The organism is Afipia sp. GW822-FHT04G07 (genome assembly GCF_058800765.1).
Genome location: NZ_JBXAMP010000001.1, coordinates 2080951 through 2194054, shown reverse-complemented (window position 1 = coordinate 2194054; position 113104 = coordinate 2080951). Strand labels below are relative to the sequence as shown.

Sequence of the window (113104 nt, the reverse complement as noted above, 5' to 3'; positions counted from 1 at the left end):
GGTCGGCGTTCTGGTGCCGCTATCCAATCTGCTGTTGCCGGAGAATTCGCCGTTTCAGGTGCCGACCTATCTGATGGCGCTGTTCGGCAAATATCTCTGCTACGCCATCCTAGCGCTCTCGATCGATCTGATATGGGGCTATTGCGGCATTCTCTCGCTCGGCCACGGCGCGTTCTTCGCGCTCGGCGGCTATGCGATGGGCATGTATCTGATGCGGCAGATCGGCTCGCGCGGCGTTTACGGCAACCCGGTGCTGCCGGACTTCATGGTGTTCCTGAACTACAAGGCGCTGCCGTGGTACTGGTACGGCTTCGACATGTTCTGGTTCGCGGTGCTGATGGTGCTGGTGGTGCCGGGACTGCTCGCGTTCTGCTTCGGCTGGCTCGCGTTCCGCTCGCGCGTCACCGGCGTGTATCTGTCGATCATCACGCAGGCGATGACTTATGCCTTGTTGTTGGCGTTCTTCCGCAACGACTTCGGCTTCGGCGGCAACAACGGCCTGACCGATTTCAAGGACATCCTCGGCTTCAATGTGCAGGCGCAGGGGACGCGCGCAGTGCTGTTCATCCTGTCATGCATGGCGCTGGTCGCCGCGTTTCTGATCTGCCGTGCCATCGTCACTTCCAAACTCGGCAAGGTGCTGATCGCCATTCGCGATGCTGAATCCCGCACGCGCTTTCTCGGGTACCGCGTCGAGAACTACAAACTGTTCGTGTTCACGCTGTCTGCCTGCATGGCCGGTGTCGCCGGCGCGCTGTACGTGCCTCAAGTGGGGATCATCAATCCCGGCGAGTTCGCGCCGGGCAACTCCATCGAAGCCGTGATCTGGGTCGCGGTCGGCGGACGCGGCACGCTCATTGGCGCGGCGCTCGGCGCCATCGTCGTCAACTACGCAAAGACCGTGTTCACGTCCGGCGCGCTCGCGCCGTACTGGCTCTTCATGCTGGGTGCATTGTTCATTCTGGTGACGCTGCTGCTGCCGAAAGGCATCGTCGGCACCGTCAAGGACTGGTGGGGCAAGCGGCAGGACCGGATTGACGCGAACGCGGCAAGCGCCGCGGCGGAAGACGGTGTGACCGAGCAAGGTCTGCCTAAACCACGTCTGGCGGAGTAGGCACATGAACGTCATGGACACCCGCGCCACATCGGCCATGCTCTATCTCGACGGCGTGCACGTCTCGTTCGATGGCTTTCACGCCATCAACAACCTGTCGCTGGTGATCGCACCGGGCGAAATGCGCGCCATCATCGGTCCCAACGGCGCCGGCAAGACCACGATGATGGACATCATCACCGGCAAGACCAAGCCGGACGAGGGCGACGTGCTGTTCGACGGCAAGGTCGATCTGACGCGGCTGGATGAAACCCAGATCGCCGAACTCGGCATCGGCCGGAAATTCCAGAAGCCGACGGTGTTCGACAGCCAGACCATCGAGGACAATCTGCTGCTGGCGCTGAACGTCGATCACCGTGTGCGCGGCACGCTGTTCTGGCGCGAGACGCCGGACGAAAGCGAGCGGATCGACCGCGTGCTGGAAACCATTCGTTTGACGGACTCGCGCGACCGGCTCGCTGGAGCTTTGTCCCACGGGCAGAAGCAATGGCTCGAAATCGGGATGCTGCTCGCGCAGGACCCCAAACTGCTTCTGGTCGATGAGCCGGTGGCGGGCATGACTGATGTGGAAACGCATCAGACCGCCGAACTGCTGAAAGAGATCAACAAGGAAAAGACTGTGGTGGTCGTCGAACACGACATGACCTTCGTGCGCGAGCTTGGCGTGCGGGTAACGTGTCTGCACGAAGGCTCGGTTCTCGCGGAAGGCACGCTCGATCAGGTGTCGTCCAATGAGCGCGTCATCGAAGTCTACTTAGGACGCTGAAATGCTCGATGTGAAAAACATCACCCTCTACTACGGCGCGGCGCAGGCGCTGCGCGGCGTGTCGCTGGTTGCGGAGCCCGGCAAGGTGACGTGCGTGCTGGGCCGCAACGGCGTGGGCAAGACCAGTTTGTTGCGCGCCATGGTCGGGCAATATCCGATCAAGGACGGCTCGATCACCTTCGACGGCGCGGACATTTCAGGCCTCCGGCCCTACGAGCGCGCCCGCAAGGGCATGTCGTTCGTGCCGCAGGGCCGCGAGATTTTTCCGCTGCTGACGGTGGAGGAAAATCTCAAGACCGGTTTCGCGCCGCTCAAGCGCAACGACCGCATCATTCCGGATGATGTGTTTTCGTTGTTTCCCGTGTTGCAGACCATGCTGGGGCGGCGCGGCGGCGATCTCTCCGGCGGGCAACAGCAGCAACTGGCCATCGGCCGTGCGCTGGTGATGCGGCCGAAGCTGCTGCTGCTCGACGAGCCGACCGAAGGCATCCAGCCGTCCATCATCAAGGACATCGGTCGCGCCATCTCATATCTGCGCAGCCTCGGCACCATCGCCATCGTGCTGGTCGAACAATATCTCGACTTTGCCTGCGAGCTCGGCGACAATTTTGCCGTCATGGATCGCGGCGCGGTCAAGTTCACCTGCGACCGCAGCAACCTCGACCCCGCCGAGATCAGCCGCCAGATGGCGCTCTGAGGCGGACTGACCTGAACTGACGTGAGCCGGGGCGAATGCAGAACGGGATCAACTCCTCAGCGGCGGACACCTTCGCGGCCAACCGGGCGGTTGGCGCGGTGACGTTCGACGTGCATCTGAAGGACGGCGCGACGCGGCGGCGTGAGCTGCATGAATCCGGCTCGTTGCGCGTCCGCTTTCCGTCGCCGGAACAGCAGGGCCTCTCCGCGGTGTTCGTCAACACCGCGGGCGGCATCGCGGGCGGCGACCGTTTTGATATCGACATCGCCGCTGGCGAGGGCGCGCATTTGACCGTGACCACGGCGGCGGCGGAAAAGATTTACCGCTCCCATGGGCCGGACGCCCAGGTAAACATCGCGCTGCGCGCGGGCGCTGACGCGCGGCTTTGCTGGCTGCCGCAGGAAACCATCCTGTTCGATCAGGCCCGCGTGTCGCGGAAGATTGATATTGATCTGGCGCAGGGCGCGTCGCTGCTGTTGTGCGAGATCGTGGTATTCGGACGCGCGGCGATGGGCGAGGTCATGGCACGCGGATCTTTCACCGACCGCTGGCGCATGAAGATCGGCGGCAAGCTCGCCTTCGCAGAAACCGTGCGGCTCGACGGCGACATCGCCGCCAAGCTCGCCAGCCGCGCTGTCGCAAATGGCGGCGTCGCCATCGGCACGGCACTGGTGGTTCCGGGCGATGAGTCCATGGTCACGCGCATCCGCGAGGCGTCTGGTGCATTCGGCGCTGAGGTCGGCGTCTCGGCATGGAACGGGTTTGCAATGGCGCGTTTCTGCGCACAAGATACCGCGCGGCTCCGCGCCGATATGATGAAAGTGCTGGGATGTGCGAGCCCTTCGGGCTTGCCAAGACTCTGGCTTAATTAAATGGGCTCTGGCTCAATCAGAATGCTCTTGCTCAAATTCGCTCAGTTGAACCGGATATTGCACGCATGAATTTGTCTCCCCGCGAAAAGGACAAGCTCCTCGTTTCCATGGCGGCGATTGTTGCCCGGCGCCGTCTTGAGCGCGGCGTCAAGCTCAACCATCCTGAAGCCATCGCAATCATTTCGGATTTCATCATCGAAGGCGCGCGCGACGGGCGCACCGTCGCGGAATTGATGAAAGCCGGCGCGGAAGTCATTACGCGCGAGCAGTGCATGGACGGCATCGCGGAGATGATCCACGACATTCAGGTCGAGGCGACGTTTCCGGACGGGACGAAACTTGTCACCGTTCACGAACCCATTCGGTGAGGATGCAACATGATCCCCGGTGAACTCTTCATCAAGGACGGCGACATCGAACTCAACGCCAAGCGCAAGACCGCGACGCTGACGGTGGCGAACACCGGCGACCGGCCCATTCAGGTCGGCTCGCACTATCATTTTTTCGAGACCAATCCGGCGCTGAAGTTCGACCGCAAGAAGGCGCGCGGGATGCGGCTCGACATTGCGGCCGGCACCGCCGTGCGTTTCGAGCCGGGACAGACGCGTGAGGTCAATCTCGTCGCGCTGGCCGGCAAACGGGTGGTTTACGGATTTCGTGGCGATGTGAGCGGGAAGCTGTGATGCAGACATATATCGGTGGCTGCCAATGCGGCAAGGTCCGCTATGAAATGACCGGTGAGATTGGCGATGTCATCGCATGCAATTGCTCGCGCTGCGGCAAGCTGGGAACGCTACTGACATTCGTTCCAGCGGAGAATTTCAAGCTGTTGTCGGGCGATGACGCGACGACAGAATACAAATTCAACAAGGGCGTCATTCGGCATCGCTTTTGTGCGACCTGCGGCGTCGAGTCGTTCGCCAATGGCAAGGCGCCGAACGGGGCCGAGATGGTCGCGGTCAATGTGCGCTGTCTCGACGATGTCGATCTTGATTCGCTGAGCGTGAAAAAATTCGACGGCAAGAGCTACTGAAAGAACGATCACCGAAAGATTGATTATGGCCACCAGAATTTCTCGTTCCGTCTATGCAGCCATGTTCGGCCCGACCACGGGCGACCGCGTGCGCCTTGCTGACACCGACCTGATCATCGAGGTCGAGAAGGATTTCACGACCTACGGCGAGGAGGTGAAATTCGGCGGCGGCAAGGTGATCCGCGACGGCATGGGCCAGTCGCAGGTGACGAACAGACAGGGCGCGGCCGACACCGTGATCACCAACGCGCTGATCGTGGATCACTGGGGTATCGTCAAGGCCGACGTTGCGATCAAGGAAGGCATGATCTCCGCGATCGGCAAGGCCGGAAATCCCGACATTCAGCCGGGCGTCACGATCATCATCGGCCCCGGCACCGACATCATCGCGGGCGAAGGCAAGATTCTCACCGCCGGCGGCTTCGACAGCCACATCCATTTCATCTGCCCGCAGCAAATCGAACACGCTCTGATGTCCGGCGTCACGTCGATGCTCGGCGGCGGCACCGGCCCGTCGCACGGCACGTTCGCGACCACCTGCACGCCGGGTCCGTGGCACATCGCGCGCATGATCCAGTCGTTCGATGCGTTCCCGGTCAATCTCGGCATTTCCGGTAAGGGCAACGCGTCGCGTCCGGCGCCGCTGGTGGAAATGATCAAGGCCGGCGCCTGCGCGCTCAAGCTGCACGAGGATTGGGGCACCACGCCCGCCGCCATCGATAACTGTCTGTCTGTCGCCGACGACTACGACATCCAGGTGATGCTGCATTCCGATACGCTGAACGAGTCGGGCTTCGTCGAGGACACCATCAAGGCCTTCAAGGGCCGCACCATCCACGCCTTCCACACCGAAGGCGCGGGCGGCGGCCATGCGCCGGACATCATCAAGGTCGCGGGCCTCAAGAACGTGCTGCCGTCGTCGACCAATCCGACGCGGCCGTTCACGCGCAACACCATCGACGAGCATCTCGACATGCTGATGGTGTGCCACCATCTTGATCCGTCGATCGCGGAAGATCTCGCGTTCGCCGAAAGCCGCATCCGCAAGGAAACCATCGCGGCGGAAGACATTCTTCACGATCTCGGCGCGCTCTCGATGATCTCGTCGGATTCGCAGGCGATGGGGCGGCTGGGCGAAGTCATCATCCGCACCTGGCAGACCGCCGACAAGATGAAGAAGCAGCGCGGTTCGCTGCCGGAGGACAAGGGCAAGGACAACGACAACTTCCGCGTCAAACGCTACATTGCGAAGTACACGATCAACCCGGCTATCGCGCATGGCGTCTCGAAGCTGATCGGTTCCGTGGAAAAGGGCAAGATGGCCGACCTCGTGCTGTGGTCGCCGGCGTTCTTCGGCGTGAAGCCTGATCTGATCGTCAAGGGTGGCTCGATTGTCGCAGCGCCCATGGGCGATCCGAATGCCTCGATCCCGACGCCGCAGCCGGTGCATTACCAGCCGATGTTCGCCGCCTTCGGAAAAGCGCTGACGGCGTCCTCGGTGGTGTTCTCGTCGAAGGCCGCGGTGGCTTCGGGGCTGGCGAAGAAGCTCGGCATCGACAAGAAGCTCTATGCTGTTTCAAACACCCGCGACCGCATCTCGAAAAAGAGCATGATCCACAACGGCGCGACGCCGAACATTGAGGTCGATCCCGAAACTTACGAGGTGCGCGCCGACGGCGAATTGCTGACCTGCGCACCGGCCGAGGTGCTGCCCATGGCGCAGCGCTATTTCATGTACTAGGGTCCCGGCACCAATAAGAAAGCCGGGAGGATGCCTTGATTTACGTTGTTGCGACTTTGACCATCAAGCCAGAGATGCGCGCAGAGCTGATCGCTGCTGCGAAAGCCTGCATCGCGGAGACCCGCAAGGAAGCCGGAAACATCGCCTACGACCTGCACGAGAGCGTGACCGATCCCACCAAGCTGGTGTTCGTCGAGCAGTGGGACAATGCCGACGCGCTGGTGCCGCATCGCAAGGCCGAGCACATGAAGACGTTCGGACGTGTTGTCGTGAATTGCCTGACCGCGCCGCCGAAGATCGAAGTCATCACGCCAGCCAGTGTGGATGTCCGATGATCTATGTCGTCGCCACCACGAAGGTGAAGCCGGAAGGCCGCGAGGCCTTCATCGCCGGCGCGAAAGTCTGCATCGCCGAGACTCACAAGGAGAAGGGCTGCATCTCCTATGAGCTTCATTCCAGCGTGAACGATCCGAATACCCTGGTGTTCGTCGAACGCTGGGAGACGCGGGACGATCTCACCGCCCATAGCCGCGCGCCGCACCTGAAGGCGTGGCGTGAGTTGTCGGCGCCGCTCAAGGTCTCGCCGACCGAGATCGAGATCATCAGCGGCGGCGAAGTCCAGAAACTATGAAAGCGTTGTCATGATCCGCGCCACGCAGGTTCGTCCGCAGGTTCGCTGGACCGAAGCCGCCGCCGATACGGTGGTTCTCGGTTTCGACGACCGGCATCGGCGGCGCATGGCGATGACCGGCACGCGCGGGCTGGAATTCCTGCTGGACCTCGAGGAAGCGATAGCGTTGCGCGGCGGCGACGCGCTGGTGCTGGATGACGGGCGGCTGATCGAAGTGGTCGCAGCACCGGAGCCGCTGGTGGAAATCCGCGGCACCGATCCGCATCATCTGGTGCGGGTGGCGTGGCATCTCGGCAACCGCCATCTGCCGACCCAGATCGTGGGCAAGGGACTGCGCATCCGCCGCGATCATGTGATCGAGGAGATGGTGAAGGGCCTCGGCGCGCGCGTCATCGTGATCGAAGCGCCGTTCGATCCGGAAGGCGGCGCCTATGCCGGCGGCGGTCATGCGGCGCACGGCCATGGCCAGCACGATCACGGCGATCACAAACACAGTGGTCACGATCAAGCGCATCACGACCACGACCATCACCACGGTCATTCCCATGCTCATGACCACGAGCACTGACCGCGCTGCGGACGACGCCTTGGCAGAAGCCGAGGAATCGGCTGCGCTGTTTAGATTAATGACATGGCTGTCGCCGTCGTTTCCGGTCGGGTCGTTCTCCTATTCCAGCGGCATCGAATGGGCGGTCGAAGCCGGCGACATCAACGACAGGGCGTCGTTGCAGGACTGGCTGACCGTCATGCTGCTCGAAGGGGCCGGCTTCTGTGACGGTATCTTCCTGTGTCATGCGCATCGCGCGGCGCATGCGTCGGACGCCCGGGCCTTGAGCGAAATCCTGGAACTGGCGGCTGCGTTCACGCCCTCGCGCGAGCGGCATCTGGAAACGACAGCGCAAGGACGCGCCTTTGTCGAGATCGCGCGATCCGCTTGGAACTGCGCGGCGCTGGATCTGCTGAGGCCGCATCTGGCAGGGCCGATTGCTTATCCGGTGGCCGTCGGCGTGCTGGCTGCTGGGCATCGCCTTCCGCTGGTCCCGACAATGCACGCCTTTCTTCACGCGACCACGTCGAACTGGATTTCGGCGGGGGTCCGTCTCATTCCGCTGGGGCAGACCGACAGTCAGCGCGTTCTGGCCGCGCTGGAGCCCGTGATTGCTGCGACGGCGGAAAAGGCGCTGAATGCCACGCTCGACGATCTCGGCAGCGCCACGTTCCGCGCGGATCTGGCGAGCATGCGCCACGAAACCCAGTACACAAGGCTGTTCCGGTCATGAGCGCGATTGCCTTTGCGATCTTTGTTGTTCTGACCACGGTCGCGGCGCTTCACGTGGCGTGGGGCGTCGGCGTCCGCTGGCCGCGAAAGACCGACGCCGAACTGGTCTCCGCCGTGGTCGGTCATGCGAGCGACAAGATGCCGTCGCCCAACCAGTGTTATCTTGCAGCGCTCGCGATCTATATTCCGGGCACCATCGCGCTGATGCTGGCCGGCCTGATCGGCACATCGGTGTCGCCGTCGATTGTTCTGCTCGCGGGACTGGTGGCCACACTGGTGTTCGCGGGGCGCGGCATTGCCGGTTATCTACCGGCGTGGCGCGCGCGGTTTCCGCGCGAGCCGTTCGCGACCTACGATCGCCGGTATTATTCGCCGCTGTGCCTGATCCTCGCGGCCGGTTTCGCGATTCTGTTTTTCAATGGAACGAGACTTTTGTCATGACGAAATTCAATGGACCGCTTCGTGTCGGCATCGGCGGCCCCGTCGGGTCGGGTAAAACGGCGCTGATGGATCTGCTCTGCAAATCGATGCGCGAGCATTACGAGATCGCGGCCATCACCAACGACATTTACACCAAGTGGGACGCGGAGTTTCTGGTCCGTTCAGGGTCACTCACGCCGGATCGCATCGCAGGCGTGGAGACAGGGGGCTGTCCGCACACCGCGATCCGCGAAGACGCTTCGATGAATCTGGCCGCCGTCGCCGATATGCGCCTCAAGTTCCCCGATCTCGATCTGGTGCTGATCGAATCCGGCGGCGACAATCTCGCGGCAACCTTTTCGCCGGAACTCGCCGATCTCACCATCTATGTCATCGATGTTGCTGCCGGCGACAAGATTCCGTCCAAGGGCGGCCCCGGCATCACGCGGTCGGATCTTTTGGTCATCAACAAGATCGATCTCGCGCCCTATGTCGGTGCATCGCTCGAGAAGATGGATACTGACACAAAGCGCATGCGCGGCGAACGGCCGTTCGTCATGACCAACCTGAAAAAGAGCGAAGGTCTCGATCGCATCATCCGTTTCATCGAGAGCAAGGGCGGTCTTCGTGCGCCGGCTCCGGCCGCCGTTAACTGAAACGCCGGACGTCAGACGAAAGGTGACATCAGATATTCTGGAACGGCAGGCTCCTGTCGGGGTTAGCCTGCATGAAACAATCGACAACAACTCCCGCACGAGATTACAGCGGCTTCTTCCTGGGGGCGGTCCTGCTTGGAATCATCGTCATGGTCCTTGGCCTGAGCATGGCTTCGGCCCGCTCGGCTCCGGCCGATTGTCATATCGAGCAGCAACAGTCCGAATGTTAACCTCCGCCGCTCACCCATGGCCCGGGTTTACCATGATGGGTATATTTTCCGGACGCGGGAACCATTTCGCCGCGACTAAATTGATCTATTTACGATACATTCAGGCCACGCCGGCTCGCTCCGTTCTCGATCCGGCGGCATCAGAGCACCCATGAATATTAGTTCGGCCGCTGCATTAGATTGCCGTTTCCGCCTGGCCCGCATTGTTTGCCCGCGGCCGTTTTCATTCCATCTCCCTTTTTTCGAGTAAGTGCGTGCTCCGTCTCGGCTTCATCATCGGACTGATGGCAATTATCGGAGTGATCATCTCCGGTCTTGCGGCATTGAAGGTCTACGATCAGGAACTGGCGATTGGCCGGACTGCGCTTGCCCGCGCTGTGGATAGCCATGCCAGTCTCGTTCAGGAGCGTTTGAGCGAGCGCGAGTTGCTCACCCGGGTCGCCGTCGGGCTTTTCCGTTCACCGGTTGTGAGCATGGCCAATGCGCTGCAGCCGTTGCGGTCGTCGATCTATGCCTTCAAGACCGATTTCCTTGTCGCAAGCTGGATTGCGCGCATTCCGCGATCCGATCTCGGCCGCGTGCAGACCGAACTGAGGGCCGCGGGTTTCCCCAATCCGACGCCGCGGAACGCCGACGACAGTCCGCTCAATCTGGCGACGGTGCGCGATCCGGCAAGCGTGCTGATGGATGTGGAGCCGCAGAACGAGGAAACCAGGCCTTTCGCCGGACGCATTCTGGACAGTCATCCTGTGGTCGGGCCCATGCTGGTGCGCGCCGTGGAGGAAGGCAGGCCGGTTTCCTCGGAACCGTTCGTGCTGTTGCGTAACGGCGGTCCCATGGGCGTTGTGCTGGCTGCACCCGTCCGGACCGAGGGCAGCAGCACCGTTGCAGGCTTTCTGACCATATCCTACCGGCTGGCGCCGCTGATGCTGGTCAACGATGACCTGTCGCTGTTTTCCGTGGCACTGCGCGATCCGCGAAACGCCTCCGAGAATCTGAGCGCCGACGCGGAAGGAAACGTCACCTCCGAGCCGCTTTTGCTGGATGCCGACAATCCACCGCTGCTGCGTGTCGTGGCCTTCGGCGCGCGGGACTGGACCCTGATCTACTACGCGAAAACCAATGCTGCGGCACGCGCCCAGGAACTTGCGGTTATCGTGATGCTGATCGGCGTGGCGCTGGTCGTCATCCTGTGCGGTCTGTTCGGATATGTGTCCTACAACAATATCCGGCTGAGCCGCGAGGTGCAGACCCGCATCGGATTCGAGCGGCGGCTCACCACGGTGATCGACGAACTCAATCACCGCGTGAAAAACATCCTGGCGGTGATCCAGTCGATCGTGACCCGGACGATGCGGCACGGCGCGGATATCGATGTCGCGCGCGAGCTTCTGATTGGCCGCATTCACGCCATGTCGCATGTCGTGTCGCTGCTGAGTGAAAGCCAGTGGCAGGGTGTCAGGCTCAAGGGCCTGTTCGAGCCGCGTGCGATTCCCCATGCGGATCGCATCGCGCTCACCGGCCCGGACATTATCGTCAGCGCACGCGCGGCGCAGAGCCTGTCGCTGCTGTTCTTTGAACTGGCGTCCCATGCGGACGAGGGCCTGTCGCTGGTCGGCAAGCATCCGCATATCGTCGCGGCGTGGAGCGTCTCGGACGACCAGCAGGATCCAGTGTTTCATTTCCGTTGGGAGGAGTTCAATACCAGCGCCGCTACCCGCCGGACTGACAGCGAGTTCGGGCTGGTGCTGCTGGATCGCGTCGCACCCGAAGCGCTCGGCGGCACATCGAAGCGATATTTCACGGATGTCAGCTACGTCTACGAACTCACGGCGCCGATGGCTACTGTGGTGGACGAGATCGAAATGGACCGCACCGAACGCATCGGCGCTCCGGTGACGAGGCGCTGACATCGGCGGATGAGGATTGCGCCGCGGACAGTCGAAGAAACAAGAAGAAATAAAAAGCGGTCACGTGTGAGTGGCCGCTTTTTGTTGTGTCTGAAGGGCGCGGTTTAGCCGCCGCTTCCGCTGATCACGGCGCGGATCGTGTCGTCGGGTCCGAAGTCCTCGGCGCCATCGACGTAGAGCAGTGCGCTCAGTTTCGATCGCGCGCGGTTGACCCGGCTCTTAATGGTGCCGACCGCGCATCCGCAGATGGCGGCGGCATCTTCATAGGAGAAGCCTGACGCGCCGACCAGAATGAGCGCTTCGCGCTGATCCTGCGGCAGCTTCTCAAGCGCCCCGCGAAACTCCTCGAACTCGAGGTGCGCGCTTTGCGCCGGCTGCGACTTCAGCGTCTTGGCGTAGCTGCCATCGGCATCCTCGACCTCACGCCGCCGCTTGCGATAGTCCGAGCGGAACAGGTTGCGCAGGATGGTGAACAGCCATGCCGGAAGGTTCGAACCCGGCTGGAACGAGTCGATATGCGCGAGCGCCCGTAACAGCGTTTCCTGAACGAGATCGTCCGCACGGTCGGCGTTGCCGCTAAGCGAAATAGCGAACGCGCGCAGGCTCGGTACGGTTGCGAGAATGTCGTCACGAAGTGAATCTGTGAGAGGCATCAGTCCCTCCCATCTTTGGTCGTATCTCCGCTTATCTGTGAAGCCGCATCTTGTGAGTCAAGCTGGCGGATCAGATCTGCAAAACGGTCCGGCACGCCTTGGCGAACCACATCATCGTACATGGCGCGAAGCTGGTGCCCGATCCGTGATTGAATTTCGGAGTTCAAGCCACCTTGCTTGCCAGCTCCGGTGGCTGCCCTGTTAACTTGAGGCTTCAATTCTTTCATTGGCCCGATCCGTTGTCCCCATTTAGCTAACTAGCTAGGAATAAAAGAGTTTTTTGTTTCTTTGAAGCCTTTCAGCCCCCGAGATCACGTCTTAAACGAGGGGATCGCCAGAAAGTTCCGGCGTCGAGGAACTTTTCTGGGATTTATGCGTAGATAGTCGGAAGCGGGGCGCCGGCATCACCATGTTGCAGGTCCCAGGCCGAAATCAGACCAATTGATTGGAGGGGGTATGTCTCGTTCTCAGCTCGTTGCTGAACATCTGCCGCTGCTGCGGCGTTATGCCCGTGCGCTCACCGGAAGCCAGGCATCGGGCGATGCCTATGTCGCGGCCATGCTGGAAGCCTTGTTACAGGACCCGTCCTTGCTGGAAGAAAAAATGGGGCCGCGCACCGGCCTGTTCCGGCTGTTCACCCAGATCTGGAATTCGGTCTCGCTGAACGAGAGCACCGACAAGGGCCCGGCGCCGGCGTCCGAACAGCGCTTGTCTAGCCTCACGGCGCTCGCACGCCAGGCCTTCCTGCTGCTGTCGCTCGAGGGCTTTTCGGAAGAAGAGGTCGCTCACATTCTGGATACCGACGTGACACAGGTTCGTGACCTCGCCGATACGGCGGGACGCGAACTTGCAGCCGAGATCGCGACCGACGTCCTGATCATCGAGGATGAAACCTTCATCGCGATGGATCTTGAAAGCCTGGTCAGGAATCTGGGTCACAACGTCATCGGCGTGGCGCGAACCCATACCGACGCCATCTCGTTGGCGAAGACCAAGAGGCCCGGCCTTATCCTGGCGGACATCCAGCTCGCGGACGGAAGTTCGGGGCTCGACGCGGTCAACGAACTGCTCAAGACGTTCGAGGTGCCGGTGGTGTTCATCACAGCCTACCCCGAGCGTTTCCTCACCGGGGAGCGGCCTGAGCCGGCGTTCCTGATCTCGAAGCCGTTCCAGCCGGCCATGGTGTCGGCGGTGGCAAGCCAGGCGCTGTTTTTCCAGCGCAATTCGCGCAGCCGGCCCAAAGCTGCCGCGTCCTGAACACGGCGCTGTAATCAAAAAGCCGGACCGGGGTAAAGCCCGGTCCGGTTTTTTGCATGGTCGCGTGTCCGGCAAAGAGAAAAGGGGTGCGGCCGGCATCACCACAGCCACACCCCCGAAAGCCGGTCGATTAGGGGCAGGGGGATGACCGGCTTTGAGACAGACGCCGGACTCACGAAAGCGTTCCCAGGTCCAAAAAAATATTCTGACCTGATTCGCCGCCTGCGGAGCTTTCCCCGCCGGCAGGCCCGGAACGAAGCCCGACAAGCCACGTTATCCAGAAGCCGTGATCGTGCGGCAGGACAACGTGTCGAGGCCGCAAATGTCGTACATGGCTTCAGGAACTCTGGGAGTGGTGGCGGGTGTGCTGGCGCTGGGCGCCGTGCATCTCGAAGTGTCGGCAGGAAACGATCTGCTTGGTCCGATCCAGCGCAGCGACGCGCGCATGACCCTTCCGGCGCGGGCGGTCGATGACGCGACTGCAATGAATGTCGATCGCGCGGCGAAGGGTGACCGCGAGACAGCGGTGAAGCCTGCCGGAGGCATGACCATATCCGTGCCCGCGCCAAACATGCCCGATACATCGGTGCTGGTGCGTGTCCCGGCCGGTGAGGCTGCCGATGCGCTCCGCAAGCCTCCGGCCGCAACCACCGGCTTCAAAGGGGGATCTGCCGCACCGTCACGCACCATCGCGTGCGAACCCGTTGTGAGCGTGCTGACCGCTGTGGCGAAGCAGCTCGCGCCCGGGCGCTGCATCACCTGATCGCTATAGAGATCCGAGGCAAAGAAAAAGAGCGCCGGGTCGGCGCTCTTTTTTGCTATCCTGCACCGGCCTATTCGTCCGCCGGTTCCTCTGTGGTGTCGTCATCGGCCGTGCGCCGGCTCGCCATCAGGCCGAGCGCGATACCGCCGATCGCGACCAGCGGGATGATGCGTTTCAGTCCGACGGTGCGGACGATCTGCAATCCGGCAGCCAGCACCATCGGATCGCTCAACGCGGACTGCATGGCCGATTTGCCGGGTTTGCTGGGTTCAACGGGCCGCTTTTTAGCCTGCCGCTTGCTGACGGAATAGCAGATCGCGGCCAGCAGCGCCGCCACGAAGAAGACGCCGGCGCCTGCGAGGCAGGCCTGCAGCAATCCGTAGTTCTGAAGCACGACGACAAAGGCTGCGGCGCAGAGAAACGCTGCGGTGATGAACAGGGAAACCGCGACGGCGGCCGCAAGCGATGTCAGCCGCAACGCGCCGCCGGCACGGTCCCGGACGTCATCCATGAACTTCTGAAACATCGAAAATCCAATCTCACTATGCGTCAATAAAACGACATGGTTGCGCCACCGGCGTTATGCCGGCAGCGCTTTTCAAATAGCCGGATCAGCGCCGCCACGTGACGCCGATCAGGAAGCCGAGCCCGACGGCAAGGCCGACAGCGGCCAGCGGGCGCTGCATGATCGCGTCTTCGAGCGAATCCTCCAGCGTGCTGGCGTAATCCTGCGCGGCGTCGAGAGCCTCGCTGCCATGCTTGCTGACGTCTGACATCATGGAATCGACGTTGGAGCGGGCCTGCTTGTAGGTCCGCTTGGCCTGCTTGCGGGCGTCGACCTTGAATGCTTCGAGTACGTCCGAGATCTGGTCTGCGAGTGCTGAAATATCGTTCTTCACGGCGTCTATATCCTTCTTAAGGCGTTCGGATGTGGCTTTGTCAGTCATGTTCCTCATCGCGTCTTCACCGTCGGTGCTCGACATCGAAAGCTCCTGGAAAACCGCAGCTCTTGGAAACCGCTTGTGTGATCAGAAACGTCCGGTGGATGTGAAGGTTCCATCGCTGCTCATTCGTCGGGCAGCCGCGTATCCTGGACCGGCATCAGGTGCTCCTTGAGGACCAGCCCGACGATGAGAAGCGGCGATGACAGAAACGCGCCCATCGGTCCCCATAGCCACGTCCAGAAGGCGAGGGTGACGAACACGGCGAGCGCGTTCAGCTCGAGCCGTCGTCCGATAATCGTTGGCGTGATGAAATGGCCCTCAATAAAGGCCACGGCGCCAAAACCGGCGGCGGCCATGAGACCTGCACCCAGCGTCGACGACGTGATGATGCCGACAACCGCCAGTACGGCGAATGTGACGATCGGGCCGATGATCGGAATGTAATTCAGCGTCGCGGCGAGCGCGCCGAGACCGGCGGGGTTCGGCATTCCCGTCACGGCGCAAATCAATCCGGTGGCAACCCCGAGCCCCATGTTGATCAGCGTGACCGTCAGGAGATAGCCGCCGAGGTTGCTCTCGATCTCGTTCAGGATGCGCAGCGCGCGCAGCCGGGCATCATGGTCGGTGAAATTGAGCACGAGCGCGCGGCGCAGGTCCGGCCAGCTTGCGATGAACAGCACGAGAACCGCGAAAAACAACAGGATCTCGGTGAACGTCGGCGACAGGAATTCGAGCGTCGGCTGCACCCATTCGACTTTCGGAAATGAAAAGCCCGTCTCGCCCGCCGGAGCCGCTCCGAACAGGCCTTGCAGTTGGTGCCAGAGCGCGATCGGCCGGTCGAAGACGTGAAACTTGTCCTTCAGTTGCGGTCCAAGCTCGGGCAGCCGCGCCGTCCATTCCATCAGGGGCGCGGAAATCAGCGCGACCATGAAGACGATCCCCGCGAAGGTCGCGGAGACGATCAGGACCGCCGAGATGGAGCGGGGAATGCCGTAGCGTTCCAGAACCTTCGCGGCGGGAGACAGCATCGTGCCGATTACAAGCGCCGTGACGGTAGGCAGGAAGAACGCGCGCGCAAAATACAGCACGGCGACGAGGGCGATGATCAGCAATGCCACCAGCGAAAAGGAAACGACATCGGCCCGTCGAACGGTCGGAGGTCGCTCGCTTTTTCGCTCGTCTGGAGATGATTTCACCTCCGGACTTTTCGCAGCGTGCACCTCGCGGCGCACCTCGGCCATTGTCAGATTCTGCCGAGCAGCAGGAGAATGACAACGATCACAAGGATGGTGCCGACGATGCCGGATGGGCCGTAACCCCAGCTCCCGCTGTAGCCCCAGCTTGGAATGACGCCGAGCAATATCAAAATCAGAATGATGACGAGAATGGTCCCAAGTGACATGGCAATGATCCTCAACGTGCTTGGCCAGCCGCCTACCGTGCGCCGGCTTCCGGCACCGCTAACCGTCGGAGGGTCCCAAGGTTCCGCCGTCCGGACTTAAACGCAGCCCGATGCCAGCCAGACAAATTCGTGTTGCAGGGCCGGCGCGGGAACCAAATGACGCAGGACGGCGTTCGCTCTGTATCCGCACTCACCGGGTGCGATTGTAAAAACGGGGGCTGGTCATGAGTCATTCAGCGCAAGCGGCGTCTCGCAGTTCTTCATTCCGTATTTTCCCCCAGTCTCTTCTCGGCTTCGCGGTGGCGGCGATCGTTCTTCCGGTCGCGCTGGCGACTCCGCTGGCTGCTCAAACGCTTGGCTATGCTGGAGATTCCCAAAGCCTGAATGCTCAGGGCTCGTTCTGGTCGGATCGGCAGGCGCTGCCACAGCCCGGCGTGACCGAGGACGAGGGAGACGGGTCGGCAATTCTGCCTGAGCGTCTTCAGCGCAAGGTCGTCTCGTTCGAGAGCCGCGAAGCGCCCGGCACCATCGTGATCGATACCGGCAACACCACGCTTTACTATGTGCTCGGGCCGGGCCGCGCTATCCGCTACGGCGTCGGCGTTGGCCGTGAGGGCTTCACATGGTCGGGCGTACAAACGGTTTCGCGCAAGGCCTCGTGGCCGGACTGGACGCCGCCGACGGAGATGATCGCGCGCCAGCCTTACCTGCCGCGGTTCGTGGCAGGCGGTCCGGGAAATCCGCTGGGCGCCGCCGCGATGTATCTCGGCTCCAGCACTTATCGCATTCACGGCACCAACGATCCGTCGACCATCGGCAAGTTCGTCTCCAGCGGCTGCATCCGTCTGACCAATGAGGATGTGCAGGATCTGGCCAGCCGCGTCACCGTCGGCACGAAGGTTGTGGTGTGGCCGAAGACGAGATCGGTGCAAATTGAGGCAAAGGCCATTCATCGTAGCAATGAAAATTCACCGAACGCGCGGCCCGACCGGCGGATGTCACAAAACATCCGGATGTCGGGATTATATTAAACACCTGTTTGGAAGTGCTGCTTAACGAGGTGTCCGCCAGTTGAGGCATAAGTGCCCGCCAAGAGGTTCACGATGCGTAAGTCAACTCAGTCCATATCAGCTTCGTTCAAGTCAGCGCGCTCCGTCGCTTCCGGATGCTTTGCTTTTGCAATCATCGTTGTTGTCGGCTGTCTGTCGGCGTCGACCGCATCGGCGTGCGATCCGTTCGCGGCCCTCTTCGGCGGTTGCAACGACCGGGCGTCTCCCCATCAGTCGTTCGGTTACGCGGCTGATCCTGGTGAGGCCCCCGCGCCGTCGAGGCGCGTAAACATCTACGGCGGACGTTACAGCGGCGGAGGCTCGGCCTATTGCGTGCGGACCTGCGATGGCCGCTACTTCCCATTGCCGGCGACAGGCGGCCAGAGCCGCGCCGAGGCGTGCAAGAGTTTCTGTCCGGCCAGCGACACCAAGGTGGTGCTGGGCAGAGATATCGATAACGCGGCGACCGAAAGCGGCAAGCCGTATTCGGCATTGCCGAACGCATTCAAGTATCGCACCGAGCTTGTCGCCGGCTGCACCTGCAACGGCAAGGATTCTGCGGGGCTCGCCAGGATCGACGTCGAGGACGATCCGACCTTGCGCAAGGGTGACATTGTTGCCGGTCCGAACGGTTTGATGGTCGCTGGCGGCAGCAAGAAGAACCGCAGCGCGGCGCTCAATTTCTCGCCCGCGCCGAAGTCTGTGCGTGCGCAGTACGAGCGGGTGTCGTCGGTCTCGCAATAACGCTGTTCCAGAAACGGAACCAATCCTGAATGGGATCGTTGGTGAGGAGGGATGCGGGATGCTGTCTCGTGACCCTGTCGAACCGATTTCATGAGGGGTCACCATGTCTTTGCTTATCAGCGCGCTGATCACATTTCTCGTCGTCATTCTTGTTCTTTATCTGGTCAATTTGCTTCCGATCGATGGTCGCGCCAAGCAGATCGTCCGCGTTATCGTCATCATCATTGGCATCATCTCGCTGTTGAGAGTTTTGGCGGTGTTCTAGGCCGCGCCGGATTCGAGCGAAGGCCTGTACGAAAAAAGCCCCGGCATTGCGCCGGGGCTTTTGTTTTGGAACGACGCACTTTGATTTTGCGTCTCGCTACTTCAGCGTCTTGAACCAGTCGTCCACGTCCTTGTGGATCTGATCCTTGGCGAAGCCATAACGCTGCTGGAGCTTGCCTTCGAGCTGCTCTCGGCGGCCTTCGATGACGTCGAGATCGTCATCGGTGAGCTTGCCCCATTTTTCCTTCGCAGCGCCCTTGAATTGTTTCCAGTTCCCTTCAACGCGGTTCCAGTCCATCGGCTTCCTCCTGTGTTGGAATGCCCGATAACGATGGGACGATGCGATCGTTCCTGCCGGAACTGCGGCGAAGTGGCGTCATTCGATAGAGGGCAACGATAACCATTTGAATCAAAAACCCCGGCGCATGCGCCGGGGTTTTCGTATCACTTCAATTCACCGGTAGATCAGCCCGCCGCCTTCGCTTCCTTGCGGCGTGCGTGCAGGATGAACTCGGTGTAGCCGTTCGGCTGCTCGCGGCCCTTGAAGATCAGGTCGCAGGCGGCCTGGAACGCGACGCCGTCGAACTTCGGTGCCATCGGCCGGTACAGCGCGTCGCCGGCGTTCTGCTTGTCCACGATTACCGCCATGCGCTTTAAGGATTCCATCACCTGATCCTTGGTGACGACGCCCTGATGCAGCCAGTTGGCGAGATGCTGCGCGGAGATGCGTAGCGTCGCGCGGTCTTCCATCAACCCGACATCGTGAATGTCCGGCACCTTGGAGCAGCCGACGCCCTGATCGATCCAGCGCACCACATAGCCGAGGATGCCCTGACAGTTGTTGTCGATCTCCTGCTTGACGTCGTCCGGCGCCCAGTTCGACTGCGACACCGGAATGGTGAGGATGTCGGAGAGCTTCGCCTTCGCGCGTGACTTCAGTTCCTTCTGGCGCGCGCCGACATCGACCTGGTGATAATGCAGGGCGTGCAGCGTCGCGGCGGTGGGCGAGGGCACCCACGCGGTCGATGCGCCGGCCTGCGGATGTGCGACCTTCTGCACCAGCATGTCGGCCATCTTGTCGGGAGCCGCCCACATGCCCTTGCCGACCTGCGCGTGACCCGGCAGGCCGTTGGCCAAACCGGTGTCGACGTTCCAGTCTTCATAGGCCTTGATCCAGGGCTGCGCCTTCATGTCGTTCTTGCGGATCATCGGGCCCGCTTCCATCGACGTATGGATCTCATCGCCGGTGCGGTCGAGGAAGCCCGTGTTGATGAAGCAGATGCGCTGCGCGGCGTTCTGGATACAGGCCTGCAGGTTCACCGTGGTGCGGCGTTCCTCGTCCATGATGCCGACCTTGAGGGTGTTTGCAGGCAGGCCGAGCACCTTTTCCACGCGGCCGAAAAGTTCGACCGTGAGCGCGACTTCGTCCGGGCCGTGCATCTTCGGCTTGACGATATAGACCGAACCCTTGCGGCTGTTCTTGAGTTTGGTCTTGCCCTTGATGTCATGCAGCGCAAGCAGGCCGGTGACGGCGGCGTCGAGGATGCCTTCGGGAAGCTCCTCGCCCTTGCTGTCGAGCACCGCGTCGGTGAACATGTGATGGCCGACGTTGCGGACCAGCATCATGCTGCGGCCGTGCAGCGTCACCTTGCCCTTGCCGTCCGGCGCTGTGTAGACGCGGTCAGCATTGAGCTTGCGCTGAAGCGTCTTGCCGCCCTTCTCGAAATCCGCCGACAGCGTGCCGTTCATGAGGCCGAGCACGTTGCGGTAGACCAGAACCTTGTCGTCGGCGTCCACCGCCGCAACAGAGTCTTCCATGTCGAGAATGGTCGAGACCGCCGATTCCAGGATCATGTCGGAAACGCCGGCGGGATCGTCCTTGCCGATGGTGTTGCTGCGGTCGATCTGCACGTCGATGTGCATGCCGTTGTTGACCAGCAGGATCGCGGTCGGCGAGGCCGCGTCGCCCTGATAGCCCACAAGCTGGGTCTTGTTCTTCAGCGCGGTGGCGTTGCCGCTCTTGAGCTTGGCGGCGAGCTGGCCGTGCTCGATGTGATAGGCGGTAACGTCGCTGTGATTGCCGGTCGCGAGCGGCGCGGCCTGATCGAGGAACGCCTTGGCCTTGGCGATCACCTTGTCGCCGCGCGCCTTGTTGTAGCCCTTGCCAGTCTCCGACGCATCGTGCGGGATGGCGTCGGTGCCATACAGGGCGTCATAGAGACTGCCCCAGCGCGCGTTGGCGGCGTTCAGCGCGTAACGCGCATTGGTCAGCGGCACGACGAGTTGCGGCCCGAACATGGTCGCGAGTTCTTCATCGACGTTCGCGGTTTGCACGTCCTTCGCGGCGGGCTCCGGCAGCAGGTAGCCGATTTCTTTCAGGAACGCCGTGTAGGCGTCCATGTTGAACGCCTTGCCCTTGTTCGCCTTGTGCCATTCGTCGATCTTGGCCTGAAGCCTGTCGCGCGCGGCCAGCAGTTCGCGGTTGCGGGGCGCGAGGTCGTTCACGATGGCGGCGAGCCCGGCCCAGAAGGCATCGGGCGAAACGCCGGTGTCGGGAGTTGCTTCCTTGGCGATAAAGTCGAACAGAACGGGCGCGATCTTGAGGCCGCTGGCGTCGATACGTTTCATGATAAATCCCACGGAAAACAGCGTTTCAAACGCTGTTTTGAAGCTTCAGGTAAGGTGATGATGGCCACGGAAAGTGGCGTCGTGAGGAAGGTTTTAGCGCCAAAGGCGGGCCAATGAGAAGGCCCTTTCCCGGTCCGAAAGACGTATACCACGGGCCTGCAAATGGCCGATGCGACGAGGCGCGGAGCGCCGATCTAGTGGCCGGGGCCTGCGGATGACGTCTTGCCATACCGCTCCAGCGTCACCTTGACCAGAATGGTGACAAGCGCCACGGCGGTCAGCACGGTCGCCGCGGCAAACGCGCCGGCGACATTGTAGTCCTGATAAAGCAGTTCGATCTGAAGCGGCAGCGTCGTGGTCTGGCCGCGAATGTTGCCGGATACCACCGTCACCGCGCCGAATTCGCCCATCACGCGCGCGTTGCAGAGGATGGCGCCGTAGACCACCGCCCATTTTACGTTCGGCAGCGTGACGCGCCAGAAGGTGATGAAGCCGCCCGCGCCGAGCGTCACCGCGGCTTCTTCCTCGTCGGTGCCCTGCACCTGCATCAGCGGAATCAGCTCGCGGGCGACGAAGGGCGCGGTGACGAACAGGCTCGCCAGAAAGATCGCCGGCAGCGCGAACATCACCTTGATGCCCAGCGACTCAAGCAGCGGCCCGAACAGGCCTTGCGAGCCGTAGACAAAGAGATAGGCCACGCCGGCGACGATCGGCGAGATCGAGTAGGGCAGTTCGATCAGTGAGATCAGCAGCGTCCTGCCCCTGAAGTCGAACTTGGTCACCGTCCATGCCGCGGCCAGTCCGAACAGGATGTTGATGGGCACCACGATCAGCGCCGTCAGCAGCGTCAGTCCGATGGCGTGCATCGTCGCGGGTTCGGTGAGATTGCGCATGAAAACGCCGACACCTGACGACAGCCCCGACGTCACGATCAGCACCAGCGGCGCCACCAGAAACACCGCGGTCATCACCAGCACGGTCCACAGCACGATCCGCCGCGTGACCTTGCCGCCGCCGACCGGATGCTGCATCCATTCGGCCTGTTCGCTGTCGCGTTCCGATGCAATGGACATCAGACCTCTCCGCGGCCGACGTAACGCAGATGCCAGGCCTGCACGAGATTGGTGAAGATCAGCATCGCGAACGCCATCAGCAGCATGATCGCGGAGATCGCGGCGGCGGCCTGGTAGTTGTATTCGTCAAGCCGGATATAGGTCAGCAGCGCGACAATCTCGGTCTTCATCGGCTGGTTGCCTGCGATGAAGATCACCGCGCCGAATTCGCCGAGGCTGCGCGCGAAGGACAGTGAGCAGCCGGCGAGGAACGCCGGAAAGATCGCCGGGAAGATGATCTTCCAAAGGATCTGAAAATCGTTGGCGCCGAGCGAGCGCCCGGCTTCCTCGACCTCCGAGCCCATGTCTTCGATCACCGGCTGCACGGTCCGAACCACGAAGGGAATGCTGGTGAAAGCCATGGCGATGGCGATGCCGAGCGGCGTGTAGGCGACCGCGATTCCGATCTTGTCGAGCGGCGCGCCGAACCAGCCGTTCTTGGCGAACAGCGCGGTGAGCGCGAGACCCGCGACCGCGGTCGGCAGCGCGAACGGAATGTCGACCAGCGCGTCGAGAATGCGCTTGCCGGGGAAACTGTACCGCGCCAGCACCCATGCCAGCAGCAGGCCGTAAATGGCGTTGAAGATGGTGGCGGCGAAAGCCATGGTCACGGTGACGCGAATGGCCGACAGCGTGCGCGGCGACGACAGGATGTCCCAGAACTGCGCGAGGCCGATGCCCGAGGCTTTCAGCAGCAGCGCGCACAGCGGCAGCAGCACGATTGCTCCGAGATAGAGAACGGTCGTTCCCAGCGCCAATCCGAAACCTGGGATGACCCGGCGTCGCAAATCAAATCATCCACTTCTGAGATTCAGGCAAAGCGCTGCTACCAGTTCCGCTTTGGGCCGTCATTGCCGGGTTTGACCCGGCAATCCATCTTTTTAGAGCGTTGTCTCCAAAGGATGGATGCGCGGGTCAAGCCCGCGCATGACACCCTACATCTGCGAACTTACTTGTTCGCGCCGCCAAACAACTGATCCAGCTTCGCGCCGGGGTTCAGGTGTTCTGCATTGACCTTGTCCCAGCCGCCGAATTCCTTCTCGATGGTGACGAGCTTCACCGCCGGGAATTGGCCCTTGAACTTCTCGGCCACAGCCTTGTCGTTCACGCGGTTGTACTGCTGGGCGAGAATGGTCTGGCCTTCCGGCGTGTAGAGATACTCGAGATAGGCCTTGGCGAGCGCCTGCGTGCCGTGCTTCTCGGCAAACTTGTCGACGACGGTGACGGGGAATTCCGCCAGCAGGCTCTGGGATGGCACCACGACCTGATACTTGTCCTTGCCGGCGATGTCGCGGATGCCGTTGGTCTCGGCCTCGAAGGTGATCAGCACGTCGCCGGTCTGGCGTTCGACGAAGGTCGTGGTCGCGCCGCGCCCGCCGGTGTCGAACACCGGAACGTTGGCGAACAGCTTCTTGATGAAGTCGTCGGCCTTCTCGGCGCTGTCGTACTTGCTCTTGGCGTAGGCATAGGCGGCCAGATAGGTGTACTTGGCGTTGCCGGAGGTCTTCGGGTTGGGGAAGATCACCTTGACGTCGGCGCGGACCAGATCGTCCCAGTCCTTGATGTTCTTCGGGTTGCCAGCGCGCACCAGGAACGCCGGCAGCGAATAGTACGGAGACGAATTGTTCGGCAGACGCTTCTGCCAGTCGGCAGGGATCAGCTTGCCCTTGTCGGCGAGCACCTGCACGTCGGGCACCTGATTGAAGGTCACGACGTCGGCTTCCAGCCCTTCAAGAATCGCGCGCGCCTGGCGCGTCGATCCGGCATGGGACTGGTTGATGGTGATGTCCTGGCCGGTCTTGGCCTTCCAGTGTTTGGCGAATTCGGGATTGATCGCTGCGAACAGTTCGCGCGAAATATCGTACGATACGTTGAGCAGCGTGGTCGGCGTCTGCGCCTGCGCGGCGGATACGATGCCGACGCTGGCGGCGAGGGCGATGAGAATCTTGCGCAAAGTATCTCTCCTAACTGGATTCGTATGGCTCAGATATTGGCGGCGAGATCGTCGAGATCGCCGAACAGCACGCCGGTGTTTGCGAGCAGCCGTTCGATCGCGTCGGCGGCCTCGGTGACGGAGCGCGTCGACGTATCGATGGTCAGCTCGGCATTGGCGGGCGGCTGGTAATCGTTGGCGATGCCGGTGAAGCTCGGCAGGTTTCCGGCGCGCGCCTTGGCGTAGTGACCCTTGGGGTCGCGGCTTTCGCAAACCTCTGCGGGCGTCGCGATGTAAACCTCGCGGAACAGGTCGTCGGCGATACGCCGCGCGTTGGCGCGGTCGTCGATGGCGGGCGACACGGCGGCGACGATGGCGATGTGGCCGTTACGCGCCAGATGCGTCGCCACTTCGGCGAGGCGGCGGATGTTCTCGGCGCGGCTTTCGGGCGAGAAGCCGAGATCGCTGTTGAGGCCTGCGCGAACGGTGTCCCCGTCCAGAAGGATGGGTGAGCCGCCGCGCGTGAACAGCTTGCGTTCCAGCGCGCGCGCCAGCGTCGATTTGCCGGAGCCGGGCAGGCCCGTCAGCCAGACCACCGCGCCGCCATGGCCGTAGCGCGCGGAGCGTTCGTCCGGCCGCAGCGCGGATTCCACCGGCACGATGTCGACAGGAACGGCGCGCTGGCCGGAATCGACGCTCAGCACGAGGCCGCCGCCGGCAATGCGTCCGTTGACCTCGATGACAAGACGTCCGGTGCGCGAATTCTCGGTATAGGGATCGGCGGCAACAGGCTTCGCCAGTGAAATGTCGATTTCGCCCACATGATTGCGCGCGATCGCAGACGTCTCGACGCTGGCGAGTTCGCCCGGATCGACCGCCTTGTCGATGGCAACGATGGTCGCGCGGGATTCCATGGTGCCGAGCCGCACCAGAACCGATGCGCCGGCTTTCAGCGGCGCGTCGTGCAGCCAGAAGATGCGGGCACGCAGGCGGCGCGTGTCGCGCGGCGCGGCGGCGATATGGGCGATGATGTCGCCGCGTTCCAGAAACAGTTCGCGGTCGAGCGTGATGCCGACGGAGCGTCCGGCGCCTTGCCGCCCGAACACCGGCGTGACCGGCCAGCCTTCGACCGATTTCACCTTGGCGATCTTGCCGGCGGGCATGATGACGATTTCGTCGCCGGCGCCGATGGCGCCGGATTCGACACGGCCCGCGACAATGCGCCGGTCGTCGAACTTGTAGATCGCCTGCACCGGCAACCGTAATGCCAATTCATCGAGCGCGCGCGCGGGCGTCAGCGCGTCCAGCGCCTCGACCACGGTCGGGCCGCTGTACCACTTGATGTTCGGGGTGCGCTCGGCGACGCCGTCGCCGTCGCGCGCGGAAATCGGAATGACAGCGGTCGGCGTGACGCCGAGGCCGACCAGATGCGCGGTGATCTCGTCGCTGATGTCCTTGAAACGAGATTCGCTGAAATCGACGCGGTCCATCTTGTTGACGACGACGGCGACCTGTTTGACGCCGAGCAGATGCAGCAGATAGCCGTGACGCCGTGTCTGGTCGCGCACGCCTTCCAGCGCGTCGATGATGAGCACCGCGCCGTCGGCCTGCGATGCGCCGGTGATCATATTGCGCAGGAATTCCGCGTGGCCCGGCGCGTCGATCAGCACGACGTCGCGCGATTTGGTCCGGAAGCGGATCTGCGTGGTGTCGATGGTGATGCCCTGGTCGCGCTCGGTTTGCAGCGCGTCCAGAAGGAAAGACCATTCGAACGGCATGCCGCGCCGCGCGCTGACGGCCTTGAGCATTTCCAGCTTGCCGTCCGGGAGGCTGCCGGTTTCATGCAGCAGGCGGCCGACCAGCGTGGACTTGCCGTGATCGACGTGACCGACAATGACGATGCGCACTTGCGGACGGGTGGTGCCGTTCGGCGTGGCGAGAGAGGTCTTCGTGACAGCGATGTTCATGGCGGCGTCCATCTGGCGTCAGAGATATCCGGCGACGCGCAGCCGCTCGAAAGCATCTTCGGTTTCATGGTCAAGCGCGCGGCCGGCGCGCTCGGGAATTTTCGTCGCGTTCAGTTCGATCAGGATTTCATCGATGTTCGAGGCATTGGACACGACCGGATTGGTGATGTCCTGATCGCCCAGCGAGCGATAACGCTTGCCGTTGTTCGACAGGTACAGCGGAATGATCGGAATGTTTTCGCGCTGGGTGTAGGCCCAGATGTCCGCCTCGGTCCAATGCAGGATCGGATGAATGCGCAAGTGTGCGCCCTGCGGCGGCGAGGCGTTGAAGTGATCCCAGAATTCCGGCGGCTGATCGCGCACGTCCCAGCCGCCCTCAATGCCGCGCGGCGAGAACACGCGCTCTTTCGCGCGGGTGGCTTCCTCGTCGCGGCGGATGCCGGCGATCAGTCCGTCAAAGCCGTATTTGGCCAGTGCAAGCTTGAGGCCTTCGGTCTTGCGCGCGGCGGAGCGCGCGGCCGGCGGCAGCGTCGGGTCGATGTCCTCGATCGGCGGGCAGTAATCGACCTTGAGATCGAGACCCCATTCCTTCGAATAGCGATCCCGGAACGCATACATCTCCGGAAATTTCTTCTGCGTGTCGACGTGCAGCGCGGGGAACGGCACCTTGCCGAAGAACGCCTTGCGCGCCAGCCAGATCATCACATTCGAATCTTTGCCGAGCGACCACAGCAGCGCGAGCTTCTTGAGCCGCGCGAAGGCCTCGCGGAAAATGTAGATGCTCTGCGCTTCCAGTTCGTCGAGGTGATCCATCGACGGCGTGGATGTGATCAGCGGTGCGGCAGATTTGGATGCGGTCGTGTTCACCAACGAGGGGGCCGAAGAGTTCGCCATGGATTACTCCGTCCCGGTTGCAGGCAGTGCCCGCAGGCCGGTGCTGTCAAAAGATGCAGCGACGCTCAGACGGAGGGCTTTGCCATCCAGATGTGTCACGAGAAAATGCATCTCTTTTGCGCTGTGTTTGTGGTGCAAAATTCTAAGTTTGCGGCGCAGCGTAGAAGGAATAATTTTCTCTTTGCGCGGCTTGCAAGATACATATATAGAAAATAATTCCAGTCAACCCCGCAAATGGGGAAGCGGAGTTTCGTATGCGGTTTTTGCCGGTATTCCTGGATTTGCAGGCCGGACCCATCGTTCTGGTGGGTGAAGGCGCGTTTGCGCAGGCGAAATTACGCCTGCTGTTGGCGGCGGATGCACGCGTGCGCTGGTTCGCGACTGACGGCAATCACGACGTCTCGGGATTCGATTCCGCATCTGCGGCGCGTATCGAACAGGCGACGGGCGATCCACTGACCGCCGATCTTTCTCATGTCATTGCGATCGTGTGCGCGGGCGCCGGTGAAACCGGCCACGCCATGGCCGCGCGTGCGCGCGCCGTCGGCATTCCCGTCAACGTGATGGACGAGGTCGCGCACTCCACATTCATTTTCCCGGCGATTGTCGATCGCGGCGACGTCGTGGTCGCCGTCGGCACCGGCGGCGCGTCGCCTGTGGTCGCACGGCGTGTGCGCGAACGCATCGAGGCGTTGCTGCCTGCGCGGATCGGCGATCTTGCCGCTTTCGTCGGACAGTGGCGCAGCGCGATCAAGGCGCGGCTTCCCGACATGCCGATGCGCCGCCTGTTCTGGGAGCGCGTGATCGACGGCTCCATCGGCGCGGACGTTCTCGCCGGGCGGCTCGGCGACGCAGAACGCAAGCTGACATCAATTCACGATCCGGTCGCGTTCGCAGCCAGCGGCGGCGAAGGCCTTGTCACACTGGTCGGCGCGGGGCCGGGCGATCCGGACCTGCTGACGGTCAAGGCGCTGCGCGCGTTGCAGGACGCCGACGTGGTTTTCTACGACGATCTGGTCTCACCGGAAATTCTCGACCGCGCGCGCCGCGATGCGGCGTTGGTGCCGGTCGGCAGGCGCATCGGCAAGCCGGGCATCGGGCAGGATGCGATTCATCGTCTTCTCATCGAGGCCGCGCAATCCGGCCGGCGCGCGGTGCGTCTCAAGGGCGGCGATCCGTTTATCTTCGGGCGCGGCGGCGAAGAGATCGCCGCCTTGCGCGTAGCCGGCGTGGCCTATGCGGTGATCCCCGGCATTACGGCGGGCCTTGGTGCTGCTGCGGAATCCGAAGTGCCGCTCACTTATCGTCAGGAAGCGCTGCGCATCACGTTCCTTACGGCGCACAAGGCCAAGGACGCAGGCAACGTCGACTGGTCGGCGCTGACCGACACCAAAATGACAGTGGTCGTCTACATGGGCATCACGGCCGCCGCCACCATTCGCGAAGGTTTGCTTGCTGCGGGCCGCTCGCCGCAAACGCCGGTCGGCGTGTTCGCGCGCGCGACGCGCCGCGACGCCAAGGCCGTGGTCGGCGTGCTGGATGATTTGCCGTCTCTCGCCGAACAGGTCGAGAACGGTCCCGCGATTCTGATTATCGGCGACGTCGTCGCCCGCTCCGCGCCCTGGCGAGCACAGGGTTTGCAACACACCACCCCCGATGACCTCATCTCCGAACTTTTAATGGCTGCAGAATGACATCACCTCTCGAACAAAAGAAAATCAAGATCACCGGCCCCTCCATCGTCACCGCCAACAGGACGGGCGACGGCGCCGTGATTTACCGCACGGCGTCTCATGGCTGGTCGGTCGACCTGTCGGACGCCGCGATTGTGCGGACCGCCGATGAGGCGCGCGCGTTGCTCGCCGAGTCCGTTGCTGACGATGTCGGCGCGGTGGGGTCTTACATCGCGCCCGTCGACGTCACAGATCAGGGTATCGCGCCCGGCAACCTGCGCGAGAAAATCCGCCAGCAGGGCGTGACCTTTCCGCTGCTGCTCTCCGCTTAAGGCGCTTCAATATGTACGCTTACGACGAACTCGACCGCACGATTGTCAACGAACGCGTTGTGGAATTCCGCGACCAGGTTGCGCGTCGTCTTTCCGGCGAATTGACGGAAGACGAATTCAAATCGCTGCGCCTGATGAACGGCGTCTATCTGCAACTGCATGCCTACATGCTGCGGATCGCGATTCCCTACGGCACGCTGTCATCGAAGCAGATGCGCGCGCTGGCCCATGTCGCGCGCAAGTACGACCGCGGCTATGGCCATTTCACCACGCGGCAGAACATCCAGTTTCACTGGATCAAGCTCGCCGATCTGCCCGACGCGATGGCGGATCTGGCCGAGGTCGGCATCCACGGAATGCAGACCAGCGGCAACTGCACGCGCAACGTGACGGCGGACCAGTGGGCGGGCGTCGTGCCCGGCGAGATTGAAGACCCGCGCGTCTGGGCGGAGATCATCCGGCAGTATTCGACGCTGCATCCGGAATTCTCGTTCCTGCCGCGCAAGTTCAAGTTCGCGATCACCGCGTCCGAGCATGACCGCGCGGCGATCAAGGTTCACGACATCGGCCTGCGCATCTACAAGAACGACGCCGGCGAAGTCGGTTTCGAGGTGCTGGTGGGCGGCGGGCTTGGCCGCACGCCGTTCCTTGCCAAGACCATCAACCCGTTCGTCAGCCACCGCGACATCCTGAGCTACGTCGAGTCGATCCTGCGCGTCTACAACCAGTACGGACGCCGCGACAACATCTACAAGGCGCGCATCAAGATCCTCGTCCACGAGCTTGGCATCGAGAAGTTCAAGCAGGAGGTCGAGGAGGAGTGGCGTCAGGTGCGCGATGGCGTGCTGGCGCTCGACCCATCGGAAGTCGAGGAAATCCGCTCGCGCTTCAAGTATCCGGACTACGAGAAGCTGTCCGACACGCCCGACGAACTGCGCAAGGCCGAGCAGAATCCGAACTTCGCGGCCTGGCACAAGAATTCCGTCGCGCCCCACAAGGTGCCGGGATATGCGATCGTCACCCTCTCGCTGAAGCCGGTCGGCGGAACGCCGGGTGATGCGTCGGCCAAGCAGATGGACCAGATCGCGGATCTCGCGGACAAGTATTCGTTCGGCGAGATCAGGGTCGGCCATGAGCAGAATCTGGCGCTGCCGCATGTCGCCAAGCGCGACCTGCCGGCGCTGTGGCGCGCGCTCGATCTGGCCGGCGTCGCAACGCCGAACGTCAATCTGGTCTCCGACATCATTGCGTGCCCGGGCCTCGACTATTGCTCGCTCGCCAATGCGCGCTCGATTCCGATCGCGCAGGAACTGACGCGGCGCTTCGCCAATCCCGATACGGCGAATCTCATTGGCCGGTTGCACATCAACATTTCCGGCTGCATCAACGCCTGCGGCCATCATCATGTTGGCCACATCGGCATTCTCGGCGTCGAGAAGAACGGCGAGGAATTCTACCAGATCACGATCGGCGGCCGCGCCGACGAGCATGCCGAGCTCGGCACGCTGGTTGGTCCGGCAGTGCCCTACGATCAGGTGGCCGATGTTATCGAGGATATTGTCGAGGCCTATCTGGCGCTGCGCCAGCGGCCCGACGAGCTGTTTGTCGATGCGGTGAAGCGTCTTGGCGTGGCGCCATTCAAGGAGCGCGTCTATGCCACTCGTTAAGGGCAATGCCATCGTCGCAGACGAATTTCTGCATCTCGACGACGACGCGGAGATTCCCGCCGATGGTGCGGTGCTGTTCTCTGCGACGCGCTTTCTTGCCGATCCTGAAGCGGCATTGTCGCGAGGCGGCAAGGACAACGTGAAGACCGGCGTGATCTGGCCGAACAACCGGGATGTGGACGATCTGGTGCCGTATCTCGGCAGGCTGGCTGCGGTCGGACTGGTGTTTCCGATTTTTCGCGACGGGCGCGCCTACACGCAGGCCCGTCTGCTGCGCGAGCGTCATGGCTACCGTGGCGAGTTGCGCGCCACAGGTCAGGTCCTGCGCGACCAGTTCGTGTTCATGATGCGCGCCGGCTTCGATGCGTTCGAGGTGAAAAAGGACAGCGACGCGAAGGCATTCACCGATGTCGCGCATCGTTACTCCGTGTTCTATCAGCCCGTTGGCGACGGCCGCATTCCGGCGTTCCGGCGGCGTCTGATGCACATGTCGGAAGGTGCTGGATCATGAGTACCGCCGCCCCGTCCTTTCTGTCGCAGGCTCCTGCAAATCCGTCGTCGTCGCTGATCGTGACGGAGGCCGCCGAACTCGATCGGGCGCTGGCCAATGCGTCGCCGGCGGAGATCATCGCAGCCGCAATCAGGAAAGTCGGCCGAGACAAGCTTGCCGTGGTGTCGTCGTTCGGCACCGAGTCGGCGGCGCTGCTGAAGATCGCGGCGGATGTCGATCCCGCGATCCCGGTGGTGTTTCTCGATACCGGCTGGCTGTTCGAGGAAACGCTGGCCTATCGCGACACGCTGACGGGGCTGCTCGGTCTCACCGACGTGCGCACGATTCATCCGTTGCCCGATACGCTTGAACGCGAGGACAAGGACCGCGACCTGTGGTTCTCGAATCCAGATCAGTGCTGCTTCATCCGCAAGGTCGAGCCGCTGGCGCGCGCGCTCAAGCCGTTCGACGCATGGATCAACGGCCGCAAGCGTTTTCAGGGCGGCGACCGCGCCGCCATTCCCGTTGTCGAAGCCGACGGCGAGCGGCTGAAGTTCAATCCGCTGGCGAATGTGTCGCTGGATGAACTGAAGGCGCTGTATGCTTCGATGAATCTTCCGCCGCATCCATTGGTCGCATCCGGCTTCACCTCGATCGGGTGTATGCCATGCACGAGCCGGACGTTGCCCGGCGAAGACCCGCGCGCCGGCCGCTGGCGCGACAGAGGCAAGACGGAATGCGGAATTCACGTCACCAAGACTTCGTAAATGACCAAAGCGTCATAAAATATTTCTGTAAAATCTTGCATGCTTGCGAAGCGCGCTTTCATAGAACGTTCGTTCCATAAGTTTGCAAAGAACGAAATCCGGTTTCGTTGACAGAACCACGCGAGTTCCAGAGTTTCACGCCTTCCCTGATGGCGATGATGTCGTCAGTTCGAATGGAGATTGAAATGGTTCGCCGTAGTTTAATCGTCCTTGCAGGCGTCCTGTGGGCGGGCTCAGCGCTCGCCGCGGATGTCTCGCTGCTCAACGTGTCGTATGATCCGACGCGCGAGCTTTATGCTGAATTCAACAAGGCTTTCGCCGTCGCCTATCAGAAGGACACCGGCAAGAGCATCGAGATCAAGCAGTCGCATGGCGGCTCGGGCTCGCAGGCGCGCTCGGTGATCGACGGCCTGCAGGCGGACGTGGTGACGCTGGCGCTCGCCTACGACATCGACGCGATTGCCAACAAGGGTCTCGTCAACAAGGACTGGCAGAAGCGCCTGACGCAGAATTCGTCGCCTTACACCTCGACCATCGTGTTTCTGGTCCGCAAGGGAAATCCGAAGGGCATCAAGGACTGGGACGACCTGATCAAGAACGGCGTTCAGGTGATCACGCCGAATCCGAAAACCTCGGGCGGCGCACGCTGGAATTACCTCGCGGCCTGGGGTTATGCGCTGAAGAAGTACGGCTCCGAGGACAAGGCCAAGAAATTCGTTGGCGATGTCTTCAAGAACGTCCCGGTGCTGGACACCGGCGCGCGCGGCTCGACCGTGACCTTCGTGGAGCGCGGCGTCGGCGACGTGCTGCTGGCATGGGAAAACGAGGCGTTTCTCGCCGTGAAGGAATTCGGCAAGGACAAGTTCGAGATCGTGGCGCCGCCGCTGTCGATCCTCGCCGAACCTCCCGTCACCATTGTCGATACGGTCGTCGACAAGAAGGGCACCCGTGCTGCCGCCGAGGCATACCTGAAGTACTGGTACACCAAGGAAGGCCAGGACATTGCGGCGCGCAATTCCTATCGCCCGCGTGATCCGGAAGTGGCCAAGAAGTACGAGGCCTCCTTTGCAAAGGTTGACCTTTTCACCATCGACGATGTGTTCGGCGGCTGGACCAAGGCGCAGAAGGAACACTTCGGCGAAGGCGGCGTTTTTGATCAGATCTACAAGAACTGATCTGAACGCGGATTGATGGGGGCATCGTGAGCGGAGGAACAGGACGACGACGGGCACTGCCGGGCTTTGGTCTCACCATGGGACTGACGCTGACATGGCTGTCGATCATCATCCTGATTCCGCTCGCGGGTCTTTTCCTGAAGACCGCCGAACTCAGCCTCTTTCAGTTCTGGGACATCCTCACCAGCCGCCGCACGCTGAACGCGCTGAAGATTTCCTTCGGCCTCGCGTTCCTCGCCGCCATCGTCAATCTCGTGATGGGCATGGTGATCGTGTGGGTGCTGGTGCGTTATCGTTTTCCCGGCCGGCGGATTTTCGATGCCATCGTCGATATTCCGTTCGCGCTGCCGACCGCGGTCGCGGGCGTGGCGCTGACGGCGCTGTTCGCGCAGAAGGGCTGGCTCGGCGCGCCGCTGGCTGAAATGGGCATCAAGGTCGCGTTCACGCCGATCGGAATTTTTATCGCGATGATCTTCATCGGCTTCCCGTTCGTGGTGCGCACGGTTCAGCCGGTGCTGCTCGATCTGGAAGTGGAGGTTGAGGAAGCCGCGGCCAGTCTCGGCGCGTCGCGCTGGGACATCATCACCAAGGTGATCGTGCCCAGCCTCACGCCGGCGATCCTGACCGGCTTTGCGCTCGCCTTCGCGCGCGCTGTCGGTGAATACGGCTCGGTGATCTTCATCGCCGGCAACCTGCCGAACGTCTCTGAAATCGCGCCGCTGCTGATCGTGATCCGGCTGTCGGAGTTTCGATACGCGGACGCGACCGCGATTGCGGTCATCATGCTGGTCGTGTCGTTTCTCATCATTTTCACCATCAACCGCATTCAACGCTGGGCGCAGACGCGCGGCGTCGCGGTTCAGGTCTGAGCGGTCATGGTCACCACACGCCCCACCGCGCCCGCGTATCAGGTCAGGACCGAACCTGCCTGGGTTCGCTGGATTCTCATCACCATCGCGATTGCGTTTCTGACGGTCTTCGTGGTGCTGCCGCTGGTGGTGGTGTTCACCGAAGCTTTTTCGCGGGGCGTCGCGACATATCTCGGTGCGCTCGCCGAGCCTGAAGCATTGTCCGCGATCCGGCTGACGCTGACCGTCGCGGTGATCTCCGTCGGACTCAATCTTGTGTTCGGCGTGATCGCGGCCTGGGCGATTGCCAAGTTTGAATTCCGCGGCAAGGTCTTCCTGATTACCCTTATCGACCTGCCGTTCTCGGTCAGCCCGGTGATCTCGGGTCTGGTGTTCGTGCTGCTGTTCGGCGCGCAGGGCTATTTCGGCACATGGCTGATCGCCAACAATGTGCAGATCCTGTTCGCGGTGCCCGGCATCGCGCTGGCGACCACCTTCGTGACATTCCCGTTCGTGGCGCGCGAATTGATCCCGCTGATGCAGGAGCAGGGCACGCAGGAAGAGGAGGCGGCGATTTCGCTCGGCGCATCCGGCCTGCGCACCTTCCTGCGCGTGACCATCCCGAACATCAAATGGGGCATCCTGTATGGCGTTCTGCTGTGCAATGCCCGCGCCATGGGCGAATTCGGCGCGGTTTCGGTGGTATCCGGCCATATCCGCGGCGAAACCAACACCATGCCGCTGCTGGTCGAAATCCTGTACAATGAGTACCAGTTCGTGGCTTCGTTCGCGATCGCGTCGCTGCTGGCATTCCTGGCGCTGGTGACGCTGATCGTGAAGACCGTTCTCGAAAGCCATCTCGAAGAAGGACAGACCGCAAGTGACGATTGAAGTCCGCAACATCGTGAAAAAGTTCGGCTCTTTCGCCGCGCTCGACCATGTCGATCTCAAGGTCGCCACCGGCGAACTGGTGGCGCTGCTGGGCCCGTCGGGCTCCGGCAAGACCTCGCTGCTGCGCATCATCGCCGGCCTCGACTGGCCCGATGAAGGCTCGGTGATTTTCGACGGCGAGAACGCGCTGGAGCGCGGCGCCGGTGAGCGTCATGTCGGCTTCGTGTTCCAGCATTACGCGCTGTTCCGCCATATGAGCGTGTTCGAGAATGTCGCGTTCGGCCTGCGGGTGCAGCCGCGCGCCATCCGCAAGGACGAGGCGCACATCAGGAAGCGCGTGAAGGAACTGCTCGATCTCGTGCAGCTCGACTGGCTGGCGGATCGCTATCCGAGCCAGTTGTCCGGCGGCCAGCGCCAGCGCATCGCGCTTGCGCGTGCGCTTGCCATCGAGCCGCGCATCCTGCTGCTGGATGAGCCGTTCGGCGCGCTTGACGCCAAGGTGCGCAAGGAATTGCGCCGCTGGCTGCGCCAGCTTCATGACGAGATTCATGTGACGTCGATTTTCGTCACCCACGATCAGGAAGAAGCGCTCGAAGTCGCCAACCGCGTGGTGGTGATGGACAAGGGCAAGATCGAACAGATCGGCACGCCCGGTGACGTTTACGACAATCCGGCGACCGCCTTCGTTCACGGCTTCATCGGCGAATCCATCGTGCTGCCGGTGCAGGTCTCGGATGGCAAGGTGCGTCTCGGGGACAAGGTGCTCAACATCGAGCCGCGCGACGCCGTATCGGGTCCATCGAATCTGTTCATCCGCCGTCATGATGTGTCGATCGTGCCGAGCGGCAGCGGCATTCTCGAGGGCGACGTCAAGCATGTGCGGGCGTTCGGCCCGACCCAGCGCGCCGACGTGGTCCTGCATAACGGCGCGAACGAGACGCTCATCGAGATCGACGCGCCGCGCGACCGCGATCTCAAGCCCGGCGACGTGGTCAGCCTCCAGCCCCGGCGCTATCGGCTGTTTCCCGCGCAGTCGTAAGTTCTTCACCTCTCCCCGTTCTGACGGGGAGAGGAAGCGCATCGTGGTTGCAGCCTTGTCTGGTTCCCCTCCTAATCAACGCCGCGTTCACCTTTCAGCCACTGTTGGTGTGCAACAAACGCCGACCGACGGGTGGGGGCATCGATCATGATACGCGCGGCTATCGCCATTCTGGCGCTGACGATCCTGAGTGGCTGCGGAACGGGCGGTGACACGTCCACCGAGCAGCCGGCGTTCTATGTCAGCATGGCCAGCGCCGGTGCGAAACTCGATCCCGCCACGGCGGCGTCCATGATTTCCGGCTACCGGCAGAACAACGGCCTCGGCGCGGTCCAGGTCGACCCGTTGCTGATGAAGGCGGCGGAATCGCAGTCGCAGGCCATGGCCAGCCGCAACAAGCTCGATCACAACGTGGCGGGCACCCTCGACAAGCGGATCAAGGCATCCGGGTTCGACGCCACCAAGGCCGTGGAAAACGTCTCCGCCGGTTATCACACCCTAGCCGAGGCCTTTTCGGGCTGGCGGGACTCACCGCCCCACAAGGCCAACATGCTGGCGAGCGGTGTCACAAAAATAGGCATCGCCGCGACCTACGCCCCGAATACCAAATACAAGGTGTTTTGGACGCTGATCCTCGCCGCGCCGGACGCGCGATAAGCGGCCAAGATAAACCTTCTGTGACATTCCCCTCGTTTTGGCCAATTGACGCGGCTGCGAACTGAGGCCACCGTGCCATCGCATCGCAACACGCGATGCTAGTGATCCGGTTCTGACATTCGTATTGTATCCTTCGCGGGCACTTTTACGAATGTCAGAACCAAAGGATCACTAGAATCATAATTTGATAGTGTCCTTTCGTATCCGAGGTTCGCTCGGAGAGCGCCGCAAAGCGAAGCGAACCTCGGATACGGGACACTAGCTCCCGTGATGGCGTATGGATCAGCTTTCCCCCGACAGACAGACCACCTCGATCCCGGCGCAGGCGCAGCGCGTGCTGGTGCTGCAGGGCGGCGGCGCGCTCGGCTCCTATCAGGCCGGGGCCTATCAGGCGCTGTGCCATCATGATTTCGAGCCCGAATGGATCGCGGGAATTTCCATCGGCGCGATCAATGCCGCGATCATCGCCGGCAATCCGCGGGAAAAGCGGATCGGCAAACTCAAGGAATTCTGGGAGACGGTGTCGTCGGGCTCGCCGATGCCGTGGGCTCCGCTGGTGCAGGGCGATCACGCGCGGTCGCTGTTCAACGAGACCAGTGCCGCGCTGATCGCGACCTTCGGTGTGCCGGGATTTTTCACGCCGCGCTTTCCGCCCGCGCCGGTCTGGCCGGCGGGCAGCCCGCAGTCGCAGAGCTATTACGACACGTCCCCGCTGCGCGCGACGCTGGAGCGGCTGGTGGACTTCGACATGATCAACGACGCGAAGGTGCGCCTCAGCGTCGGTGCGGTCGGCGTCACCAGCGGCAACTTCCGCTATTTCGACAATGTCGAGTTCAAGAAGCTCGGCAAGAAGATCGGCCCCGAGCACATCATGGCTTCCGGGGCGCTGCCGCCGGGATTCCCGTCTGTCGAGATCGAGGGCGAGCATTACTGGGACGGCGGCGTGGCGTCGAATACGCCGCTGGACTATGTGCTGGATGCCGAAACCAGACGCGATCTGCTGATCTTCCAGATCGATCTGTTCAGCGCGCGGGGCGATTTGCCGGCCACCCTTCTGGAGGCGGCGGAGCGCGAAAAAGACATCCGCTATTCCAGCCGCACCCGCATGAACACCGACAAGGCCAAGAAGGTTCACGACGCGAAGAAGGCCGTGCGCGAACTGATCGCCAAGCTGCCGGACAGCTTCAAGGGCGATCCGCTGGTCGCGACGCTGAATGAAGCGGCGAAGGAAAACACGGTCACGGTCGTGCATCTGATCTATCGCAGCAAGACCCACGAAGCCTCGTCGAAGGATTACGACTTCTCGCGGCTCGGGATGGTCGAGCACTGGGCTGCGGGCGAGCGCGACGTCTATGCGTCCATGACTCATCCGGAATGGCTGAACCGGCCGCAGTCCGATGAAACCATGGTCACCTACGACCTGTGTGAAAGCGGGTCGCAATACATCAAACGGTAAACAGGAGCGAATAATGGGTACTCTTTCCGGCAAGACGGCAGTTGTGACGGGTTCGACCAGCGGTATCGGCCTCGCCTATGCGCGGGCGTTCGCGGGCGCGGGCGCGAACATCGTCATCAACGGCTTCGGCGCGCCAGCCGACATCGAGAAAGAGCGTTTGGCCATCGAGAAGGACTTTGGCGTTAAGGCGGTGCATTCACCCGCCGACATGACCAAGCCCGAGGAAATTGCCGAGATGATCGCGCTTGGCGAAAAGACCTACGGTTCGGTGGACATTCTCGTCAACAATGCCGGTGTGCAGTTCGTCTCGCCGGTCGAGGAATTCCCGATCGACAAATGGAACATGATCATCGCGATCAACCTGTCGTCGGCGTTTCACAGCATTCGCGCCGCGGTGCCGGGCATGAAGAAGCGCGGCTGGGGCCGCATCATCAATACCGCGTCGGCGCATTCGCTGGTCGCGTCGCCGTTCAAGTCGGCTTATGTCTCCGCCAAGCACGGCATCGCGGGCCTGACCAAGACGGTGGCGCTGGAGCTTGCCACCCATAAGATCACCGCCAACTGCATCTCGCCCGGCTATGTCTGGACGCCGCTGGTGGAGAAGCAGATCCCCGACACCATGAAGACGCGCGGGCTGACCAAGGAACAGGTCATCAACGACGTGATGCTCGATGCGCAGCCCACCAAGGAGTTCGTGACCGTCGAGCAGGTGGCGGCGCTGGCGCTGTTTTTGTGCGGTGACAATGCCGCGCAGATCACCGGCGCGAACCTCTCGATCGACGGCGGCTGGACGGCGGAATAGCCGGTTGTTCTTCTTTACCTCTCCCCGCAGGCGGGGAGAGGTGAAGTCAGCGCTTCCCGAACGCCAGCACGTGAAACCCGAGACGCTTGCGGGTGATCCAGAACAGCAGGATGGTCTCGAAGATCAATGCCACGGAGGTGGCGGCGGCGGCGCCGTAGCCCCCGAAGCGCGGCACCAGCAGCACGCACAGCACGAGGTTGACGACAAACGCCAGCGCATAGGCCAGCGCGCACATGTTCTGGTGACCCAGCATGTTGAGCAGCCGCTCCACCGGGCCGATGGCGGAGCGCACGATCAAACCGATCGCCGCGACGAACATGATTCCATAACCTGACGTGAACTGCGGCCCGAACAGCCAGAGCAGCGGCTTGCCCATGGCGAGCAGAACGGCGGTAGCTGCGACCGACGGCCAGAACGTCCACTTGATCGCGTGGGCGATGTAGGCAGCCAGGCGCTCCTTGTCGCCGGAGGCGTGATACTCGCTAAACCGGTGCGCGGTCGTCGCCGACATCGCGTAATGGATGAACGACACCAGCGCGAGCGTCTTCACCACGGCGAAGTACACGCCGACTTCTTCCGATGACCGGAACTGTTGCAGCACCAGCACGTCGGTGTAGGACAGCAGCAGATAGAAACCTTCCACCATCATGATGGGCAACGAGACTTTCAGCCAGCTCCGGAAATCGTAGGTCTTCGGGCCGGGCGCGACGCTGGCATTGAGCCGGCGGTTGAGCACGATCATCTGGCCGATCATGGCGATCCAGACCGCCGCGGCGCTGGCGATCATCGCGGCCGTCGCGCCGAGATTTAGGCCGAGCACCACCGCGCCTGCGGTGAAGCCGATGATAAGCGTCTGCCGCACGATGAATTGCGGCATCAGGCCGAGCCGCATCCAGTCGTGGGAGCGCGCGAGGCCGTCCTGCGTGTTGGCGACCACGAAGGCGGGCAGGGTGAGACAGCCGATATAGAGCGGCAGCATCGTGCGGGCATCGATCCACGGCGACAGGATGGTCACGAGCCCCGCGAGCAGCAACGCAATCGCGGTCGATGCGGCGAAGGTCACCCAGCGGCTTCCCGACAGAAAGCCGCGCAGCATCGAGAGCTGTCCGTCGGCGCGATATTCGGGGATGATTTTTTGCGCTGAGACGGCGATGCCGAAGTCCAGCACGCTGCCGAGCAGCAGCACCCAGGTCCAGACATAGACGTAGATGCCGTAATCCGATCCGCCCATCCAACGGGCGAGCAGCACCTGAGAGAAATACGCGAGGCCTGCGCTCACGACGCGGATGATGAAAACGGTGCCGGCCAGCCGCTTGGTCAGCGAGGCTTCGGAGGTGCCGGTCAGGACTTCGCGCAGTCGCGCGACCAGCCCCGTGGGCTTCGCTTCAGACGCGCTCTCAGCTTCCATGACGGCCACGGGTTCGATCCAGATTCCGCTTCATGCGGCTGGATGCGCCTTAGCAAGGATTCGTTAAGATTTGGTGGTTGTGACCTCGCCCCGTAAACGGGGAGAGGGAGATTCACTTACCCTGCAAACCCGCCGTCCTTCAGGAACGCGGCTTCCTCCGGCGTCGTGGCTCGCCCCAGCACGGCATTGCGATGAGGAAAGCGGCCGAACTTGCGGATGATGTCGGCGTGGGTGATGGCGTAGTTCAGATTGTTCTCGTCGCCGAGTTGCCTGAACAGCGCGAGGCTCCGCTCCTGATCCGCCATTTCTTCGGAATGTTCGAACGGCAGATAAAGAAACGCACCTAACGCAGGATCGATGCGCCGGTCGCGGCCTTCGGCAATGGCCCGGCTCGCGACCTTGCGGGCGAGAGCGTCCGTCGAAAACGCGCGCGGATCGTTGCGGAACATGTTGCGGGGAAACTGGTCGAGCACGATCACCAGCGCCAGAGCGCCATCGTCGGTGTCCTGCCACGCGCCGAGCTTGCCGTCGCGCGCGGATTCCCACGCCGCCATGAAACGGTCGCGCAATTCCTGATCGAATGCGTCGTCTTTTTTGTACCAGCGGTCAGGTCCGGCCTTGCGCCAGAAATCGAGAATGTCGGTGGGGGAGGGAAGGGTGTCGGTCATGTATAACATCGCAGTTGGTCGGACTGAACCGTCTGCGTCGTCCCCGCGAAAGCGGGGACCCATAACCACAGGGCGCAGTGATGACGAAGAAAAGGAGTCGGCCCTCGATCACAACAAGATCGATGGTCCAGGGAGTATGGGTCCCCGCTTTCGCGGGGACGACCATGAATTGTATTGCTACGACAGTTCGATCAGCTCGCCGCAGCGGCGGCCGCCTTCGGCTTCTCGTCGCGCAGTTCGCGGCGGAGAATCTTGCCGACGTTGGTCTTCGGCAGATCGGTCCTGAACTCGACGTGCTTCGGCACCTTGTAGCCCGTCAGTTCGGTCGAGGCGAACTTGATGATGTCCTGCGCGGTGAGGTTGGGGTCCTTCTTCACCACGAAGGCCTTCACGGCTTCGGTCGACTTTGCATCCGGGACGCCGATCACGGCACATTCGAGCACGCCCGGATGGCTCGCGATCACTTCCTCGACTTCGTTCGGATAGACGTTGAAGCCGGAGACCAGGATCATGTCCTTCTTGCGGTCCACGATCTTGGTGTAGCCGTCCGCCGACATGATGCCGATGTCGCCGGTGCGGAAATAACCGTCGGCGGTCATCACCTTCGCGGTTTCTTCCGGCCTGTTCCAGTAGCCCGCCATCACCTGCGGACCCTTGGCGCAGATTTCGCCGGGCTCGCCGAGCGGCACTTCGTTGCCGTCGTCGTCGCGGATCGAGAGCCAGGTCGACGGCACCGGAATGCCGATCGAGCCCGAGAACTTGTCGGTGTCCGCCGGATTGCAGGTCAGCGTCGGCGAGGTTTCGGACAGGCCGTAACCTTCCGACAGCGCAACGCCGGTGACGGCAGTCCACTTGTCGGCCACCGGCTTCTGCACCGCCATGCCGCCGCCGAAGCAGCTCTTGAGCTTGGAGAAGTCGAGCTTGTCGAAGCCCGGCGTGTTGAGCAGGCCGTTGTAGAGCGTGTTGACCGCCGGGAAGCTGTTGACCTGATACTTCGACAGTTCCTTGACGAAGCCCGCCATGTCGCGCGGGTTCGGGATCAGCAGGTTCACGCCGCCGGCGCGCACCGCGAGCAGGAAGCACGCGGTCAGCGCGAAGATATGATAGAGCGGCAGCGCGCAAACGATAAAGAGCTGCTCGACATGCGGCGGCTTCTTCAGCGCGGGTTGCAGCCACGCGTCGTTCTGCAAGACGTTGGCGAGAATGTTGCGGTGGAGCAGCGTCGCGCCTTTCGAGACGCCGGTGGTGCCGCCGGTATATTGCAGGAACGCGATATCGTCGCCGGTCAGCGTCGGCTTGCTCAGCTTCAGCTTGCGTCCCGCCGCCAGCGCGTCGTTGAACGGCACGGCGCCCGGAATGGAGAACGCCGGCACCATCTTCTTGACCTTGCGCACCACGAAATTGACGATCACGCCCTTGAAGCCGAGCAGGTCGCCCATCGATCCCATGATGACGTGCTTGACGTTGGTCTTGGCGATCACCTTCTCAAGAGTGCTCGCGAAATTCTCCAGCAGGATGATCGCCTCGGCGCCGGAATCCTTGAGCTGGTGCTCAAGCTCGCGCGGGGTGTAGAGCGGGTTGACATTCACCACGGTGAAGCCGGCGCGCAGGATCGCGGCGGAGGCCACCGGGTTCTGTAAGACGTTCGGCATCATGATGGCGACGCGCGCGCCCTTCTTCAGGCCCTTGCTTTGCAGATACGCGCCGATCGCGGCTGACATCTCGTCGAGTTCGCCGTAGGTGATCGACTTGTCCATGCAGATGAACGATTTGCGGTCGGCGAATTTCTTGAAGCTCTCCTCGAGCAGTTCGACCAGCGACGGATATTGATTGACGTCGATGTCCGCGGGCACCCCGGCCGGATATTGCTTGAGCCAGATACGTTCCATGGCAAATTCCCCTCAGCTGTTTCCTCACGGCCCCCGTCTTTTGGCGGGGTGCTCGGTTGATGTTCTCAAGTATTGAAATAAGTATTGAGCGAAGCCATGGGCCATAGCAAGCCTGTGCGTGGTAACGACGCACTTTAGAGGCTTTGTATGCGGGCTTGCGGTCGTCGGCCCCTGCGGATTCCGCAAAGCACAATCAGCCGGGTGATGTAACGGGACGAATTAACCGCGGGGCGCGGCGGCGGATTTCTGCTGGTCCGCGGGTTTAGCGCCCTTGGCTGCATCTTTTGGAGGCGCTGCCGCCGGTTTGGCCGCTGCGGGTTTCGCCGCAGGCTTCGCGGCTGCTGGCTTTGCAGCAGCAGGCTTGGCCGTCTCGGGCTTCACCGCCGCGGCCTGCTTGGCGTCGGCTTTCGGAGCCGGCCTGGCCGCCGCCTTTGGCTTCGCGTCAAGTTTGGCGTCGGGCTTGGCTGCGGATTTCGGGTCCGGCTTCTTGTCGGACTTCGCGTCTTCCCCGGCCGGCTTGGCCGCGACTTTCGGCTTGGCGGTCTTCTTCCGCTTGGCGACGTTCGCCGCCTGAGCCGCGGTTTCGGCGGCATCGGCCTCGAGAACGGCAGCACCCGTCCGCGCCGGACCGGTGTAGACGATCACGGGCGTGGCGGCTATCGCCGGCTGCGCCAGCATCTCGGACGCCTTCATGTTGGGCGGCTGCAATCCGGCTGCGAACATCTGCATGCTGCCCGAGTCGCTGTTGTCCGCGCTGATGCTGACATCGTCGTCTTCATCCTCGGCGGCCGGCCGCTTGCGTTTCGGTCCGCACATCTCGTCGCGCAAATTCGGCGGCGAGGCGTCGATCGGCGCCAGCGCATTGACCGTGCCGAGCGATGGCTTGAGCCATGAGAGCTTGTTGCTGCCGAAGCCGCGCTCGAGCAGCTGGGCGGCGCGGACCGCGCGTTGCGCGGAGGATTGCGCGCCGAGCACGACGGCGATCAGGCGCTTGTTGTTGCGCGTCGCGGTGGCGACAAGGTTGAAGCCCGACGCGCAGATGAAGCCGGTCTTCATGCCGTCCGCGCCCGGATAGCGGCCGATCAGCTTGTTGTAGTTCACCGTCACGCGGCGTCCGAACTTGATGGCCGGGATGTGCATGAAATATTCGTATTCGGGAAAATCGCGAAGGATCGCGCGCGCCAGAATGCCGAGATCGCGCGCCGAGGTGATCTGTCCTTCGGCAGGCAGGCCGTTGGGGTTGACGTAGCTCGTCTGCGTCATACCGAGGCGCTGCGCGTTCTTGTTCATCTCGGCGGAGAAACCGTCGATCGATCCGCCAACGCCTTCCGCGATCACGACGGCGATGTCGTTGGCGGATTTCACCATCATCATCTTGAGCGCGTTATCGAGGGTGACCTGCGTGCCGGGCTTGAAGCCCATTTTCGAAGGCGACTGCGCCGCGGCGGTGGGTGACACCGTCAGCAGCGAGTCGAGCGTCATGCGCCCTTCCTTCACGGCTTTCAGCGCGACATAGGCCGTCATGATCTTGGTGACCGACGCCGGATACCAGGGATAGGTCGCGTTCTCCGCCTGAAGAACCTTGCCGGTGTCGGCTTCGATTAGCAGCAGCGCTTCCGCCTGCGCGGCGCGCGGCGCGGCGGCCACAATCATCATCGCCGCAACGGCGGCGAGCAATCGCAGCACGAGGATCCGGAACGGGGCGGGAAGCGATGCCACTATCCGTTTCCGATGTCTGACAGCAGGCCAGCGGCGAATGAAAACATGGCCTCCTCGACGGTACGGTTTGAGAACGGTCTACGTCGCCCAAATCGGATAAAGCGATGGATCAATACTTATACCGAAGGACCCGCTTCGGAACAGGGGGTTGGCAGCTCAATCAAGCATGAAATGGGCCAAAATTCGGCGATACCCACACTTCCGCCAGTTAACTTCCGCTCTTCGCGGCAACAGTTGCCGCCGGCCCGGGTGATTCAGCGCGGGCGGTTTCCTGAACCATGAACTGCGCCCTCGCCAGGCTGGCGAAATAGCCGCCTCTTTCGACGAGTTCATCGAAAGTTCCACTCTCGATCACCTTGCCGTTGTTGAAGACAAGAATCTTGGTGGCGTTGCGGATGGTGGACAGCCGGTGGGCGATCACGAAGGTGGTGCGGCCCTTCATCACAGTATCGAGAGCGGCGTTCACCTTCGCCTCGGTAACCGCGTCGAGCGCGCTGGTGGCTTCATCGAGGATCAGGATCGGCGGATTTTTCAGGAGCGCGCGCGCGATGGACAGCCGCTGCCGCTCGCCGCCGGACAACATGCGCCCGCGCTCGCCGGCGTTGGTGTCGAACTTGAGATCGGCGCGCTCGATGAAGTCGAGCGCCTGCGCGCCTTCTGCGGCCGCGCGCAACTCTTCGTCGGTGGCGTCCGGCTTGCCGACGCGCAGGTTCTCCGCGATGGAGCGGTTGAACAGCAGCGCTTCCTGAAACACCACGCCGATGTTCCGGCGCAACGCCGCGAGCGTCATGCCGCGCACGTCCATGCCGTCGATCTTGATGATGCCCGATTGAGGATCGAACGCGCGATGCAGCAGCGCGATGGCGGTGGATTTGCCCGCGCCGGTTTCGCCGACCAGCGCGAAGGTCTGCCCCGGCAGCGCCGTGAACGAGACGTCCTCGACCGCGGGCCGCTTGCCGTCATAGGAAAACGAGACGTCGTTGAATTCCACGAGGCCCTGCAGGCGGCCGGGGTCGATGGCGTTCGGCATGTCGCGCACCGCCGGGACGGCATCGAGCACGTCGAAAAATTCCCGCAGCCGCGGCGCTTCCATGAACACGCTGTTGATGAAGCTCACGACCTGTTCAAGCTTCTGGATCAGCATGGTCGCGAAGCTCACGAACATCACGATCTCGCCGACGCTCGCCTGTCCCTGTCCGTGCAGGATGATGCCGACCACGAAGATCGCAAGGATGGTGATGGTGGTGGAGGCGCGGGTCATCACGACCACGAGCGCCCACCATGACAGCACCGGAAGCTGCGCCGACAGCAGGTTGTTGGCGATTCCGCGCAGGCCTTGCACCTCGGCGTCGACGCGAACGAAACTTTGCACGAGGGCCACGTTGCCAAGTGCGTCCGACGCGCGCGCGGCGAGGTCGCCGTAATAGTTTTCGACCTGCTCCTGCAGGGTGTAGGTCTTGCGCACCACAAGCGTGGTCAGCACCGTGAAGACCACGCAGAGAATGAACAGCAGGATCGCCAGCCGCCAGTTGATGTAGAGCGACAGCGGCAGCAGCACGACGAGAGAGACGATGGACGCGAAATGTTCGCGGAAGAAACTCAGCCACAGCCGCCACAGCGCGTCCGTGCCTTGCAGCATCACCTTCATCAGGCGGCCGGAATGGGTGCCGGTGTGGAATGTCAGCGGCAGCTGCATGATGTGTTCGAAGTAACCGGTGAGAACCGCCTGACGTTGCCGGTGCGCCAGCCGGTCGGCCTGCAATGCGACATAGGCGCTGATCACGATCGTGAAGAGCCCGAAGGCAACCCAGGCGCCAAGCAGCGGCCAGGGCGAGTTGGGTGCCGCGCCGACAGCCGTCGCGAACGCGGCTGCCGCGGGGTTCACCGTGCCGGAGAGGACATCGATGATACGTCCGAACAGAACCGGCTCCGCGAACTGCGCGACGGCCAGCAGAAGATTGGCTCCCGCGAGAAGCCAGCCGAGCCGGGCTTCCTTGCCGAGCAATTCGAGAACGCGGACATAAAGACGGATCAAGGGACGGCCTTACAGGTCTGACTTCAGCGAAGGGACATGCATCCTAACCGGGGACGACCGGCGAATACAGGCCGACGGACGGCGTTATGCACCTCCTTGATTTTGCGCGCATTCGCCGAAAATGCCGTTCACGTTGCGCCAATCTGTCTCGCTTGCCGCACTGGCGGAAGCGGGGCGATGAGATAGCCTCGTGGAAAATTGAGGGAGGGAACGATGTCAAACAAATTGAATCGCCGTCACTTCATCGCCACCGGTACGGCCGCTGCCGCGACACCCTTTCTCCTGCGCGGGGCGTCGGCGCAAGCCGCGTGGCCGTCGCGGCAAATCCGGATGGTTTGCAGTTATCCGGCGGGCGGGCAGACGGATCTCCTCGCGCGCGCCTTCGGCGAGTTCATTTCCAAGCAAGTGGGGCAGACCGTCGTCATCGAAAACAAGGCGGGCGCGGCCGGTTCGATCGGCACGGCGGAGGTCGCGCGCGCGGAGCCGGACGGCCACACCATCATCTGTTCCATCTCGACAACCTACGTGATGAACAGGGTGATGATGAAAACCCCCGGCTACGACATGGACAAGGACCTGACGCTTGTCAGCATCATTCCCGGCGCGGGGCTGCTGCTGGTCGCGAGCCTGAAGTCCGGCGTCAAGACGCTGGATGATTTCGTCGCTTTCGCGCGCAAGAGCGGCAAGGTGAATTTCGGTACCTACAGCGCGGGCTCTGCTCCGCACATGACGATCAATGAACTCAACAAGCAGTACGGCCTCAACATCGAGCCGGTCCACTACCGTGGCGAAGCGCCGATGTGGACGGGACTGCTGGAAGGCACGCTTGATGTCGCGATGGGCAGCTACACGGCCGCGCAACCCGTGCTGCAAAGCGATCGCGGCACTGTGTTCGCGGTGCATTCCAAGAAGGTCGATGCGCTCCCGAACGTCAAGACGCTGCCCGAACAGGGAGCGACGTCGAAGTTCTTCACCGTGAGCGGCTTCACCGGATGGGCCTTGCCGAAGAAGACGCCGCAGCCGATCGTCGACCGGCTGGCGCAACTCTGCGTGGCGGCGAACAGCGATCCGAAAGTGAAGGAAGTTCTCGCGACATTCGTGCTGGAACCGGCGCTTGGATTCAAGGAAACCAATGCGCTGTATCAGCGCGAATTGCCGGTCTGGCTGGAGAGTGCGAAGTCGCTCGGCCTGGAGCCGGTCTAGATAACGAGTGGCCGCGGCAGCGAGGCGCACGGAGGAACCAACCGGACCGCCGTGGCTTGTCATGCATGTTCCAAAAACCGGAGACTGCCATGAAAACCGCAAAAATCGTTTTGGCTGGTGCTGCGGCGTTCACCATCATCAGCTCGGCAGCTTTGGCCCAACAAGCCCTTAAAGGAACGGTGACCCAAATTAACCGGATCAATGGCACGATCGTGATTCAACAGGAGCAAAGCGAGACTGTTGGAGCGAATACCGGCGGCGCCGCAGAAGGGCTTAAAGCACAAGATCGCGCGTCGCTGGATACCGTGCATGTTGGCGACAAGGTCACCTTTTCCATCACGGAGATGGGTGGGGTGAGAACAGTCACGAAACTTCAGAAACAGTAGATCTTCGTCGACGCGGTGGCTGCCGGCGGCGATGAAGCAAAGCGCGCGTTTAACGCGATGATGGAGATGAGGAAAATCGACGTCGCCGCGATCGAGAAGGCCCGGCGCGGCTGATGATTCTTTGTCGGTCTCAAGCGTTGCTAACAATCTCAACGTGATGCGGCTCAGTTGATCTTGCGCGCGTTCACTGGCGGCAGGAACGTATCGTCGAAAATGTCGCCCGGCAGCGGCCGTTTGCGGAATTCGTAATCTTCCGCGATCTGACTGACGCCCGCAGCGAAGCGGTTGTCGTCGATTCCGCCGAGGCCGTTTCGCTTCACGTCGTCGGTGACGATGTTGTCCTGAATGGCGGCGCGCAGCCGCTCCAGTTCGACCTCGCGCGAGCCGCCGCTCATTTGCGTGAGGACCTCGTCGACCGCGCGGCCGGGATCCTTGATGGCAAGGTGAATACCCGCGACCGTCGCGCGCACGAATGATTTCACCGCGTCGGGATTGTCGGCGGCGAATTTCGGATTGACGATCAGCGCGTGTCCGTAAACTTCGCTGCCGAACTCGGAGAAGCGCAGCACCGCGAGATCGTTCGCCGGAACGCCGCGGTTGCGCAGGTCGATGCCGGTGAGAAACGAGAGGCCTGTCACCGCATCGACCTGACCGGCCGACAGCATCGGCCCGCGCACCGCCGCGCTGATTTTTTCTTTCTTGACCTTGCCCAGTCGAATGCTGTTGCTGCGCGCGACGGCGGGCCACAGTCGCGCCGCGAGATCGCCGTCCACGATGCCAATGGTCTTGTCTTCGACGTCCGACATGGTTGCGATGCCGCGGCTCTTGCGGGCGATGATCGCATAGGGCGCCTTGTTGTAGAGCACGAACACGGCTTTGACCGGAACGGCGCCGTCCTTGTCGCGATAGCGGATCAGCGCGTTGATGTCGGCCAGCGCCATGTCGCTGGCGCCCGATGCCACGCGCGCGATGGCGTCCGGCGAACTGGCCGCCGAGCTGGTTGTGACGGTGAGGCCTTCCGCGCGATACAATCCCTTGCTGGAAGCCAGCACGAAAGGCGCGGCCGTGCCGTCGAGTGCGCGGTCGAGAGAGAAGTGCAGCGCTGTCGCCGCGAGCCCCGGCGTCGCGCGGAAGCTTACCGCGCAGACCAGCACGGTCAGCGACAGCAGGATCTTGCGGAGAATACGATCCGGACTTTTGAACATGAGCGGCACTTGGTCTTCGGTAGGCAGTCTTGAGGTTGCAGTCTTGAGGTGCAGTCTTGGGCAGCAGCAGTTCGGGGCAGCAAGACGCGGCTTTTGAGCATTCGCTGTGTTGGGATGATGACAAGCACACAACGCCGGTTTCGTCACCTTTTCGCCTTTTGCAGCAAAGATTGCCGCCATTTCGCCTTTTGCCGTTCATCCTGCGTTCGGATTGGGAAACTTAATGTAAAGACTAGGGTTATCTCCCAACTGGCCTGTTCAGGCCAGGATGACCTATGAGGACGTTGAAATGTTCAATCGTAAGACTTCGCCTTCTCCCTTCAGCCGAGCTGTGGTTCTGGCGACGGCTGCAGCGCTGGTCTTGACCGTGGCCGTTCCGCCGCCGGTCGCTCAGGCACGTTCAGCCGCGCCGGTCACCAAAGCCGTCTCAGCCGGCCCGGAAGCCGCCAGCGACGCCACCGATTTCAGTGCCCGCCGTCGCGCCGTGCGCCGCGGTTATCGTGGAGGCGGGAATGCCGCGGGGCTGGCCTTCATGGGTCTGGCGCTTGGCACCGTCGGCGCCATCGTCGCCGAGCAGCGTCGCCGCGATTACTACCGCGACAACTATTACTACGGCGGCAACCCCTATTACGGTAACCGCTACTACGGCGCGCAGCCCTATTACGGCGGCGGTTACTACGGCTATTGAGCCCGTCGTATCTCCAAGCCGCGAGTTCGCCGGGAGCAATCCCGGCGAATTTGCGTTTTGGGAGCGTTTTCAGGCTGTTGGGCGGGTTGTTAACTCGCTGGCGAGAGATTTAGTTTAAGGTTGAAGCATGAGTGATTCGCTAGAACGGCTTTATCACGCCATTGTCGCGGCCAAGGATCTCGATCCGGCAACGTCGCGCACGGCACGGCTGTATCAGCGCGGGCCGGCCAAGATGGCCAAGAAACTCGCCGAGGAAGCCATCGAAGTCGTTATCGATGCCGTCAACGGCAAATCGGATGCGGTGATCCGCGAAAGCGCCGACCTCCTTTACAACCTGTCGGTGCTGTGGGTCGCGGCAGGTGTCCGCCCGCAGGACGTCTGGAACGAGATGGACCGGCGCGAACGGGCCCAGGGGATTGCTGAAAAATTACCCAAGAGCTTCGCGAACAAGCCTGTTCCGCAGAAGTCCGGCGACAGGACTTCCGCAGCCGCAAAAGCCCTGCCGAAGATCCCCAAACCTTCGGTACAGAAGCCTTCGATGACCGAGACGCGGGGCGCCGAAAATGTAGCCCGGCGACCAATTGTCGCGCTCCAAGGCGGCCGGTTGAAGAAACGGCGCTGAATAGCCGCTAACATTCCTCATTTCCACGCATGGACAAATCCGCCGGACGGTGGTTCATCGCGCCATGCTGAGACGAATGTATGATTGGTGCATTGCCGCCGCCGACAAGCCGTATGCCCTCTGGTTGATGGGCGCGGTGTCTTTCGCGGAAAGCTCGTTCTTTCCCATTCCTCCTGACGTCATGCTGATCCCGATGTCGCTGGCGCGGCCGCAGAAGGCGTGGCTCTACGCGCTGATCTGCACGGTGACCTCGGTGGCCGGCGGTGTCGTCGGCTATGCCATTGGCGCGTTGCTCTACGACAGCGTCGGACAGTGGCTGATCAATCTTTACGGTTACGGCGACAAGGTCGAGGCGTTCCGCGCGTCCTATGCTGAATACGGTGCGTGGATCATCCTGTTGAAGGGTCTTACGCCGATCCCCTACAAACTGGTCACGATCACGTCCGGTTTCGCCAACTACAATTTGCTGTTGTTCGTGATCTTCTCGATCATCGCGCGCGGCGGGCGGTTTTTTATCGTCGCCATTCTGCTTAATCGCTACGGCACGTGGATTCGCGAGGTCATCGAGAAGCGCCTTGGGCTTTGGGTCGCCATCGCCGCGGGTGTGCTGGTGATCGGCTTCATCGTCGCCTTCCGGCTGTTTTAGGACGCGAGGCATCTCCTCGGGCTGGCTCGTGACAGGTGCCGGCTCGCGCGAGGAAAATGCGTCTGACTTAAAGTCTTTTCGCCGTCGTCGCGCGGGGATACTCTCAAGGCATGTCCAATTACACCGGCGATCTGTTCGTGGATGTGCGGGGAGGCGTGGTCCTGATGGCCGTCCTCTCGATTGCGCTGGGAGCAGCGACGGCGGCATGGCCGCAGCAGATCCAGCCGCAGCTTCAGGTCGCGCCATCGCAACAGTCCGCTCCCGTGGCCGAACCACCGCCAGCCCCTGAGCGCAGTAATCCGGGACTGGTCGAAGAACTCGGCAAGCTCTTGAAGGATTCGGCGTCCGGTCTGAGGTCAACGCTGCCCAGTCCGAGCGAGGCGCTCGATGGATTGAACTCGAGCGCCAAGGGGGCCACCGACAGCCTGCGACGGATCGCGCCGATGTCCGGCCAGTCGATGGCCACCGGCCGAACCCTTTGCCCAGCCGCCGCCAATGGCGCTCCTGATTGCAAGGTCGCGGCAGAGCTGCTCTGCAAGGAGAAAGGTTACGCGGCTGGCAACAGCGTCGATGTGGAATCGACCCAGAAATGCTCTGCAAAGGCGTATTTTTCGGGCCAGGGCGCGTGCCGGACGGAGAATTTCGTCACCCGGGCCGTTTGCCAGTAGACGCAAGCCTCTTTCAAGAAATGCATGTAGCCCCTATGACCGTAGCGTAATTGCTGCGGCCCCGGCGCCGCTGTTTCATTCTGCGGAAGAGGAATTTTCTGATGTCGATGCCTGCCTTGTTCAAGGGTCGCCTTTCGATTCCGGCGATCGGCTCGCCGCTGTTTATCGTGTCGGGGCCAGATCTCGTCATCGCCCAATGCAAGGCCGGGATCGTCGGATCGTTTCCGGCATTGAACGCTCGCCCCGCCGCGCTGCTGGACGAGTGGCTGCACCGGATCAAGGAAGAGCTGGCGGCGCACGACAAGGCGCACCCGGATCGTCCGTCCGCGCCGTTCGCGGTGAATCAGATCGTGCACAAATCCAACAACCGGCTCGATCAGGATCTTGCTGTCTGCGAAAAGCACAAAGTGCCGATGGTCATCACGTCGCTTGGTGCGCGCGAGGAGTTGAACCAGGCCGTGCATGCCTGGGGCGGCATCACCTTTCACGACGTCATCAACCAGAAGTTCGCCCGCAAGGCGATCGAGAAAGGCGCGGACGGTCTGGTGCTTGTGGCCGCGGGCGCCGGCGGTCATGCCGGTGCGATTTCGCCGTTCGCATTTGTCGCCGAGACTCGCCAGTGGTTTGACGGTCCCATCGCGCTGTCCGGCGCAATCGGACACGGCCGCGCCATTCGCGCGGCGCGCGTTCTCGGCGCCGATTTCGCCTATATCGGCTCGGCGTTTATCGCCACGAAGGAGGCCAACGCTCCGGAAAACTACAAGGCGATGATCGCATCATCGTCCGCCGATGACATCGTCTATTCGAACCTCTTCACGGGCGTTCACGGCAACTACCTCAAGCCCTCGATCGTAGCGGCAGGCATGGACCCCGAGAATCTGCCGGTATCCGATCCGTCGAAAATGAATTTCGGCACCGACGCCAGCGGCGAGCGCAACAAGCCCAAGGCCTGGAAGGAAATCTGGGGTAGCGGACAGGGCATCGGCAGCGTCGATGAGGTTCTGCCGGTCGCCGAACTGGTGGCACGCTTCAAAAAGGAATACGACGCTGCGATCGACGCGCCGCTCTAGCCGTTGGCACAAATTATGGAAGCCGTCTTTCGCGTTGAAGGCAATCGTGTGTTCACAAGCGAACATGCCGCGGGTCCGTGGGATCCCCGCATGCAGCACGGCGGCGCGCCGTCGTCGCTGATCGTATGGGCAGCCGAACGCATTCCCACCCCGGAGCCGATGCATGTCGCGCGGCTGACCGTGGATCTGATGCGCCCGGTGCCGGTAGCGCCGCTCACCCTTGAGACCGAGGTTGTGCGGGAGGGCCGCAAAATTCAGCTTTGTGCGGTCCGTCTTCTGGCTGAGGGCGTTGAGGTCGTGCGCGCGACCGTTCTCAAGGTCAGGACGCAGGCCGTGACTCTGCCCGGCGATGTGATCCCCGAGATGCCGATCGACGTTCCGGGTCAGGAAGCGGGTCGAGAGGAGCCGCAAGGGCTCAATAATTTTCTGGCCGGCGTTACGTTGCGCGCGGTCAAGGGCGGCTTCCTCAAACCCGGTCCTTCGGCCATCTGGTTCAGGCCGAACCGCCCGATCGTCGAGGGTGCGCCGATCTCGCAGGCGATGAAGGCCGCGCTGGCGGCGGATTGCTCCAATGGCGTCTCGTCGGTGCTGGATTTTCACCGCTGGAGTTTCATCAACGCCGACCTTACGGTGACATTTGCACGGCAACCCGTCGGCGACTGGATCCTGCTGAATTCCGAAATGACGCTAGGGACCGACGGCGCGGGCATCGCCGTCTCGCGTCTCGGCGACGCTCAGGGATATTTCGGCCGGGCGGTTCAGTGTCTGGTCATCGAGCCGCGCTGATAAAGAATTCAAGGGCGGGATGAAATGCCGTTGGGGACCGGGTGAGACTGTCTCGCTTCGAATGTCGACCCCACCTAAAGGGTCACCCGGCGACCCGCGTCAGCACCGCCTTGAAGGCGAGACTTGGAAATTCCGCTGCGGTCCCTTCGCAGGTCGCGAAGTCGCCTTTGACGGCGCCCTGAAACGTGATGGTGACTTCGTCGAACCCGAACACTGAGGGATGTTCTGAGTCCGATGTATGCCGCAGGCTGGATACATTCCCGTTCAAGGAATGGCCGTCCTGCGTGTAGGATCCGACATAGGCGAATGCCGAGCTTCCGCCCCAGATTTTGCCGTTGTCCGCATGAATCACACCGAACGCCTTTCCGCGCGGCGTCTCGAACTCGACCTTGTACAAACCTTTAAAGGGCGGAATCTCGGCATGCGTTGCCCCGTCGGAGCGTTCAGCCGGCTGCCGGTTGGCTTGGTGTCGCATGGGTTGTCATTCCGGTATTGCTTGCCTGGTATTGCCCCGAGATCAGGCGGGTCATGCGCCGAATGCGAGATGAAGCCGCAACGTCGCGACGGGCATGACGCAAGCACACGATATCAGAACATGCGTCGCCGCGATATGATGCATCCGGCGAAAGAAGAATTGAGAAAGTTTGATTGATTTTTCCGAGGTCGTCGCACGACAAGATTGCCGCAGATCGGCACGACCCGCAAGCCGGATGCCTTGCCTGCTCACGAATAGTTTCTGGAAAAGATCTTAAGGGCCGTCCTGAAAAGATAGCCGTTCTGGAAAAGATAACGGTGCCTGAAAGTCCTGGTGCCCCTGGCCGGCAGTCACCTATTTCCTTAACTATCCGAATTTATGGCGATTTTAGTCACGGATTGCTGCCGATACCAGCAGAAATACCAGCAAGCTGAGACGCGCGGTACTCGCTGGCAAAAAATAAGCCAGCAGGCTCCCCGGCAGCAGGCGCGCCCCATGCCGTTCTGGTCTCCACAAGCGCCACGACCGGAATCGAACCCGGCTCCGACTCGAATCCCGATAGGATCGCCCAAACTTGATATCGCGAGGTCAAGGGAGCGCCTTGTCATGCGTAGTCTTTACACTTTGCCCCACGATGCCGAGCGAGATACGTACCTCGTGTTGAACGACTTCGGGGCGAGTCGGTTGCGCCTGGCCAGACCAACACTGAAAGCGCCGGCAGCGACCACTACGCCCGCGGCTTCCGCTCGATCGCCTCGACCCTGCTTAACGATGAGGGCACGTCGGCAACCGGAAAGCAGAAAGCCGCCGTGCGCCTCCGTTTGGCGTTTGCGTGATAGTGGTAATGAAATCATGACCGCAGGATCATGCCATGGCTGATGTGCCGAAGCTCGTCGAGGAATTGTGGAGCTTAACGCTGCTCGAAGCTATAGAACTCGCCGAGATTCTGAAGAAGAAGTGGCGACCGCCGGAGGTATCTCTAGCCGATATAAAGCGCTATCTTCCGCATTGGCCCGATGCAGTCATTGAACTGTGGCTGTTCTACCTCGCAAACCGCAGCGCTGGCGATACGGGTTGGCCGCCGCCGGAGCCGCTCGGCAATCACGCATGGGCAGCCATCCTTGGATACAGGCCCCTTTCATGGTGGCGAGAGGTTAGCTGGAAGCGCGAAACGACTGACTGTGGCTTTGCAAATCTCTGCCAGGGTACGAAGGTCATTGTGGCGCAGATATTGATGGAGAAAGCAAGCGGCACCATTGATGAGGAGACCGGGAGGCGATTCAAGAGGGGGGCCGATTACCTGATGAAGAATGGCGTCTTCGAAAAGCCGCTAGTTGCGATAAGGCTTCCCGATGGCTTGAGCATCCTCGACGGTAATCACCGGATAAGCGCATTCTGTGGCCTGCAAGAAACCCCCGCCGAATTACTGGAGCCGCGCGGTTTAAAGAAGCCGGCGCCCGAACAAGACCTATAGATTGGGACGCACAGCGGCGGCGAAGTGCCGCTGGATTATCTGCCTAGCCTTTAGGCCGCGCCGTCTACCGCTTTGATGCCGAGCTTGCCGAGTTCATCGCGGAGGAAATCGAGGTCGCAGCCGGGGCCGGGAAAAACCTCCGTGATCGTGCCATCTGTCATGGCCTTTCGATAATCAAAGCCGAGTTCGAGTCCGGGGGCAAATTCCATTTTCGTGCCATCGGCCAAGACAAAATGTCCCATGCCAATCGCCGAAAGCGAAATACGCAACTCGCGCTCATCAGCATAGCTCTTGTCCTTGACGTAGGTGTAGCGGATCGGATTGGGCATCCGATCGATATTTTCCCGCACCTCTTCCCACGACAAATAATCGACGATTCCGTAGTTTACGGAGAATATCTGCTTGCAGGCGTTTCCCCGGTACAGCAGTCCATTCCTGACGCTCATGATCTCATTGATGACGGCACGCAGCTTCGCGAAATCGAAAGCGATGCCGACTTTACCATGTGCGCTGCCGTTCCCGTACTCGTGCCAGATGTAGTCGGAGTTCTCCAGCGAGAAGCAGCACGCATAGGTCCGGTTTCGGCAGCGGTCATAATAGTCCGCCCCAGAGAAATCGGGTGCCCTTTCGAACTTGGCGGCCTCATTGGCGGCGCGATCTTGTTGCAACTGCTCACCGTCATGCCCGTCGGCATTCCGGAAGTCCTTGTAGCTATCGACCCGGTTGAAATAGAGGTATCCGCCGCTCACCGACCGGAGCAGGTTCTCAATCGTCATGATTTTGTAAAGCTGTTGCCCGTCCGGCGGTGCGGTCAGCGTTCCGGCGTGCGGTTCGATGGCCCCCAGCGCGGGGTCGAACGGAGCATTATCGGTGTTTTCGGTCATGGCAGCAGTGTGAGGACTTAGCGGCTGCGCAGATCGGCGGCCTAGCTTGCTCTCGTTTCGACCCTCGGCAGCGAAGCATGATATTCATCTATGCTGTTGAGATCAATCATGGTCTTGCCCCCCATCTTGTAGGCCCTGATCCTCTCGTGGGCGATCAGCTCATAAGCTTTAGTTCTTCCAAATTTGCCATAGCGGCAACCATCCTTGAACTCGACGAGCCGGCGCCGCTTGTTGTTATCACTCTCAACCATGAGTCCCTGCAAGCGCTTCGATGATCCCCCGATAAGATCAAAACCGCGCTGAGTGAGATGCGCATATCCATGGCGCGACGCTGTCGGTGCGGGCTCGCCAGAAGACCTACCGTTGTGGTGGCTGACGAGATTCCTGCTGACCCGTTTCGGCGCCATCTACGCGTAACCCAATTGCCATGCATCGATCTAAATTGTCTACGATGCCAAACAAAGGGTCCCCTGATGCCGCCCCCAAGTCCAGAGTGCTGTAGCGTGCAAATCGGATGGACGAGGAAGCGCGGCTCGCGGACGCTTGTATTGTCACCTAGTGCTTTTGACGTGAGAGGTTGCGCTGCATGCTGTGGAACAGGCCTGTGCTGCCAACTGCTCGAAGTTTGATATCGGGGACCTGCTCGCCGGAAATGGAAGGCTACAAGCGGTTGCGATCGAGACGCTTGCCTAACTCTCTCAAACTGGCATCGCGGTGAACTACGCGGAACCAGCCATCGGCTGTGTTTCCAAGAGGCTCCACCATGGCAGCGCCCAAGGTGCGCATGGGGCGTCCATCGACGTAGAGTTCGACACGGAGCATGCCCTGATCCGATGCCATTTGGGCTAACAATGTGATCTGGCCGGTCCGAGCGGTGATCCCTTCTCCGGAAGGATCGATTTCCTCGATTGTGAGGATCCCGTGATCGGCAGGACCGCGTACTACGAGGTGTATTCCCGATTGCATCTCTGAATGTCGTTTAGACGGCCGTCCCATTTCGCCGAACGTAAGGTGTGTCGTGACGGACCGAAGGTGAGGTTGCTGTTCCAACGCTTCACGCGCGCGATCGAATGTGTCGGTGGCCGCGTAGAGGTACCGCGCACTATGAACCGTTTGCTGATGATTGAGGAACAGGACCGCATCTTCATCAATATCGATCGGATTGCCGGACCTGAGGCCGTCTCTGTATCGGAACACTCGCTCCTTTTGATCTGCCTCGAGACTCGCTTGTTCAGCGAACTCATAGCGCTTCACAATTGTCGGGCAGTGCAAGGCAATCATAATCTCTGGTGAGATCGGCAGGACGACTAGTATGCCGTGCGAAGTAAGTCCGAGTTCCCCATAGGGAAAAGCATTCATCACTGCGGTGGGATGATCAGAGATTATGAACCGATGGTCCCCGTTTGCTCGGTATAAGGCGGGATACAGGCGCAGAAGCGCGACGACCTGCTCGCTGCGATCAAGGAATGTCCGTACTGCGCCGAGGCGCAGTGCTGCATCGGGGGGCGTCGCCATGGTCGGATTCTGATCCGGATCGTAGCCGAGCTGCCGTGTGATCTCCCGAAGACGATCAGCGAGGTGCGCCCGCGTGGTTCGACTGAAATGCGTGCGAAGCATCTGGGTGGCGAACAAGTCGGCCAAAGCAAGCCGATCATCCTCGGATAGCCAGGCTAGCGATTTGCGCGAGAGGATCTCCGCAATAAGCAAAGCCGACCGGGTGTCGACTTCCTGGAACAGATCTTCGAAGTTCCACTTGCTGGCGCCGAGACTGATGGTGTTGAAGTCGTTCTCTGAGCCAGCGTTGAGGATCGAAGTTCGGAATGATCGATCCGTTTGTTTGTCGAGCACATAGAGAAAACGGCGCTCCGCGTCCGCAGAGAAATTTCGAAGCTGCGCCTGTGGTACGAAGTGGTGCTTTTTAGAAGGCCGGTTCATTGTCTCTATGCGGTGTATTGACACAGAACATCCGAGTTCCTATCGACGCGAACGTTTCGTAGGTAGCAGCTCACTACACCGCTGCCGGGTAGCATCATCAACCGTGAACTCCTCCGGCGATTTACCACCTAATTCCCGCCTCCTGCCTCGCATCCATAAATTAGCTCGCTCGTCGTCGTAATACCGGGATTGGGCGAGCGCGGCGAGCTCCGCCACGGCTTTTGCCTTCCGCTCGCTTGCTCGATGCTGAACCTCAATCTCTCTTGCTCGGTAATGGAGCGCGCGGACCGCATCCTCGTGACCAGCTTCGCTATCCAAAGCGACCTCGATGGGAGGGCGTCCCCCAGTGTTAGAGTTTGTCGTCACGAGCCAGAGTTCCGCTTCTCTCCCGATCTGTCGAAGCGCGCGATGCTGCAGATCGGCGACGCGGGCAGCTTTATCTGCCTCGATTTTCGCTTGATTGGCGCGTTGACGTTCGGCTTCTTCTGCATGCTTGCGCTCAAGTGCGCGCGCCAGGGCGCCGTGGTAGGGAAGCCCAAAAAGGTCTAAGCGTTCTCGCGGCGAGAACCGGATTTGCGTCGCGATATTATCCAGGTCGTTCGTGAGCGATCGCCACTTCGTTTCATCGAAGTCGATCGCATCACGAGGTGAATGGCCGCGTTCCGGGAGCATTGAACTCCACCATTGTTCAAATACGAAAGCAGCGGTCTCATCCGCTGGAAGAGTGGCAATCAGCTCCTCAACTAATTGACGGAGCTCGCGCGTACGCTTGACCGGTCGCGCGCGGAGCTCGCGCGCCTTATCGATCCGTGCCTGTAGCGTATGTGAGGGCCGCCAAATCTCAGTCGGATCCGAATGAACGAAGCCAAGGCGCTCGAGTTGCGTTAGATATGCTTCGACGGCCTGGAAGGGGGAGTTGAACGGAATCCCGGCCGCTCGCACCCCACATACGATTTCGTCCGAAATGTCAGCAAACGATGAGTCGAGCCATCGTCTGCTTCGGAGTGCCGCGAGCCCATTTCGAGTTCGGAAAGGCGTTTTCGTTGGAGCGAGCAATGCTTCCAGAATAGCCGCTTGCCATTCCGCAACGGCCACTGTGAAGCAACCAGCCCCATATACCGGCAGATTGATGAGGTCGGCGAGGCCGTTTTTCCGGGCCGAAGATTCGCATGCCCCGCTTCCCGGGGATTCTGACGGTGAACGATGGCGATAGGAGCCGCGGTAATTTTCGATTTGCGTCCGCCTCTCCTCTGCTCGCTGTAGCGCTCTCACTTCGAGGCGTGCGCGCGCTTCACGTTCCCGCGGATTGTGCAGCCATGTTCGCGGCGCGTCGTAAAGTATCCGGTCTCCGATCTCGCTGAGCTTGTGGTCGCGGTACTGGGAGAGGTCGATCTCGATTGCGCCGACATCCATCGCTTGGATCCGGGCGATTTTTATTGAGTCGCACGGATGAGTGACCTTGAATTCTACGATGAGCCTGCGATCGCGTAAGAGCAGCACGACGTCGGGAACGATCTGCCCATCTTTGGTTTCTAGGATCGCTCGATCGAAAGTACGCTTCGCCGCCCGGACAACAACTTCGCGATCCTTCTGCTCCTCCACGACCTGCGCTGGCAAAGTAATTTCCAGGCGCTCATCCAAAATGAGTTTCGCAAACTTATGCAGGGCCGTCTCGCCGGCGGACGCGCATGACCGGCCATCTTGCTGAGCATTGTGCGCAAAATGGTGGGCCTGCACATCTCCCTTTTTCGCAACCATCCGCCTTCCGCAGCCGGGACAGACGCAGTTGCAGGCGAGCCCGGAGGGCACCTCGCCAATATGCAGGAGTCGACCATCGGCAGATTCGGCGACGAAAGCGCCGCCTTGCTCCGTACAGGCAAACAGTTCTCTCAGGCGTATAGACATCGTCCGGCTGCTCCCTGGCCGGTATCGCCAGGTGGAGTGTCAGCGCCACTCCATCCATCGTGCTACCCGTGATAGGTTTTCCAAGAATAGATCGAGGTATGCTTCACTGCCCAATGCGAACCCTGCTTTAAGCAGTTGTTGCCTGGTAGGAGTTGATTTCAGCTCGTGTTCTATTGAGCGTCGCCCCTCGCTTCGCCAGCCGATGCGACCGACAGACATCCTAGCCTTCCTGTCGCCGTTCTCCAGTTGATCCTTCAGTGCCCTTTCACTGTTCTCTTCAAGGTGGACCAACGCCCCCAGCGCCTCAAAACGATCGAACAGCAGAGCATTGTCTGTGGGGACGCCCAAAAACGCCGTGCCCCACTCGAAGGATACGTCGAATAGATGGTCGCTGAGTGGTGTTTTTCGGCGGTTGTTGCCTGTCGTGAAACCTTCAACGTTATTCCAGAGATTGTCGTCTGACCCCCTCCAGTCCCACAGGAAGAGCGAATTCACGAGACGTTTTGGGTCCCGCTCGTCCCTAGGCATCGAGAGAGAAAACAGGTCATGCAAGGTCTTCCAACGCTCTGCTCTCGCAAGTCCGAGCCCATATGCAGTCATGAGCAGAACGGCCGGATACGTCCTTAGATCAAGCCATATATTCAGGCCGCTGCCCACCTTGTTCGCCCTGGCAACGACGCCGCGGATCGTATCGGCAATGAGTGCAAGCTCGGCGTCATCCCCCCATCGTCCGAGAACACCAAAGGCTTTCGCGAGCGGCTCGGTAGTGGCCTCATAGAGTTTAAGGCGTCGGCGGAATTCCTCAACGGACCACACACCCTGCGGAGAGAGCTCCTTCGCGTCGAGGCGGTCGAAAAGCTTGTTAACTTCCTGTGTGATGACTTCATCGAGTCGAATGCGAAATTCCGGCCTCGCAACGTACCGCTTGATAGAGCCGACGAGGATATCAATCGTCAGCGGACTCTGCTTCCGAGTCTCGGCGAGTGTTTTCACCAGCTCGGCCAACTTCAGAAAAAAGCTATCGGCGTCGGCAACCGGAATGGTCACAGCCTTACGCTGACTGATGATGGGCTCTGCGCCGCTCCCAACTTTCCCCCGTATGCTCCAGAAAGTAGGGTAACGCCTGTTAGGAGCGCGCAACAATGCTGCCCGTAGCGCGTCATCCCACTCGCCTGACCAACCGCAAACTATAAGACCGTGCTCATCCAAAATGCGGTCGAGCAGCGCATCGTATTGCGGCGGATACACGCCTAACTCTTCGTCGGTATTCAGGATGCGTGCATCCTTGTAGTCACCATGAAGCTTCAGCACGTAGCACGGGCTATGTGTGAGCGGCTCGGCTCCTGACAAGCTGTCGACGGAGGTGACGACAGTTGGCTCAACGCCAACTTCTCGCAGTGCATTTTCTAATAGCCGATCGAAATTGGTCGTTAGTATCACTCGGACATACCCGTCGCGAACCAGGCCCGCGATTGCATGGTGCGCGGCTGTCGGAAGTTTCTTACCCTCTGCACGATCGTCTTCGTCAGGCTCGATGTACGAATGTAAGATGGATCGCCGTTCGGCAGGCGAGGCCGCCAGTCCTGCTAGAATCGCTGAATAATCGGGTTCCGCACCATACGTTTTGCGATACCACGTCGCCCAATCGGACTGATTCTTGACGCCTTGCGCGAGCGCGACTCGTCGAACTAGGTCCAAAGTGATTTCCCATCCAGTTGGAATCCCGGCTGCACGAGAGAGACCAGAGCCGAGAAGCAAAGCATAGACACCCTTGCTCTCGAACATCGAGAATGCGAGCTGAGTAATCGGATCGCTTGATAAAATGCTCATGGCAGGCGCGAATCACTAGGAGGGAAGGGTCCGAGCATAGCAAGATTGCGCAGCAATCAATCGCCGCTCGCGCCTGCTCGGGCGCGCCGCTTCTCGTCGTCGGGTACGAATCGGTCGGCGTACACGACGGACGTGCCGCGCTCGCCGTTGCGGACATTGCCGCCGAGCGCGAGCGCCTGGCGGAAGGTGGGCCCGCTCTGGCCCGAAAAGCCGTGCCGCGGCGCTCCAAAGGATCAGCACGTTGATCCCGGAATAATTCCGCCCGGTCGCGGCGTTTGGCAAGTGGCGCCTTCGCAGCCGCCGTCCTCCAAGGTTGGACCCAGGCACGCGCCCGGCCTCAAGTTCTGCGATGATATTGTCGGTAAGTTCATCGTATAGCTCGCCCGGTCCTGGCCAGCCCGAGCTTGTCAGGTCTTTCTGGACATCACCGATCTCCGCGACCGGCGCCGGGGCCCCTCTTTCAGCCCTCAACCCGTCACGGCGAAGCCGGTCCGCACTCTCACTCTGAAGGGGGCGTTGCGGGGGCTCCCCGCAAAAGGGGGCGGCTGAGACGAAGGCCGGCCGCAGGGGATGGCGTTCCCCTCAGAAGCGCAAAGCCGGGTTTCAGCTTCTCAGGATTGGCATCTTTCCGCCTTTCAGGACATCACTCGTCCGGCGGATACTCACGCGGATCGAGCTCGGAAAAGTCGGTCAGCGTGTCGCATCGGATGCAATAGTACATCTGCGAGGCTTCCTGAAAATGCATGCCGCATAGACATCCGCAGAACGGGCAGCATTCGTCGATTTCCAGATCGGCCCATTCCCACACGCCGAGGTATTCGGGAATGGCGTCGCGATCATAACCGACGATCTGGAAAGCATCGGCGTTCTTGGCGACAAATCCAGCGCGGCCGGCGCGCTTGAGAATGGCCAGGATGTCACCCGGCTCGATGTCGAACCATTCTCCACGCACATGGGTCGATCCAAAATGCTTGTGCAGCTCTCGTTCAAGCTGGAAGGCGTCGGTCGCTTCGATCCACCCGAGCAGTCGCAGCTCCAAAGGATTCCCCGTGTGGAGGTTGCGCTGGCGCGCCTCGATGTTCTTCGCCACGCCGATCTTGATCGGGGAGCATCCGTTTTCATCTTCGCCAATGAAATAGACCGGCACGTCGCGCTCCCCGCAGCGTCAACGGAGCCGGTCGAGCAGGGCCTCGACCATTTCCTGATTTGAGTACGCGATGATGTCGAGCGGCCGGCCCTCCTGCCTCATCAGCGTGATCAAAAGGCAGGCCGTGAAGGGCCAGAAGGACGAGCCGGGCGGCAGATTGTAGCCTCCGATCATCGCCGTCAGCCGCTCGGCGATCGGTGGATACTGCCGATTGCCCCAATGCGCGTGGGTCGGCGTCATCGCATGGATGATCACGGCGGCGAGCGCTATTCCCATCGCGCGCTTCTGCTGGACTTGAGCGTAGTTGTCCTATGCTCCTTCGCATAGGCGGCGAGGCCGCTGGTCATGAACTCGCGGGCCCAGTTATCGCAGCCGATTTCCTCCTCGGGCAGTGTCGACGGTGCGCTCTTGTCGGCGCAATACATGACGTGCCGGAATTCGTGCAGCAGCGCGAAGGCCAGGGCAAACGCGACGAGGTCGAACATCGTCTTGTGCTGGACATCTCCCAAGCTGTCGCGGTCAGCGGTCGGCTCGGGGATGTCCGCAGGCCAGGAAATCTGTGCGGTCTGTTCGGCCGCGATGAGCGATTGAGCGGTGCTGACGCGCTGCTTGTAATCGAATTCGTATTGCCCCCGTTCGGCATCGATCTTGAGGGCCTGATCAAGCGGCATTCCGGTCCATGTCGCCACCAGCAGGGCCGGCGAATACACCTCGATGGCACGCCATGCGCTGAAGCCGAGCAGCCAGAAAAAGTCGATCGTCTTGGTGTCGAACTGGATGCGCTTGTCATCGGCCTTCATCGTCACGCCCTTGGTGCTCGGCGCGACTTCCACACCATGACCATACTGGCTCCATAGGCCGCTGATCTCGTCGGCGCGCTCGGGTACAGCCCCGCGCAGGAGATGGAGGACGATGGTCCGGTCGGATGGTTCCGTTTCCATGTTCAACGATGCTCCTTTGATGGGCGAGGACGGCGACGCATGCATGGCGGGCAGATCATGGCCGCTCGCTTTCGCCTTGCGCGCCGGCCATGCGCAGATGAGTGATCGATGAAATGACCGAGTTCGCCCACATGGTGTTGCACTCGACGTCGCCGCCGCGCTCGAACCAATGGGTCGCGCCGGGTATGAGATCGAAGGGAATGGGGTGCGTCGCCTGTGGGTTGTGAAAGACCTCCAGTTCCTGACACCAGGCTTCGCCCCAAGGCCAGAGCGCTTGGTATTCGGCGCTGTCGACCGACAGATCGAAATCAATGGGCTCCAGCGCGCCCGGCGTTCGGTCGAAGAGAATGCCGCGGCGGGTCATCGTGAGGCCCGGCGGCCGCCATCCAGCGAGAAAGCCCATGCGGTTGAATTTGGCGAGCGTCGCCGCGTTGCTGAAGATGACGGCAGAGAGGTGAGCGAAGTCGGGATCGCGGAATAGCCCGGCCGGAATGCCGTGCCTGCCCGTAAGATTGTTGATCGGCGTGCCGATCGCACGTCGCCCGGCGCCTTCGCCTTCGACATCTGCCCGCAGGCCGTAGAGATAGGTCGGCAAAGCCTCGCGGCTCCAAACCATCGAGCCGGATTCATAGAAGTCAGCGATCGCCAGAGCGAAGGGTATCCCCTTTACATGATCCAGCTCATGATAGTTGCGCTGAAGCTTGCCGCGCAGCGTCTTGGCGAAGCGCTCAGCTGGCGCGCCGGTTAAGCGTTCATTTCGATCGACCGGAGCATGCACCCAGTCCCCGATCCCGCCGGAGCGGGGCGTCTCGGAATTCGCGGTCACGGCTTCGATCCAGCAGGCGGCGCCATCGTTCTCGATCAGGAAGTCCGGTGAGACATGCTTCTGCCGGACGATCAGGCCTTGCTCGCGGAAGCAGGCAAGAAGATAGAGTTCGAAGAGGCGGGACGCGAAATTGCTGGTCTGCAGATCGGGGACGAAATTGGCATCCGGATTGGGAAGCGCGAGGTAGCATTCGCCGACCGCCATCAGCGCCGGGAAATGGCTGATCGTGCTCGTCAGCAGGTCGAACTCCGGCGATGTGCCTCGCGATCCGGTCTTCAGCAGAAGCGGCCGTCGCCGTGCGCCCGGCGGCAATGGCTCGGGCGGCTCGCCAGCGCGCATGCTGATGGTGAGCTGATCCAGCGCGGCTTCGGGAGTGGGATAGGGGCCGCCTTCATCGACGCGGACCCAGCGATGATCGACACGCCTGCGCAAGGCCAGGGCGGTGAAGGTCCCGCGCTCCGGATCGAGGAGGATGCAGCCGCTCGCGCTGCCGTGTCCGGCTTGATAGCTCCCGAAGATCTGCGCGGGATCAAAATTGGGCCCACGTTCGAGCGACAGCGCATAGAGCTCAAACTGCCGCTGGCTGATCGGCGTGATCAGTCGCTGCTCATCGCCGACGGCCATGATCAACCTCACGGAACGGAAGGCGCCAGACGCGGGCACTCGGGCGCATCGTCATGATGCCTCCGCTGCGGCTTGCGCCAGAATGTCGTTGGCCTCCCACTCGTCGCCGCGCGGCGTGATGACGAACTCGCGATCCCAGACGCCCCAGCTTGTCGCCAGCGGAACCTGCGCCAAGGGGTTGTGGACATAGGTCAGCGGGCGGCTTCGACGCGAGAGGTTGCCGAGGCCAACGCGCGACCAGATCACACCTGAGATGTCAGCGAAACGCTCGTCGAGAAACGCCGTGCGCGGGATCGGATTGCGTTCGCGGTCGATGAAGGGGGCCGGGTGAAATCCTTCGTCAACGACGTTGCCGGTCTCGCGATCGATGGTGATGTAGGCATCTCCGATCGGAAATAACGTGGTCATGATCAGCGGCAACGGCTGGTCGGCGACATAGACGCCGAAGCGGCTCGCACTGATCGCGATGATCCTCGTGTCTTCCGGGCCGATCACACCCTGTTCGAGATAGCGCGCGATCCTCTGCGCCTTGGTCCAGAACGCCCCGGACGTGCGCAACTGCGCCTGACGGATCGGTGCGGCGAAGAGGCCGCCGCCCTCGTTGAGGGGGACCGGACGCACGATCTGGTCAGGACCCGGTGCGCCTTCATCTGGGGTAATGGCCTCGATCCAGATTCGGCGGCCATCTTCCAGGACGCAGAGGTCCGGCTGACCGCCTTCGCGCTGGCGCTCGACGACGGGAAGCAGGGTGCGGCCCGCCTCGAGCAGCGTGCAGCCCAGATACATCTCCCAAAATCGGCCATCGACATCGCGTGCGAAACCCTGCCGAAAGTCGGGGTCGGCATAAGGCTCGTAACGCCCCCACATCTCTTGCAGCATGGCGTGAAGCTGCTGCTCGATCGGAAGCTCGGCGGCTTTCAGGTTTTCAAACCCGCGATCGAGATTGGCGCCGTCGACATCGAATAGATCAGTCATCATCTGCTCGTCTCATGCCCGGCGCAGCATCCGCTCGATGCGAACACGGTGGAAGCCGTGCGAATGGACCTGCTGACGAAGCTGCTTGATGTCGTTGACGCCGAACGCCACCGCCGCTTTTAGCGGGCTGGCGAAGGTAGCGTAGAAGGTCCAGCGCGCGCCGTTCGGCAGCGTCGGATTTTGCCGGCGATCGGTGATAACGACGTCGCGCGGATCACTGCTGTTGCGGAAGGCGTGAAAGGTGAACCAGTCAGGCCGGCGATAGCGTGCCGCCTTGCTGAAGGGCACCGACTGAACTTTCACATCGGTCTGGTCGAGCACCCAATCTCGCTGCTCCAGGATCTGCCGCACCATATGGCCGACCATCTGCTTCACGCGGTCGGCCAAGACCTCCTCGCGGAATTCCGCCAGGAGCTGCTCCTCGATGCCTTCGACCGCGGGCTTGCCGAGTTCGGACGCGGTCTCCAGGCGGGCGACGTTTTCGGGCCGCGTGAGAAAGGCCCAGATGCGCTGGCCAAGTTCGGAGGCGTAGAGCGACGCAAATTTTTCGGGGCTATAGGTAAACATGACAGGCCTTCCTTTACCGGGCAAATATGGCCGGTTATAAGCTCCTGTCAATGGTGCGCGCTGCGCGTCCGCAGATATCGCGGGGAGGCTGGATTGGATTTCGAGGATCTCGTGACGGCGCTCGAGCCGCCGCCGAACCGCGCCGGAAAATCGGACGGCGCCCACGAACATCATCTGTATGAGGGCGCGGTGATGGTCGCCTACGCGATGCACTTGCTCCGCACGCAGGGCGCACGGGACGTCCGTGTCCATCCCGACGGCGAGCACGGAAAGCAGTTCGATTTCGCGGGCTGGCTGGGGCGGCGAGCGTTCACCAAGGTCTCCGGCGTCGGTAGCACCGCCTATGGCGGAGTCTATCGAAATCCGGCGGGCCAGACGATCACCGTCAACCCGAAGTCCGGGCTCGGTGATGTCGTCGCGAATATCGGCGACCACGTCATCTCGGCCGAATGCAAGGGCGGCATTATCAACGCGCGGCATCCAGGCCAGTTGTCGCGGCTCTACCGGGGTCTTTGCGAGACCGTAGGCCTGCTGATGGCCACGCCATCGCAGGGGCGTCAGGTGGCCGTGGTTCCGCTGACGGACGGCACCTTGCGCCTGGCCGAGCGGCTCGCGCCGCGGTGCGCCTTGGCCGGCATCGAGATCGCGCTCGTCGGCAGCCGCGGCGAGGTTTTGGAAGTGAAAGCTAGAGAGGCGGCCAAGCAGGCGGCGGAAAGGAACGACACGTGAAACGGGTGCTGACTGTCGGGCTGACTTACACCGGCGACAAGATCGATGGCGTGGAGATCGAAAATCTCGGGCTCTGCCAGCCCGATGTCGATCGAGAGCGGGCGGCCTATCCGCTCTACGAATACGACACGATCATCATCAATCCGGAGAGCTACACGCATTTTCTGTTCGGTAAGGCCGGAGAGTTTTCGAACGAACTTTACGAGCTGGGCAAGCTGAAGGGGCAGAATGACCGCTACGACCTCGACTCCGCCTTCGATGGCGAGGACCGACGCAAGGAGATGGAGGCCGCGATTGCGGGTGGCGCGACGGTCGTTTGGTGCCTGTCCGAGCCGAAGCGGGTGAACTTCTTCGGCTATCGCGAAACCCATCTTGGATATGTGGCGCCGAAAGTGGCGAGTTTCGTAAAGCGTTCGGAGCTTCTCATTAAGAAGGGGCGCAGGATGGGGCCGGTCGATCTCGACAGCCCCTTCGCGCGCTATTTCGAGGTTCTGTCGCGGACCGGCGGCTGGACGCTGTGCCTATCCGATCCCGGCGAAGGCTATGGGTCGATCGCCGCGACGCCGGAGGGCTACAGCCTCGGCGGTCAGCTGATGCTCGGCACCCCGACGGGCTGGCTGCTGACGCCGCCGACGTCGCAGGAAGCCCAGAACCAGCTCGTTCGCGACAGCCTCGCGTTGGAGAAGGCCGATCCGGCGCATGAGAAGTATCACGGCATCTTCCTGAGCCATACTGGCGTCGACAAACCCTTCGTGCGCCAGCTTCGCAAGGATCTGCTCGCTCATGGCGTAGAGCATGTGTGGCTGGACGAGGCCGAAATCGACATCGGGGACTCGCTGATCGCCAAGATCGAAGAGGGGATGAAGCTCAGCCGCTACATCGCCGTCGTCCTGTCGAAAAAGTCGATCGGCGCTCCTTGGGTGAAGAAGGAGCTCGACGTGGCGATGAACCACGAGATCGCGAGCGGCGAGGTGGTCGTGCTGCCGCTGCTCTACGAGGAATGTGAGCTGCCAGAGTTCTTGAAAGGCAAGCTCTACGCCGATTTCTCCAAGCCCGAGGAGTACGAGGCGGTCCTCGGCAAGCTTTTGCGGCGGCTCCGGATCTCCTGATGAGCGAGACGGGTCCGAGAATGGCGATGCTGATGGCGATGACGGACCTGTGGCGCATACGACCGCCCGGGCCCGACAATATTCTTGCGCACCCGGCCTTCATGCGGCTGCGTGAGATCTGCCGCGACGACTACCCAAACGCCGGCAAGAAGGGGCCGAACTTCGCGCTCTCGACGGCATTGCGGGCGTTGGGCCTTCCATGTCACCTGCAGAAGGACACGGCCCATCTTGCCATGCCTGTGGAGGAAGCGGCGAAGGGATTGGACGCGGCGCTGCGCGCTACCCGGGCCAGGCGCATTCACCTTGCGCCGCTCGATCTTGCCGCCGACCTGCCGCCGCACGCATTCGGTCCGGCCAGGGTGTGCCGGTTGAGCGCCGACGAGCTGCGCGGCGTGATCGATGCGCGCCGGCTGAGGCGGCTTTATCCGCGTCAGGACTTCGATGCCGAGCGCTTCGCCGAATTCCACTGGCTGATCGTTGAGGAGGTCGTGGTGCTCGAGCAGGAGCCGGAGGAACGCGCGGTCCCGGTCCTGTTCATGGACCTGAGCCTAGATCTGGGGCGGGTCGAACCGCATCAAGGGCGGTTCCCGACTGCCTTGGAAGAAGCGCTGTTCTTCCTCCTGCTGGCCCCCTGGGAGAGCTGGTCGACCATGCAGGAAGTCGATTGGCGGGGCTTCCGTGTGCCATGGGTCTACACGATCGACAGCGACATCTTCGTTCGTCCCAGTTCGCCGCCGTCCCCCGACACGTTGAGCTGGGAGGACCGGGTCTACGACGATGGCTATGGCGGGACATACGAGGAAGAGCGCCCGGTCGAGCTGCACCTAGAAGAGGATGCAAAGACCGAGCTGACGGTGTGGGACCAGAGCCGATGGACGACCGTCGAGCAGGCGAAGCAATCGGTTTTGTTTGAGACGCCGATCCCTCACTTCCTCGTCCGCGCGTTCCTGGCCGAGGGCGTGGATGAATTCCTTGCGCACATCACGACGATCGAGGCGGCGCTCGGCTTGCGCGCGGACTATCAGAAGAATTTTCGCATCGCGCCTGACCGCCACAAAGGGATGCGCGCCACGAATAGAATTCGGGGACGGGTGGCCGGCCTGCTGGGCGATCGACGCTTCGCCGATCAGTATGAGCAGCTCTTCAACGTGCGAAGCGCATTCCTGCACGGCCGAGCCATGACCGCCATCTCGACGAAAGAGCGGGTGATGGCGCGGTCGTTGGCCCGCCAGATCGTCGAGGCGTTGATCCTTGCGACGCTCGCGGGGCCGATCAGCTCGCGGGAGGATTTCCTGGATGGTCTACTCGACAGGGGTTCGCCCTTGATCTAGCCGAAATAGACGGCTCCCCAGCAAGTCCGCTGGCTTGAAAACTGTCAGAAAACCGCGTATATTTCTGACAGGAGAACGGCCATGCAACGGTTAACCGAACAGATTCTCGCGCATGCCGAAGGGTTGCCGGAAGGTACGCCCGTGGCGGCTAAGAGCTTGCTTCACCTCGGTAATCGCGCCGCGGTGGATCAGGCTTTGTCGCGTCTGACTGAGCGGGGCCAACTGATCCGGGCCGGTCGCGGCGTCTATCTCCGTCCCATCACGAGCCGGTTCGGAACGAGGGCCCCCTCCGTCCAGCAAGCGGTCGAGGCGCTCGCCAACCAGCGCGGCGAAGTCATCGTCCCGAGCGGGGCGGCGGCGGCCAACACTCTCGGCCTGACGACCCAGGTGCCGGTTCGGTCGGTCTATCTAACCTCCGGCCGCAGCCGAACGATGAATCTCGGCAAACAGGTTGTCGAACTTCGTCATGCTCCGCGCTGGCAACTCGCCCTGGCTCATAAGCCGGCTGGCGAGGCGGTGCGGGCGTTGGCCTGGCTTGGGCCGGAGAAAGCGGAAGCCGCCTTGAAAACGTTGAAGCGGAAGCTCTCGCCGTCCACTTTCAGCGAACTGGTCGCGGCAGCGCCGCAGCTTCCGACCTGGCTCGCGCGCAGCGTAGGAAAGGCGGCGCATGGCTGACGCCTTTCTCCACCTTCCGGTCGCTGACCGCCGCGAGGCGCTAAGCGTCGCGGCCGATCAGTCGGGACGACCGGCGCACCTTCTCGAGAAGGATGTGTGGGTGGTTTGGGCGCTCGCCACGCTCTACGGGTCGGCGCTCGGCGAGCATCTGGTGTTCAAGGGCGGCACGTCACTGTCGAAGGCCTATGGGGTCATCCGGCGGTTTTCCGAGGACGTCGACCTGACCTACGACATCCGGGCGATCGCGCCCGACCTGGTGGACGGCAACGGCGAGGCGTTGCCGAAAACACGTAGCGAGGAGAAGCGCTGGTCGAGCGAGGTGCGCAAGCGCTTGCCGGATTGGGTGGCGGGCACCGCGCAGCCGGTCGTCGCGGACGCGTTGGCTGCCGCGACGTTGGCGGCTGCCGTCCGCGTGGAAGGCGAGAAGCTGTTTGTCGACTACGAGGCGACCACCGCTGGCTCGGGCTACGTCGCACCGAGTGTGATGCTGGAGTTCGGGGCGCGATCAACGGGCGAGCCGGCGAGCCTCCGCGACATCAAATGCGATGCATCCGGCCTGGTTGAAGGCGTAACGTTCCCAACAGCGCGGCCGCGCGTGATGCACGCCGAGCGGACCTTCTGGGAGAAGGCGACGGCTGTCCACGTCTTCTGCCTCCAGCAGCGGCTGCGCGGTGATCGCTTCGCACGCCACTGGCATGACATAGCGCGTCTGGATGACGCCGGCCTGGCGGATGCGGCTTTCGCCGATAGGGAGCTGGCGAACGCGGTCGCGCGCCACAAGGGCATGTTCTTCGTTGAGAGGGCGGCCGATCGAAGTCCGATCGATTATGCGGCTGCCGTGAATGGCGGTTTGCAGCTCGTGCCTGGCGGTGATGCCGCGAAGGCGCTGGAAGAAGATTATGGTCGCATGGTCGAGGACGGTCTGCTGTTGGAAGATGCTGAAACCTTCGAGGTCCTCATGGCGCGGAGTGCAGATGTCGCGCGCCGGGCAAACGAGGCGGCGAAATAGAGATTTGGGGGGAATGCGGTGGCGGATGCAGACAAGACGGAGCCATCGAAGCTCACATTCAAGTTTATTCGCGGCGTCGAGGGTGAGAAGGCTGATTATGATTGGCCTGATGGGGCGGATATTGTCAGAAAGGCGTTGGCTGAGTCACTGAATGCCAAAAATGTGGCGTTCCTCCTGGGAGCTGGCTGTTCTTCGTCGTGGGCTAATGACAAGGAGGTCGGCATCCCAACGATGGCGCCCCTCGCGAAGGAATTCACGGCGGCACCGAAGGAAGGGGATCAATCGTTCCCGACAGCCGACGAACGTGATGCTCTGTTGAAGCAGTTTGGAATCGACCTCGGTGCCGCGGAGTATGCGCGCAACCTAGAGCGGCTGATGGAGCTTCTTTTCAGCCTGCGCTTCGTCTTAGTGCGCAGTTCGCTGAGTGATGCCGCCACAAGACTCAAGACTGTCGAATCGATCATCAAGAAGGTTCAAACATTTCTTTGGGCCAAATGCACGAACGGCGCCTTCGCGAATGGCGACCATACCGTCGTTGGCCTTTATGAATCCTTCTATCGCAAGCTTGTGCTGCGCGACCGATCTCTTCCGCGTCCTTGGGTGTTCACCACGAACTACGATCTCTTCAACGAGACCGCAATGGATAGGCTCGGCCTGCCATACACGAACGGCTTCTCCGGCGTTGTCGAACGGCGGTTCAATCCAGCGACGTTTCGGTACGCCCTCGCTGAACAGCTCGATGTCACCAGCCGCAAGTGGTCTGCGGTCGATGGCTTTGTCTATCTGTGTAAGATTCATGGGTCCATTAGTTGGACAGAGGACGATCACGGACTTTTCCCGATCCGAGAAACGGCCGTCTCCAAAGAACCGGGCAAGGTGATGATCTATCCGACGCCTGCCAAGCAGAATTCGAGCCTTGGGTCTCCCTATGCCGATCTGTTTCGGGAATTCCAGTCACGCATTGTTCGCGAACAGAGCGTGCTATTTACGATGGGGTATGCCTTCGGCGACGAGCACATCAACAATATCATCTATCAGGCCCTGACGATTCCCACGTTCCGGCTCGTGATCTTTGTAGATCCAGATTTGGACGGGGAGATTGCGAAGCTTCGCGCGCTAAATGATCCACGAATTTGGATCATTGGGGGTGCCGGACGCAGCGCCGGACGCAAAGCCCATTACTTCGACACCATTATCGAAGAGTTCATGCCGCAACGCCCGAGCGAGCGCATTGATGACGCCGTTCGGAAGGTGATCGAGGCGATGGCCCCGAAGAAGGAGGCCGCGGCTCCCCAGAAGGGGGAGGATGACGATGAGTCGTGACGATCGGAAGCGCGCAATCGGCAAGGTGGTCTCGGTCGCGGCCGACCGTTTCGTGATCGAGATGCATGCGGGCACCGACAACTTCACCGTCGTCGGATTCGACGACGTTCACTATGTCGCCAGGCTCGGATCGTTCCTGATGGTCGCGGTGCAAACCGAGTACGTGGTTGTCGAGGTCGTCGGCCTGCGTGAGCGCGACGTTGGTCATGTTAGTCGCAGTGAAGGGGAGCTGGATAAGGCTTCTTCGGCGAAGTACCTCGATGTCGTTCCCGTCGGGATGCTGCCTCAAGATCGGCGCGAAAGGTTTCGCTTCGGCGTCTCCGTGTTCCCGTCACTCTACGGCGACGCACTGTATGCGCTGGACGCTGAACTGGATCGAGTCTTCGAAACCGATCATCCTTCGGAGCCTACACCCCCGATCGACAATGTTCCACCCACGCCACCTGATGCCACCCGCTATCGCGCATTGACGATCGGCCGGTCCGTCATATTCGAGGGTTACGACGTTAAGGTCAGGATCGATGATTTCTTCGGCGGACACACTGCCGTCCTGGGAAACACAGGGAGCGGGAAGTCCTGCACGGTCGCATCGGTCCTCCAATCCTTGTTCGAAAAGGCGGAAGAACACCATGCTCGCGGTGCCACGTTCGTCGTATTCGACGTCAATGGAGAATATGCGAAGGCGCTGTCGCCGCTCGCAAAGCGCAAGCAGATCGGCGTGGACCATGTCATTCTGGACGGCACCGCACGCACGGAGCGTTTTCGTCTGCCCCATTGGTTTCTGGAGCAGTCAGAGTGGGAGCTGCTTCTGCAGGCCAGCGAGCGCACCCAACTACCGATACTGCGCATGGCGCTCGGGCTGGCAACATTGTTCTCAGCGGGCAGCGCGGCGGAGCTGAAGGGGATCAAGAACCACATTCTGGCAACCTGCCTGAGCCAAATTCTTCGTGACGACACAGGCAGTCCGTCAAAACACGATCGCATGGTCGGTCTGCTGCAAAGATTCAACACGCCGGAGATCAACAATCAAAAGATCGCGCCATTCATCAAAATCGGCTTCGGCCAGATGGCCAACCCTGCCGGTTTAACAACCTATTTGTTGGGAAACGCCAATGGCGGCGGATTTATCATCGAAGGTTTGAAATTCCCGGCATATGCCAACCTTCCCTTTGAGTTTTCCGCGTTGGGAGAGGCGCTCGATCTGGCGATCCTATACGAGGAGGCTCACGGTAACCGTCAGATCCGAGATTACTGCTCGCAGATGCTGACGCGTTTTAAGTCGCTCGAGGAGCGACCTGAATATGCGTTCCTGCGCTACGACCTTCAAGGAAGCCAAGCTGGGCCGTCGCTCGAAAACTTCCTTGAGCAGCTCCTCGGTTTGGCACGCGACGGAGCGGGTTGGGTCAAACGCAACCAGATCGTCATCATCGACATGAATGCGGTGGAGGATGAGGTTGTCGAGCTCGTAGCGTCAGTGCTCGCTAGAATGGCCTTTCGGCTGCTCCGACAAGCAGATCCACGCAATCGGTTTCCGATCCATCTGCTTCTTGAGGAAGCGCATCGATACATCGCGGAGAAGCCATCCCGCTATGCCATAGACGCCAGCAGAGTTTACGAGCGGATTGCCAAGGAAGGGCGAAAGTACGGGCTGTTCATTCTCGCCGCTTCGCAGAGGCCCAGTGAACTCTCGAAGACCATTCTTTCGCAGTGCTCGAATTTCGTCATCCATCGAATCCAGAATCCCGACGACCTTGCTCATATACGGCAGATGACCCCGTTCATCTCCGAGGCGGTCCTGAAGCGGCTCCCGTCGCTTCCGAAGCAGCATGCGCTGGTCTTCGGCACCTCCGTGAACCTTCCCACGACCTTTCGCGTGCGCGACGCAAATCCTTTGCCTGCAAGCGATGACGCGAGAATTAGAGATTTGTGGTTCCATGAGGAGGGGCGAGCGGCTCAGGTTCGCATTACGCCGGCAACTTTCGAACATGGCGATGATAGCGTCGCGGCTGAGGGGAAATGAGTCGACGATCGATAGTTGTCGAAGGGCCGCTTGCATTCCGTACAGCGCGGATCGCTGCCGCACAGCGAGCGGATTCTGGGCTGCAGATTTTCACACTTCCACTGCTTGCTGCACGTCTCGCCGGAGGCTTTAACCGACCGGCGCGATCCCAGGACCTCGACCCAGCCATTCGCGCTGCACTCGCCGCCGGCGGCTTGACGGAGCTCGAAGGTATCCGTCAGCTTCCGGGCACGACACGGTCAATCGCCCGCACGCTCGCAAAGGTTTGGCAAGCCGACCTCGATCTTGAGGGGCTCGCTAGCCACAATGCTCGGCTTGCCGAGCTTGCGGAGGTCGAGCGCCGCGTTCGCGCCAACCTCCCAGCAGGGGTTCTGACACCGCGCGACTTGCGCGATGCCGCAATTGCGCACGCGGCCCATGCGGCTGCAGCGCTCGGGTCAATCGATATCGATCAGCTCAGTGAGATTGCATCGGTCTGGCGTCCGCTTCTTGCGACGCTCGCGAAGACGGTCCCACTCGCTTGGCGCAATCCTGGAACCTCCGATGCGAACTGGTTTCCGGGCCAGTTAATTACCAGCGACCGCGAGATGGCTGCGGACATATCCTTAGTTTCCTGCGCGAACCCGCGCGCCGAAGCAGTCGAAGCGCTACGTTGGATGCGTGAACTCATTGCCTCTGGCCGCGCGCGACCCGATGAGATCGCGATCTGTGCCACGGCCACCGAGGACTGGGACGAGCACTTCCTGGTTCTCGTCGCGGACGCGGATCTCCCACTCCATTTCTCGCACGGCGTGCCGGTCCTCGCATCGCGCGAGGGACAAGCGTGCGCCGCACTTGCCGACGTCCTGCTCAACGGGCTTGGCCAGGATCGCCTCCGGCGACTGTTCGGCCATGCCGCGGGTCGAAGCCGTGCCTTGGCCGACTTGCCTGCGGACTGGTCGCTCGGCCTCCAGCCTGGTGCGGCGCTGTTCGAGATTGATCAGTGGCAGCGCGCGCTTGACGAGGCGACCGGCCGCCGCGCCGACGCAGGCGATCCAAGACCGGTCGTGATGCCCATTCTGCGGCTGCTTGCGAGTGGCCCCGAGGCGGCTGCGCAGGCCGGCGCGATGCTATTGGGCACAGCGGCCCGTGCGCTCTGGACCGAGGCGCTTCGACGCGCGCCGGCCGAAGGGCTCGAATTCTCACTAGAGGACTTGCGGCTGCCCGATGGACGCGATCCAGGCGCGAGCGCTGTCTGGTGCCCGGCGAGCCACCTTGCAGGTGCGCCGCGTCCCTGGGTGCGCCTGCTCGGCATGACATCGCGCTCTTGGCCGCGCCGCACGGCCGAGGACCCACTGATACCGGCCCACATCCTGCCGCGCTCTGTGCTTGACCCTGATCCCGTCGCCGAGCAAGATCGACGCGCCTTTGCCGTCATCACCAGTCAGGCGGCGCGCGGCTGCGTTCTCTCGCGAAGCCGGCGTAACGCTCAAGGTGGGCAGTTGTCCGCCAGCCCGCTGATCCCGCAGAGCGCATCTTTGCAGATCCTGAAGCGGGCGCGCATTCCGCAGCATGCATTCAGCGAGGCCGATCGTCTTCTTGCACGGCCGGACGAAGCGGCGACATCGCCGGCGCTCACCGCAGCCAATCTCTGCTGGCGCAACTGGCGGCGCCCGATCGTCACCGCCCACGATGGCCAGGTTCGCGCAGACCATCCCCAAATCGTCCGCGCAATCGGTGATGTCCAGTCCGCCACCTCCTTGCGGCTGATGTTGCGCGATCCGCTCGCCTTCGTCTGGCGCTACGCGCTGGGCTGGCGCGCGGTCCCAGAAGACGATCAGCCCCTCACGCTGGACGCACGCTCTTATGGTGAGCTGGTCCATGAGTTGCTGAAGCGCACGGTTGATGCGCTCGAACCTGTGCCGGGCTATGCGCGTGCGTCCCGGGAGGAAATCGAAGCTGCGCTCGCGACCTCGACGGAGACGGTCCGCACGCATTGGCCACTCAAGCGATCGGCGCCGCCCGCGTTGCTCTGGAAACACACGCTCGCTGCCGCAGCTCAGCTCGCCCTCAAGGCACTGACGCTTGACGAGACGTTCCAACCCGGTACGCGAAGCTGGACGGAGCTTGCTTTCAGTCAAGCTGGCGATGGTGCGATGGCACACGATCTACCCTGGCGCCCCGATTCCCTTGTTACGATTCCCGGTACCCAGGTGCGCATCCGAGGCAATATCGATCGGCTCGATCTCACCGGCGACCGTCGCGGCGTGCGCGTGTCGGACTATAAGACCGGCGTAGAACCGCGCCGAGCGGAGGAGATCGTGCTTGGCCGCGGTGCGGAGCTTCAGCGCGTCATCTATTCGGTCGCGGCCAGTCAGTTGCTCCCCGACAATCCGCGCGTGATCGCGCGCCTCGTCTTTCTCGGCAACAAAGAGCCGAGGCCCTATCGCCTACCGGACGTCGACCAGGCGATCGCCGAACTCGGCGGGCATGTCACGGCGGCCATCACCCTCCTGCGCGGTGGCCATGCCCTGCCTGGCCCCGACGCTCAGGAAGAGCACAATGACTTCCGCATAGCCCTGCCGTCGTCGCCAGCAGCCTATCTTCAGCTCAAGAACGGCGCGTTCATGCGCGCTTTCGGAGGGTTTGCACGAGTGTGGGGCTGCCGATGACACTCGCCGACGATCCCGCACGGCTTCGCATCCTGACTGATCTCGACGCCACGTTGCTCGTCGAGGCCGCCGCCGGCACCGGCAAAACGGCGCTAATGGCCGGACGCCTGACCATGCTGCTCGCGCGTGGCACCGAGCCCGGCGCGATCGCCGCGATCACTTTCACAGAGCTTGCCGCGAGCGGGCTGGCGACGCGCGTGCAACGCTATGTCGAGGAGCTGCTTGCGGGACGTGTGCCTCAACCTTTGCGGCTTGCTCTGCCCAACGGACTAAACGTGGACCAACGACGCGCACTTTCCGGTGCAGCGGCGAAGCTCGACGAACTGACAACCGCCACCATTCACGCATTTTGCCAGACGATCATCTCCAGCTATGCGGTTGAGGCCGACATTGATCCGGGCGCGCGCATTCTTGACGCCGTTCAGGCGGCGGCGGCCTTCGATTCCGTCTTCGAGCAGTGGCTGAAACGGCGATTGAATGCGCCCGAGCGGCCAGGCGATGCCATCGCGACACTCTCGCGCGATGATCCGCGTCGCATCGTCGATACTCTTCAGGAACTCGCACGCTTCCGTCTCAGATATCGCGGCGCACGCGCTCTGCCCGCCGAGCTCGGCGGTCGGCCCGACATCGACCTGGTCGACGCCGTCGCGGACTTCCGACGCTGGATTTCGTCGCAGCCGGTCGAGCCCAAGACCCTAGAATTGGTCGGAGAGCTTGAGACGCTCGCCAACTTCTACGCCGGTAGTTTCGACCCTCCACCGGATTTTGCCACGCTCTGGCGTCTCGCCCATCCGCCACAGCTCGCGTGCATGCGCCGACACAGTTTCGATCTTCTCACGCCGAGACGGAAATCAGCTTGGGAGCGTGTCGCGGGCAAAGAGCGAGGCGCGCTCCTCAATGAAGAGGCGACCGCATGCTTTGAGCGGGTCAATCGCTGCTACCGGACCGTTCTTGGTCGGTTCGCGACCGCGCTTGTCGCCCAGCTTGCGGCCGAGCTCGACGAAGTACTCGATGACTACGCCGCCTTCAAACGGGCCGCTGCAGTCTTGGACTTCGACGACTTGCTCGAGAAGGCGCGTGCGCTGGTGCGCCAGCATGACGACGTGCGCCGCGCGCTTGGAGAACGCTATCGCCACATCTTCGTCGACGAATTTCAGGACACCGACCCTGTTCAGACAGAGATCCTCTTCGGGATCGCGGGGAAGGATCGCGCCGGACGCTGGCAGGACAGCGTGCTGCGTGCCGGGGCTTTATTCATGGTCGGTGACCCGAAGCAGGCAATCTATCGCTTCCGAGGCGCCGATATCGGCTCATACTCGCAGGCGCGCGCCGCTGTTGAGCGGCAATTGCCGGAAAATATCGTTCAGGTCACCGCCAATTTTCGTTCGCGTCCCGACATCCTTAGGCACATCAACCGCTGCTTCGCGCGCCCGTTGTCGGGAGAAGGCCAGCCCGGTTACGTGCCGCTCACGTCGACGCTCGGCGACCCCGATCATGATCTGCCCTGCGCGGCGCGAATCACAGTGGATGTGCCGCCTGATTCTCGGCCCGCTCAAATCCGCGACGCGGAGGCCGAAGCCGTTGCCGATCTCTGCACCCGCCTTATCGGCAATCTCCCTATCCGCGACGAGGACGGCGCAATCGTACCGCTCACTGCCGGCGGCATCGCCCTGCTTGCGCCAACTGGCGCCGAGCTTTGGCGTTATGAGCGCGCGCTCGAGCAGCGCGGGCTGCCGATCGCCTCGCAGGCCGGCAAGAGTTTGTTCCGCCGGCAAGAAGTGCAGGACCTGCTCGCGCTAGCTCGCGTACTCGCCGACGCTGGCGACACATTGGCCTTCGGCGCGCTGCTGCGTGGCCCACTGGTCGGGCTTACTGAGGAGGAGCTACTCGACATCACCGTGGGTCTTCCGCCGCATCTCGATCGCGCCGAAGCGCCCCAGCGCTTCTCGGTGCTGACCGATGTCGATCATGTCGCCCATCCTCTGGCACGTCGCACGCTCGCGATCCTACAAGACCTCAGAAAACGCGTGCGGGCGACCACGCCTGCGCTGCTCTTGGCCGAAGCGATCGAACGCCTCGCGGTCCGTGCAACCCTCGCCGCGCGCGAGGGTGATCGTAGTGCGCGCGCGGCCGCCAATCTCGAAGCGTTCCTGGAACGTGCGCGGCCTTACGGTGTGCGAGGCCTCAGGAAGTTCGTTCGGGATCTCGCCCGGGAATGGCGCGACGGCGTGCCCCACAATGAGGGACGAGTTGATGCGGAAGGCGATGCGATCGAAATCATCACGATCCACAGCGCTAAGGGTCTCGAATGGCCGGTGGTAATTCCGATCAACACCGGCACCTTGCTGCGCTCGCGCGAGGCATTCGTCTACCGCGCCGACGACGAAACACTGCATTGGCTGATTGGCGACGTGGTTCCGCCGGAACTGCTTCGCGCACTCGAGTCTGAAGACGATAGCTTGGCCCGCGAGCGGGAGCGCCTCTGGTATGTCGCCTGCACGCGCGCCCGCGAACTTCTGATCGTTCCGGAATTGCCTCAGGCTGAGCAGCGGTCCTGGGCACGGATCGTTGATCTTGCGCATCGGGACTTGCCGCAGCTTGTCCTGTCGCACTTGACGCCGGTCGCCCGCGTGACCGACGTCGCGCCTCCGAATACGCAGACGCCGGAGCTGTTCGGGGCAGAGCGTGCCGCGATCGCCGCCGCGGCGATGCCGCTCCAGTGGCTGCGGCCAAGCGATCACGATCCTGATCGAGCGCCAAGAGGTGAGGCGATCGCGATGGAGCCTGGCGAAGCCCCAGAAACCGAATTGCCGGTCGGCGCCGGCCGCGTGCGGGGCCTTATTCTCCACAAGCTGATGGAGGAGATGCTTACCGGCGAACTGGCCGAGGAGATGCCGGTCGTCGCTGCACGTGCGCGAGTGCTGATGACGCAGCTTATAATTGATGCTGACAACGGAGCGAAGCTTCCGGACCCAGAGGAAATAGCGGTGACCGTCGCGCGCACCCTTGCACTGCCCGAAATCGCCGCACTCAGGCCAAGCCTCGCTCCGGAGTGGCCAATTTATGCGATGCTCTCGGCTTCACCCGCGGCGACTGCGCTGGCTGGGCGGATAGATGCCATCGCTGTTCAAGATGGTCAGCCTGCCGTTGTCCTGGATTGGAAGAGCGATGTCGCGCCCAGCGAGCAGGATAGGCGCGATCATGCCGCTCAGCTGAGCGACTATCTTCGTGCCACAGGAGCACCTCGGGGCGCCGTGGTTTACATGACGGATGGCGTCATTCGGTGGGTCACGACTAGAACGCCACGGTAAAATTCGTGAGGCGGTCTTTTGGACGCTCCCGATCGGGGCTGCCCACCCGGCTAAGCACTGCAAACGGGTTGCGTTATGACGGCGTGGCTTTCACGACGGCAGATTTTTGGGGGTCATACCGATCTTCGTCGTAGTCTGTAGGAAAATCGGCGAGCTCGGTCTGCTTTGTATTTATCAGGCGTTTTGGCTGCGCCTGATGATAGATGGCGAAAGGTTCTCTTTCCACCTTGAACAAAGAACTCAGCAATTTCAGCGCAATTGGCGCGCAGCGCGTTGACAATTTGGACGCAGCCCAAAATACGTGTCAGATACTAATCGTCGAGTTGACTCTCGAACTTCATTAGGAGGAACTCGGCTATGCCAGGCCCTTCCAAATGGAGGCCGATCTCGTCGAGAGGATTATCCGGTGAACCCGACTGAGAGCCCCAATTCATCGTGCTCACCACGACGTGATCTCTGTCCCACAAAAGAAACTTTGCATGGACTTGCGGATCCTCCACGGCGATCAGATCGACTACACCATGTAGCCGTTCGCGGTGGGCCTTGACGTGCCGCCGTTTGATCGGCCCGGTCTGGCGCGAGTAGTAAACACGGACGTCGTCGAGTCGGCGTCCTGCGATTTCGGCGGGGTTAAAGATCGCCGGCACCATGGGAGCTCCGACCTTGTTGGTACAGCAGACAAATCGCTCTTCGGCTTCGTGAGCAACCCTCCGAATCAATCGCTCATGATCGTCAGCCTGGAGAATGCTCATCCGAACTGGAATACTCCCTCCAGCATCGGCGCTAGATGTTAAGGCGCTCCGCGAGCGCCTTAAATCCGATGCTATGAATTGGAGCGTCTCAATCGAACGGCTGGCGCTTGAAAGAGGTGACACGATAGAACGCAAAAGATCCAGGCCCGCCGCGGCCGCGCGGTTCTCTGTCAGCTCGACAGACACCTCCAAGGCAGAAAAGGGCGACGACAGCCAATTGGAGGAGCCGAGCACGACGACAGCGCCGCCGTGGCCGTCATCCGCGGCAAGGCATTTCACATGGCTTCGAACAGAATCGCGCTGCGTGAACACAAAGCCACGCGCGCGACGGACCGACGAGAGCCGCATATTGAGCTCCTGCATCGCGATCGCGTTCTTTCTGTCGGTGTCTAGCGCAGTACCGTAGAACAAGTGGCAGCGCACGCCACGCTGCGCAGCCTGTTCAAGAGCTTTTCGAATGCGTTCATGTTGCTCCGTGTATTTTTCGCCGTGAGGCGTCACAAAAGTCGAAAGTACGAAAACGTCTTCCTCGGCCTGACCCACGATGCGTTCGAAGCATTCGAGATGCTGTTCGCCGCCGACGATCAATTGATCGGTGCCAATCATCGTATCGACGGTCACTGACCGGCTTGGCTGCGGATCGCTAGCTTCCGGCAGAATACCAGTCCTGATTGTTGCTTGAAGAGCGCCGATCAAGTCCTGGCTGGCCCCCTCAGGGAGCAATCCGTTCTTGACGTCGTTCAGTTCGATCGCGAGATATTTTCTTTCGAGAACGGAGTTGATCGTTTGAACGCCGCGCAGCCATTCGCCGGGACGGAGCATGCCGGCGACGAGCTGCGTTACGCGGACCGCCATTGTGTCATCGGTCTCATCTGGGCCCGGAGGAAAGTTGACCTTGTGATCTGTATGGGTCATCCGATAGAGTGGAGCGGTCTCGACGTCGCGGTTGCGAAAGACCGAGTGTCCGACCTTCTCCAGCACTAGACTGATGTGAATCTCCCGATCTTCAGTTCGCTCCGGCAAGGCGCCACCCAACCGGATGAAGTCTTGACCGACGCCGCTTGTCGCCAATTGAGGGACAGGAGCCAGGCGAAGCTCGACCAGGCCGAACTGCATCAACCGCGCGATGGTCGAGCCCGCGACCTGGCTTGGAATCCCGAGCGACGTTGCCACCTCTTCGATCGTTTCTGGGGTGCGATCGAGCGCGAGCAGGATCATTTCTTCGATTGGACTCCATCCCCATGTGCGTTGAACGATGGCGCGCGCGCGATAGTGCCAAGCGGGAAGGTAGATTTTCACGCCGGAAGCCTCCCGTTCTCGTCGATCGCGACGATGGATGCGCCTTTCACCTTAATGCTAGGAGCATCCTTCCTGACGAGCTCGTAATCGGTCCCGGCGAGGGTCGCGAGCTCCTTCAGCATCTTTCGTAGGAATTCAAGATCGTCCTTTTTTGCATCCGGATCGATTCCTTCGACCACTTCGCGAATGAAGCGCTGGCTTGTGGCAAGAATCAGCTTTTGCTTGGCGCGGCTGAGCAGCACATTCATGCGCTGTGGGCTTTTGACGAATCCGAGCGCGCGCGATCCCACCATGACATTGTTGCGCGTAAGGCTGGCGGCCACGACATCGGCTTCGCCACCTTGGAAGCTATCGCTGGTAAAGACGAACTCACCATTACTGCGCGGGCTCGCGAAGCCGAACAAGGTCTTGTCTTTCCTGACTTGGCCGCGCAGTAAGCGCTTGAACCATCTCACCTGCGCCGCGTAGGGCGAGATGATCACGAGGGTCGGTCGGCGGCCGTCCGCGCCAACTATCGGCCGCAACCCTTTCAAGGCCGCTATCAAGGCCTGCGCCTCAAGCTCGTTGCGGAATGATCGCTCCACTTTGTGTTCGAAATGTCGCCGTTTTGACATGCTGAGGGGCGGAAAATCGAGAAGAACGATTGGAGAGGTGAGGTACGCGACCGTGGACGTGACCGTTAGCGTGCGACGCTTGACGCGGTCGGAGGGAGCGAGCTTTCTGTCATAAAAAGTATTCGAGACGAGATCGCCGATGGCGGGGTGCATGCGGCTCTGTTCCAGCAGCGTGTTGACGATCGTGCTCGGACGCCCCGTGTCCTTTTCGCGCTCAATTTCGCGCTCAGCTATTGATCGAAACGGTTCTTCAAGACGCGCCGCTGTTGCGAGAGCCTCCCTCATCAGATGTTCGCTCGACTTAACTGTATCAAGCGCCTCAGTAACTTCCGGCGGTAGATCGGAGATGGTTTCAAGCCGCTCCTTCGCGTCCCGCAGCAGATCAACTGCGCGCTCGGGATCGTAGAATTGTTGCCGCTGGGCGGCATCGAATGGAGAGAGTTGGTTGTGATCGCCAACCATGATTCTTCTGTTGCCCAGCAATAGCGCGCCGATCAGTTCCGCACCGTTGGCGCGGGCCGCTTCTTCGACGATGACCCAGTCGAATTGATCGCCATCGGCAATCATCTCCTCGATGATGTGCGACGATGTCGTGGCAAGCGTGACATCGGAAGAGCGCAGCAGCAGATTGTCGGTATCGCGAAATACGCGTTCCGCAACCGTCGCTTCCGACGCATCAACGGGCCGGAGCGCCTGCTTGATTTGATAGCGTTGGTTGACCATCATGCTTTCAGCGGCGTGGTCGACCGTCGAAACGGACCTAAGAAGATCAACGGAGCTCGCACGCAAGGAGCTGACTTCATCGGTCGATCGTGTCCGCTCGACACGAACGACGATCTTCGTGCCGCTCGCCAGTGTCGCCTTGAGTTCGTCCTCCATTTGAATCAAGGTCTCGTGGTTTTGCGCCGACACTAGAAGCCTTGCGTCCGGTGTTTTGTCCAGAATGCTTTTGACAAGATTCGAAATTAGGAACGTCTTGCCGACGCCAGGAGGGCCAACAACGACATTGATGGACTTGCCTGATACGATTGCGTCCCATGCCACCTTTTTCGAACCGTCCATCTCGTCCGGCGGCACCGCATTCGGGGTCGCAATATCACGTAATACTTCGTCCAGCGCGACCTGCGCCGGATCGTCAATCGCTCTCAAGAGTTCAATATTCGTCCGGGCCGCCACAATATTTTGAAGGCGGCGGCGAATTGCGCGTTCAAATCCACCATCTCTTCGAGGACGAAGAAAAAGAAGCTGCCCCGGTACAACAGCTTCGCTTGTCGCGAACGTGAACGGTAGGCGGCCGTCGACGACACCGCCCGTTCCCTCATAACTGAGTTCCGGAAATCGCTCCCGATCGCCGGCGAGCGCGTCGCTGCGTGAAAGAGTCCAATTTGGTTTGCCGTCGTCGTACTTCAATTCGCGCGCCAAGGCGTCGTATGCCGGGCGCAGTCCCATCAGCTTGCGTCGCATGTCCCGGTCGGGATCTTCGCGGGAGGCGATCCAGGCCAAATCTGAATCCCCGCCGGACGGCGGGTGAAGCACTTCGACGGGATAGATTCGGAATTGCTCCCGCAGCCAAGTAAAGGCTTCGAGAAGAATGAGGGCGTACCAAGTGGGAATCTCTTCGACTGATCGGCTCACTCCTGTTGTGACACTCGCGTCAATCCACGGTTTGGCGCCAGGGCCAAGCCTGCGTACTCGCTCTTCGGCGCTTCTCCGAGTTCGCGCAAGATGAATCCGGTGGCGAACCTCGACGGCATCATAGATGTAGTCGTCAGGCCGCCTCTTGTTGGCGTTCTCGATCATGCCGACATAGTCATCGATGACTTTCACGCCATACGCGGCAAGGTCGGTGACGATACGCACGAAGGCCTCATCTACGACAACAGTGCGTACCGTTGGTCCGCTGAGATCCTCTTCGACAAAACGGAGGACCGCATCCCTATCGTCAGCCGGGATGGTGCCCGATGTAAGCGATGCAAGGTCGCTTTGGGTAACCTGGGTGGAAGGGTAGAGAATTAGCTCGCCTTCGCCGCTTGACCCCGACCGGTCAAGATCGGCCACGACCTCGGCGATCTCGTTTAGCACGATACTTCCGTCGAAAAGCTGGTAGCGTGGCGGATCGGCAAGACGATTAAGCATGCGTCGCTCGATCGACAGCAGGGAAGGACCGCCGCCGTCCTCGGTCAGGCCGAGGATCCGCGACGCTGCCTGCCCAAGATCACTCCAGTCCCGGCGAAACGAGACGGTGCCGGAGGGCCGCAGCAGATGTCCCGCGCCGCCCACATCGCCGTCGGCAATGTGTACGCACGCTTCGTAGCCGCCGAGTCGGAAATCCTCTTTTTCATCGCTATGCGAAAAGATCGTATGTTCGCTGACAGCGCCGTGCACGATGCCCGCATCATGACAAAGTGCAAGTCCTTCAGCTACGCGCAAGATATTGCGCCAAAACATCTTGCGGCCGGTCGTCGTAAGCAGCCGGCCTTCTCGCGCTCGAACCCTGTGCAATGACCCGCAGATCGGACTGCCAGGATCAACCATTAAGATACCGATCTCTTCCTGGTCCTCGACGATCTCAAGAACCTCGACCAATAACTGGCGCGCACGGCGTGACGACAGAACACGCCGGACACGCCTGAGGCCGTGCGTGATGAGCCGCTTCAGGTCCTCGTCCAGCGGGGTTCCGGTCTTCTTGAACAGACGAAGAAGATAGTCCTCGCCGTCGGCGATGCCGGTGGCAAAACGAAGTTGAGAATTCCAACCTTCGGTGCCGCTCGAAAACGCGGTATCAGCAAACTTGAATCGTGCGTCGAGCGTCGCTTTGCCTTGCATGGTAGCTCGCGCCATAGCGCCGTAATCCATCCTTGAAACAGTACAAATGCGGTGATTCGTATATGATAGCGCAGTATATGCTTTGGGTCAGAGTTATCGACTGCAAAGCGATATTTTGCGCGTTTTCCCAAGCATGCTCTGTGTAAATTGGGGGAGTGGATGGCACCTATTGCAAGCAGCAACGAGATGCGGTTGGACCCGCCAAATCAAGCCAGCATGAGTGGCAATTGATCATCATCGAGCCCTGACCCAACAAACCCCCGAAACAGAGATACCGATTAACCGGATCGGCCTCTTTGGCGGCATAAGTTGCGCTAATAGTTCAAGAGCCAGGCTAGAGAGATCGTCCGCGGTGTCGTTCATGCGTACGGACGTGCTGCGAGTGATCAGCTCGAAATCTGAAAAGGATCGCCGTTTGGCCTCGCGCGCCCGTCGCCTCGCAGTGTTGCCGGACCTTGTCGACCAGTGGGCGCAGTTCGATGGTCAGCGCTTCGTGGTCTGCCAAGTCCCGCGAAACGTGCTTTCGGCGCCGACGGACCTTCGGATTCGGTTGGCACGGACAGGACGCTCGTCAATCCCCCGCGAGATCCAGTAATAATACGCCCCAGCTTTCCCAAAATTGGCGTTCATGAACTCGAGCGACTGATTGCGCATATTCATGCCGGTGAAGATGCCAAGGCCATGCATCTTCGCACTGGTCGCCGGTCCGATTCAATGGAATTTGCCGACTGGGAGATCCTGAACGAAGCTCGGCCTCATCTTTGGCGTGATCACGAACTGTCCGTTGGGCTTCCGTTGGTCGGACGCAAGTTTTGCCAGGAACTTATTGTAAGAGATGCCGGCAGACGCGGTCAGGCCTGTCTCGCTCAGGATCTTGACTCTAATCAAGGTCGCGATCTCTGTCGCGATTGGGAGGCCTTGGATGTTCTCGGTGACATCTAGGTAGGCCTCATCTAACGACAGGGGCTCAATGACGTCAGAATGCTCCGCGAAGATTGTCCGGACGTGTCGAGAGACCTCCTTGTAGACTTCGAAGCGCGGCGGCTTTACGAAAATTAGCTCTTTGCATTGCCGTTTGGCTGTCACTGACGGCAATGCCGACCTAACTCCAAACTTTCGCGCCTCATAGCTCGCTGCAGCTACGACACCGCGCTCTTTCGATCCCGCCCACAGCGACTGGCTTGCCACGCAAGTCCGGATTGTCCCGCTGCTCCACTGATGCGTAGAAGATGTCTATATCGACAGAATGATCTTGCGCTGATGCGGTGCTGGCCCCGTTTGGTAGTCGGTCTCGTCCGTCACGTCGTCGGCCCTATTGGGTCTTCCTTGACGCCGCGAGCGACGACCCGGAGGCTTCCGTCCGGAAGCGGCCTTTGCAATTTCAGTACTTCGTCCGCAGGGGCCGTCATCCAGGTCTCGACTTCATCTGGCGTTGTCAGGATCACCGGCATCGCCTTGGGGTGGATGGCGCCGACCTCGGCGTTGGGCTCCGTCGTGAGGAACGCGTAGAGGTCGTTGGTCGTCTCGCCTTCCTTGACCTTCCGGACGGACGTCCAGTTGGTCCAGATACCGGCGAAGCAGGCGAGGGGACGTGTCTCATCGAGCGCGAACCAGATATCACCGCCCTCGGCCTTGTTGAACTCGCTGAACGAGTTGAACGGCACCACGCAGCGATTTTCAGTCCCCAGCCATCGCGTCCAGTGCTTGCTCTTCACATTGCGGATGTTGGTCGTGCCGCCGTCCGGCTCCATTCGCAGCAATTCCTTGAAATCCACTGCCTTGCCCTTGGCCTGCAGCTTCTCGGCTCGCTTCTTCGTGGCGTCCATCAGCGCCTTTGATGACGACGGCATTCCCCATCGCGCCGTAGCGAGCTCGCGGCCCTCCACTCCGTTGCGCACGATCGGTGCCTTGTAGTCGGGAAAATCCCCCGGCATCGGCGCCAGATTTCCAACGTATCGGTTGACAACGCGGAACAGCGCGTTGATCGCGGCTTGATTGGTCGTGATCGAATAAAGATTGCACATCGGTCAGGATTCGGCTCGAGGGTGGCGCGGCTGCCAGGTCAACTGTAGCAGAGTCGCGGATGGACGCCGGCCGGCCTTGGCACATTTGCGACAGCGCAGCCGGCTGGCGAGATCGTGCACGAAGGTGGTCGGCGGGTGCTTCATCGCGGCCAGGTCGACATCGCTCGGCGTCTTGCAGCGCGCGCACCTGATCTCCAGCCAGGGGAAGCCTCCATTTACGGCCTGATCGATGGTCGGCGACGGATCGATCGGTTCGCCGTCACTCCACATCCGCTCGTTCCAGCTTTCGCAAAGCAGCCTGTCGGCTTGCTGGATCATCGCCCCGCCTTTGGCCCGCATCTCCGCCGATTGGGTCGCCAGCATGCTGGCCATCGCGCGTGCCTTGCCGAGCTCTTTCGCCAGAGCCTTGCGATCGCCGCCCGACAAGGGCGTAGGGTGATACTTCGGGGCCATCCAGACATCCAGGCGCAAAGAGATCGGATCGGCAAATCCAGAGCGGCTACGGCGTCTCGAACGCTGGCCAGCACCCGTCTTCTTCATGCCTGCCGGTGCGCTGCCGGCAGGTATTGTCGAGCAGCCGCTGCGCGACGTCCTTCCAGAGCGCGTTGGCGCCATACAGTCGAACGGCATCAGCGGTCTGGATTTCCACGGTCCGCTCGCAGCGGCGGCAGGAGACGCGCAGCACGTGACGCTGAATCTCGGAAAGACGTCGCTGCCGCATCTGAGCCCCGGTCGTGCCGGCGCGTGCGTCTTTCAGGACCGATTCCCAATATTCGGCCGGGAGGGGGGCATCTGGACCCGCAGCGGGCGGCGCTCGTCTGCGGTCGGCTTCAGCGGCCAATTTTTCCATCTGTTTCGGGGTCGGCATGCGCCAGCTCGCGGGTCGGTCGGTCATGCCCGAATTAGAACATAACAAGAACAAATGTCGAGTCCGGCCAGGCAGGCCGATGAGAAAAATCCCGCTGTGGGGCGGGTCGCGATGTCGGAACCAAGCCCGGTCGTTCGTCTTTAATCCGGCATCAGTAATGGAGTTCCCCGCGATGGCCCCCCGCGCCAACTGGAAAGGCTTCCTGCGTCTTTCCCTCGTCACCTGTCCGGTTGCGCTCTATCCGGCCACGTCGGAATCCGAAAAGGTCTCGTTCAACCAGCTGAATCGAAAGACCGGCCATCGGATCAAGTACGCTAAGGTGGATGCCGATACCGGCGAGGAGGTCGACAACGAGGACATCGTCAAAGGCTACAAGGTCGACACGGACACCTTCATCGAGGTGACGAAGGAGGAGCTAGAGAACGTCGCACTGGAATCAACGCGAACGATCGAAATCGACGAGTTCGTCGACCGCAGCGAGATCGATCCGCGATATCTCATTCGCCCCTACTATCTGCGTCCCGACGGTAAAGTCGGGCACGATGCTTTCGCCGTTATTCGGGAAACCATCCGCGAGATGAACAAGGTCGCGATCGGCCGTGTGGTGCTGACCAATCGCGAGCACATCATCGCGCTGGAGCCGTTGGACAAGGGCCTGATGGGAACGCTACTGCGCTATCCTTACGAAGTCCGTTCAGCTGATGAGTATTTCGACGACATTCAGGATGTCAAAGTCACCAAGGACATGCTTGATCTCGCCAAGCACATCGTCAATCAGAAGGCGGGCCATTTCGAGCCGGACAAGTTCGAAGACCAATACGAAACCGCCCTCATCGAACTGATCAATCAGAAGCGCGCCGGCAAACCCATCACCGCGAAAGCGCGTCCCCGCGGCGAGAACGTGGTGGACCTGATCGACGCGCTGCGAAAGAGCATCGGAAGAGAGGGCGCCTCAGCGACAGAGGCACCCAAGAAATCAGGAAAAAAGCCGCGCAAGGCGGCGGCCGGGCAGAAGGAAATGCTGATGCCGATCGCAGGCAAGAAGCCGGCGAAGGAGGCCGCGGCGAAAAAGCCGGCGGCCAAGCCGCAGCGGAAGTCGGCTTAGGTGTCGTGAAGCATCCGGTGACGCCGGACGGCACTCCTTCGTCGTCCGTGGCAGGCTCTGGCGAATGGCAAATCCGTCTCAACGAGGTCACGCGAGATCATCTCGTCGCCGTCTAATGGCGACCCGGCGGGTAGGTGCGTGCGCCAGGAAGGCGGCCGAGCGCGAGGCCGAAGTAACGGTGCATAGGACCGCGGACGAAGCTAAGCAGGCGCTTGGCGAACGCGGTCCCGTATGGCGGGACGACGGCTCGCCGGCTCTCGATTGCTCTGCAAAGTAGGAGCCATATGGCTGCGGTGAAAAAGACTTCCAGGAGATCGACCTTGAGCGCGGGCATTCTCGCATACCGCAAGGGAGGAGCTCGGGGGCTCGAGGTTCTGCTCGTTCATCCCGGCGGTCCGTTCTGGCGTGAGAAGGATGATGGCGCCTGGTCCATTCCAAAGGGCGAAATCGATGCCAATGATGTTCCGGAGAACGTTGCTCAACGAGAATTTGCCGAAGAACTCGGCCCGAGCGCTTCGATTGGTCCACTCCAGGCGCTGGGGGAGGTCCGACAGCGAGGAGGCAAGCGCGTCATCGCATTCGGCGGCGAGGGACACTTTGATCCGGCAGCACTGACCAGCAATACCTTCGATGTCGAATGGCCGCCTCGAAGCGGTCGACGGCAGAGCTTTCCCGAAGTCGACCGCGCGGAATGGTTTGATATCGAGTTAGCGCGGACCAAGATGCTGTCCGCTCAGGTAGAGTTTCTCGATCGTCTTTTGGCGATCTCGGCTGAGAGCGTCGGGAAATGATGTTCAGGATTGGAGTCATTTCGGACACGCACGGCCTGTTGAGGTCCGAGGCGGAGCGAGGCCTGACGGGCGTCGATCACATCATTCATGCCGGCGACATGGGACGCCCCGAGATCGTCGACGCGCTTCGCCGGATCGCACCCGTCACGGCCGTTCGTGGAAACGTGGACAGTGGCAAGTGGGCTCGCGACTACCCCGACACGAAACTCGTCCGTCTGGCAGGTAAGTCGATCTACGTTCTGCACGACCTGAAGACGCTGAAGACCGATCTCGGCGCCGGCTTCGACGTCATCGTCTCCGGGCATTCCCACGTACCGAAGATCGACACGGTCGGTGGCATTCTCTACCTGAATCCCGGCAGCGCGGGACCTCGGCGTTTCAAGCTGCCGATCACGTTTGCGACGCTCGAACTCACGCCTGACGGCATGCGACCGGAAATCCACGACCTTGGAGGCGAGTGAGTGTCGGCGGAGAGTGCATCAATCCTTTTTGCCGGCTTTCGCCGAAGGGAAGCTACTTGCGCGGACGTTCTCGCTCACGCACGACATCCTTCGCCCGCTTGTCGGACCTGAGCCCGAGGTAGACGGGCTGGCGCAGTTCGCCCTTGCTCGTCCACTGCGCAAATTTGACCTCGGCGACCAACGAGGGCTTGACCCAGGTCGTGGCGGCCTCGTCCTTCACTTTGGCAGGGAAGGGTGATTTCGGGATCGTCAGCTTCACGAGCTTGGCGTGGAGGTCTTCCAGGACCTTGTGGCTGAAGCCAGTGCCAACATGTCCGATATAGCGCCATGTGTCGTCTTCCCGCACGGCGAGGACCAGGGCGCCGAAGTATGGTCTTGTACGCCTCGGCGCCGTGAAGCCCGCGATCACCACTTCCTGCCGCTTTGCTGTCTTGATCTTCAGCCAATCCGCCGTCCGGCTTCCGGACGCATACGCGCTGTCGGCGCGCTTCGCCATGACGCCTTCCAGACCCTTCCGCTCGGCCTCGGCGAAGAATTTCATGCCGTTCGCTTTGCGGTGATGGCTGAAGGCGATCAACTTGTCGCGCGGCAGTATTGCCTTCAACCGCTTCTTCCGCTCGAGGAGGGGGTGGTTGCGCAAGTCCGCTGCGTTCTCAAACATGAGATCGAAGGCGCAGTACAGCAGCTTCGCCTCATGGCGCAGCGCGTTTTGAAGCAACTGGAAATGTGAGACGCCATCCTTACCGATCGCGACAAGCTCACCATCGATCACGGCGTCGCCCTTCACGCCCTCCAGCGCTTTGGCGACCTCAATATAGCTGCGGCTGATTATCTTGCCGTTGCGGCTGTAGAGCGCAACTTTGCCCCGCCGGATTTCCGCGATCATCCGGAAGCCGTCGTACTTGTCCTCGAAAACCCAGCTGGGGTCGTCGAACGGCGCCTCGGTAAGCGTAGCAAGCATCGGCTGCAGGCGCTTGGGCAGGGTCGACATCCGGCTCATTCAAGGCCAATCCTTAAGAGCGCGTTGCGAAATGCATGGACGTCCTTCAAGGATTGGGGAACGCTTCGGGGCCGCGTCGTGTTCCGCAGGCATGGTGGCGTGCGAGACGTTGACGATCGACGAGGGCGGATCAGACCGATGGCCAGAAAACTGAAGACCTATCAGACCTCGCTGGGCTTCTTCGATCTGGCGATCGCCGCTCCCTCCATGAAAGCGGCCCTCGAAGCCTGGGGCGCTGACAGCAATCTCTTCCACCAGGGCGCGGCGAAGGAAAGCGACGATCCGGACGTCATCGAGGCGACTATGGCTGCGCCGGGCATCGTTCTGAAGAGACCCGTCGGCTCCAACGGGCCATTCAGGGAGCATGCCGAGCTACCTACCGACCTTGCCAGCGGCAGCTCAAAGAAGACAGGCCGCCGTCAACCGCGGAAGCCTTCTAAGCGGGCCCACGACGATGCGGCCGACCGGAAGGCTGCACTTGCTTTAGAGAAGGAGCAGATGCAACGGGAGCGCGAACGTGCCAAGGAGGAGGCCGTCCGGCAGAAGGAGCGTGAGCGACGGCAGCACGCCGTCGACAAGGCGCAAAGTGCCTTGGACGCGGCCCGTCGCAAGCACGAAGAAAAGGCCGCTGACATTCAACAACAGCTCGAAGTTCTTGAGGAAAGCGCGCGGGACGAGGAAGCGCGTTGGGAAAAGGAGAAGGCCCGGTTGGAAGTCGCGTTACGACGCGCGCGAGGCTAGGTCTCAAAGTGCGACCATCTCGTGTCTTAGCGTTGACGCCTGATTTGCCGCCGAGACCGGAAATTGCCAGACTCTAAACTGCCAAGTCGCGAGCCTTAGCAGTTGCGCTCTTCCCGCAAGATGCGCTCCAGATCATCCTCGAAGATATTTTGCGTTGCTTCAAAGAGAGCCAGGAGCTTCAGAGCTTCTGCGATGTTTGCGCCACCCTTGCGGACCATCCGTTGCTGCCTTTCGACGATCTGACGTCCTTTGGCAACATGGTGACGGGCAAGGATGACACGTTCGGAATAATGAGACATTGGTGGCTCCTGCTGCAGGCGGGAGCGCGATTGGTCTCTCAGTCACCGGTGCCCGCGGGCAGAGTGCCTTTGCCGGTGATGACCAGATCATACTCCGTTTCGCGAATTCGGACACTGTCCAATTCAAGCAGGTCAATCTTGAATGGTGGGTCTCGAGCGGGCGCGCTCAGACTGGGCGCTCGCTGGTAACTATCGGTCGGAAACCGCCCGCCCTGCGGCCTCATTGACCTTTGCGCGGTCCCGCCTGTCCTCCGGAGACAGCTCCATAACCGCTCGATGGAGCTCCGCAGGGATCGTCAGCGGACTATCGAGCGGCTTTTCCGCCCACTCCCAGAAGCGGTCAAAGGCATCCATTACAGATCCTCCCGAAGCCCCCTGAAGAAGGGATGACGGACTTTTCCCTCCGCTGATTTTGCACGGTACTCTATCTCGGCCAGCAGCTTGGGCTCGACCCAGATTCCTTTGTGCGCAATCCGCTTTGCATAAGGCTGCGTCTTGCGGATCAGCGGCTTCAGACGCTTCTGAAGGTCGGCGGCTGATGCCTTGTCGAATCCATGGTCCACCTTCCCGGCGTATATTAGATCGTCGCCCTTACGCCGGCCGACGTAGATGCCGTCCCACTTCGTTCCATCGAGCGCGAAACCCGCAATAGTCAGGGTCTCACGCTGCACGCAGGTCTTCTTGACCCAGTCATTCGTGCGTCCGGCCGGATAGGCGCCGTCCCGGACCTTCGAGACGACACCTTCGAGGCCAAGCTTGCAGGCGTGCGCAAACATCTCGCGGCCGTCTATCGCGAAGCTTTCGCTGAACTGGATGTCGGTGCCGGTCAGGATCTTCTTGAGTTCGGCCTTGCGCTGAAAAAGCGGTAGCTTCCGGATATCTCGGCCGTTCAGATAGAGCAGATCGAACGCCACGAGCACGATGCTCCTCGACTTACCCTTGAGCTCGTTCTGCAGGACCGAGAAGTCGGTCGTGCCATCGGCAGCTGGCACCACGATCTCGCCGTCCACCACCGCAGAGTTCGCCTTGATCCGCCAGGCGTCATGAGCGACCTTCTTGAAGCGGTGCGTCCAATCGTGGCCGCGCCGGGTGGAGATCTTCGCCGTCTCGTTGGCCAGATGGACCTGAACACGGTAGCCGTCGAACTTGATTTCGTGGATCCAGCGCTCTCCCGACGGCACTTTCTCTGTCGAGGATGCCAGGGCCGGTTCGATGAAGGCGGGGAAAGGCGCCTTGACGCCGATAGCCGCCGGCTTGTTACGCTGAAACGCCACTGAAGAACTCCACGCTACAGCCGATTCAAATTGGCACAGTTCGAATCGTTCCGGAACCTGCGAATCCCTGTCGCGTTGCTTCGATGTCCCAACAGGAGGCACCGATGGCGGCAGCGAAGAAGAGCAAAACGGCGCGCGGACGAAAGCAGGACCGGGCGCGGGTGGCAGGCGGGCAGGACTACGAAGTGCAGTACGAGGCGAAGAAGACCGGAAAGTCGGCGCCGGCGGTGAAAAAGGCCGTCAAAAAGGTCGGCAACGCGCGCAAGCGGGTGGAGAAACGGCTAGGCCGCTGAGTAGCAGACGGGTCGGCGTCGGTGCTTAGCGCGGGTCCTCCTCGTCAGGGGGGCATTCTGGGCAGGTATCGCCAATCGAGTCGAGCACGTCGTGAAGCGCGGCCTCCGCGGCTTGACGGGAGACGTCTGCTGGCGGGTCTCGACGGGCAATATCGAAGGCTCGCTCTCGTGCATGCGGATCGGCGCGGTCCTGCATCCAACCATGCTCTTCGCATTCGCGGATGGCGCCCGCTTCCTGGAGCACGTGGATCGCCCAACCCTGCAGTGTCCGTATCGCCGGCCTTCGCTCACTGGTCATCAGCATTGAATAACTCCGAATACACGAATCTAGTGGTCCGCCGTTTGTTCCGGCTGCTAACACAAGGCTGGGATTCTCAGTCAGCAGAGGACAAGGTTTTCGCCCGTTCTGAGACCACTGTGAAATTGCCAGGCTGTTCTCGCAGGATTGCCAGCATCACTTTCGCTCAAGTCTTTTAGTGGTTGTGCGCGTGCGGCCAGGGCCGCACCGGGCTCTCGTGAACCGAGCCGCGCCGCGTCTCGGCCTGCGGCTTCGATCCCTCGCGCCAGAGCTTTGGTGCTCCTCGCCGGGGGCACTCGGAAAAGGGGCTCGCCTGCGGCGATCGTTATCACTGCCCCGTTCCCGGGTGCCCTTTTAACCGGTCTCGTCGCTGCACTCGGTCCCGCGTGCCGCCTTCGGCGTCGCTATGCTCACGCTCCTGCGGGTGCCATTTCTCTTGGGGCGATGCGCCCCTGGCGCACGCCGGATCAGGCCTGCGGCCTAAGGCAAGAAGCTGAGAGTAAGAGTGCAGGCTGGTTTTCCGTGACGGGTTACAATCTGCGAGAGAGGCTCGCGGTGCCCGTCGCGGAGACCCGCGATGTCAAACCCTAATGCTTGCGCGCGCGCCGGCCAGGACCGGGCGAACCTCTACAACGAAATCACCGACAAGATCATCGCCGAGCTTGAGGCCGGACGCGTCCCCTGGGTTCAGCCCTGGGGTACTGCCGCGGCGAAAGCGCCGCTGGCCATGCCGAAAAATGCGTCGACCAACCGGCAATACAGTGGTGTGAACATCCTCATCCTCTGGGGAGTCGTGATCGAACGCGGATTTACCGGTCAAAGTTGGCTCACTTTCCGCCAGGCACTCTCTCTTGGCGGCCACGTTCGCAAGGGAGAGCGCGGGACTACCGTCGTCTACGCGGATCGTTTCGTGCCGAATGATGAAAAGCGCCGCGCCGCCGAGACCGGCGAAGACGCGCAGGCGATCCCGTTCCTCAAGCGATTTACCGTTTTCAACACCGATCAGTGCGAGCAACTGCCCGACGACATTGCCACCGCTGCGCCGCCGCCGCCGGCCGGCCTCATCGAACCGACGGTCGATGCCCTGATCACGGCCAGCGGAATTCCATTTCGGATCGGTGGAGATCGCGCATTCTATGCAACAGCCGAAGACTATGTTCAGGTCCCGCCGCCGCAGGCCTATTTCGAACCCATCAACTGGCACCGTACGGCCTTGCATGAACTCGGTCATGCGACTGGGCACCCGTCGCGTCTCAATCGCGACCAGAGCGGATCCTACGGTACCAAGAAATATGCCTTCGAAGAGCTGGTCGCCGAATTGAGTTCCGCGTTCAGCTGCGCGTCGCTAGGGATCGTCCCCACCGTGCGCCATGCCGACTATATCGGCTCCTGGCTCGAAGTCCTGCGTGAAGACAATCGCGCCATCGTGCGGGCCGCCTCGCAGGCGAGCAAGGCCGCGGACTATTTGCTCGGTTTCGTTCCCGGGTCCATTGAGCCCGCATCGCTGGATTCGGCTGTCGCCGATCACGAGACGGCGTGATGCCTGGCCTCGCGCGAGAGTGAGAGGAGGGGAGGCTGTTCGCGACGGGTTGGAAGCCGAGAGAGAGTCTCACGGCCACCCGTCGTGGAGAGCCAAAATGACGAAAGCCGTACAAAAGATCACGCTGTCCCCTTCTCGGGACATTCCCTTCAACAAGCTCGTGCTCGGCCAGTCGAACGTTCGCCGCGTCAAGGCCGGTGTCTCGATCGAGCAGCTAGCCGAGAGCATCGCGCAGCGTACGCTTCTGCAAGGTCTGAGTGTCCGGGCCGTCGTCGATGCAGATGGCAACGAGACCGGCATGTTCGAGGTGCCAGCGGGCGGCAGGCGCTATCGCGCTCTCGAGCTCCTGGTAAAACAGAAGCGGATGTCAAAGACGCAGGCGGTGCCGTGCGTTGTGCGTGAAGGGGGCATCGCCGAGGACGATTCGGTGGCGGAGAACGATGAGCGGGTCGGCCTGCATCCGCTTGATCAGTTTAGGGCCTTCCAGACACTCCGCGATCTCGGCATGAGCGAGGAAGACATTGCCGCGCGTCATTTCGTGAACCCTGCAATCGTCAAGCAGCGCCTGCGCCTGGCGTCGGTCTCGCCAAAGCTGCATGAGGTCTATGCCGAAGACGGCATGACCCTCGAGCAGCTCATGGCGTTCTCGGTCACGGCCGATCACGCCCGCCAGGAGCAAGTCTGGGAGAATGTCAGCCGCTCCGGTTATGACGAGCCATACCAGATCCGCCGGCTGCTCACGGAGAACACCGTGCGCGGTTCCGATCCCCGGGCCCAATTTGTGGGCCTCGATGCCTATCAGAGCGCGGGTGGCGGCGTTCTGCGGGATCTGTTCGAGCACGACGACGGCGGCTGGCTTCAGGACGTCGTCTTGCTCGACCGCCTCGTAACCGAGAAGCTCAAGGCCGAAGCTGAGACGATTGCTGCCGAAGGCTGGAAGTGGATCTCGGTCGCCGTAGATTTCCCCTACGGTCACACTCAAGGCCTACGACAAATCGAAGGCAAGCCCGTCGATCTCTCGCCTGAGGAGCAGGCCACCATCGATGCGCTGAACGCCGAGCAAGCCAAGCTGGAAGTCGACTACCGGGATGCCGACGAGTTGCCCGACGAGGTCGATCAGCGTCTCGGCGAAATCGAGTCGGCCCTGGCTGCATTCGAAGACCGGCCGATGCTTTACGAACCGGCGGAGATCGCCCGAGCTGGTGTCTTCATCAGCATCGACTCCGAAGGACGCCTCGCCGTGGACCGGGGTTACGTCCGGCCGGAGGACGAGGTGCCGGCAACTGATCCTGATGTCGGGCAGGGCGCCGATGCGTCGTCGACCGAAGGTCTTGAAGTGGGCCCTTCCGTCCAGCGCACGGTCATCGCGGTCGCAGGCGGCGCTGCTGATGCCGAGGAGGATGATGAGGACGCGACCAAACCTTTGCCGGATCGTCTCATCATCGAGTTGACGGCGCATCGTACACTGACATTGCGTGATGCGTTGGCGGGAAATCCAGCGGTCGCGTTCCAGGCAGTTCTGCATAACTTCGTGCTGACGGCCTTTTACCGGTTCGCATCGTCCGGGAGCTGTCTTGAGATCAGCCTTCGCACGCCGAACTTTCCCGCCCAAGCTCCGGGGCTGAGGGAAAGCGTCTCGGCCAAAGCAGTCGAGGCGCGACATGAGGTCTGGAAGGCACGGTTGCCAAAGAGCGAGAACGATCTCTGGGATGCGCTGACGGCTCTCGATGGTGGTGCACAGGCGTCGCTGTTCGCCCACTGTGCGTCGTTTGCGGTCAACGCCGTCCATGAGCCAGCCAATCGCTACAATCAGGGTCGCGTCTCCGCCCATGGCGTTCGCACGCGTCTCGACCAGGCCGATGTGCTGGCGCGCGCGGTCGGGCTCGACATGGTGCAGGCCGGCTGGCGACCGACCGTCGACAACTATCTCGGCCGGGTTACCAAGCCGCGTATTCTGGATGCCGTGCGGCAGGCCAAGGGCGAGTCGTCGGCGCAACTGATCGACCATCTGAAGAAGGCCGACATGGCCAAGGAGGCTGAACGACTTCTGGATGGCTCGGGTTGGTTGCCGGAGCCGTTGCGTCTCCTCGATCCCGATGCGGCGTCAGAGCAGGAGAGCGAGGCGGGCCGGCTGCCCGAATTCCTCGCCGACGAGGAGGATCAGGAGACCGCCGCCGACGAAGATCCGCAACATCTCGACGCGGCTGAGTGATCATCACAGAGCGGGGCGGCTTTGGCCGTCCCGCGGTTGCTTGGGGACCGGTGTGTAGCGCTGGTCCCCATTCTTATTGGGAACGGCGGAGAGTGAGAGTCGGGCCGGGAAGGGTTTGAGCCGTCGGGGGCAAAGGAGAGCGCCTGATGGTTCGACCCATTCCTGCTCTCCGAAAGAATTCCTGCCATGACCGAATCTCTTGCCGGCGGCATCGCCACGCCGCTCTCCATGCGTGCCGCTGCAAATCTCACCTCTGCCGCTGTCAGGGCCGCGCGACAGGTCCTGACCGAGCTCGAACGCGGCCGTCGCATCGATGCCGCTGTTCTGCGTAGCGCCATGGAGTCTGCCTTTGGCGCCTCGGACACGGCCGGCGTTTGGAATTGGAAGACCGCCTATGACGTCTGCGAGGCGGCAGCCGTTCTGTTCCTTCGCAAGTTCGGCCCCGCGATGCGTGCCAAGGCTGGGTCGACGGCAGCAATGCTGCCGATGCTCACGAAGATCGCTAGCTGTCTGCCGACCCACACGCGGCGTTCCGAGGACAGCCAGGCGCTTCAGCAATTCTCGACGCCGATCCCGCTTGGGCTGGCCGCATGCGCCGCGGCTGGCATTACGCCGGCCGATCGCGTTCTTGAGCCTTCTGCTGGGACCGGTTTGCTCGCCGTCTTTGCCGAGCTCGCCGGCGGCGTTCTGGTCTTGAACGAGTTGGCCGAGGCCCGCGCGGCGCTGCTCGATCATCTCTTCGCAGGCGTTAAGGTCTCGCGGTTCGATGCTGCACAGATCGACGACCACCTCGACGCGAGTGTCGTGCCGAGCGTCGTTCTGATGAACCCGCCGTTCTCGGCATTGACGAACGTAGACCGACGGATGACGGATGCGGCTCTCCGTCACATCGCTTCAGCGCTCGCGCGTCTTGGCGACGGTGGACGCCTTGTCGCCATCACTGGCGCCAGCTTCGCACCGGATAACCCGGCATGGCGAGAAGCCTTTGTGCGGCTCCAGGAACGCGGGCAGGTAGCGTTTTCTGCGGCGATCGACGGCGCCATCTACGCGAAGCACGGAACACAAATCGACACACGGCTGCTTGTGATCGACAAGCTGCCCGCTGCCGATCCGACGGCTTTTCCGGCTTCGCCAGGCATGGCGGCCGACGTCGCTACCTTGCTCGACTGGGTGAACCAGCATGTGCCTCCAAGGCTGCCCGTCGCCATATCACCGGAGATCGTCGCTATCGAGCGGCCGGCTATGTCGCGATCGCTGGGCGCCGTTGCACCACGCTCATCGTCTTCTTCGAGAGACGCCGCGCCAGAAGGCGTCGAACTTACATACGAAACGGTCGAATGGTCGCCGCCGGAAGGCACCCGGCTCACCGATGCCCTTTACGAGGAATACGGATTGCAATCGATCCGTATTCCCGGATCGTGCGCACACCCGACCAAGCTCGTGCAGTCCGCGGCGATGGCGTCCGTTGCGTCACCGAAACCATCCTATCGTCCGCACCTGCCTTCGAGTCTGGTGGCAGATGGAGTTCTGTCGGACGCCCAACTTGAGAGCGTCATCTATGCCGGCGAGGCGCATTCTGAGTTTCTCGTGGGCTCCTGGACGGTCGATGCGACCTTTGATGTTATCGCCGCCGCGCGCGATGACGCAGAGAATGCCGTCCGCTTTCGCCGCGGCTGGTTCTTGGGCGATGGCACCGGCGCGGGCAAGGGCCGGCAGGTCGCCGGGATTCTGCTCGACAACTGGCTCAAGGGCCGCCGACGTGCCGTCTGGGTCAGCAAATCCGACAAGCTGATCGAGGACGCGCAGCGCGATTGGTCCGCGCTCGGGATGGAGCGCCTGCTCGTTACGCCCTTGTCCCGGTTTCGCCAGGGCACCCGGATCCGGCTTGCGGAAGGCGTCCTATTTACCACCTACGCCACGCTACGGACCGACGAGCGTGGCGAGAAGCTTTCGCGCGTCAGGCAGATCGTCGAATGGTTGGGCTCGGACTTCGACGGAGTGATCGTCTTCGACGAGAGCCACGCCATGCAGAATGCGATCGGGGGCAAGGGCGAGCGTGGTGACCAAGCGGCCTCTCAGCAGGGGCGCGCGGGCTTGAGGCTCCAGCACGCGCTGCCGAATGCCCGCGTGGTCTATGTGTCGGCGACGGGCGCAACCACGGTCCACAATCTCGCTTATGCCCAACGCCTCGGCCTTTGGGGCGGCGCCGACTTTCCGTTCGCCACCCGTGCCGAGTTCGTCGAAGCGATCGAGGAGGGTGGGGTCGCGGCCATGGAGGTGCTGGCGCGCGACCTCAAGGCGCTCGGCCTCTACGCAGCCCGCTCGCTCTCTTACGAGGGCGTCGAGTACGAGCTTGTTGAGCACCAACTGACGCCGGAGCAGGTCCGCATTTACGACGCCTATGCCGGTGCGTTCAGCGTCATCCATAATAACCTGGACGCGGCGATGCGGGCCGCCAACATCACCGGCGCAACGGGAACGCTGAACGGGCAGGCCAAATCTGCGGCACGCTCCGCCTTCGAAAGCGCGAAGCAGCGCTTCTTCGGTCACCTCCTGACCTCGATGAAGACCCCGTCACTGATCCGTGCGATCGAGAACGATCTTGAGGCTGGGCACGCCGCGGTCATCCAGATCGTGTCGACGGGCGAAGCGCTGATGGAGCGCCGGCTCGCGGAGATTCCAACTGAAGAATGGGGCGACGTCCAGGTCGACATCACCCCGCGCGAGTATGTCCTCGACTACCTCGCCCACTCCTTCCCGGTCCAGCTCTACGAACCCTTCACCGACTCGGAAGGTAACCTCTGCTCCCGGCCTGTCTATCGCGACGGCCAGCCGGTCGAGAGCCGGGAAGCCGTCGCACGCCGTGACCGCCTCATCGAGAAGCTTGCCTCGCTGCCGCCGGTACCTGGGGCACTGGATCAGGTCATCCAGCGCTTCGGCACCGAACTGGTCGCCGAGGTGACGGGCCGCTCGCGCCGCGTCATCCGCAAGGGCGACCGGCTGGTGGTCGAAAACCGCGCAGGCTCGGCCAATCTCGCCGAGACCTCGGCCTTCATGGATGACGTCAAGCGCATCCTCGTGTTCTCCGACGCCGGCGGCACGGGGCGGAGTTACCATGCCGAACTGTCGGCGCGGAATCGCCGGTTGCGCGTCCATTACCTGCTCGAGCCCGGCTGGAAGGCCGACGCCGCGATCCAAGGCCTTGGCCGCACCAACCGGACCAACCAGGCGCAGCCGCCGCTGTTTCGTCCGATTGCGACAGACGTGAAGGCCGAGAAGCGCTTTCTCAGCACCATTGCCCGCCGGCTCGATACGTTGGGAGCCATTACGCGCGGCCAACGTCAGACCGGAGGACAGGGCCTGTTCCGGCCCGAGGACAATCTCGAAAGCCAGTATGGACGTGATGCGTTGCGTCAGCTCTACACGCTGCTCGCGCGAGGCAAGGTCGACGGTTGCTCGCTTGGGAGGTTCGAGGATGCAACCGGTCTGAAGCTCATGGATGCCAATGGGCTCAGGAATGACCTGCCGCCGATCACGACCTTTCTGAACAGGTTATTGGCGCTCACCATCGACCTCCAGAATGTGCTGTTCACCGCCTTCGAGCAGCTCTTGACCGCTCGGATCGAAGGCGCGGTTGCATCCGGCACCTACGACGTCGGGTTGGAAACACTCCGTGCCGAGAGCCTTGTCGTCACCGACCGGCGGACGATCTATGACCAGCGGGGGACCGGCGCCGAGACCCGGCTGCTCACTGTCACACAGCGCCAGCGCAATCATCCGGTGAGTCTGGATGACGCTCTTGCTCGTCTTTCCGATCGTCAGGCCGTCCTGCTGGTCAATGAGCGCTCGGGACGAGCCGCCGTGCAGGTCCCCGCGGCGAGCGTCATGCTCGATGACGGCGAGATCGAGCGGCGCGTCCGTCTGATCCGGCCGATGGATCAGCACACGGTCCCCTTGAGCATGATGGCGGAGAGCCACTGGATCGAAGCGGACCGTGGGCGCTTCGCTGCGGCCTGGGTGGCGGAGCTTGCCGAGGTGCCCCAGTTCACGGAAAGCACGATCCACGTTGTGGCGGGCTTGCTGCTCCCTATCTGGAAGCGGCTGCCGAACGAATCAACCCGCGTCTATCGGCTCCAGACCGATGCGGGCGAACGCATCATCGGACGCAAGTTTTCGGCCACATGGGTCGCAAACGTCCTTTCGAGGGACGCGCCCGCGCTGACGCCGGACGCTGCCTTTGCCGCGCTGATGGAGGGACGCACCGTCCTCGACCTCGCGGAGGAACTCCAACTTCGCCGCGTCCGGGTGATGGGCGCCTATCGCATCGAGCTGTCCGGATTCAACGACACGATACGCGATCGCCTCCGTGCTTACGGCCTCTTTGGGGAGATCATCTCCTGGAAGCTGCGCATGTTCGTACCCACGGACGCGAGCGGCATCGAGGTCCTGTCCAGGGTGCTCGACACCTATCCGGTTACGGGCGTCAGTGAGCGGGAGGCCGCGTGATGGCCGGCGATGCTTCCGAACTGGCACGCCGCCTCTCGTGCGAGGCTGAGGCGGTGTGCCGACACTATCTCTCTAATGGCAGGCGGGCGGGGCGGTACTGGCTGGTCGGCGACGTCTACAATACGCCGGGCCGCTCGTTGTTCGTGCGGCTGCACGAATCACCGAAGGGACCCGCTGGGAAATGGACCGACGCCGCGACCGGAGAACATGGTGATCTCCTCGACATCATCCGCGAAAGTCTGGCCTTGCGAGACTTTCGCGAGGTCGCCGAGGAGGCGAGGCGCTTTCTGAAGCTGCCTCGTTCCGAGGAGCAATCACTCCCGAGGCCCGTTCGTCCAGTCGCGCCGGCCGGATCGCAGGAAGCCGCTCGTCGGCTCTTTGCGATATCCAACCCGATTGAAGGGACATTAGCCGAGGCGTACTTGCAGCGTCGCGGAATTAGTTGCATCAACCATGGTGGCAGCTTGCGCTTCCATCCTCGTTGCTACTATCGACCGGATGAGCATTCGTCGACCGAAACCTGGCCGGCGATGATAGCCTGTGTCACCGACCTCGATGGACGGATCACCGGCGTGCACCGCACCTGGCTAGATCCACACGGTTTTGATCGCGTGCGGCTCGGCAAGGCTCCGATCGACACACCACGACGCGCCATGGGTGACCTGCTCGGCAACGCCGTTCGCTTCGGCGTGGTCGATGATGTGCTCGCTGCCGGCGAGGGAATCGAGACCATGCTGTCACTGCGTTACGCACTGCCGGCCCTGCCCATGGCGGCCGCGCTTTCGGCTAATCATCTCGCAGCGATGATGCTGCCATCTGGCCTGCGTCGGCTCTATATCGCCCGCGATGACGATGCTGCCGGAGATACCGTACAGGCGATTCTCACGCAGCGCGCGGTAGAGGCCGGCGTTGAAGCGATTCCGCTGTCGCCTCGGGTGGGCGATTTCAACGAAGATCTGCACATCTTTGGCCTCGAAGCCCTCCGCGCATCGTTGCGGCTTCAGCTCGTACCAGAGGACGTCGTCCGTTTGCTGCATTCGTCGTTGGCAACCGCGGAATAGCCCCGGCAATTCGATGGGCATCGACAGGTCGGTCGCGGTGCGGCCACTGCCGGGAGAGCACGCGACCACGGCCTTCTAGAGGGCGATCGGACGGCAAGCGGCTCGGACCGGCAATGGCTGCGTCCGGCTATTTTCCGCCGCGCGCCGGCGACGAGAAGACACATTAGCCATCTGGCGAGCGCGCTTTGCATCGCGAAGCAAAATAGCCCGGCCTCCGCCATCCTCCGCTGCGCTTCGGCCCTCCGCTCTGCTCCGGGTTCTGGCCCGTTCCGCCTGCCGTCTGAGTGATCGCCACGAAGGCCGCGATGGTCGCGGCCGATCCGGCAAAGGATCGCCTCCATGACCGACCACGATGACATCGAACCACCGCACGACGCATCTCCGACCGAACACGTTCTTGCCGAATTGCAGCTCTTCGGTTACCGCCCCTTCGACGACCAGCCCGATCCACGGCCGCTTCCCGACGGCAGGATCATTACCGGTGCCGTCGTCGATATCTTCGATGCCCTGGTCGCGACGTTGAGCGACACGCGGCTCGAGCCGGACCTCGACGATCTGCTCTGGTCGACCGTCAACCTGTTCCACCGAGCCGTCGACCGCATCGGTCGCCAACTCGACGACAACGAACAGGCGCAACGGAAGAGTCAGCGCGAGCAGGACGGTTCCGAAGTTCGATCCGTCGAACTCGAACGCATCACGGCGGAAGGCACCACGTTGATCGAGCGACGCAACTGCCTGGAGCTCTTCCGTGACCAAGCCATCGAACGCTTCGAGACTCACACCGGCACATTATGGCGCCCCCGATCGGGATCGCTGGTGAACCACCGCACCCTGACCGCGGCGATGATCGACTCCCGCGACTTCATCGCAGCCAAGCGCCGCGCCGAGACCGAGATCCTGCTGCCCTCAGGGCCAAAGATCGCGCTCACCGGAGGGCTCGACTTCAACGACCACCACCTCATCTGGGATCGTCTCGACAAGGTTCATGCCAAGCATCCCGACATGGTCCTGCTGCATGGCGGCTCCCCGAGGGGGGCCGAACTGATCGCCTCGAAATGGGCGAGCAACCGCAAAGTGGCCCAGATCGCCTTCAAGCCCGACTGGACGAGGCACGCCAAGGCAGCACCGTTCAAGCGCAACGATGCCATGCTCGAACTCCTGCCGATCGGCGTCATGCACTTCCCGGGCACGGGCATCCAGGACAACCTCGCCGACAAGGCGAAACGGCTCGGCATCCCGGTCTGGATGTTCGGCGGCGCATGAGCGCCGTCTGCTCAACTGAAGTCTTTGAGGCGAAATTGCTCCCGCCGCAACTCCGCCTCGTTTCAGTCTCATATCCAGAGTTGCGCCGTGGTGGTGGTGGAAGGCGCGACTGGTAGATCTATGCACATGGAGCCACCACCATGCTCGCTATTGGGCTTGTTCTCAACACACTCGGCATCGGTCTGTTCTGCTGGGCGATCATTGCGCTTGCCGTGTATGCCCTGCCGTTTTTTGTCGCACTCATTATCGGGATGATGACGTTTCACAGCGACGCCGGCCTCATTGGCGCCATGCTTATCGCGACGGCCGGCGGTGCGCTGACGCTGGTCCTCGGCCAGGTCGCCTTTGCTGTTACTCGGTCCTCGGCCTTGCGCATCGCGATCGCAACAGCATTCGCTGTTCCCGCCGCCGTCGCCGGCTATCATGTGGTGTTCGCCGTGTCCAATATCGGGGTGCCCTCGCTGGCTTGGCGTGAAGTCTTCGCTTCCTTGGGCGCGGTTTGCGTTGGCGGCACGGCGATGACGCGCTTGGTGGTTTTGGCGAAGACCCGCCCGTTCGAGCCCGATGTGGTGGTGGAGAAACCGTCCTAGCCAATTCTTACGGCCGCATGGCCCCAGGGGCGATCGCTTACCGCTGCCATGTCGAATAGCTTCGTTTCGCGTAGATCGGCGCGGTGAACGGGATGATCGAACTTGAGCGCGGAGATCTCGTCCTGCTCGGAATTCATCGATCAAGCTGCCGACATTCGGTCTGGCCCACGCAGCCGCGGCAGAACGATCTTATCTCGATCCGTTCTTGGGAGACGATACCGCCTTTTGCAGGAGATTGTTTCTCTTTCCCCGCTGAATCGTTCACGCCTCTTGTTCATCAAAACCGAGATAGCCACGCTTCTCCAGATATCGTGGTTCAGCACGCGGACGCACGTGGCCTCGTTGATGGCTTGATCTGGCCGAAGACCGGCTTCGCCTCGATCGTCTGAGCCGCAACGCCGTTGATGCGACTTTCTTCCCCTGGGCTTCGCCCATTCCTCGCGAGGCAAGAAAGTCGCCACAACGACGTCCTCCGCTGCGCTCCGGCCCGAGCGGGTGCGTCGCCGATCGTCCTCGGCCCTAGATCGCCATCGAGGCCGCGGTGGTCGCGGGCTCGAAACACAACAGGAGAAGTGACATGGCTAACATCGGTTCTTTCAAGAAGGTCGGTAACGAATTCCAGGGCGAGATCGTCACCCTGAGCCTGAAGGCCAAGGGCGTCCGCATCGTCGCCGAGACCAACCGCTCCAATGACAACGCCCCCAGCCACCGCATCTATGTGGGCCGGGCGGAGATCGGCGCAGCCTGGTCGAAGCGTTCCGAGGAAGGCCGCGACTACCTCTCGCTCAAGCTCGACGATCCTTCCTTCAACGCGCCGATCTACGCGAACCTGTTCGACGACGAAGGCGGTGAAGGCTACACCCTGCTCTGGTCGCGGCCGCGCAAGACCGGCGAGTAGGCCACTTCATCAAGCCCCGTCCGGTCTGCCGGGCGGGGCTTCCCATCCTTCCAGGCGTCAGTGAGCGCGAACCGGCCGCCGGATCGAGCGGGTCGGCTCAATCACTCGGCCTGCCCCCGAGTCCTTTTCTTGGTGCTTGTGGGCGGGCGAGTGAGCAGGTCGGCGGCCTCGACACCCAGGCTGCGAGCGAGCCGATCGACAACGTCGATACCCGCCGCATAAACGCTTCGCTCGAGTGCGCTGATATAAGTGCGGTCAATTTCAGCACGATGAGCCAATTCCTCCTGTGACAAACCACGGGCCTGCCGGAGCTTCCGCAAATTGATTGCAAGTATCTCGCGTATATCCATACGCGAGAGGGCATGTCCTTGAAGAGTATTTCACCACGGAGTATTTTCGACAAAACGCGATCCGGACGGCTTCCGCGACAATTTTGGCGCTTCTGCTCCTTCCTGCCCGCGTGTTAGAAATTGTCTAAACTAAGGCGTGGAGTCTTATGAGGAAGCCGCCGCTCGACCCAGGCGTCGCCGACGCTGCGCCTGCAGATCAAATTCTCACTGCCTACGATGAGCAGCATGTCGTGACCTACATGCGCCTTCTGCAGGCCGAAAGCCAAGGGGCTGACTGGATGGAAGTCGCTCGAGTGGTGCTGCATATCGATCCGGTGCGGGAGCCGGACCGTGCGCGAAGCGCATATCAGAGTCATCTCGCGCGCGCCAAATGGGTGACCGAGCAGGGACGCCTCTTGCGCGGCACCGGCTCAAAATAGAAGAAAACCGCCGGCCGGCGACTTGCAGGCAGAACTATTTTCTTTTGCTGATCGGTGGTCATTCCGGTGCACCACGTGGTGCCAAACTAGGGGCTTCCTACAACCGCCTCGTTCATACCTATTGCGGCGCAATCGTTGTTAGCAGCGTGCAATGGGGCGGAAGCAATGCCTGAATTCGACTGGCGGTCGCCGGAATCCTACAAGAGCCTACAAGACGCCGAAATCACCGACATCGCCTGGGAATGTCTCCGCCGCAACGCCGGTTACCGGCGTGAGTACGAGGTGATGATTGCCAACAGCCCGAACGGCGAAGTGACTGACGAATTCAGGAGGAGGTGGGGCCTCTGCTTTCGCCCATGACCCGCGGCGGTCGTTCGATGAGCAGACGATCTTTTGGGCGCCTGAGGTTCTAGCGGCGGTCGTTCCGGTCAAGGTTGCCTCGGCCGCCGATCGCAGTTCAGCGCCTCAACCGCTGCTTGACCTTGCAGCAGGCCAGATGCGCCGCGCCGCCGACGGCTGGCACGCCGTGCTGCGCATCGGTGCAGTGGATCACCGTGTCTGGTCCAAGGATCCACCGGTGCTTGGCGCGTCATATGCAGCCGAACTGCCATTTGACGGCGATTTCGGCGCGCGTGCGTATGCAGCCCGCCGGCTGTGGCGCGCGATGAATGGACGCGCACCAGGTCCTGCCTTTCACCAACTATCTAAACAGCGGCGCGAACGCTTGAGCGCCGCGATCCGTGCGCTTGATGCTCGCAGCGCCGGCGGAAGCTATCGCGTTATCGCCGAAGCGCTCTTCGGCAAAAAGCGAATCCCCGACCGTGCCTGGAAGACCCATGATCTGCGCAATCGAACAATCCGCTTGGTGCAAGGCGGCCTTGCGTTGATGCGCGGTGGTTACCGCAAACTTCTGCGGTCCGGGCGCAGGGACGAATAGCCCTTCCGGTTGGGGGGTATCGAAAGCGGCCCCCTCCATATTCGGCATCCCCCTCCGAGATCTTGCTTCTCCATGATGACCGCACACACGCCGGCCTAGCCAGGCGTAGTGCGATGTCCTCCTGGAGTCCTCAAATGCCCGATCCGATGGCCGGTCTACCACCGCGATTCCTGCGTACACCTGAGGCCGCGCGCTATCTTGGCCTGTCCGGTCGCACGCTCGAGAAGCACCGCACGTACGGTACTGGACCGACGTATCGGAAGATCGGCGGACGTGTTGTCTACGCCGTCGATGACCTGAAAGCGTGGGCTGACCGCGGCGCCAAGACGTCGACGTCCGATCCCGGGAAGGGGACGGTACTGCCGGCCAAGAAGCAGCCCGCGCTGCGCCCGTATGCGGGCCAGGAACGTCGCTGATTGCCGCGTGAGAGTAGTGACCATGCGGCGCAAACACCATTCGGAGCGCGACCAGCTTGAGCTCTTTCGGGCGTTGCCCGGCGATCTTGCGCCGCGCGACGCGCAGGATCTGATGGCGTATCCGTTCTTCTCCCTCGCAAAGACTAAGCGGATCGTGCCGATCGACTTCCGTGCCGGTGCGATCGCAATTCGTGTCGAAGCCGTGCCGGAACACGGCATGGCGACGATCTGGGATGCAGACGTTCTGATCTGGGCCGCGTCCCAGATTGTCGAAGCCCGTGATGCCGGCCTGAAGACGTCGCGCCTGATGGCTGCAACGCCGTATGAAATTCTGACGTTCGTCGGCCGCGGCACCGGCGCACGCGACTATGATCGGCTGAAGGCGGGTCTCGACAGACTTCAGTCAACGACCGTGCTGACGTCGATCCGTCAGCCGGCAGAGCGGCGACGGCATCGCTTCTCCTGGATCAACGAGTGGAAAGAGACGGCCGATGCAAATGGCCGCCCATTTGGGATCGAGCTGATCCTGCCGGATTGGTTCTACGCTGGCGTCATCGATGACGCGCTCGTGCTGACGATTGATCGCGCCTATTTCGAGCTGACGGGCGGACTTGAGAGGTGGCTTTATCGTCTTGTGCGCAAGCACGGCGGACGCCAGGACGGCGGCTGGAGTTTTGATCTGGTGCACCTCCATGCCAAGTCCGGCATCCTCTCGCCCCTCAAGCACTTTGCTTACGACGTGCGCCAGATCGTCCAGCGCCAGACATTGCCCGGTTATCAGCTCGTGCTCACGCGCGACCCTGATGGCACCGAGCGACTGAACTTTGCACCCACGCCTGTTGATCCCTTAACGGCCCGCTTGCGCCGGCGCGGTCTCATTCCAAATTCGGAGGACAACCTGTGAATCAGCTCGTGCTATCGGGGACCGCAACCCTCGTGCTATCGGGGACCCGATCCTCGTGCTATCGGGGACCGGAATCGAGCTTAAGAGCTTGTTTCTCCGCGCTTTCCAGCCGCTCTAACTTTACTAACCGGAAATCCTTCGGATTTCTTCTAACGGAGCAGGCCGAAAGCGGCGTCGATGGCGCTCGGCAACGGCAGTCCGACAGGCCAGCCTGCCTTTGCAGGCGATACACACTCTCGACCGAGCCCCAAGCTCACGGCTGCCAGCCCCAGCGTCCGGGAGCCGCCGCATGAGCGATCTCACGGAAGTGGAAGTGTTGTGGCTCGAGAAGCGCATCGAAAACCGCATTCGGTTCGGTCGCATTGTCGGGGAACGGAAGCTTGATCGCCATCGGCGTGTCCTGTCATTCGCGCCAGGCAGCATCTTTGCCTTCGTCCGGTGGACCTCCAACGACTTTGGCACGATCATTTCGCGCATCGACATCTTGCGCGCGGTCGCACTGGGACAGCGCTGCTCGACCGTTCCTTATGTGACGCCCGGCGGTGAGATTCTGCTGCGCCTGTCCGGCTGGCCGAAGGTCGAGCGCGTGCTGCAGATGATCGATGCCGTTGAGGCGCTCGGCGTCGATCCGGCTGATGTCGCTCCCGACCATTGGCATCACGTTCACAACCGTCTGTCCGTTAATGAAAACCCGCGCCCGTATACGAAAGCGCGCCATCAGGCCTGGCTCCATCGCCAAAGGGTGATGCGATGACGGGCCGCCTACCGATGCTGGCCGTGACGATTGGGGTCGCTGCTGCGCTCATCGCGACGATCGTCCTGGAGCCGATTCCGCTATACATCTGGAACGCATCCGCGAGCGTGCCGATCGGTCTCTACCGCCTCCGACCGGCGGACCAATTCCAAGTTACTGAATTGGTCGCCGTGCAGCCGCCGGAGCCGCTCGCGACCTTCCTCGATTTGAACGGCTATTTGCCCATTGGCGTGCCCATGCTGAAGCGCGTGCTCGCCCTTCCGGGGCAGAGTGTTTGCAGAACCGGCCTCACGATTTCGGTCGACGAGGTCGCGGTGGGCGAGGCGAAGGACCGCGACGGACGCGGCCGGCCGCTGCCGAAATGGCAGGGCTGCCGCGTCGTCGGCGACGGCGATCTGTTTCTGATGAACTGGCAGTCGGACGACTCTCTTGATGGCCGGTATTTTGGATTTCTTCCGGCATCCAGCGTGATCGGCCGTGCGATGCCGGTGTGGACGTGGGAGGGGTGATCGTGCGTATTCGACGTGTTCTCCTCGCCATGCCCTTGTTCGATCGATTGCGGGATCATTCCTCCGTCTCGATCGATGTCTGCAAGGCTGGCGCGAGCCCGACCGCGTGCTTGGGTCGGTTGGGCACGCGCGTTTGTGCAGTCGTGCCCGTGATGCTTCTTCTGACCGCGTTCGACGGTGCTGCTTTGGCCCAGAGCGGATCAACCGCCCAGCCGGCGATCAGTCAGACCGCTCACTCATTTGCCGGCTTCATCAATGAAGCCGCACAACGCTTTGCGATTGCGCCGAACTGGATCCGATCAGTCCAACGCATCGAGAGTGCTGGTGACGTGCACGCCAGATCGCCAAAAGGCGCAATGGGCCTGATGCAAATCATGCCAGCGACTTGGGCGGAACTTCGTGTGCGCTACAATCTCGGGAACGACCCCTACGACCCGCACGACAACATTCTGGCCGGTACGGCGTACTTGCGCGAACTGCTCGATCGGTATGGCTCGCCTGGCGTGTTTGCGGCGTACAATGCGGGACCATCTCGCTATGAAGAGCATCTTGCGGGCGGCTCTCTGCCAGACGAGACGCGAGCATACGTCGCAAAGCTTGCAAATCTGCT

General features: G+C 61.7%; 113 protein-coding genes and 3 pseudogenes (2 of these 116 running past the window's edge). 73 read left to right on the top strand and 43 right to left on the bottom strand.

Annotation, left to right across the window (positions count from 1 at the left end; all coding sequences use genetic code 11):
* The 16 genes from urtC to AC1RKJ_RS10740 form a co-directional block, all read left to right on the top strand.
* Positions 1-1114: the 3' portion of an urea ABC transporter permease subunit UrtC gene (gene urtC / locus AC1RKJ_RS10815; protein WP_492790963.1), read on the top strand. 68 nt of this gene lie to the left of the window's left edge; the window shows 1114 of its 1182 coding nt (coding positions 69-1182); its start codon lies off the left edge, out of view; its stop codon occupies positions 1112-1114.
* A 4-nt stretch (positions 1115-1118) separates the two neighbouring features.
* Positions 1119-1880 carry an urea ABC transporter ATP-binding protein UrtD gene (gene urtD / locus AC1RKJ_RS10810; protein WP_492790961.1) on the top strand — a complete coding sequence of 254 codons (762 nt, stop codon included), beginning with the start codon at positions 1119-1121 and terminating at the stop codon, positions 1878-1880.
* Between the two features lies 1 nt (position 1881).
* Complete coding sequence (gene urtE / locus AC1RKJ_RS10805; RefSeq protein WP_492790960.1) at positions 1882-2577, top strand: urea ABC transporter ATP-binding subunit UrtE; 696 nt, start codon at positions 1882-1884, stop codon at positions 2575-2577.
* A gap of 35 nt (positions 2578-2612) precedes the next feature.
* Positions 2613-3449 (top strand): urease accessory protein UreD, encoded by an 837-nt coding sequence (locus AC1RKJ_RS10800; RefSeq protein ID WP_492790958.1) that lies wholly within the window; start codon positions 2613-2615, stop codon positions 3447-3449.
* Between the two features lie 65 nt (positions 3450-3514).
* Positions 3515-3817, top strand: a complete 303-nt coding sequence (locus AC1RKJ_RS10795; protein WP_024576934.1) for an urease subunit gamma — start codon at positions 3515-3517, stop codon at positions 3815-3817.
* Positions 3818-3826: 9 nt separating this feature from the next.
* Positions 3827-4132 carry an urease subunit beta gene (locus AC1RKJ_RS10790; protein ID WP_492790957.1) on the top strand — a complete coding sequence of 102 codons (306 nt, stop codon included), beginning with the start codon at positions 3827-3829 and terminating at the stop codon, positions 4130-4132.
* Positions 4129-4482, top strand: coding sequence for a GFA family protein (locus tag AC1RKJ_RS10785; protein ID WP_492790956.1), 354 nt, complete (start codon positions 4129-4131; stop codon positions 4480-4482). Before AC1RKJ_RS10790 ends, AC1RKJ_RS10785 begins: the two co-directional genes overlap by 4 nt.
* A 25-nt stretch (positions 4483-4507) precedes the next feature.
* Positions 4508-6223, top strand: coding sequence for an urease subunit alpha (ureC, locus tag AC1RKJ_RS10780; RefSeq protein ID WP_492790955.1), 1716 nt, complete (start codon positions 4508-4510; stop codon positions 6221-6223).
* 35 nt (positions 6224-6258) lie between these two features.
* On the top strand, positions 6259-6558 hold the full coding sequence (locus AC1RKJ_RS10775) for a putative quinol monooxygenase (RefSeq protein ID WP_492790953.1): 300 nt from the start codon (positions 6259-6261) through the stop codon (positions 6556-6558).
* Positions 6555-6854 (top strand): putative quinol monooxygenase, encoded by a 300-nt coding sequence (locus tag AC1RKJ_RS10770; protein WP_492790951.1) that lies wholly within the window; start codon positions 6555-6557, stop codon positions 6852-6854. The genes AC1RKJ_RS10775 and AC1RKJ_RS10770 overlap by 4 nt, the downstream gene beginning before the upstream one ends.
* 10 nt (positions 6855-6864) lie before the next feature.
* The gene (locus tag AC1RKJ_RS10765; RefSeq protein WP_492790950.1) at positions 6865-7422 is read left to right on the top strand and encodes an urease accessory protein UreE; all 558 of its coding nucleotides are present in this window, start codon (positions 6865-6867) and stop codon (positions 7420-7422) included.
* Complete coding sequence (locus tag AC1RKJ_RS10760) at positions 7316-8134, top strand: urease accessory protein UreF (protein WP_492790949.1); 819 nt, start codon at positions 7316-7318, stop codon at positions 8132-8134. Before AC1RKJ_RS10765 ends, AC1RKJ_RS10760 begins: the two co-directional genes overlap by 107 nt.
* Positions 8131-8574 carry a DUF3995 domain-containing protein gene (locus tag AC1RKJ_RS10755; RefSeq protein WP_492790948.1) on the top strand — a complete coding sequence of 148 codons (444 nt, stop codon included), beginning with the start codon at positions 8131-8133 and terminating at the stop codon, positions 8572-8574. The genes AC1RKJ_RS10760 and AC1RKJ_RS10755 overlap by 4 nt, the downstream gene beginning before the upstream one ends.
* Positions 8571-9209, top strand: a complete 639-nt coding sequence (gene ureG / locus AC1RKJ_RS10750; protein WP_492790947.1) for an urease accessory protein UreG — start codon at positions 8571-8573, stop codon at positions 9207-9209. Before AC1RKJ_RS10755 ends, ureG begins: the two co-directional genes overlap by 4 nt.
* A gap of 71 nt (positions 9210-9280) precedes the next feature.
* A complete protein-coding gene (locus tag AC1RKJ_RS10745; protein WP_492790946.1) occupies positions 9281-9439 on the top strand; it encodes a hypothetical protein in 159 nt (52 codons plus the stop codon).
* 254 nt (positions 9440-9693) lie between these two features.
* Positions 9694-11349 (top strand): CHASE domain-containing protein, encoded by a 1656-nt coding sequence (locus tag AC1RKJ_RS10740; RefSeq protein WP_492790945.1) that lies wholly within the window; start codon positions 9694-9696, stop codon positions 11347-11349.
* Positions 11350-11453: 104 nt separating this feature from the next.
* Here AC1RKJ_RS10740 and AC1RKJ_RS10735 read toward each other — a convergent pair whose 3' ends face one another.
* A complete protein-coding gene (locus AC1RKJ_RS10735) occupies positions 11454-12002 on the bottom strand; it encodes a sigma-70 family RNA polymerase sigma factor (RefSeq protein WP_492790944.1) in 549 nt (182 codons plus the stop codon).
* Positions 12002-12229: a NepR family anti-sigma factor gene (locus AC1RKJ_RS10730; protein ID WP_492790943.1), complete on the bottom strand. Its 228-nt coding sequence runs from the start codon at positions 12227-12229 to the stop codon at positions 12002-12004. Before AC1RKJ_RS10730 ends, AC1RKJ_RS10735 begins: the two co-directional genes overlap by 1 nt.
* Positions 12230-12458: 229 nt before the next feature.
* Between AC1RKJ_RS10730 and AC1RKJ_RS10725 the strand changes: the two genes are divergently transcribed.
* Together AC1RKJ_RS10725 and AC1RKJ_RS10720 are read left to right on the top strand one after the other, a co-directional pair.
* Positions 12459-13259 carry a response regulator gene (locus AC1RKJ_RS10725; protein ID WP_492790942.1) on the top strand — a complete coding sequence of 267 codons (801 nt, stop codon included), beginning with the start codon at positions 12459-12461 and terminating at the stop codon, positions 13257-13259.
* Between the two features lie 331 nt (positions 13260-13590).
* On the top strand, positions 13591-14022 hold the full coding sequence (locus AC1RKJ_RS10720) for a hypothetical protein (RefSeq protein ID WP_492790941.1): 432 nt from the start codon (positions 13591-13593) through the stop codon (positions 14020-14022).
* 70 nt (positions 14023-14092) lie between these two features.
* Here the strand turns inward: AC1RKJ_RS10720 and AC1RKJ_RS10715 are convergent, their stop codons facing one another.
* From AC1RKJ_RS10715 to AC1RKJ_RS10700, 4 genes are all read right to left on the bottom strand, one after another.
* Positions 14093-14548 carry a hypothetical protein gene (locus tag AC1RKJ_RS10715; protein ID WP_492790940.1) on the bottom strand — a complete coding sequence of 152 codons (456 nt, stop codon included), beginning with the start codon at positions 14546-14548 and terminating at the stop codon, positions 14093-14095.
* A gap of 85 nt (positions 14549-14633) precedes the next feature.
* The gene (locus tag AC1RKJ_RS10710) at positions 14634-15005 is read right to left on the bottom strand and encodes an ElaB/YgaM/YqjD family protein (protein WP_492790939.1); all 372 of its coding nucleotides are present in this window, start codon (positions 15003-15005) and stop codon (positions 14634-14636) included.
* 83 nt (positions 15006-15088) lie between these two features.
* Positions 15089-16207, bottom strand: a complete 1119-nt coding sequence (locus AC1RKJ_RS10705) for an AI-2E family transporter (RefSeq protein ID WP_492790938.1) — start codon at positions 16205-16207, stop codon at positions 15089-15091.
* A 2-nt stretch (positions 16208-16209) separates the two neighbouring features.
* Positions 16210-16368: a DUF3309 family protein gene (locus tag AC1RKJ_RS10700; protein WP_492790937.1), complete on the bottom strand. Its 159-nt coding sequence runs from the start codon at positions 16366-16368 to the stop codon at positions 16210-16212.
* A gap of 224 nt (positions 16369-16592) precedes the next feature.
* Here AC1RKJ_RS10700 and AC1RKJ_RS10695 point away from each other — a divergent pair, with 224 nt between their 5' ends.
* From AC1RKJ_RS10695 to AC1RKJ_RS10685, 3 genes are all read left to right on the top strand, one after another.
* Positions 16593-17399 (top strand): L,D-transpeptidase, encoded by an 807-nt coding sequence (locus AC1RKJ_RS10695; protein ID WP_492790936.1) that lies wholly within the window; start codon positions 16593-16595, stop codon positions 17397-17399.
* A 72-nt stretch (positions 17400-17471) separates the two neighbouring features.
* Entirely contained in the window at positions 17472-18161 is a 690-nt protein-coding gene (locus tag AC1RKJ_RS10690; RefSeq protein WP_492790935.1) for a DUF2865 domain-containing protein, read from the top strand.
* A 103-nt stretch (positions 18162-18264) separates the two neighbouring features.
* The gene (locus AC1RKJ_RS10685; protein ID WP_492790934.1) at positions 18265-18426 is read left to right on the top strand and encodes a Thivi_2564 family membrane protein; all 162 of its coding nucleotides are present in this window, start codon (positions 18265-18267) and stop codon (positions 18424-18426) included.
* Between the two features lie 96 nt (positions 18427-18522).
* Here AC1RKJ_RS10685 and AC1RKJ_RS10680 read toward each other — a convergent pair whose 3' ends face one another.
* From AC1RKJ_RS10680 to cysD, 7 genes are all read right to left on the bottom strand, one after another.
* Positions 18523-18723 (bottom strand): CsbD family protein, encoded by a 201-nt coding sequence (locus tag AC1RKJ_RS10680; RefSeq protein WP_019199909.1) that lies wholly within the window; start codon positions 18721-18723, stop codon positions 18523-18525.
* Between the two features lie 167 nt (positions 18724-18890).
* Positions 18891-21053, bottom strand: coding sequence for a malate synthase G (locus AC1RKJ_RS10675; RefSeq protein WP_492790933.1), 2163 nt, complete (start codon positions 21051-21053; stop codon positions 18891-18893).
* A 194-nt stretch (positions 21054-21247) separates the two neighbouring features.
* On the bottom strand, positions 21248-22126 hold the full coding sequence (gene cysW, locus AC1RKJ_RS10670; protein WP_492790932.1) for a sulfate ABC transporter permease subunit CysW: 879 nt from the start codon (positions 22124-22126) through the stop codon (positions 21248-21250).
* Positions 22126-22953: a sulfate ABC transporter permease subunit CysT gene (gene cysT / locus AC1RKJ_RS10665; RefSeq protein ID WP_492790931.1), complete on the bottom strand. Its 828-nt coding sequence runs from the start codon at positions 22951-22953 to the stop codon at positions 22126-22128. The genes cysW (AC1RKJ_RS10670) and cysT (AC1RKJ_RS10665) overlap by 1 nt, the downstream gene beginning before the upstream one ends.
* Positions 22954-23114: 161 nt before the next feature.
* The gene (gene cysP / locus AC1RKJ_RS10660) at positions 23115-24119 is read right to left on the bottom strand and encodes a thiosulfate ABC transporter substrate-binding protein CysP (RefSeq protein WP_492790930.1); all 1005 of its coding nucleotides are present in this window, start codon (positions 24117-24119) and stop codon (positions 23115-23117) included.
* A gap of 29 nt (positions 24120-24148) precedes the next feature.
* Positions 24149-26065 carry an adenylyl-sulfate kinase gene (gene cysC, locus AC1RKJ_RS10655; RefSeq protein WP_492790929.1) on the bottom strand — a complete coding sequence of 639 codons (1917 nt, stop codon included), beginning with the start codon at positions 26063-26065 and terminating at the stop codon, positions 24149-24151.
* 18 nt (positions 26066-26083) lie between these two features.
* Positions 26084-26878: a sulfate adenylyltransferase subunit CysD gene (gene cysD, locus AC1RKJ_RS10650; protein ID WP_492792705.1), complete on the bottom strand. Its 795-nt coding sequence runs from the start codon at positions 26876-26878 to the stop codon at positions 26084-26086.
* A 335-nt stretch (positions 26879-27213) separates the two neighbouring features.
* Between cysD and cysG the strand changes: the two genes are divergently transcribed.
* From cysG to AC1RKJ_RS10590, 12 genes are all read left to right on the top strand, one after another.
* Positions 27214-28653 carry a siroheme synthase CysG gene (gene cysG / locus AC1RKJ_RS10645; RefSeq protein ID WP_492790928.1) on the top strand — a complete coding sequence of 480 codons (1440 nt, stop codon included), beginning with the start codon at positions 27214-27216 and terminating at the stop codon, positions 28651-28653.
* The gene (locus AC1RKJ_RS10640; RefSeq protein ID WP_492790927.1) at positions 28650-28964 is read left to right on the top strand and encodes a DUF2849 domain-containing protein; all 315 of its coding nucleotides are present in this window, start codon (positions 28650-28652) and stop codon (positions 28962-28964) included. Before cysG ends, AC1RKJ_RS10640 begins: the two co-directional genes overlap by 4 nt.
* An 11-nt stretch (positions 28965-28975) precedes the next feature.
* Positions 28976-30631 (top strand): nitrite/sulfite reductase, encoded by a 1656-nt coding sequence (locus AC1RKJ_RS10635; RefSeq protein ID WP_492790926.1) that lies wholly within the window; start codon positions 28976-28978, stop codon positions 30629-30631.
* Positions 30618-31142, top strand: coding sequence for a DUF934 domain-containing protein (locus tag AC1RKJ_RS10630; protein WP_492790924.1), 525 nt, complete (start codon positions 30618-30620; stop codon positions 31140-31142). The genes AC1RKJ_RS10635 and AC1RKJ_RS10630 overlap by 14 nt, the downstream gene beginning before the upstream one ends.
* Positions 31139-31888, top strand: a complete 750-nt coding sequence (locus tag AC1RKJ_RS10625) for a phosphoadenylyl-sulfate reductase (RefSeq protein WP_492790923.1) — start codon at positions 31139-31141, stop codon at positions 31886-31888. Before AC1RKJ_RS10630 ends, AC1RKJ_RS10625 begins: the two co-directional genes overlap by 4 nt.
* A gap of 185 nt (positions 31889-32073) precedes the next feature.
* Positions 32074-33063 (top strand): sulfate ABC transporter substrate-binding protein, encoded by a 990-nt coding sequence (locus AC1RKJ_RS10620; protein WP_492790922.1) that lies wholly within the window; start codon positions 32074-32076, stop codon positions 33061-33063.
* 26 nt (positions 33064-33089) lie between these two features.
* A complete protein-coding gene (gene cysT, locus AC1RKJ_RS10615; RefSeq protein WP_492790921.1) occupies positions 33090-33932 on the top strand; it encodes a sulfate ABC transporter permease subunit CysT in 843 nt (280 codons plus the stop codon).
* A gap of 6 nt (positions 33933-33938) precedes the next feature.
* On the top strand, positions 33939-34802 hold the full coding sequence (gene cysW, locus AC1RKJ_RS10610) for a sulfate ABC transporter permease subunit CysW (protein ID WP_492790919.1): 864 nt from the start codon (positions 33939-33941) through the stop codon (positions 34800-34802).
* Complete coding sequence (locus AC1RKJ_RS10605) at positions 34792-35841, top strand: sulfate/molybdate ABC transporter ATP-binding protein (protein WP_492790918.1); 1050 nt, start codon at positions 34792-34794, stop codon at positions 35839-35841. Before cysW (AC1RKJ_RS10610) ends, AC1RKJ_RS10605 begins: the two co-directional genes overlap by 11 nt.
* Before the next feature lie 147 nt (positions 35842-35988).
* Positions 35989-36498: a CAP domain-containing protein gene (locus AC1RKJ_RS10600; protein WP_492790917.1), complete on the top strand. Its 510-nt coding sequence runs from the start codon at positions 35989-35991 to the stop codon at positions 36496-36498.
* Positions 36499-36775: 277 nt separating this feature from the next.
* On the top strand, positions 36776-37954 hold the full coding sequence (locus AC1RKJ_RS10595; RefSeq protein WP_492790916.1) for a DUF3734 domain-containing protein: 1179 nt from the start codon (positions 36776-36778) through the stop codon (positions 37952-37954).
* Positions 37955-37967: 13 nt separating this feature from the next.
* Positions 37968-38756, top strand: a complete 789-nt coding sequence (locus AC1RKJ_RS10590; RefSeq protein ID WP_492790915.1) for a 3-hydroxybutyrate dehydrogenase — start codon at positions 37968-37970, stop codon at positions 38754-38756.
* A gap of 46 nt (positions 38757-38802) precedes the next feature.
* Here AC1RKJ_RS10590 and AC1RKJ_RS10585 read toward each other — a convergent pair whose 3' ends face one another.
* The 5 genes from AC1RKJ_RS10585 to AC1RKJ_RS10565 form a co-directional block, all read right to left on the bottom strand.
* Positions 38803-40173: an oligosaccharide flippase family protein gene (locus AC1RKJ_RS10585; RefSeq protein WP_492790914.1), complete on the bottom strand. Its 1371-nt coding sequence runs from the start codon at positions 40171-40173 to the stop codon at positions 38803-38805.
* 107 nt (positions 40174-40280) lie between these two features.
* Complete coding sequence (locus tag AC1RKJ_RS10580) at positions 40281-40832, bottom strand: DUF924 family protein (protein WP_492790913.1); 552 nt, start codon at positions 40830-40832, stop codon at positions 40281-40283.
* A gap of 191 nt (positions 40833-41023) precedes the next feature.
* Entirely contained in the window at positions 41024-42721 is a 1698-nt protein-coding gene (locus tag AC1RKJ_RS10575) for a long-chain fatty acid--CoA ligase (protein ID WP_492790912.1), read from the bottom strand.
* A gap of 219 nt (positions 42722-42940) precedes the next feature.
* A complete protein-coding gene (locus AC1RKJ_RS10570) occupies positions 42941-44440 on the bottom strand; it encodes a D-alanyl-D-alanine carboxypeptidase family protein (protein WP_492790911.1) in 1500 nt (499 codons plus the stop codon).
* A 208-nt stretch (positions 44441-44648) separates the two neighbouring features.
* Positions 44649-46475, bottom strand: a complete 1827-nt coding sequence (locus tag AC1RKJ_RS10565) for a glucan ABC transporter ATP-binding protein/ permease (RefSeq protein WP_492790910.1) — start codon at positions 46473-46475, stop codon at positions 44649-44651.
* Positions 46476-46688: 213 nt separating this feature from the next.
* Between AC1RKJ_RS10565 and AC1RKJ_RS10560 the strand changes: the two genes are divergently transcribed.
* From AC1RKJ_RS10560 to AC1RKJ_RS10550, 3 genes and pseudogenes are all read left to right on the top strand, one after another.
* On the top strand, positions 46689-47678 hold the full coding sequence (locus AC1RKJ_RS10560) for a Bug family tripartite tricarboxylate transporter substrate binding protein (protein ID WP_492790909.1): 990 nt from the start codon (positions 46689-46691) through the stop codon (positions 47676-47678).
* An 89-nt stretch (positions 47679-47767) separates the two neighbouring features.
* The gene (locus tag AC1RKJ_RS10555) at positions 47768-48064 is read left to right on the top strand and encodes a copper-binding protein (RefSeq protein ID WP_492790908.1); all 297 of its coding nucleotides are present in this window, start codon (positions 47768-47770) and stop codon (positions 48062-48064) included.
* Positions 48065-48178, top strand: a pseudogene (locus AC1RKJ_RS10550) (VOC family protein); the annotation flags it as partial.
* Between the two features lie 50 nt (positions 48179-48228).
* Here AC1RKJ_RS10550 and AC1RKJ_RS10545 read toward each other — a convergent pair.
* Complete coding sequence (locus AC1RKJ_RS10545) at positions 48229-49269, bottom strand: ABC transporter substrate-binding protein (protein WP_492790907.1); 1041 nt, start codon at positions 49267-49269, stop codon at positions 48229-48231.
* 289 nt (positions 49270-49558) lie between these two features.
* Here AC1RKJ_RS10545 and AC1RKJ_RS10540 point away from each other — a divergent pair, with 289 nt between their 5' ends.
* The 6 genes from AC1RKJ_RS10540 (at position 49559) to AC1RKJ_RS10515 (ending at position 53749) form a co-directional block, all read left to right on the top strand.
* On the top strand, positions 49559-49957 hold the full coding sequence (locus tag AC1RKJ_RS10540; RefSeq protein ID WP_492790906.1) for a hypothetical protein: 399 nt from the start codon (positions 49559-49561) through the stop codon (positions 49955-49957).
* A 127-nt stretch (positions 49958-50084) separates the two neighbouring features.
* Entirely contained in the window at positions 50085-50579 is a 495-nt protein-coding gene (gene hisE / locus AC1RKJ_RS10535; protein WP_492790905.1) for a phosphoribosyl-ATP diphosphatase, read from the top strand.
* 64 nt (positions 50580-50643) lie between these two features.
* A complete protein-coding gene (locus AC1RKJ_RS10530; RefSeq protein ID WP_492790904.1) occupies positions 50644-51225 on the top strand; it encodes a YqaA family protein in 582 nt (193 codons plus the stop codon).
* A gap of 110 nt (positions 51226-51335) precedes the next feature.
* Complete coding sequence (locus tag AC1RKJ_RS10525) at positions 51336-51893, top strand: hypothetical protein (protein WP_492790903.1); 558 nt, start codon at positions 51336-51338, stop codon at positions 51891-51893.
* Positions 51894-51994: 101 nt separating this feature from the next.
* Entirely contained in the window at positions 51995-52963 is a 969-nt protein-coding gene (locus tag AC1RKJ_RS10520) for an NAD(P)H-dependent flavin oxidoreductase (protein ID WP_492790902.1), read from the top strand.
* 15 nt (positions 52964-52978) lie between these two features.
* Entirely contained in the window at positions 52979-53749 is a 771-nt protein-coding gene (locus AC1RKJ_RS10515; protein WP_492790901.1) for a thioesterase family protein, read from the top strand.
* An 82-nt stretch (positions 53750-53831) separates the two neighbouring features.
* Here AC1RKJ_RS10515 and AC1RKJ_RS10510 read toward each other — a convergent pair whose 3' ends face one another.
* Entirely contained in the window at positions 53832-54224 is a 393-nt protein-coding gene (locus tag AC1RKJ_RS10510; protein ID WP_492790900.1) for a GrlR family regulatory protein, read from the bottom strand.
* Positions 54225-55095: 871 nt separating this feature from the next.
* On the opposite strand from AC1RKJ_RS10510, the gene AC1RKJ_RS10505 reads away from it, so the two are divergent.
* The gene (locus AC1RKJ_RS10505) at positions 55096-55698 is read left to right on the top strand and encodes a hypothetical protein (protein WP_006022661.1); all 603 of its coding nucleotides are present in this window, start codon (positions 55096-55098) and stop codon (positions 55696-55698) included.
* Between the two features lie 50 nt (positions 55699-55748).
* Here AC1RKJ_RS10505 and AC1RKJ_RS10500 read toward each other — a convergent pair whose 3' ends face one another.
* The 12 genes and pseudogenes from AC1RKJ_RS10500 to AC1RKJ_RS10445 form a co-directional block, all read right to left on the bottom strand.
* Positions 55749-56582, bottom strand: a complete 834-nt coding sequence (locus AC1RKJ_RS10500) for a DUF2971 domain-containing protein (RefSeq protein WP_006022660.1) — start codon at positions 56580-56582, stop codon at positions 55749-55751.
* Between the two features lie 41 nt (positions 56583-56623).
* Positions 56624-56989 (bottom strand): hypothetical protein, encoded by a 366-nt coding sequence (locus tag AC1RKJ_RS10495; RefSeq protein ID WP_237863170.1) that lies wholly within the window; start codon positions 56987-56989, stop codon positions 56624-56626.
* Between the two features lie 253 nt (positions 56990-57242).
* Positions 57243-58517 (bottom strand): DUF4238 domain-containing protein, encoded by a 1275-nt coding sequence (locus tag AC1RKJ_RS10490; RefSeq protein ID WP_006022658.1) that lies wholly within the window; start codon positions 58515-58517, stop codon positions 57243-57245.
* Positions 58518-58556: 39 nt separating this feature from the next.
* A complete protein-coding gene (locus tag AC1RKJ_RS10485) occupies positions 58557-60422 on the bottom strand; it encodes a competence protein CoiA family protein (protein WP_006022657.1) in 1866 nt (621 codons plus the stop codon).
* 39 nt (positions 60423-60461) lie between these two features.
* Positions 60462-62252, bottom strand: coding sequence for an SIR2 family protein (locus AC1RKJ_RS10480; protein WP_006022656.1), 1791 nt, complete (start codon positions 62250-62252; stop codon positions 60462-60464).
* Between the two features lie 56 nt (positions 62253-62308).
* A pseudogene (locus AC1RKJ_RS10475) lies at positions 62309-62579 on the bottom strand (ArdC-like ssDNA-binding domain-containing protein).
* 316 nt (positions 62580-62895) lie between these two features.
* Entirely contained in the window at positions 62896-63399 is a 504-nt protein-coding gene (locus AC1RKJ_RS10470; RefSeq protein WP_006022655.1) for a GIY-YIG nuclease family protein, read from the bottom strand.
* Positions 63400-63417: 18 nt separating this feature from the next.
* Positions 63418-63675, bottom strand: a complete 258-nt coding sequence (locus AC1RKJ_RS10465) for a phage exclusion protein Lit family protein (protein WP_006022654.1) — start codon at positions 63673-63675, stop codon at positions 63418-63420.
* Positions 63666-64340 (bottom strand): phage exclusion protein Lit family protein, encoded by a 675-nt coding sequence (locus tag AC1RKJ_RS10460; protein ID WP_006022653.1) that lies wholly within the window; start codon positions 64338-64340, stop codon positions 63666-63668. The genes AC1RKJ_RS10465 and AC1RKJ_RS10460 overlap by 10 nt, the downstream gene beginning before the upstream one ends.
* Before the next feature lie 55 nt (positions 64341-64395).
* Positions 64396-65790 carry a hypothetical protein gene (locus AC1RKJ_RS10455; RefSeq protein WP_006022652.1) on the bottom strand — a complete coding sequence of 465 codons (1395 nt, stop codon included), beginning with the start codon at positions 65788-65790 and terminating at the stop codon, positions 64396-64398.
* Between the two features lie 51 nt (positions 65791-65841).
* Entirely contained in the window at positions 65842-66768 is a 927-nt protein-coding gene (locus tag AC1RKJ_RS10450; protein WP_006022651.1) for a hypothetical protein, read from the bottom strand.
* Between the two features lie 9 nt (positions 66769-66777).
* Positions 66778-67332: a hypothetical protein gene (locus tag AC1RKJ_RS10445; RefSeq protein WP_006022650.1), complete on the bottom strand. Its 555-nt coding sequence runs from the start codon at positions 67330-67332 to the stop codon at positions 66778-66780.
* A gap of 93 nt (positions 67333-67425) precedes the next feature.
* On the opposite strand from AC1RKJ_RS10445, the gene AC1RKJ_RS10440 reads away from it, so the two are divergent.
* From AC1RKJ_RS10440 to AC1RKJ_RS10400, 9 genes are all read left to right on the top strand, one after another.
* On the top strand, positions 67426-68061 hold the full coding sequence (locus tag AC1RKJ_RS10440) for a hypothetical protein (RefSeq protein WP_006022649.1): 636 nt from the start codon (positions 67426-67428) through the stop codon (positions 68059-68061).
* Positions 68058-69170, top strand: coding sequence for a toll/interleukin-1 receptor domain-containing protein (locus tag AC1RKJ_RS10435; protein ID WP_492790899.1), 1113 nt, complete (start codon positions 68058-68060; stop codon positions 69168-69170). The genes AC1RKJ_RS10440 and AC1RKJ_RS10435 overlap by 4 nt, the downstream gene beginning before the upstream one ends.
* Positions 69170-70501, top strand: coding sequence for a hypothetical protein (locus AC1RKJ_RS10430; protein WP_006022647.1), 1332 nt, complete (start codon positions 69170-69172; stop codon positions 70499-70501). The genes AC1RKJ_RS10435 and AC1RKJ_RS10430 overlap by 1 nt, the downstream gene beginning before the upstream one ends.
* Positions 70502-70582: 81 nt before the next feature.
* The gene (locus AC1RKJ_RS10425) at positions 70583-71176 is read left to right on the top strand and encodes a DUF6088 family protein (protein WP_006022646.1); all 594 of its coding nucleotides are present in this window, start codon (positions 70583-70585) and stop codon (positions 71174-71176) included.
* Positions 71169-72185, top strand: coding sequence for a nucleotidyl transferase AbiEii/AbiGii toxin family protein (locus AC1RKJ_RS10420; RefSeq protein ID WP_006022645.1), 1017 nt, complete (start codon positions 71169-71171; stop codon positions 72183-72185). Before AC1RKJ_RS10425 ends, AC1RKJ_RS10420 begins: the two co-directional genes overlap by 8 nt.
* An 18-nt stretch (positions 72186-72203) precedes the next feature.
* Positions 72204-73508: an SIR2 family protein gene (locus AC1RKJ_RS10415; protein ID WP_006022644.1), complete on the top strand. Its 1305-nt coding sequence runs from the start codon at positions 72204-72206 to the stop codon at positions 73506-73508.
* Positions 73498-75528, top strand: a complete 2031-nt coding sequence (locus tag AC1RKJ_RS10410; RefSeq protein WP_006022643.1) for an ATP-binding protein — start codon at positions 73498-73500, stop codon at positions 75526-75528. The genes AC1RKJ_RS10415 and AC1RKJ_RS10410 overlap by 11 nt, the downstream gene beginning before the upstream one ends.
* Positions 75529-75914: 386 nt before the next feature.
* Positions 75915-78179 (top strand): PD-(D/E)XK nuclease family protein, encoded by a 2265-nt coding sequence (locus AC1RKJ_RS10405; protein WP_492790898.1) that lies wholly within the window; start codon positions 75915-75917, stop codon positions 78177-78179.
* Positions 78176-81490, top strand: coding sequence for a UvrD-helicase domain-containing protein (locus AC1RKJ_RS10400; RefSeq protein WP_006022641.1), 3315 nt, complete (start codon positions 78176-78178; stop codon positions 81488-81490). The genes AC1RKJ_RS10405 and AC1RKJ_RS10400 overlap by 4 nt, the downstream gene beginning before the upstream one ends.
* 311 nt (positions 81491-81801) lie before the next feature.
* Here AC1RKJ_RS10400 and AC1RKJ_RS10395 read toward each other — a convergent pair whose 3' ends face one another.
* The 6 genes and pseudogenes from AC1RKJ_RS10395 to AC1RKJ_RS10370 form a co-directional block, all read right to left on the bottom strand.
* On the bottom strand, positions 81802-83541 hold the full coding sequence (locus AC1RKJ_RS10395) for a phospholipase D-like domain-containing protein (protein ID WP_006022640.1): 1740 nt from the start codon (positions 83539-83541) through the stop codon (positions 81802-81804).
* A complete protein-coding gene (locus AC1RKJ_RS10390) occupies positions 83538-86981 on the bottom strand; it encodes a DEAD/DEAH box helicase (protein WP_006022639.1) in 3444 nt (1147 codons plus the stop codon). The genes AC1RKJ_RS10395 and AC1RKJ_RS10390 overlap by 4 nt, the downstream gene beginning before the upstream one ends.
* Positions 86982-87215: 234 nt before the next feature.
* Positions 87216-88283: pseudogene (gene dinB / locus AC1RKJ_RS10385) on the bottom strand (DNA polymerase IV).
* The gene (locus AC1RKJ_RS10380; RefSeq protein ID WP_006022636.1) at positions 88280-89005 is read right to left on the bottom strand and encodes an SOS response-associated peptidase; all 726 of its coding nucleotides are present in this window, start codon (positions 89003-89005) and stop codon (positions 88280-88282) included. Before AC1RKJ_RS10380 ends, dinB begins: the two are co-directional and overlap by 4 nt.
* 3 nt (positions 89006-89008) lie before the next feature.
* Positions 89009-89458, bottom strand: coding sequence for a hypothetical protein (locus AC1RKJ_RS10375; RefSeq protein WP_006022635.1), 450 nt, complete (start codon positions 89456-89458; stop codon positions 89009-89011).
* A 46-nt stretch (positions 89459-89504) separates the two neighbouring features.
* A complete protein-coding gene (locus tag AC1RKJ_RS10370) occupies positions 89505-89900 on the bottom strand; it encodes a hypothetical protein (protein WP_024337238.1) in 396 nt (131 codons plus the stop codon).
* Positions 89901-90045: 145 nt separating this feature from the next.
* On the opposite strand from AC1RKJ_RS10370, the gene ku reads away from it, so the two are divergent.
* The 3 genes from ku to AC1RKJ_RS10355 all read left to right on the top strand — a co-directional run bounded on the left by ku (position 90046) and on the right by AC1RKJ_RS10355 (position 92230).
* Positions 90046-90978 (top strand): non-homologous end joining protein Ku, encoded by a 933-nt coding sequence (gene ku / locus AC1RKJ_RS10365; protein ID WP_006022633.1) that lies wholly within the window; start codon positions 90046-90048, stop codon positions 90976-90978.
* A 284-nt stretch (positions 90979-91262) separates the two neighbouring features.
* Positions 91263-91769 (top strand): NUDIX hydrolase, encoded by a 507-nt coding sequence (locus AC1RKJ_RS10360; protein ID WP_028145790.1) that lies wholly within the window; start codon positions 91263-91265, stop codon positions 91767-91769.
* Positions 91766-92230 (top strand): metallophosphoesterase family protein, encoded by a 465-nt coding sequence (locus tag AC1RKJ_RS10355; protein WP_006022631.1) that lies wholly within the window; start codon positions 91766-91768, stop codon positions 92228-92230. Before AC1RKJ_RS10360 ends, AC1RKJ_RS10355 begins: the two co-directional genes overlap by 4 nt.
* A 52-nt stretch (positions 92231-92282) precedes the next feature.
* Here AC1RKJ_RS10355 and ligD (AC1RKJ_RS10350) read toward each other — a convergent pair whose 3' ends face one another.
* Positions 92283-93230, bottom strand: a complete 948-nt coding sequence (ligD, locus tag AC1RKJ_RS10350; RefSeq protein WP_006022630.1) for a non-homologous end-joining DNA ligase — start codon at positions 93228-93230, stop codon at positions 92283-92285.
* Between the two features lie 138 nt (positions 93231-93368).
* On the opposite strand from ligD (AC1RKJ_RS10350), the gene AC1RKJ_RS10345 reads away from it, so the two are divergent.
* A complete protein-coding gene (locus AC1RKJ_RS10345; protein WP_006022629.1) occupies positions 93369-93971 on the top strand; it encodes a hypothetical protein in 603 nt (200 codons plus the stop codon).
* A 95-nt stretch (positions 93972-94066) separates the two neighbouring features.
* On the opposite strand, the gene AC1RKJ_RS10340 is transcribed toward AC1RKJ_RS10345, so the two are convergent.
* Entirely contained in the window at positions 94067-94270 is a 204-nt protein-coding gene (locus tag AC1RKJ_RS10340) for a hypothetical protein (RefSeq protein WP_006022628.1), read from the bottom strand.
* 353 nt (positions 94271-94623) lie between these two features.
* Positions 94624-95544 carry a non-homologous end-joining DNA ligase gene (ligD, locus tag AC1RKJ_RS10335; protein ID WP_006022626.1) on the bottom strand — a complete coding sequence of 307 codons (921 nt, stop codon included), beginning with the start codon at positions 95542-95544 and terminating at the stop codon, positions 94624-94626.
* Between the two features lie 104 nt (positions 95545-95648).
* Between ligD (AC1RKJ_RS10335) and AC1RKJ_RS10330 the strand changes: the two genes are divergently transcribed.
* On the top strand, positions 95649-95837 hold the full coding sequence (locus AC1RKJ_RS10330) for a DUF3606 domain-containing protein (RefSeq protein WP_006022625.1): 189 nt from the start codon (positions 95649-95651) through the stop codon (positions 95835-95837).
* Positions 95838-95862: 25 nt separating this feature from the next.
* Here the strand turns inward: AC1RKJ_RS10330 and AC1RKJ_RS10325 are convergent, their stop codons facing one another.
* On the bottom strand, positions 95863-96141 hold the full coding sequence (locus tag AC1RKJ_RS10325) for a hypothetical protein (protein ID WP_006022624.1): 279 nt from the start codon (positions 96139-96141) through the stop codon (positions 95863-95865).
* Positions 96142-96712: 571 nt separating this feature from the next.
* Here AC1RKJ_RS10325 and AC1RKJ_RS10320 point away from each other — a divergent pair.
* From AC1RKJ_RS10320 to AC1RKJ_RS10285, 8 genes are all read left to right on the top strand, one after another.
* The gene (locus AC1RKJ_RS10320) at positions 96713-97675 is read left to right on the top strand and encodes an ArdC family protein (RefSeq protein ID WP_024337240.1); all 963 of its coding nucleotides are present in this window, start codon (positions 96713-96715) and stop codon (positions 97673-97675) included.
* 97 nt (positions 97676-97772) lie between these two features.
* The gene (locus tag AC1RKJ_RS10315; protein ID WP_006018709.1) at positions 97773-99887 is read left to right on the top strand and encodes a ParB/RepB/Spo0J family partition protein; all 2115 of its coding nucleotides are present in this window, start codon (positions 97773-97775) and stop codon (positions 99885-99887) included.
* Positions 99888-100073: 186 nt separating this feature from the next.
* Positions 100074-104393: a bifunctional class I SAM-dependent methyltransferase/DEAD/DEAH box helicase gene (locus AC1RKJ_RS10310; protein WP_006018710.1), complete on the top strand. Its 4320-nt coding sequence runs from the start codon at positions 100074-100076 to the stop codon at positions 104391-104393.
* On the top strand, positions 104393-105454 hold the full coding sequence (locus AC1RKJ_RS10305; RefSeq protein WP_006018711.1) for a DUF7146 domain-containing protein: 1062 nt from the start codon (positions 104393-104395) through the stop codon (positions 105452-105454). The genes AC1RKJ_RS10310 and AC1RKJ_RS10305 overlap by 1 nt, the downstream gene beginning before the upstream one ends.
* A 339-nt stretch (positions 105455-105793) precedes the next feature.
* Positions 105794-106717: a DUF2493 domain-containing protein gene (locus tag AC1RKJ_RS10300; protein WP_006018712.1), complete on the top strand. Its 924-nt coding sequence runs from the start codon at positions 105794-105796 to the stop codon at positions 106715-106717.
* Between the two features lie 140 nt (positions 106718-106857).
* A complete protein-coding gene (locus tag AC1RKJ_RS10295) occupies positions 106858-107307 on the top strand; it encodes a hypothetical protein (protein ID WP_006018713.1) in 450 nt (149 codons plus the stop codon).
* Between the two features lie 92 nt (positions 107308-107399).
* Complete coding sequence (locus AC1RKJ_RS10290) at positions 107400-107696, top strand: hypothetical protein (protein WP_080654815.1); 297 nt, start codon at positions 107400-107402, stop codon at positions 107694-107696.
* A gap of 188 nt (positions 107697-107884) precedes the next feature.
* Positions 107885-108205, top strand: a complete 321-nt coding sequence (locus AC1RKJ_RS10285; RefSeq protein WP_006018714.1) for a DUF736 domain-containing protein — start codon at positions 107885-107887, stop codon at positions 108203-108205.
* A gap of 101 nt (positions 108206-108306) precedes the next feature.
* Here AC1RKJ_RS10285 and AC1RKJ_RS10280 read toward each other — a convergent pair whose 3' ends face one another.
* The gene (locus tag AC1RKJ_RS10280) at positions 108307-108555 is read right to left on the bottom strand and encodes a helix-turn-helix domain-containing protein (RefSeq protein WP_024337241.1); all 249 of its coding nucleotides are present in this window, start codon (positions 108553-108555) and stop codon (positions 108307-108309) included.
* A 146-nt stretch (positions 108556-108701) separates the two neighbouring features.
* On the opposite strand from AC1RKJ_RS10280, the gene AC1RKJ_RS10275 reads away from it, so the two are divergent.
* The 8 genes from AC1RKJ_RS10275 to AC1RKJ_RS10240 all read left to right on the top strand — a co-directional run.
* Complete coding sequence (locus AC1RKJ_RS10275) at positions 108702-108974, top strand: hypothetical protein (RefSeq protein ID WP_006018715.1); 273 nt, start codon at positions 108702-108704, stop codon at positions 108972-108974.
* Between the two features lie 165 nt (positions 108975-109139).
* Positions 109140-109334: a transcriptional regulator domain-containing protein gene (locus tag AC1RKJ_RS10270; RefSeq protein WP_006018716.1), complete on the top strand. Its 195-nt coding sequence runs from the start codon at positions 109140-109142 to the stop codon at positions 109332-109334.
* A gap of 136 nt (positions 109335-109470) precedes the next feature.
* Positions 109471-109911: a DUF2285 domain-containing protein gene (locus tag AC1RKJ_RS10265; RefSeq protein ID WP_024337242.1), complete on the top strand. Its 441-nt coding sequence runs from the start codon at positions 109471-109473 to the stop codon at positions 109909-109911.
* A 134-nt stretch (positions 109912-110045) separates the two neighbouring features.
* On the top strand, positions 110046-110327 hold the full coding sequence (locus AC1RKJ_RS10260) for a helix-turn-helix transcriptional regulator (RefSeq protein ID WP_006018718.1): 282 nt from the start codon (positions 110046-110048) through the stop codon (positions 110325-110327).
* Positions 110328-110349: 22 nt separating this feature from the next.
* Complete coding sequence (locus tag AC1RKJ_RS10255) at positions 110350-111231, top strand: replication initiator protein A (protein WP_006018719.1); 882 nt, start codon at positions 110350-110352, stop codon at positions 111229-111231.
* A gap of 289 nt (positions 111232-111520) precedes the next feature.
* A complete protein-coding gene (locus tag AC1RKJ_RS10250) occupies positions 111521-111985 on the top strand; it encodes a DUF2840 domain-containing protein (protein WP_006018720.1) in 465 nt (154 codons plus the stop codon).
* Positions 111982-112494, top strand: coding sequence for a S26 family signal peptidase (locus tag AC1RKJ_RS10245; RefSeq protein ID WP_006018721.1), 513 nt, complete (start codon positions 111982-111984; stop codon positions 112492-112494). The genes AC1RKJ_RS10250 and AC1RKJ_RS10245 overlap by 4 nt, the downstream gene beginning before the upstream one ends.
* Before the next feature lie 2 nt (positions 112495-112496).
* On the top strand, positions 112497-113104 hold the 5' portion of the coding sequence (locus tag AC1RKJ_RS10240) for a lytic transglycosylase domain-containing protein (RefSeq protein ID WP_006018722.1). 223 nt of this gene lie beyond the right edge of the window; only the first 608 of its 831 coding nucleotides appear in the window; it begins with the start codon at positions 112497-112499; its stop codon lies beyond the right edge, outside the window.

Bases quoted from the DNA above. Each gene is read 5' to 3' on its own strand.
- urtD (WP_492790961.1), top strand. From the start codon at position 1,119: ATGAACGTCATGGACACCCGCGCCACATCGGCCATGCTCTATCTCGAC.
- urtE (WP_492790960.1), top strand. From the start codon at position 1,882: ATGCTCGATGTGAAAAACATCACCCTCTACTACGGCGCGGCGCAGGCG.
- AC1RKJ_RS10800 (WP_492790958.1), top strand. From the start codon at position 2,613: ATGCAGAACGGGATCAACTCCTCAGCGGCGGACACCTTCGCGGCCAAC.
- AC1RKJ_RS10795 (WP_024576934.1), top strand. From the start codon at position 3,515: ATGAATTTGTCTCCCCGCGAAAAGGACAAGCTCCTCGTTTCCATGGCG.
- AC1RKJ_RS10790 (WP_492790957.1), top strand. From the start codon at position 3,827: ATGATCCCCGGTGAACTCTTCATCAAGGACGGCGACATCGAACTCAAC.
- ureC (WP_492790955.1), top strand. From the start codon at position 4,508: ATGGCCACCAGAATTTCTCGTTCCGTCTATGCAGCCATGTTCGGCCCG.
- AC1RKJ_RS10770 (WP_492790951.1), top strand. From the start codon at position 6,555: ATGATCTATGTCGTCGCCACCACGAAGGTGAAGCCGGAAGGCCGCGAG.
- AC1RKJ_RS10765 (WP_492790950.1), top strand. From the start codon at position 6,865: ATGATCCGCGCCACGCAGGTTCGTCCGCAGGTTCGCTGGACCGAAGCC.
- AC1RKJ_RS10760 (WP_492790949.1), top strand. From the start codon at position 7,316: ATGGCCAGCACGATCACGGCGATCACAAACACAGTGGTCACGATCAAG.
- AC1RKJ_RS10755 (WP_492790948.1), top strand. From the start codon at position 8,131: ATGAGCGCGATTGCCTTTGCGATCTTTGTTGTTCTGACCACGGTCGCG.
- ureG (WP_492790947.1), top strand. From the start codon at position 8,571: ATGACGAAATTCAATGGACCGCTTCGTGTCGGCATCGGCGGCCCCGTC.
- AC1RKJ_RS10745 (WP_492790946.1), top strand. From the start codon at position 9,281: ATGAAACAATCGACAACAACTCCCGCACGAGATTACAGCGGCTTCTTC.
- AC1RKJ_RS10735 (WP_492790944.1), bottom strand. From the start codon at position 12,002: ATGCCTCTCACAGATTCACTTCGTGACGACATTCTCGCAACCGTACCG.
- AC1RKJ_RS10730 (WP_492790943.1), bottom strand. From the start codon at position 12,229: ATGAAAGAATTGAAGCCTCAAGTTAACAGGGCAGCCACCGGAGCTGGC.
- AC1RKJ_RS10725 (WP_492790942.1), top strand. From the start codon at position 12,459: ATGTCTCGTTCTCAGCTCGTTGCTGAACATCTGCCGCTGCTGCGGCGT.
- AC1RKJ_RS10720 (WP_492790941.1), top strand. From the start codon at position 13,591: ATGGCTTCAGGAACTCTGGGAGTGGTGGCGGGTGTGCTGGCGCTGGGC.
- AC1RKJ_RS10715 (WP_492790940.1), bottom strand. From the start codon at position 14,548: ATGTTTCAGAAGTTCATGGATGACGTCCGGGACCGTGCCGGCGGCGCG.
- AC1RKJ_RS10710 (WP_492790939.1), bottom strand. From the start codon at position 15,005: ATGTCGAGCACCGACGGTGAAGACGCGATGAGGAACATGACTGACAAA.
- AC1RKJ_RS10705 (WP_492790938.1), bottom strand. From the start codon at position 16,207: ATGGCCGAGGTGCGCCGCGAGGTGCACGCTGCGAAAAGTCCGGAGGTG.
- AC1RKJ_RS10700 (WP_492790937.1), bottom strand. From the start codon at position 16,368: ATGTCACTTGGGACCATTCTCGTCATCATTCTGATTTTGATATTGCTC.
- AC1RKJ_RS10695 (WP_492790936.1), top strand. From the start codon at position 16,593: ATGAGTCATTCAGCGCAAGCGGCGTCTCGCAGTTCTTCATTCCGTATT.
- AC1RKJ_RS10690 (WP_492790935.1), top strand. From the start codon at position 17,472: ATGCGTAAGTCAACTCAGTCCATATCAGCTTCGTTCAAGTCAGCGCGC.
- AC1RKJ_RS10685 (WP_492790934.1), top strand. From the start codon at position 18,265: ATGTCTTTGCTTATCAGCGCGCTGATCACATTTCTCGTCGTCATTCTT.
- AC1RKJ_RS10680 (WP_019199909.1), bottom strand. From the start codon at position 18,723: ATGGACTGGAACCGCGTTGAAGGGAACTGGAAACAATTCAAGGGCGCT.
- AC1RKJ_RS10675 (WP_492790933.1), bottom strand. From the start codon at position 21,053: ATGAAACGTATCGACGCCAGCGGCCTCAAGATCGCGCCCGTTCTGTTC.
- cysW (WP_492790932.1), bottom strand. From the start codon at position 22,126: ATGTCCATTGCATCGGAACGCGACAGCGAACAGGCCGAATGGATGCAG.
- cysC (WP_492790929.1), bottom strand. From the start codon at position 26,065: ATGAACATCGCTGTCACGAAGACCTCTCTCGCCACGCCGAACGGCACC.
- cysD (WP_492792705.1), bottom strand. From the start codon at position 26,878: ATGGATCACCTCGACGAACTGGAAGCGCAGAGCATCTACATTTTCCGC.
- cysG (WP_492790928.1), top strand. From the start codon at position 27,214: ATGCGGTTTTTGCCGGTATTCCTGGATTTGCAGGCCGGACCCATCGTT.
- AC1RKJ_RS10640 (WP_492790927.1), top strand. From the start codon at position 28,650: ATGACATCACCTCTCGAACAAAAGAAAATCAAGATCACCGGCCCCTCC.
- AC1RKJ_RS10635 (WP_492790926.1), top strand. From the start codon at position 28,976: ATGTACGCTTACGACGAACTCGACCGCACGATTGTCAACGAACGCGTT.
- AC1RKJ_RS10630 (WP_492790924.1), top strand. From the start codon at position 30,618: ATGCCACTCGTTAAGGGCAATGCCATCGTCGCAGACGAATTTCTGCAT.
- AC1RKJ_RS10625 (WP_492790923.1), top strand. From the start codon at position 31,139: ATGAGTACCGCCGCCCCGTCCTTTCTGTCGCAGGCTCCTGCAAATCCG.
- AC1RKJ_RS10620 (WP_492790922.1), top strand. From the start codon at position 32,074: ATGGTTCGCCGTAGTTTAATCGTCCTTGCAGGCGTCCTGTGGGCGGGC.
- cysW (WP_492790919.1), top strand. From the start codon at position 33,939: ATGGTCACCACACGCCCCACCGCGCCCGCGTATCAGGTCAGGACCGAA.
- AC1RKJ_RS10600 (WP_492790917.1), top strand. From the start codon at position 35,989: ATGATACGCGCGGCTATCGCCATTCTGGCGCTGACGATCCTGAGTGGC.
- AC1RKJ_RS10595 (WP_492790916.1), top strand. From the start codon at position 36,776: ATGGATCAGCTTTCCCCCGACAGACAGACCACCTCGATCCCGGCGCAG.
- AC1RKJ_RS10590 (WP_492790915.1), top strand. From the start codon at position 37,968: ATGGGTACTCTTTCCGGCAAGACGGCAGTTGTGACGGGTTCGACCAGC.
- AC1RKJ_RS10580 (WP_492790913.1), bottom strand. From the start codon at position 40,832: ATGACCGACACCCTTCCCTCCCCCACCGACATTCTCGATTTCTGGCGC.
- AC1RKJ_RS10575 (WP_492790912.1), bottom strand. From the start codon at position 42,721: ATGGAACGTATCTGGCTCAAGCAATATCCGGCCGGGGTGCCCGCGGAC.
- AC1RKJ_RS10560 (WP_492790909.1), top strand. From the start codon at position 46,689: ATGTCAAACAAATTGAATCGCCGTCACTTCATCGCCACCGGTACGGCC.
- AC1RKJ_RS10555 (WP_492790908.1), top strand. From the start codon at position 47,768: ATGAAAACCGCAAAAATCGTTTTGGCTGGTGCTGCGGCGTTCACCATC.
- AC1RKJ_RS10545 (WP_492790907.1), bottom strand. From the start codon at position 49,269: ATGTTCAAAAGTCCGGATCGTATTCTCCGCAAGATCCTGCTGTCGCTG.
- AC1RKJ_RS10540 (WP_492790906.1), top strand. From the start codon at position 49,559: ATGTTCAATCGTAAGACTTCGCCTTCTCCCTTCAGCCGAGCTGTGGTT.
- hisE (WP_492790905.1), top strand. From the start codon at position 50,085: ATGAGTGATTCGCTAGAACGGCTTTATCACGCCATTGTCGCGGCCAAG.
- AC1RKJ_RS10530 (WP_492790904.1), top strand. From the start codon at position 50,644: ATGCTGAGACGAATGTATGATTGGTGCATTGCCGCCGCCGACAAGCCG.
- AC1RKJ_RS10525 (WP_492790903.1), top strand. From the start codon at position 51,336: ATGTCCAATTACACCGGCGATCTGTTCGTGGATGTGCGGGGAGGCGTG.
- AC1RKJ_RS10520 (WP_492790902.1), top strand. From the start codon at position 51,995: ATGTCGATGCCTGCCTTGTTCAAGGGTCGCCTTTCGATTCCGGCGATC.
- AC1RKJ_RS10515 (WP_492790901.1), top strand. From the start codon at position 52,979: ATGGAAGCCGTCTTTCGCGTTGAAGGCAATCGTGTGTTCACAAGCGAA.
- AC1RKJ_RS10510 (WP_492790900.1), bottom strand. From the start codon at position 54,224: ATGCGACACCAAGCCAACCGGCAGCCGGCTGAACGCTCCGACGGGGCA.
- AC1RKJ_RS10505 (WP_006022661.1), top strand. From the start codon at position 55,096: ATGGCTGATGTGCCGAAGCTCGTCGAGGAATTGTGGAGCTTAACGCTG.
- AC1RKJ_RS10500 (WP_006022660.1), bottom strand. From the start codon at position 56,582: ATGACCGAAAACACCGATAATGCTCCGTTCGACCCCGCGCTGGGGGCC.
- AC1RKJ_RS10495 (WP_237863170.1), bottom strand. From the start codon at position 56,989: ATGGCGCCGAAACGGGTCAGCAGGAATCTCGTCAGCCACCACAACGGT.
- AC1RKJ_RS10490 (WP_006022658.1), bottom strand. From the start codon at position 58,517: ATGAACCGGCCTTCTAAAAAGCACCACTTCGTACCACAGGCGCAGCTT.
- AC1RKJ_RS10485 (WP_006022657.1), bottom strand. From the start codon at position 60,422: ATGTCTATACGCCTGAGAGAACTGTTTGCCTGTACGGAGCAAGGCGGC.
- AC1RKJ_RS10480 (WP_006022656.1), bottom strand. From the start codon at position 62,252: ATGAGCATTTTATCAAGCGATCCGATTACTCAGCTCGCATTCTCGATG.
- AC1RKJ_RS10465 (WP_006022654.1), bottom strand. From the start codon at position 63,675: ATGGGAATAGCGCTCGCCGCCGTGATCATCCATGCGATGACGCCGACC.
- AC1RKJ_RS10460 (WP_006022653.1), bottom strand. From the start codon at position 64,340: ATGGAAACGGAACCATCCGACCGGACCATCGTCCTCCATCTCCTGCGC.
- AC1RKJ_RS10455 (WP_006022652.1), bottom strand. From the start codon at position 65,790: ATGGCCGTCGGCGATGAGCAGCGACTGATCACGCCGATCAGCCAGCGG.
- AC1RKJ_RS10450 (WP_006022651.1), bottom strand. From the start codon at position 66,768: ATGATGACTGATCTATTCGATGTCGACGGCGCCAATCTCGATCGCGGG.
- AC1RKJ_RS10445 (WP_006022650.1), bottom strand. From the start codon at position 67,332: ATGTTTACCTATAGCCCCGAAAAATTTGCGTCGCTCTACGCCTCCGAA.
- AC1RKJ_RS10430 (WP_006022647.1), top strand. From the start codon at position 69,170: ATGAGCGAGACGGGTCCGAGAATGGCGATGCTGATGGCGATGACGGAC.
- AC1RKJ_RS10425 (WP_006022646.1), top strand. From the start codon at position 70,583: ATGCAACGGTTAACCGAACAGATTCTCGCGCATGCCGAAGGGTTGCCG.
- AC1RKJ_RS10420 (WP_006022645.1), top strand. From the start codon at position 71,169: ATGGCTGACGCCTTTCTCCACCTTCCGGTCGCTGACCGCCGCGAGGCG.
- AC1RKJ_RS10410 (WP_006022643.1), top strand. From the start codon at position 73,498: ATGAGTCGTGACGATCGGAAGCGCGCAATCGGCAAGGTGGTCTCGGTC.
- AC1RKJ_RS10400 (WP_006022641.1), top strand. From the start codon at position 78,176: ATGACACTCGCCGACGATCCCGCACGGCTTCGCATCCTGACTGATCTC.
- AC1RKJ_RS10390 (WP_006022639.1), bottom strand. From the start codon at position 86,981: ATGCAAGGCAAAGCGACGCTCGACGCACGATTCAAGTTTGCTGATACC.
- AC1RKJ_RS10380 (WP_006022636.1), bottom strand. From the start codon at position 89,005: ATGTGCAATCTTTATTCGATCACGACCAATCAAGCCGCGATCAACGCG.
- AC1RKJ_RS10375 (WP_006022635.1), bottom strand. From the start codon at position 89,458: ATGGCCCCGAAGTATCACCCTACGCCCTTGTCGGGCGGCGATCGCAAG.
- AC1RKJ_RS10370 (WP_024337238.1), bottom strand. From the start codon at position 89,900: ATGACCGACCGACCCGCGAGCTGGCGCATGCCGACCCCGAAACAGATG.
- ku (WP_006022633.1), top strand. From the start codon at position 90,046: ATGGCCCCCCGCGCCAACTGGAAAGGCTTCCTGCGTCTTTCCCTCGTC.
- AC1RKJ_RS10360 (WP_028145790.1), top strand. From the start codon at position 91,263: ATGGCTGCGGTGAAAAAGACTTCCAGGAGATCGACCTTGAGCGCGGGC.
- AC1RKJ_RS10355 (WP_006022631.1), top strand. From the start codon at position 91,766: ATGATGTTCAGGATTGGAGTCATTTCGGACACGCACGGCCTGTTGAGG.
- ligD (WP_006022630.1), bottom strand. From the start codon at position 93,230: ATGAGCCGGATGTCGACCCTGCCCAAGCGCCTGCAGCCGATGCTTGCT.
- AC1RKJ_RS10345 (WP_006022629.1), top strand. From the start codon at position 93,369: ATGGCCAGAAAACTGAAGACCTATCAGACCTCGCTGGGCTTCTTCGAT.
- AC1RKJ_RS10340 (WP_006022628.1), bottom strand. From the start codon at position 94,270: ATGTCTCATTATTCCGAACGTGTCATCCTTGCCCGTCACCATGTTGCC.
- AC1RKJ_RS10330 (WP_006022625.1), top strand. From the start codon at position 95,649: ATGGCGGCAGCGAAGAAGAGCAAAACGGCGCGCGGACGAAAGCAGGAC.
- AC1RKJ_RS10325 (WP_006022624.1), bottom strand. From the start codon at position 96,141: ATGCTGATGACCAGTGAGCGAAGGCCGGCGATACGGACACTGCAGGGT.
- AC1RKJ_RS10320 (WP_024337240.1), top strand. From the start codon at position 96,713: ATGTCAAACCCTAATGCTTGCGCGCGCGCCGGCCAGGACCGGGCGAAC.
- AC1RKJ_RS10315 (WP_006018709.1), top strand. From the start codon at position 97,773: ATGACGAAAGCCGTACAAAAGATCACGCTGTCCCCTTCTCGGGACATT.
- AC1RKJ_RS10310 (WP_006018710.1), top strand. From the start codon at position 100,074: ATGACCGAATCTCTTGCCGGCGGCATCGCCACGCCGCTCTCCATGCGT.
- AC1RKJ_RS10305 (WP_006018711.1), top strand. From the start codon at position 104,393: ATGGCCGGCGATGCTTCCGAACTGGCACGCCGCCTCTCGTGCGAGGCT.
- AC1RKJ_RS10300 (WP_006018712.1), top strand. From the start codon at position 105,794: ATGACCGACCACGATGACATCGAACCACCGCACGACGCATCTCCGACC.
- AC1RKJ_RS10295 (WP_006018713.1), top strand. From the start codon at position 106,858: ATGCTCGCTATTGGGCTTGTTCTCAACACACTCGGCATCGGTCTGTTC.
- AC1RKJ_RS10290 (WP_080654815.1), top strand. From the start codon at position 107,400: ATGATCGAACTTGAGCGCGGAGATCTCGTCCTGCTCGGAATTCATCGA.
- AC1RKJ_RS10285 (WP_006018714.1), top strand. From the start codon at position 107,885: ATGGCTAACATCGGTTCTTTCAAGAAGGTCGGTAACGAATTCCAGGGC.
- AC1RKJ_RS10280 (WP_024337241.1), bottom strand. From the start codon at position 108,555: ATGGATATACGCGAGATACTTGCAATCAATTTGCGGAAGCTCCGGCAG.
- AC1RKJ_RS10275 (WP_006018715.1), top strand. From the start codon at position 108,702: ATGAGGAAGCCGCCGCTCGACCCAGGCGTCGCCGACGCTGCGCCTGCA.
- AC1RKJ_RS10270 (WP_006018716.1), top strand. From the start codon at position 109,140: ATGCCTGAATTCGACTGGCGGTCGCCGGAATCCTACAAGAGCCTACAA.
- AC1RKJ_RS10265 (WP_024337242.1), top strand. From the start codon at position 109,471: ATGCGCCGCGCCGCCGACGGCTGGCACGCCGTGCTGCGCATCGGTGCA.
- AC1RKJ_RS10260 (WP_006018718.1), top strand. From the start codon at position 110,046: ATGCCCGATCCGATGGCCGGTCTACCACCGCGATTCCTGCGTACACCT.
- AC1RKJ_RS10255 (WP_006018719.1), top strand. From the start codon at position 110,350: ATGCGGCGCAAACACCATTCGGAGCGCGACCAGCTTGAGCTCTTTCGG.
- AC1RKJ_RS10250 (WP_006018720.1), top strand. From the start codon at position 111,521: ATGAGCGATCTCACGGAAGTGGAAGTGTTGTGGCTCGAGAAGCGCATC.
- AC1RKJ_RS10245 (WP_006018721.1), top strand. From the start codon at position 111,982: ATGACGGGCCGCCTACCGATGCTGGCCGTGACGATTGGGGTCGCTGCT.